Annotated in this window: 102 protein-coding genes (2 of these 102 cut by a window edge); 71 read left to right on the top strand and 31 right to left on the bottom strand. The window is 53.8% G+C overall.

Annotation, left to right across the window (positions count from 1 at the left end; translation table 11 throughout):
- The 7 genes from csiE to GFC06_RS10695 form a co-directional block, all read right to left on the bottom strand.
- Positions 1-719, bottom strand: partial view of a stationary phase inducible protein CsiE gene (gene csiE, locus GFC06_RS10665; RefSeq protein WP_047358249.1) — the 5' portion only. Its footprint begins 559 nt before the window's first position; the window shows 719 of its 1,278 coding nt (coding positions 1-719); it begins with the start codon at positions 717-719; its stop codon lies beyond the left edge, outside the window.
- A 247-nt stretch (positions 720-966) separates the two neighbouring features.
- Positions 967-1,566: a KpsF/GutQ family sugar-phosphate isomerase gene (locus GFC06_RS10670; RefSeq protein ID WP_047358248.1), complete on the bottom strand. Its 600-nt coding sequence runs from the start codon at positions 1,564-1,566 to the stop codon at positions 967-969.
- Positions 1,563-3,200, bottom strand: a complete 1,638-nt coding sequence (locus tag GFC06_RS10675) for an FGGY-family carbohydrate kinase (RefSeq protein ID WP_003847100.1) — start codon at positions 3,198-3,200, stop codon at positions 1,563-1,565. Before GFC06_RS10675 ends, GFC06_RS10670 begins: the two co-directional genes overlap by 4 nt.
- 17 nt (positions 3,201-3,217) lie before the next feature.
- A complete protein-coding gene (locus GFC06_RS10680; RefSeq protein WP_003037658.1) occupies positions 3,218-4,171 on the bottom strand; it encodes an ABC transporter permease in 954 nt (317 codons plus the stop codon).
- Position 4,172: 1 nt separating this feature from the next.
- Entirely contained in the window at positions 4,173-5,162 is a 990-nt protein-coding gene (locus GFC06_RS10685) for an ABC transporter permease (protein ID WP_008785467.1), read from the bottom strand.
- A complete protein-coding gene (locus GFC06_RS10690) occupies positions 5,155-6,663 on the bottom strand; it encodes a sugar ABC transporter ATP-binding protein (protein WP_016154014.1) in 1,509 nt (502 codons plus the stop codon). The genes GFC06_RS10685 and GFC06_RS10690 overlap by 8 nt, the downstream gene beginning before the upstream one ends.
- Before the next feature lie 103 nt (positions 6,664-6,766).
- The gene (locus tag GFC06_RS10695) at positions 6,767-7,750 is read right to left on the bottom strand and encodes an autoinducer 2 ABC transporter substrate-binding protein (protein ID WP_003037665.1); all 984 of its coding nucleotides are present in this window, start codon (positions 7,748-7,750) and stop codon (positions 6,767-6,769) included.
- A gap of 420 nt (positions 7,751-8,170) precedes the next feature.
- Between GFC06_RS10695 and GFC06_RS10700 the strand changes: the two genes are divergently transcribed.
- Both GFC06_RS10700 and GFC06_RS10705 read left to right on the top strand, forming a co-directional pair.
- Complete coding sequence (locus GFC06_RS10700) at positions 8,171-8,809, top strand: DUF1007 family protein (protein ID WP_019077386.1); 639 nt, start codon at positions 8,171-8,173, stop codon at positions 8,807-8,809.
- Positions 8,800-9,780: a nickel/cobalt transporter gene (locus tag GFC06_RS10705; protein ID WP_153690139.1), complete on the top strand. Its 981-nt coding sequence runs from the start codon at positions 8,800-8,802 to the stop codon at positions 9,778-9,780. The genes GFC06_RS10700 and GFC06_RS10705 overlap by 10 nt, the downstream gene beginning before the upstream one ends.
- Positions 9,781-9,864: 84 nt before the next feature.
- Here the strand turns inward: GFC06_RS10705 and suhB are convergent, their stop codons facing one another.
- On the bottom strand, positions 9,865-10,668 hold the full coding sequence (suhB, locus tag GFC06_RS10710; RefSeq protein ID WP_046275219.1) for an inositol-1-monophosphatase: 804 nt from the start codon (positions 10,666-10,668) through the stop codon (positions 9,865-9,867).
- 118 nt (positions 10,669-10,786) lie between these two features.
- On the opposite strand from suhB, the gene trmJ reads away from it, so the two are divergent.
- The 11 genes from trmJ to sseB all read left to right on the top strand — a co-directional run bounded on the left by trmJ (position 10,787) and on the right by sseB (position 19,595).
- Positions 10,787-11,518 carry a tRNA (cytosine(32)/uridine(32)-2'-O)-methyltransferase TrmJ gene (gene trmJ, locus GFC06_RS10715; RefSeq protein WP_016157139.1) on the top strand — a complete coding sequence of 244 codons (732 nt, stop codon included), beginning with the start codon at positions 10,787-10,789 and terminating at the stop codon, positions 11,516-11,518.
- Between the two features lie 217 nt (positions 11,519-11,735).
- Complete coding sequence (gene iscR / locus GFC06_RS10720; RefSeq protein WP_005120405.1) at positions 11,736-12,227, top strand: Fe-S cluster assembly transcriptional regulator IscR; 492 nt, start codon at positions 11,736-11,738, stop codon at positions 12,225-12,227.
- Between the two features lie 167 nt (positions 12,228-12,394).
- Complete coding sequence (iscS, locus tag GFC06_RS10725) at positions 12,395-13,609, top strand: cysteine desulfurase (protein WP_003835233.1); 1,215 nt, start codon at positions 12,395-12,397, stop codon at positions 13,607-13,609.
- Between the two features lie 25 nt (positions 13,610-13,634).
- Positions 13,635-14,021 (top strand): Fe-S cluster assembly scaffold IscU, encoded by a 387-nt coding sequence (gene iscU / locus GFC06_RS10730; RefSeq protein WP_002913991.1) that lies wholly within the window; start codon positions 13,635-13,637, stop codon positions 14,019-14,021.
- A gap of 20 nt (positions 14,022-14,041) precedes the next feature.
- The gene (gene iscA, locus GFC06_RS10735) at positions 14,042-14,365 is read left to right on the top strand and encodes an iron-sulfur cluster assembly protein IscA (protein WP_003835203.1); all 324 of its coding nucleotides are present in this window, start codon (positions 14,042-14,044) and stop codon (positions 14,363-14,365) included.
- Between the two features lie 108 nt (positions 14,366-14,473).
- Positions 14,474-14,989: a co-chaperone HscB gene (gene hscB, locus GFC06_RS10740; protein WP_016154008.1), complete on the top strand. Its 516-nt coding sequence runs from the start codon at positions 14,474-14,476 to the stop codon at positions 14,987-14,989.
- A gap of 15 nt (positions 14,990-15,004) precedes the next feature.
- Entirely contained in the window at positions 15,005-16,855 is a 1,851-nt protein-coding gene (gene hscA, locus GFC06_RS10745) for a Fe-S protein assembly chaperone HscA (protein ID WP_016157138.1), read from the top strand.
- A 1-nt stretch (position 16,856) separates the two neighbouring features.
- Positions 16,857-17,192, top strand: coding sequence for an ISC system 2Fe-2S type ferredoxin (fdx, locus tag GFC06_RS10750; protein ID WP_003037690.1), 336 nt, complete (start codon positions 16,857-16,859; stop codon positions 17,190-17,192).
- Between the two features lie 11 nt (positions 17,193-17,203).
- On the top strand, positions 17,204-17,404 hold the full coding sequence (iscX, locus tag GFC06_RS10755; RefSeq protein ID WP_003037694.1) for a Fe-S cluster assembly protein IscX: 201 nt from the start codon (positions 17,204-17,206) through the stop codon (positions 17,402-17,404).
- 60 nt (positions 17,405-17,464) lie between these two features.
- A complete protein-coding gene (pepB, locus tag GFC06_RS10760; protein ID WP_016157137.1) occupies positions 17,465-18,748 on the top strand; it encodes an aminopeptidase PepB in 1,284 nt (427 codons plus the stop codon).
- Between the two features lie 70 nt (positions 18,749-18,818).
- Positions 18,819-19,595: an enhanced serine sensitivity protein SseB gene (gene sseB, locus GFC06_RS10765; protein WP_016157136.1), complete on the top strand. Its 777-nt coding sequence runs from the start codon at positions 18,819-18,821 to the stop codon at positions 19,593-19,595.
- Between the two features lie 18 nt (positions 19,596-19,613).
- Here sseB and GFC06_RS10770 read toward each other — a convergent pair whose 3' ends face one another.
- The 4 genes from GFC06_RS10770 to sseA form a co-directional block, all read right to left on the bottom strand.
- The gene (locus tag GFC06_RS10770) at positions 19,614-20,384 is read right to left on the bottom strand and encodes a MurR/RpiR family transcriptional regulator (RefSeq protein WP_153690140.1); all 771 of its coding nucleotides are present in this window, start codon (positions 20,382-20,384) and stop codon (positions 19,614-19,616) included.
- A gap of 127 nt (positions 20,385-20,511) precedes the next feature.
- Entirely contained in the window at positions 20,512-21,873 is a 1,362-nt protein-coding gene (locus GFC06_RS10775; protein WP_016157134.1) for a 6-phospho-alpha-glucosidase, read from the bottom strand.
- 11 nt (positions 21,874-21,884) lie between these two features.
- The gene (locus tag GFC06_RS10780; protein WP_141875539.1) at positions 21,885-23,426 is read right to left on the bottom strand and encodes a PTS transporter subunit EIIC; all 1,542 of its coding nucleotides are present in this window, start codon (positions 23,424-23,426) and stop codon (positions 21,885-21,887) included.
- A 163-nt stretch (positions 23,427-23,589) separates the two neighbouring features.
- Positions 23,590-24,450, bottom strand: coding sequence for a 3-mercaptopyruvate sulfurtransferase (gene sseA, locus GFC06_RS10785; protein WP_047501573.1), 861 nt, complete (start codon positions 24,448-24,450; stop codon positions 23,590-23,592).
- A gap of 207 nt (positions 24,451-24,657) precedes the next feature.
- On the opposite strand from sseA, the gene GFC06_RS10790 reads away from it, so the two are divergent.
- From GFC06_RS10790 to GFC06_RS10850, 13 genes are all read left to right on the top strand, one after another.
- Complete coding sequence (locus tag GFC06_RS10790; RefSeq protein ID WP_153690141.1) at positions 24,658-29,592, top strand: alpha-2-macroglobulin family protein; 4,935 nt, start codon at positions 24,658-24,660, stop codon at positions 29,590-29,592.
- Positions 29,593-31,905, top strand: coding sequence for a peptidoglycan glycosyltransferase PbpC (gene pbpC / locus GFC06_RS10795; protein WP_153690142.1), 2,313 nt, complete (start codon positions 29,593-29,595; stop codon positions 31,903-31,905). It begins immediately after the preceding gene.
- Positions 31,906-32,041: 136 nt separating this feature from the next.
- A complete protein-coding gene (gene ndk, locus GFC06_RS10800; RefSeq protein ID WP_003037710.1) occupies positions 32,042-32,473 on the top strand; it encodes a nucleoside-diphosphate kinase in 432 nt (143 codons plus the stop codon).
- Between the two features lie 256 nt (positions 32,474-32,729).
- Positions 32,730-33,896 (top strand): bifunctional tRNA (adenosine(37)-C2)-methyltransferase TrmG/ribosomal RNA large subunit methyltransferase RlmN, encoded by a 1,167-nt coding sequence (locus tag GFC06_RS10805; RefSeq protein WP_016154002.1) that lies wholly within the window; start codon positions 32,730-32,732, stop codon positions 33,894-33,896.
- 284 nt (positions 33,897-34,180) lie between these two features.
- Complete coding sequence (gene rodZ, locus GFC06_RS10810) at positions 34,181-35,170, top strand: cytoskeleton protein RodZ (RefSeq protein ID WP_016154001.1); 990 nt, start codon at positions 34,181-34,183, stop codon at positions 35,168-35,170.
- Between the two features lie 26 nt (positions 35,171-35,196).
- A complete protein-coding gene (gene ispG, locus GFC06_RS10815) occupies positions 35,197-36,315 on the top strand; it encodes a flavodoxin-dependent (E)-4-hydroxy-3-methylbut-2-enyl-diphosphate synthase (RefSeq protein ID WP_153690143.1) in 1,119 nt (372 codons plus the stop codon).
- 110 nt (positions 36,316-36,425) lie between these two features.
- Positions 36,426-37,700, top strand: a complete 1,275-nt coding sequence (gene hisS, locus GFC06_RS10820; RefSeq protein WP_016153999.1) for a histidine--tRNA ligase — start codon at positions 36,426-36,428, stop codon at positions 37,698-37,700.
- 13 nt (positions 37,701-37,713) lie between these two features.
- Positions 37,714-38,334 (top strand): YfgM family protein, encoded by a 621-nt coding sequence (locus GFC06_RS10825; RefSeq protein WP_016157128.1) that lies wholly within the window; start codon positions 37,714-37,716, stop codon positions 38,332-38,334.
- Positions 38,335-38,344: 10 nt separating this feature from the next.
- Positions 38,345-39,523, top strand: coding sequence for an outer membrane protein assembly factor BamB (bamB, locus tag GFC06_RS10830; RefSeq protein WP_153690144.1), 1,179 nt, complete (start codon positions 38,345-38,347; stop codon positions 39,521-39,523).
- 118 nt (positions 39,524-39,641) lie between these two features.
- Complete coding sequence (der, locus tag GFC06_RS10835; RefSeq protein ID WP_016153996.1) at positions 39,642-41,114, top strand: ribosome biogenesis GTPase Der; 1,473 nt, start codon at positions 39,642-39,644, stop codon at positions 41,112-41,114.
- A 300-nt stretch (positions 41,115-41,414) separates the two neighbouring features.
- Entirely contained in the window at positions 41,415-42,956 is a 1,542-nt protein-coding gene (locus GFC06_RS10840) for a peptide MFS transporter (RefSeq protein WP_016157127.1), read from the top strand.
- A gap of 63 nt (positions 42,957-43,019) precedes the next feature.
- Positions 43,020-44,102: a Gfo/Idh/MocA family oxidoreductase gene (locus tag GFC06_RS10845; protein ID WP_153690145.1), complete on the top strand. Its 1,083-nt coding sequence runs from the start codon at positions 43,020-43,022 to the stop codon at positions 44,100-44,102.
- A 51-nt stretch (positions 44,103-44,153) separates the two neighbouring features.
- On the top strand, positions 44,154-44,369 hold the full coding sequence (locus GFC06_RS10850) for a zinc ribbon domain-containing protein (RefSeq protein WP_016157125.1): 216 nt from the start codon (positions 44,154-44,156) through the stop codon (positions 44,367-44,369).
- On the opposite strand, the gene xseA is transcribed toward GFC06_RS10850, so the two are convergent.
- Positions 44,366-45,739 (bottom strand): exodeoxyribonuclease VII large subunit, encoded by a 1,374-nt coding sequence (gene xseA / locus GFC06_RS10855; RefSeq protein ID WP_049282288.1) that lies wholly within the window; start codon positions 45,737-45,739, stop codon positions 44,366-44,368. The two genes, GFC06_RS10850 and xseA, sit on opposite strands and share 4 nt — an antisense overlap.
- 160 nt (positions 45,740-45,899) lie before the next feature.
- On the opposite strand from xseA, the gene guaB reads away from it, so the two are divergent.
- Positions 45,900-47,366, top strand: coding sequence for an IMP dehydrogenase (guaB, locus tag GFC06_RS10860; RefSeq protein WP_019077375.1), 1,467 nt, complete (start codon positions 45,900-45,902; stop codon positions 47,364-47,366).
- Positions 47,367-47,429: 63 nt separating this feature from the next.
- Complete coding sequence (guaA, locus tag GFC06_RS10865; RefSeq protein ID WP_016153990.1) at positions 47,430-49,007, top strand: glutamine-hydrolyzing GMP synthase; 1,578 nt, start codon at positions 47,430-47,432, stop codon at positions 49,005-49,007.
- 497 nt (positions 49,008-49,504) lie between these two features.
- On the opposite strand, the gene GFC06_RS10870 is transcribed toward guaA, so the two are convergent.
- Positions 49,505-49,708: a YfgG family protein gene (locus GFC06_RS10870; protein WP_047416419.1), complete on the bottom strand. Its 204-nt coding sequence runs from the start codon at positions 49,706-49,708 to the stop codon at positions 49,505-49,507.
- A 350-nt stretch (positions 49,709-50,058) separates the two neighbouring features.
- On the opposite strand from GFC06_RS10870, the gene GFC06_RS10875 reads away from it, so the two are divergent.
- Positions 50,059-52,329 (top strand): sensor domain-containing phosphodiesterase, encoded by a 2,271-nt coding sequence (locus GFC06_RS10875; protein WP_047501586.1) that lies wholly within the window; start codon positions 50,059-50,061, stop codon positions 52,327-52,329.
- Here GFC06_RS10875 and ppx read toward each other — a convergent pair.
- From ppx to purM, 4 genes are all read right to left on the bottom strand, one after another.
- Positions 52,309-53,850 (bottom strand): exopolyphosphatase, encoded by a 1,542-nt coding sequence (gene ppx / locus GFC06_RS10880; protein ID WP_153690146.1) that lies wholly within the window; start codon positions 53,848-53,850, stop codon positions 52,309-52,311. The two genes, GFC06_RS10875 and ppx, sit on opposite strands and share 21 nt — an antisense overlap.
- A gap of 4 nt (positions 53,851-53,854) precedes the next feature.
- Positions 53,855-55,921, bottom strand: coding sequence for a polyphosphate kinase 1 (gene ppk1 / locus GFC06_RS10885; RefSeq protein ID WP_003835119.1), 2,067 nt, complete (start codon positions 55,919-55,921; stop codon positions 53,855-53,857).
- A 210-nt stretch (positions 55,922-56,131) separates the two neighbouring features.
- The gene (purN, locus tag GFC06_RS10890) at positions 56,132-56,776 is read right to left on the bottom strand and encodes a phosphoribosylglycinamide formyltransferase (protein ID WP_153690147.1); all 645 of its coding nucleotides are present in this window, start codon (positions 56,774-56,776) and stop codon (positions 56,132-56,134) included.
- Positions 56,773-57,810: a phosphoribosylformylglycinamidine cyclo-ligase gene (gene purM / locus GFC06_RS10895; RefSeq protein WP_019077369.1), complete on the bottom strand. Its 1,038-nt coding sequence runs from the start codon at positions 57,808-57,810 to the stop codon at positions 56,773-56,775. Before purM ends, purN begins: the two co-directional genes overlap by 4 nt.
- Positions 57,811-58,105: 295 nt before the next feature.
- Between purM and GFC06_RS10900 the strand changes: the two genes are divergently transcribed.
- From GFC06_RS10900 to GFC06_RS10915, 4 genes are all read left to right on the top strand, one after another.
- Positions 58,106-59,536: a 6-phospho-beta-glucosidase gene (locus tag GFC06_RS10900; protein WP_153690148.1), complete on the top strand. Its 1,431-nt coding sequence runs from the start codon at positions 58,106-58,108 to the stop codon at positions 59,534-59,536.
- Positions 59,537-59,718: 182 nt separating this feature from the next.
- Positions 59,719-60,345: a uracil phosphoribosyltransferase gene (gene upp, locus GFC06_RS10905; RefSeq protein ID WP_003835110.1), complete on the top strand. Its 627-nt coding sequence runs from the start codon at positions 59,719-59,721 to the stop codon at positions 60,343-60,345.
- 95 nt (positions 60,346-60,440) lie between these two features.
- The gene (gene uraA, locus GFC06_RS10910; protein ID WP_016157119.1) at positions 60,441-61,730 is read left to right on the top strand and encodes a uracil permease; all 1,290 of its coding nucleotides are present in this window, start codon (positions 60,441-60,443) and stop codon (positions 61,728-61,730) included.
- Positions 61,731-61,825: 95 nt separating this feature from the next.
- Entirely contained in the window at positions 61,826-62,527 is a 702-nt protein-coding gene (locus tag GFC06_RS10915) for a DnaA inactivator Hda (RefSeq protein WP_200049399.1), read from the top strand.
- Between the two features lie 34 nt (positions 62,528-62,561).
- On the opposite strand, the gene arsC is transcribed toward GFC06_RS10915, so the two are convergent.
- Together arsC and bepA are read right to left on the bottom strand one after the other, a co-directional pair.
- Positions 62,562-62,921, bottom strand: a complete 360-nt coding sequence (gene arsC, locus GFC06_RS10920) for an arsenate reductase (glutaredoxin) (RefSeq protein ID WP_046275209.1) — start codon at positions 62,919-62,921, stop codon at positions 62,562-62,564.
- An 87-nt stretch (positions 62,922-63,008) separates the two neighbouring features.
- A complete protein-coding gene (bepA, locus tag GFC06_RS10925; RefSeq protein ID WP_047501595.1) occupies positions 63,009-64,472 on the bottom strand; it encodes a beta-barrel assembly-enhancing protease in 1,464 nt (487 codons plus the stop codon).
- A gap of 226 nt (positions 64,473-64,698) precedes the next feature.
- Here bepA and GFC06_RS10930 point away from each other — a divergent pair, with 226 nt between their 5' ends.
- The 4 genes from GFC06_RS10930 (at position 64,699) to iadA (ending at position 68,227) form a co-directional block, all read left to right on the top strand.
- Positions 64,699-65,763, top strand: a complete 1,065-nt coding sequence (locus GFC06_RS10930) for an AI-2E family transporter (protein ID WP_016153975.1) — start codon at positions 64,699-64,701, stop codon at positions 65,761-65,763.
- Positions 65,764-65,929: 166 nt separating this feature from the next.
- Positions 65,930-66,589 carry a nucleoside recognition domain-containing protein gene (locus GFC06_RS10935; RefSeq protein ID WP_153690149.1) on the top strand — a complete coding sequence of 220 codons (660 nt, stop codon included), beginning with the start codon at positions 65,930-65,932 and terminating at the stop codon, positions 66,587-66,589.
- Position 66,590: 1 nt separating this feature from the next.
- The gene (locus GFC06_RS10940) at positions 66,591-67,052 is read left to right on the top strand and encodes a YjiG family protein (RefSeq protein ID WP_003037948.1); all 462 of its coding nucleotides are present in this window, start codon (positions 66,591-66,593) and stop codon (positions 67,050-67,052) included.
- A gap of 11 nt (positions 67,053-67,063) precedes the next feature.
- The gene (gene iadA / locus GFC06_RS10945) at positions 67,064-68,227 is read left to right on the top strand and encodes a beta-aspartyl-peptidase (protein ID WP_153690150.1); all 1,164 of its coding nucleotides are present in this window, start codon (positions 67,064-67,066) and stop codon (positions 68,225-68,227) included.
- A gap of 115 nt (positions 68,228-68,342) precedes the next feature.
- Here the strand turns inward: iadA and bcp are convergent, their stop codons facing one another.
- Together bcp and GFC06_RS10955 are read right to left on the bottom strand one after the other, a co-directional pair.
- A complete protein-coding gene (gene bcp / locus GFC06_RS10950; RefSeq protein ID WP_003835095.1) occupies positions 68,343-68,813 on the bottom strand; it encodes a thioredoxin-dependent thiol peroxidase in 471 nt (156 codons plus the stop codon).
- On the bottom strand, positions 68,813-69,385 hold the full coding sequence (locus GFC06_RS10955) for a glycine cleavage system transcriptional repressor (protein ID WP_019077363.1): 573 nt from the start codon (positions 69,383-69,385) through the stop codon (positions 68,813-68,815). The genes bcp and GFC06_RS10955 overlap by 1 nt, the downstream gene beginning before the upstream one ends.
- Before the next feature lie 145 nt (positions 69,386-69,530).
- Here GFC06_RS10955 and dapA point away from each other — a divergent pair, with 145 nt between their 5' ends.
- The 6 genes from dapA to ypfH all read left to right on the top strand — a co-directional run bounded on the left by dapA (position 69,531) and on the right by ypfH (position 76,083).
- A complete protein-coding gene (dapA, locus tag GFC06_RS10960; RefSeq protein WP_016153972.1) occupies positions 69,531-70,409 on the top strand; it encodes a 4-hydroxy-tetrahydrodipicolinate synthase in 879 nt (292 codons plus the stop codon).
- A 16-nt stretch (positions 70,410-70,425) separates the two neighbouring features.
- Complete coding sequence (gene bamC, locus GFC06_RS10965; RefSeq protein ID WP_016153971.1) at positions 70,426-71,460, top strand: outer membrane protein assembly factor BamC; 1,035 nt, start codon at positions 70,426-70,428, stop codon at positions 71,458-71,460.
- A 111-nt stretch (positions 71,461-71,571) separates the two neighbouring features.
- Positions 71,572-72,285: a phosphoribosylaminoimidazolesuccinocarboxamide synthase gene (gene purC, locus GFC06_RS10970; RefSeq protein ID WP_003835086.1), complete on the top strand. Its 714-nt coding sequence runs from the start codon at positions 71,572-71,574 to the stop codon at positions 72,283-72,285.
- Between the two features lie 128 nt (positions 72,286-72,413).
- On the top strand, positions 72,414-73,280 hold the full coding sequence (gene ypfJ / locus GFC06_RS10975; RefSeq protein ID WP_016153970.1) for a KPN_02809 family neutral zinc metallopeptidase: 867 nt from the start codon (positions 72,414-72,416) through the stop codon (positions 73,278-73,280).
- Between the two features lie 15 nt (positions 73,281-73,295).
- Positions 73,296-75,311: a tRNA(Met) cytidine acetyltransferase TmcA gene (locus GFC06_RS10980; protein ID WP_153690151.1), complete on the top strand. Its 2,016-nt coding sequence runs from the start codon at positions 73,296-73,298 to the stop codon at positions 75,309-75,311.
- Between the two features lie 73 nt (positions 75,312-75,384).
- A complete protein-coding gene (gene ypfH / locus GFC06_RS10985) occupies positions 75,385-76,083 on the top strand; it encodes an esterase (protein ID WP_153690152.1) in 699 nt (232 codons plus the stop codon).
- 48 nt (positions 76,084-76,131) lie between these two features.
- Here the strand turns inward: ypfH and GFC06_RS10990 are convergent, their stop codons facing one another.
- From GFC06_RS10990 to GFC06_RS11000, 3 genes are read right to left on the bottom strand one after another with little or no spacing between them, the layout of a single operon-like run.
- Positions 76,132-76,332 carry a YpfN family protein gene (locus GFC06_RS10990; RefSeq protein WP_003835080.1) on the bottom strand — a complete coding sequence of 67 codons (201 nt, stop codon included), beginning with the start codon at positions 76,330-76,332 and terminating at the stop codon, positions 76,132-76,134.
- Positions 76,333-76,359: 27 nt separating this feature from the next.
- A complete protein-coding gene (gene dapE / locus GFC06_RS10995) occupies positions 76,360-77,487 on the bottom strand; it encodes a succinyl-diaminopimelate desuccinylase (RefSeq protein WP_016153967.1) in 1,128 nt (375 codons plus the stop codon).
- 3 nt (positions 77,488-77,490) lie between these two features.
- On the bottom strand, positions 77,491-77,847 hold the full coding sequence (locus tag GFC06_RS11000) for an ArsC family reductase (RefSeq protein WP_016153966.1): 357 nt from the start codon (positions 77,845-77,847) through the stop codon (positions 77,491-77,493).
- 390 nt (positions 77,848-78,237) lie between these two features.
- Here GFC06_RS11000 and ypfM point away from each other — a divergent pair, with 390 nt between their 5' ends.
- Entirely contained in the window at positions 78,238-78,297 is a 60-nt protein-coding gene (ypfM, locus tag GFC06_RS11005; protein WP_001386977.1) for a protein YpfM, read from the top strand.
- Positions 78,298-78,372: 75 nt separating this feature from the next.
- On the opposite strand, the gene acrD is transcribed toward ypfM, so the two are convergent.
- Both acrD and narQ read right to left on the bottom strand, forming a co-directional pair.
- Positions 78,373-81,486, bottom strand: a complete 3,114-nt coding sequence (acrD, locus tag GFC06_RS11010; protein WP_153690153.1) for a multidrug efflux RND transporter permease AcrD — start codon at positions 81,484-81,486, stop codon at positions 78,373-78,375.
- A gap of 184 nt (positions 81,487-81,670) precedes the next feature.
- Complete coding sequence (narQ, locus tag GFC06_RS11015) at positions 81,671-83,368, bottom strand: nitrate/nitrite two-component system sensor histidine kinase NarQ (RefSeq protein ID WP_153690154.1); 1,698 nt, start codon at positions 83,366-83,368, stop codon at positions 81,671-81,673.
- A 263-nt stretch (positions 83,369-83,631) separates the two neighbouring features.
- On the opposite strand from narQ, the gene aegA reads away from it, so the two are divergent.
- From aegA to GFC06_RS11030, 3 genes are all read left to right on the top strand, one after another.
- Complete coding sequence (aegA, locus tag GFC06_RS11020) at positions 83,632-85,611, top strand: formate-dependent uric acid utilization protein AegA (RefSeq protein ID WP_049270080.1); 1,980 nt, start codon at positions 83,632-83,634, stop codon at positions 85,609-85,611.
- A 157-nt stretch (positions 85,612-85,768) separates the two neighbouring features.
- The gene (gene nudK, locus GFC06_RS11025) at positions 85,769-86,344 is read left to right on the top strand and encodes a GDP-mannose pyrophosphatase NudK (protein WP_016157107.1); all 576 of its coding nucleotides are present in this window, start codon (positions 85,769-85,771) and stop codon (positions 86,342-86,344) included.
- 123 nt (positions 86,345-86,467) lie between these two features.
- Complete coding sequence (locus GFC06_RS11030) at positions 86,468-87,511, top strand: DUF1176 domain-containing protein (RefSeq protein ID WP_153690155.1); 1,044 nt, start codon at positions 86,468-86,470, stop codon at positions 87,509-87,511.
- Here GFC06_RS11030 and tkt read toward each other — a convergent pair.
- The gene (gene tkt, locus GFC06_RS11035; RefSeq protein ID WP_016157105.1) at positions 87,501-89,495 is read right to left on the bottom strand and encodes a transketolase; all 1,995 of its coding nucleotides are present in this window, start codon (positions 89,493-89,495) and stop codon (positions 87,501-87,503) included. The two genes, GFC06_RS11030 and tkt, sit on opposite strands and share 11 nt — an antisense overlap.
- 280 nt (positions 89,496-89,775) lie before the next feature.
- Between tkt and maeB the strand changes: the two genes are divergently transcribed.
- The 18 genes from maeB to eutR all read left to right on the top strand — a co-directional run bounded on the left by maeB (position 89,776) and on the right by eutR (position 106,989).
- Positions 89,776-92,055: an NADP-dependent oxaloacetate-decarboxylating malate dehydrogenase gene (gene maeB, locus GFC06_RS11040; protein ID WP_016153959.1), complete on the top strand. Its 2,280-nt coding sequence runs from the start codon at positions 89,776-89,778 to the stop codon at positions 92,053-92,055.
- 160 nt (positions 92,056-92,215) lie between these two features.
- The gene (gene eutS / locus GFC06_RS11045) at positions 92,216-92,551 is read left to right on the top strand and encodes an ethanolamine utilization microcompartment protein EutS (RefSeq protein WP_003037995.1); all 336 of its coding nucleotides are present in this window, start codon (positions 92,216-92,218) and stop codon (positions 92,549-92,551) included.
- A 12-nt stretch (positions 92,552-92,563) separates the two neighbouring features.
- Positions 92,564-93,043: an ethanolamine utilization acetate kinase EutP gene (gene eutP / locus GFC06_RS11050; RefSeq protein WP_016153958.1), complete on the top strand. Its 480-nt coding sequence runs from the start codon at positions 92,564-92,566 to the stop codon at positions 93,041-93,043.
- Positions 93,021-93,725, top strand: coding sequence for an ethanolamine utilization acetate kinase EutQ (gene eutQ, locus GFC06_RS11055; protein ID WP_153690156.1), 705 nt, complete (start codon positions 93,021-93,023; stop codon positions 93,723-93,725). The genes eutP and eutQ overlap by 23 nt, the downstream gene beginning before the upstream one ends.
- A gap of 9 nt (positions 93,726-93,734) precedes the next feature.
- Complete coding sequence (gene eutT / locus GFC06_RS11060; protein ID WP_049282277.1) at positions 93,735-94,538, top strand: ethanolamine utilization cob(I)yrinic acid a,c-diamide adenosyltransferase EutT; 804 nt, start codon at positions 93,735-93,737, stop codon at positions 94,536-94,538.
- Positions 94,535-95,551 carry a phosphate acetyltransferase gene (pta, locus tag GFC06_RS11065; protein ID WP_016153955.1) on the top strand — a complete coding sequence of 339 codons (1,017 nt, stop codon included), beginning with the start codon at positions 94,535-94,537 and terminating at the stop codon, positions 95,549-95,551. Before eutT ends, pta begins: the two co-directional genes overlap by 4 nt.
- A gap of 36 nt (positions 95,552-95,587) precedes the next feature.
- Positions 95,588-95,881 (top strand): ethanolamine utilization microcompartment protein EutM, encoded by a 294-nt coding sequence (eutM, locus tag GFC06_RS11070; protein ID WP_003835054.1) that lies wholly within the window; start codon positions 95,588-95,590, stop codon positions 95,879-95,881.
- 114 nt (positions 95,882-95,995) lie between these two features.
- Positions 95,996-96,283, top strand: coding sequence for an ethanolamine utilization microcompartment protein EutN (gene eutN, locus GFC06_RS11075; RefSeq protein ID WP_016153954.1), 288 nt, complete (start codon positions 95,996-95,998; stop codon positions 96,281-96,283).
- 11 nt (positions 96,284-96,294) lie between these two features.
- A complete protein-coding gene (locus tag GFC06_RS11080; protein WP_016153953.1) occupies positions 96,295-97,698 on the top strand; it encodes an aldehyde dehydrogenase family protein in 1,404 nt (467 codons plus the stop codon).
- 12 nt (positions 97,699-97,710) lie between these two features.
- Positions 97,711-98,550: an ethanolamine utilization protein EutJ gene (gene eutJ / locus GFC06_RS11085; RefSeq protein ID WP_016153952.1), complete on the top strand. Its 840-nt coding sequence runs from the start codon at positions 97,711-97,713 to the stop codon at positions 98,548-98,550.
- Entirely contained in the window at positions 98,540-99,727 is a 1,188-nt protein-coding gene (gene eutG, locus GFC06_RS11090; protein WP_016153951.1) for an ethanolamine utilization ethanol dehydrogenase EutG, read from the top strand. The genes eutJ and eutG overlap by 11 nt, the downstream gene beginning before the upstream one ends.
- Positions 99,728-99,754: 27 nt before the next feature.
- Positions 99,755-100,987: an ethanolamine utilization protein EutH gene (gene eutH, locus GFC06_RS11095; RefSeq protein WP_047501618.1), complete on the top strand. Its 1,233-nt coding sequence runs from the start codon at positions 99,755-99,757 to the stop codon at positions 100,985-100,987.
- Positions 100,984-102,387 carry an ethanolamine ammonia-lyase reactivating factor EutA gene (gene eutA, locus GFC06_RS11100; RefSeq protein ID WP_153690157.1) on the top strand — a complete coding sequence of 468 codons (1,404 nt, stop codon included), beginning with the start codon at positions 100,984-100,986 and terminating at the stop codon, positions 102,385-102,387. Before eutH ends, eutA begins: the two co-directional genes overlap by 4 nt.
- An 11-nt stretch (positions 102,388-102,398) precedes the next feature.
- Positions 102,399-103,760, top strand: coding sequence for an ethanolamine ammonia-lyase subunit alpha (gene eutB / locus GFC06_RS11105; RefSeq protein ID WP_003038029.1), 1,362 nt, complete (start codon positions 102,399-102,401; stop codon positions 103,758-103,760).
- A gap of 20 nt (positions 103,761-103,780) precedes the next feature.
- Positions 103,781-104,677, top strand: a complete 897-nt coding sequence (gene eutC / locus GFC06_RS11110; RefSeq protein ID WP_153690158.1) for an ethanolamine ammonia-lyase subunit EutC — start codon at positions 103,781-103,783, stop codon at positions 104,675-104,677.
- A gap of 9 nt (positions 104,678-104,686) precedes the next feature.
- Complete coding sequence (gene eutL, locus GFC06_RS11115; RefSeq protein ID WP_153690159.1) at positions 104,687-105,346, top strand: ethanolamine utilization microcompartment protein EutL; 660 nt, start codon at positions 104,687-104,689, stop codon at positions 105,344-105,346.
- Positions 105,347-105,357: 11 nt separating this feature from the next.
- On the top strand, positions 105,358-105,888 hold the full coding sequence (eutK, locus tag GFC06_RS11120) for an ethanolamine utilization microcompartment protein EutK (RefSeq protein WP_016157100.1): 531 nt from the start codon (positions 105,358-105,360) through the stop codon (positions 105,886-105,888).
- A 48-nt stretch (positions 105,889-105,936) separates the two neighbouring features.
- Entirely contained in the window at positions 105,937-106,989 is a 1,053-nt protein-coding gene (gene eutR, locus GFC06_RS11125) for an HTH-type transcriptional regulator EutR (protein WP_019077354.1), read from the top strand.
- Between the two features lie 67 nt (positions 106,990-107,056).
- Here eutR and hemF read toward each other — a convergent pair whose 3' ends face one another.
- Both hemF and amiA read right to left on the bottom strand, forming a co-directional pair.
- Positions 107,057-107,956 (bottom strand): oxygen-dependent coproporphyrinogen oxidase, encoded by a 900-nt coding sequence (gene hemF / locus GFC06_RS11130; RefSeq protein WP_019077353.1) that lies wholly within the window; start codon positions 107,954-107,956, stop codon positions 107,057-107,059.
- Between the two features lie 2 nt (positions 107,957-107,958).
- Complete coding sequence (gene amiA, locus GFC06_RS11135) at positions 107,959-108,828, bottom strand: N-acetylmuramoyl-L-alanine amidase AmiA (RefSeq protein ID WP_016153942.1); 870 nt, start codon at positions 108,826-108,828, stop codon at positions 107,959-107,961.
- Positions 108,829-109,039: 211 nt separating this feature from the next.
- On the opposite strand from amiA, the gene GFC06_RS11140 reads away from it, so the two are divergent.
- The 6 genes from GFC06_RS11140 (at position 109,040) to GFC06_RS11165 (ending at position 114,742) form a co-directional block, all read left to right on the top strand.
- Entirely contained in the window at positions 109,040-109,465 is a 426-nt protein-coding gene (locus GFC06_RS11140) for a GNAT family acetyltransferase (protein ID WP_047501622.1), read from the top strand.
- Entirely contained in the window at positions 109,452-109,901 is a 450-nt protein-coding gene (locus GFC06_RS11145; protein WP_047501624.1) for a DUF2919 domain-containing protein, read from the top strand. The genes GFC06_RS11140 and GFC06_RS11145 overlap by 14 nt, the downstream gene beginning before the upstream one ends.
- Positions 109,902-109,960: 59 nt before the next feature.
- On the top strand, positions 109,961-110,536 hold the full coding sequence (locus GFC06_RS11150) for an RpoE-regulated lipoprotein (RefSeq protein WP_016153940.1): 576 nt from the start codon (positions 109,961-109,963) through the stop codon (positions 110,534-110,536).
- Positions 110,537-110,630: 94 nt separating this feature from the next.
- Positions 110,631-111,530, top strand: coding sequence for a porphyrinogen peroxidase (gene yfeX, locus GFC06_RS11155; protein ID WP_141875477.1), 900 nt, complete (start codon positions 110,631-110,633; stop codon positions 111,528-111,530).
- A 456-nt stretch (positions 111,531-111,986) separates the two neighbouring features.
- Positions 111,987-113,363 carry an argininosuccinate lyase gene (gene argH / locus GFC06_RS11160; RefSeq protein ID WP_047416385.1) on the top strand — a complete coding sequence of 459 codons (1,377 nt, stop codon included), beginning with the start codon at positions 111,987-111,989 and terminating at the stop codon, positions 113,361-113,363.
- Between the two features lie 62 nt (positions 113,364-113,425).
- Entirely contained in the window at positions 113,426-114,742 is a 1,317-nt protein-coding gene (locus GFC06_RS11165; protein WP_016153937.1) for an anaerobic C4-dicarboxylate transporter family protein, read from the top strand.
- Between the two features lie 121 nt (positions 114,743-114,863).
- On the opposite strand, the gene GFC06_RS11170 is transcribed toward GFC06_RS11165, so the two are convergent.
- A protein-coding gene (locus tag GFC06_RS11170; protein WP_016153936.1) for an anaerobic C4-dicarboxylate transporter family protein crosses the window boundary here: on the bottom strand, positions 114,864-115,343 show its end. It continues 837 nt past the right edge of the window; only the last 480 of its 1,317 coding nucleotides appear in the window; its start codon lies beyond the right edge, outside the window — the gene reads right to left on this strand; its stop codon occupies positions 114,864-114,866.

Here is a 115,343-nt window from a genome sequence, read left to right on the forward strand (position 1 = left end):
CGTGCAATAGCAAGGCGCAGGCGACGATCCTGCTGGTGGTTATCGCGCACTGGGTCGGGGATACGGAGCATTGAGAACAGCAACGCCATAAACAGCGATTCGCCCGGCGGCGCACTCTGCATGACGTGGCGCTGCCAGTGGCGGCCAATTTCCTCAGCGAGCGGATACTCTGCGCAGGATTGCGCCCAGCGTTGCTGGAGCGGATTAAATTCCGGGGTGACACCCGCGTGATGCTGTAGCAGACAATACTGTAAATACAGGCGCAGGAACTGGATGTCACGGTACTCAAACGGCTTCTGCAAGCGCCGGGAGCACAGATTAATGAGCGCATGCAGATTGGTGTCGTCATACAGCGTACGCGCGATACCTTGTTGTTTCAGCGCCATTTTTAATGCGGGTGTGAAATGCTGGGCGATAAAAGTCGGGCAGATCCGCAGACCGCGGCGCAGCCACTGCAACAGACACAGGCGCTGATTTAGCGGGGTCCCTTCGATCGTATAGCCGCCATTCAGCGCGGTGGTAATCGCGAGTCGGTGATAGCGCTGGATTTCGAGTCCTGCGCCAATAATATCTTCCTCAACAGTGGCATCATCAACGCCATTGAGGCTACTGAAGGTTTGAGCTGTAGCGATTTGCCCTGGCAGGAAAAGCGTCAGCAGCACCTGGCAACGGCGCTGGGGAGCGGAAAGTACAGATGGTGGAGCAAGCGTTGACATCATCTGTAGGATCTCCCGTAAGTATGTTTGATAAGAATAGCTAAAGTTTGCTCATAGATTTGGAGAATGGAATGCTTTCCACCAGGAATGCTGGAGAGCGTCACAGAATTTTTAACGTGCGGAACAGATAGCAGGAGTGGAACGCAGCGCGTTAACTGGCTTTTTCACTGTTTTATCTTCTATTGAGACATAAAAAAACCCGCCTGAGGGTGACGGGTTGAGAAGACGAGTGGAAATGCGCGGTCTGGTGTTACTGCTCGCGGCTCAGCGTTAATCCCACATCACCGCCAGGATGTACAGACAATAGCGTCTCTTTTGAGTAACCGCTTTCGCTCATCAGACAGGCGCAGGCGGCGTCAAAGATAGCCAGGACCAGTAAAATTGAGGTGGTGGCCAACATGTTCAACGGGTCGGCCTCACGCTGGACGCCGGTGGAAATCACCAGCCTCGACGCTTTAGCAATGGCTGAGTCGGCGTTTTCAGTCACGCTCAGGATGGGCACATTTCTCGCAGCCAGTCCGGGCAGCAGTCGGGTGAGTTCATCCGAATTTCCCCCGCGTGATAGCATAATGACCAGGTCGTCGGCGCGTAAAAAACCGAGATCGCCATGCGCCGCATCCGTCGCGTTGAGGTAAATCGCCGGACGTTCCACGCAGGCGAGCATGTGCGCAACTTTACGCGCCGCAATACCGGATGTACCGACGCCAGTGACGACGATTTTCCCCTGGCAACCGCGCAGCTCCGCCATTAGCGACTGCCAGACCGGTTCAGTCAGATGCTGTCCCAGACCTGCGAGGGCATCGCTATAGAGCTGAAATACGCCGGTGGCCTGAGACCAGGAGTCACTCATGCGTCCTCCTGCATCAGTTGGCGGTATTTCATATGATCCTGATACATCTCGTGGAATACCCGATATTTGCGATCGTAGTACTGCTTAATGCGATTGGTCTGCGGGGTCACCGTTTTACCAATCCGGCTCATTGCCGACATCGCTTCCGGGAACGTGTCGAACACGCCTGCAGCGATAGTCCCCATCATGGCGCCGCCCAGCAGCATGGCTTCGCTCTCTTCAGGCAGCAGCATGGCGCAACCGGTGGCGTTGGCATGCTCCTGAACGAAGATCGGGTTTTTCGTCCCGCCGCCGCTGGCCATAATCGTATCGATGGTGTAGCCGCTTTGGTTCATCGTTTCAATGATATGGCGCGTTCCCAGCGCAATGGCCTGGATGGTTGCGAGGTACTGGAGCGCCATATCTTCCGGCGTGCGGGACAGCTTCAGTCCGGTTATTGCTCCCGTGAGCGTGGGGTTAGCGCGCGGCGAGCGGTTGCCGTGGAAATAGGGCAGGATGTGCATGTCACGGGTCAAAAAGGCGATATCTTCCGGCTCACCAGCCATTTTGCGCAGCAGCGCATTCAGCACTTCATAAATGGTTTGCCCCTGAGACTTAGCCTGCGTTAGCAGGGTTTCGTAACACGGGTGCGACTGAATAACGTGGTCGATTAACGCCCCGGTTGCTGACTGCCCGCCTTCATTGAGCCAGTATTCCGGCAGTACGGCTGAGTAGTAAGGGCCCCAGACGCCGCCGATAAAACGCGGCTCTTTGGAAATTGCCATGTGTCCGGTGGAGGTGCCACCAATTAGCGCGACACGACGGTCAAAATCCGCCACCTCGCCGGAAACACCGCTTGCGCCGAGCGTACCGAGTGTGCCGGCGTGGGCATCGATTATCGAGACGCTGACCGCGGTCCCCGGAATCAGTCCCATTTCGCTGGCGGCGCGCGCGGACAGCCCGTGACCGAGCGGTTCGCCCATGGTTTTCACGTAGCGACCAATTTTGGCAGCATCATGTTCCAGCAGGTCTTCCAGACCAATCTGGCGGAAGTAGCTGGCATCCCATTTGTCTTCATGGCCCATATAGGTCCATTTACACACAGTCGAACACAATGAGCGTGTGTCATCGCCTGTTGCGCGCCAGGTCAGAAAATCAGGCAGATCAAAGTAGTAACCTGCATTGGCCCAGGTATTGGGCATATGCTGCTTCAGCCACAGCAGCTTTGGCGTTTGCATTTCCGGGGAGATAATGCCGCCAACGTAGTCCAGCACCCGATGATGCAGGGCGTTAATGCGTTCAGCCTGGGTAATGGCGCGGTGATCCATCCACACAATGATGTTCTGTTCGCTGCGCCCGGACGGGCTGATGGTCAGCGGTTTACCTTCTTTATCCAGCACCACCAGTGAGCAGGTAGCGTCAAAGCCCAGACCTTTCACCTGGATTGGGTTGATATCTGACTGGTTAATCGCATCGCGAACCGCGTTACACACCGCCTGCCAGATGTTATCGGAAGACTGCTCAACAAAATCGGCCTGCGGGCGGTAAATCTCGATAGCCCGACTGGCCTGGCCGACCATTCTGCCGTTGAGATCAAACACGCCGGCACGGGCGCTTCCGGTTCCGACATCCACACCAATAAAGTAACTTGCCATAATTTTTTCTCCTGAAATCAGGCTTTACGATTCTGTAATGCGATAAAGAGGATCAGCACCGCGCCCCACAGCGCCATCGTCAGATAGCTGCTGACCCCCAGCAAGTTAAGGCCGCTTTCCAGCATTTGTAGCACAATCAGCGCCAGTACCAGGCCGATAATGCGCCCGAAACCGCCATCCGGGTTGATGCCGCCGAGGACGGAGGCAAGGATGGTGACCAGCAGGTAGGACTCACCGTATCCGGCTTTTGCCGAGTTGAATTTCGCCATCATCAGAATGGCGGCGACCCAGCCGAGCAGGGCAGAAATCACGTACACGGAAATTTGTACCCGGACGGTATTTACGCCGCTGTAGCGGGTAGCCTGCTCATTGGAACCCACGAGATACAGACTGCGCCCAAGCGTGGTGTGCTCCAGCAGTACCCACAGCAGGATTGCCACCAGGAAAAAGAGCAGCAGCGCTACCGGAATACCGGCAATCGTGGCGTTACCAAGATATTGAATGGCGGTCGGGAAACCGGAAATCACTGTCCCATTGGAAAGCAGAATATTCAGCCCGGAGATAAGCGTCATCGTGCCGAGCGTGGCGAGAATCGGCGAAACCCCGACCCAGGCAATCAGCGCGCCGTTGAGCGTACCGATTGCGACCGCCACGGCAGCGCCTGCCAGCAGCGCCAGCACCAGAAACAGCGGGTTATCCGGATGGGTGACGATAATCGCCGCCATTACCAGCGAGCAGGCATTCGCTCCTGCAATTATCGACAGGTTTATGCCGCCGGTCAGCATGGTCATACCCATCCCGAGGGCCAGCATGCCAAGGATCGGCAGTTGCGAGCCAATCGACTGGAAGTTAGCGACGCTGAAAAAACGGCTGCCGAGCAGGGCCGAGAAGACCAGGGCGACGACCACAATAATGACGCATTGCAGACGAATGATGGCATCACCGGGTAAAAATCTGGCGATTGTTTTCATCTCAAAGCTCCCTTGCCAGTTTGCGTTTTTCGTTCCAGGCCGTGGCGCTAATGCTGACCAGGATAATGGCGCCGCTGAACACGGTGTGCCAGTAAGAGGAGACGCTGAGCAGCGTCAGGCCATTTTGTAAGAAGGCCAGCAGGACCACGCCGAGCAGGGTTCCGGTTAATGTTCCGCGTCCGCCGCTCATGCTGGTTCCGCCGAGCACGACCGCCGCCAGCACCGTCAACTCAAAGCCGAGCAGCGAATTGGGCGCAACTGACTGGGTGATTTGCGCCTGAACCACGGCGGCAACGCCTGCCAGAATACCCATGTAGCCATACACGTAGAAATGCAGCTTCAGCAGATTCAGCCCCAGGCGCGAAGCCGCATCACGATTACCGCCCATGGCGTAAACCTGACGGCCAAGACGGGTATAGTTCATCAGCACGGCGGTAAAGATGATCACAGCCGCCAGGCACAACAGGGGCAGTGTCAAGCCGTAGTCGTAGCCATCCGCCGCGGTGAACGAGAACCAATTGATGCCGTTCATAAACCAGTCCGGAAAGCCGTACAGCCAGGTGCCTTTGGTGGCGTACACCAGCAGACCGTAGTAAACGTTCAACGTGGCGATGGTAATGATGATGGCCGGAACGCGCAGCCAGTAGACCAGGAAGCCATTAATAAGTCCAAGCAACAGGCCCACCGCAATCGCGATGATTAACGCCAGCGCGAAGTTGCCGCCGTGGCCGATAACCCAACTGGCCATCGCATACTGGGCTATCGCGGTCATCGCCGGAAATGAGATGTCGATCCCGCCGGAAATCAGTACCACAAACAGCCCGCAGGCAAGGATGCCGAGAATCGCATAGCTGGTAGCCACATCCGTCAGGTTCCCCAAAGACAAGAACTCATCGGTGCTGATGCTCAGCCCAACGGCAAGGGCCACAACCAGCAGGCCCAGCCAAAATTCATGTTGCCCGATTAAACGGGAGAGATGCATCTTATTCATTGATTACCTCGACCACTTCAGCAATCTCCTCTTCACGGCACTGATGAGGATTAAATTCCGCCACCAGCCTGCCGCGACGCATCACCAGCACGCGGTGGCTGTTGTAATACGCTTCCGGGATTTCATCGCAAATCATCAGCACCGCCATACCCTGTTCCGCCAGATCGCGGGCTATCTGGTAAATACCCTCTTTGTTGGCGATATCTACGCCTACGGTAGGGGAGTCGAGGATCAGGATGCGGGGATTAGTCGCCACCCATTTGGCAATGGCGATACGCTGGGCATTACCACCGGAAAGGGTTTTAACCGGCAGGTGTGGATCGGACACTTTGATATTCAGCTCGCGGATCAAGTCGGCGACCAGTTTTTGCGCTTTACGATGATCGAGCAGGCCGCTGCCGGTATGCAGTTGATCAAACACCGTGACGATGGTGTTGTCGTAGATCGACTGCTCCATGATCAGCCCCTGCGTCAGGCGATCTTCTGAGACGTAGCCGATCCCATGTTTGATGGCATCATGGTTATTGCGAAGAGTGACCGGCTGGCCGTTAATGCGAATCTCACCGCTTTCTGGGTGCGTCATGCCAAACAGGCTCAGACAAAGTTCGGTGCGTCCGGCGCCCAGCAGGCCCACAATGGAGACAATCTCGCCGCCGTGCAGCGACAGATTAATGTTTTGGTATTTGCCTCTGCGGCTGAGGTTGCGCAGCTCCAGCAGGGGCTCTTGCTCAATAGCGGGTCTTTCCGGCAGCGGGCTATAGTGGAAGCGTTGTCCGGTCATCAGGAAAGCCAGCTCGTGGCTGTCGAGTTCGCTGGCAGGATAAGTGCCCACCAGTTTGCCGTCGCGCATCACGCTGATGCGGTCAGCCACTTCCATCACTTCATCCAGACGGTGGCTGACAAACACTACACAAATTCCGGCAGCTTTTAGTTCGTTAACGACCCGTAGCAGGCCATTAACCTCCTGACGGGTTAGTGAGGCGGTGGGCTCGTCCATAATCACCAGACGCGCGTCGGCGGCAATCGCCCGGCAAATGGCGACCAGTTGTCGGTCGGCAATCGAGAGTTTTTCAACCTTTTTATCGGGATCGATGTTCACACCGATGCGCTTCATGGCTGCCAGCGCCTGCTGCTTCATGGCGCCACGACGTACCCAGATATCGCCACCGGGCAGATAGCGGTTGACCGCGATATTCTCCGCGACGCTAAAGTTAGGGAACAACGACAGGTCCTGATAAATAACCTGAATGCCATAATGGGAAGAGAGCTGCGGCGTCAGGTGATGGAACAATTTGCCATCGAGTAAAATCTGCGCGCCTTTTTCCGGATGATAAACTCCGGAGATCACTTTAATAATGGTACTTTTACCACAGCCGTTTTGACCCGCCAGACAGTGAACTTCGCCTTTTCTCAGCGTCAGATTCACGTTATCCAGCGCCAGCACGCCCGGGAATTGTTTGCTGATATTCTCAAGAGTGATAAATGCGGTGGTGTCTGCCATGGACAATACCCCTGCGAGCGCCCGGATGGACGCTGAGTGTTTGTTTGGTTGATAGCGCCGGCCAGACGGCCGGCGTTAAGGTTCCCTGGTGTTGGCTAAAGCCTTAGAAACCAAGTGATTGTGCGTTGTCTTTGGTGACTTCGAGGATCTTGTTAAAGCGGATCACTTTCTTCTCCGTGTCGATATCGGCTTTCCCTAAACCATCGATACTCAGGTCGGCGTTAACTTCTTTGCCCTGCAACAGCTGATCGGCAACCGTTACCAGCGCGTAACCCGCGTCTTTTGGATCCCACAGCAGCGCTTTTTTGATATCACCGCGCATCAGGTAAGGTGCAGCCTGTGCTGGCATTGCAATCCCGACAACGGCGATTTTATCTTTGGCGCGTTTTTTCTGCACAGCCTGACCCGCCCCGATTGGACCCAGCGAGCCGAAACCGATAATGCCCTTCATCTGTGGATAGGTTTTCATCAGGTCCAGCGTCGTGGCGTAGGATTTATCGATGCTTTCCGCGACCGGCAGACGTGAAGTGACCTCAAACATTTCCGGATATTTTTCTTTCTGGTACTTAATTGCATAATCCGCCCACGCGTTATGCAGCGGCACAGTTAGTGAACCGACATAGATGGCGTAACCCCCTTTGCCGCCCATGTTTTTTGCTAACTCATCGACGTTAGCCTGCGCGTATTTTTCACTATCGATGGTTTCGATATCCCATTGGCCAATTTGCTCATCCGGGGATTCGTGCGTCAGAACGACAATGCCTTTATCGCGCGCTTTTTTCAGTACTGGCTCAAGGACCTTGGCGTCATTCGGTACCACGATGATGGCGTTGACGTTTTTGGCGATCAGATCCTCAATCACTTTGACCTGCTGTGCCGGATCCGGCGTGGAAGGCCCGGTCTGGTAAGCATTCACATCCAGTTTTTTTGCTGCTTCATTAACACCGGTTTCCATCCGGTTAAACCACGGAATCCCGGTGACTTTGGCAACCACAGCAATTTCATATTTTTCCGCCGCAAAGGACGTGCCGGACAACATGCATGCAGAAACCAGGGTTGCACTGAGTAATGCGAGTTTGAATTTCATAGTTGTACCTTTCGTAGGGGGCAGGACATGTCACGGCGTGAAGTTAACAACGAATGGAAGAGGGAATGAATCACAAGTTTGGTGAATGTGATCTATGCCCATTATTGTAATTTTATGGAAAATAAACGGTTAAATATTGGTTAAATTTGCACGGAAATACACTCAGGGATTTAAATTCAGTGTTAACAAAACATTAAAATGAAACCATAAATTAACAAATTTTTATCATTTTACTTAAGTTGTGGCGACGAAAAGGTATTTGAGAGGATGTTGCTGAAGAAGAAATTGTTGAAATTGAGAACTGAATCGATACCGGAAAAGGGGGCTCAACATTTTTTCGTTCAATGGTATCCTCAGCACACTTTCGCCAAACACAGCATCATTATTTGTGGCGGTGTAGATTTTTCTCGTGGAGAACTCATGCAAGGCGTTAAACGTATCATTATGACGTTGTTTCTCGCGATCCTGTCCTTTGGCGCAGGTGCGCATCCCCACAGCTTTATCCATTTGAAAACCGAGATAGTGAGCGAGAATGACCAGTTCGTCGCGCTAAAAATGCGCTGGACGATGGATGAAATCACCTCGGCAGATCTGCTTTACGATGCGGGAAATGCCAAGCCTGGTGATGAGATCTGGAAAAAACTGGCGGCAGAAGTGATGGCCAACGTCCTCGGGCAGCACTATTTCACCGAAGTGTGGCACGACGGGAAAAAGGTAAAGTTTAAAAACAGGCCGACGGAATATGGCATGGAGCGTGAAGAACATCAGGCAGTGCTGACGTTCGTGTTGCCGCTGGCAGAAGCTCAGCCGCTGAGCGGTCAAAAATATACCATTTCAACCTTCGATCCCACCTACTACGTTGATATGAGCTATGACAAAGACAGCGATGCCTGGCTGGCGCAGGCCATAAGTCAGCAATGCCGTATTTCAGTACATACGCCGACGCCGAATGAACAAATGCTGAGCTTTGCGCAGTCGCTGGATAAAGAAGACGCACCGCCGGAGGATATGGAATTGGGTAAACAGTTTGCACAGACGGTGACGCTGCAATGTCCGTAGTTTATCAACAACGCGCCGCCAGACGCCGCTGGCTCACGCTATGGCCGCTGGCGGTGTTTTTACTGTTGGCTGCAGTCGGCATACTGTGGCTATGGCAGGCCTGGCCGCAGGTGATGATGAAGAGTGTCGTCTGGCAGCGCGACGTTAACCAGCAGATGAGCGGTTTGCTGAAAGCCGTTGCCGCCAATCCGGCCCAGGCCGGGGGATCGCTGCTGTTGTTTAGTTTTCTTTATGGTGTGCTGCATGCGTTGGGACCAGGACATGGAAAAGTCGTCATTACCACCTGGCTGGCAACGCATCCCTCGAAGCTGAGGTCGAGTATTGGCCTGACGCTGGCCTCATCTTTATTACAGGGACTGGTCGCCATCGGGCTGGTGGTTGTGGTGCTCACCATTTTGCAGTTGCCTGCACGACAGCTACATATGAGTAGTTTCTGGCTGGAGAAAGGGAGTTATGCGCTGGTTGGCGTGTTGGGCGTTTTATTGTGCGTCCGTGCGCTGAAGAAATTGCGCCAGTTGCTGCGTCGCCCGAAATTTATCGCCTTCACGCCGCACCATGTGCATCACGAGGGATGTGGCTGTGGGCATCAGCATTTGCCTGATCCTGAACAGCTGCAAAGCGGTGATGACTGGCGCGCCCGGCTGATGATCGTTTTGTCTATGGGAATGCGGCCATGCTCCGGGGCAATTATGGTTTTACTGTTTAGCAAAGTGGTTGGCGTTTTTAGCTGGGGCATGGCGTCGGCGCTGGCGATGGCGGCAGGAACCTCTTTGACCATTACGTCACTGGCTTTGCTGGTACACAGTTTCCGCTCGCTGGCGGTGAGACTTAGCGGACATAAAGCACCGGTGCTGTGGCGACAGATTGGCTGGACGACGCTGGCATTAGCCGGTGGTGCGGTGCTGATTGCTGCTGCGATAGTGATGTGGGGGAGCGCGGTGCCGATGGGGCGAGGGATTAGACCGTTTTAATCAAAGCCGGATGGCGGCTTCGCCTTATCCGGCCTGTATCAACACGTAAGCCCGGTAAGCATGACACCACCGGGCTGTACTGAATTAACGCTTCAGCGCGTCGCTCAGTTCGTCACGCATGTTAGCCAGCATGGCTTTCACTACGCGCGGATTACCTGCAACGATGTTGCCAGTCGCCATGTAGTTATGACCGCCGGTGAAGTCGCAAACCAGTGCGCCTGCTTCACGAGCAATCAGCTCACCTGCGGCGAAATCCCATGGTTTCAGACCGATTTCGAAGTAACCGTCAACACGTGCAGCGGCAACGTAAGCCAGATCCAGCGCAGCAGAACCTGTGCGGCGGAAGTCAGCGCACTCGGTAAACATCTTGCCAAGAATTTTCATGTAAGACGCGGCGTGCTGTTTCGCTTTGAACGGGAAACCGGTGGCGATGATGGTGCCGTCCAGATCGCGTGCAGTGCTGCCACGCAGACGGTAGCCGTTCAGCTGTGCGCCCTGGCCGCGGGTTGCGGTGAACAGTTCGTTACGCATTGGATCGTAAACAACGGCGACTTCAGTACGGCCTTTAATGCGTACTGCGATGGAAACCGCGAAGTGCGGCAGACGTTTTACGAAGTTGGTGGTGCCATCCAGTGGATCGATAACCCATTGAACATCCTGATCTTCACCAACATGCTCACCGCTTTCTTCGGTGATGATGGTGTGCTGTGGGTAAGATTTGCGAATTGTTTCGATAATAATCGCTTCGGCGGCTTTATCGACGTTAGTCACGAAATCATTGCTGCCTTTCTGGCTGGTTTCTACAGAGTCTGGCGTTTCGTAGTGTTTGGCAATTACATTACCCGCCTTGCGCGCTGCGCGCACGGCGATGGTCAGCATCGGATGCATCGGTCTCTCTCACTGGATGTTAAAGAACGGGAAAACGGCGCAGAGTATAGCAGCGAGTTCGGAATATGTCTTCGTTTTATGATAATATGCCCGAATAATCTTTAGCCGAAGAAATACAATGCTGCAAAATATTCGAATCGTGCTGGTGGAAACCTCTCACACTGGCAACATGGGCTCTGTGGCCCGCGCAATGAAAACCATGGGTTTAACTAATCTGTGGCTGGTAAATCCACTGGTTAAACCGGACTCCCAGGCCATCGCCCTGGCGGCAGGTGCCAGCGATGTGATCGGCAGCGCGCAGATCGTCGACACTCTCGATGAAGCGCTGGCGGGTTGCAGCCTGGTGGTGGGTACCAGCGCGCGCTCCCGTACGCTGCCGTGGCCGATGCTGGATCCGCGTGAATGCGGTTTAAAAAGCGTCTCTGAAGCAACGAACTCGCCGGTGGCGCTGGTGTTTGGACGTGAACGCGTTGGCCTGACCAACGAAGAGCTGCAGAAGTGCCATTATCACGTCGCCATTGCCGCAAACCCGGAATACAGCTCGCTCAACCTGGCGATGGCGGTGCAGGTCATCTCTTATGAAGTTCGCATGGCCTGGCTGGCAACGCAGGAAAGCGACAAGACCGCAGAATACGAAGAAGCTGAGTATCCGCTGGTCGATGATTTAGAGCGTTTTTACGGTCATCTGGAACAAACGCTGCTGTCGACCGGGTTTATCCGCGAAGGACATCCGGGGCAGGTGATGAACAAGCTGCGCCGTCTGTTCACTCGTGCGCGTCCTGAGAGCCAGGAGCTGAACATTTTGCGCGGAATTTTAGCTTCTATAGAGCAGCAGAATAAAGGCAAGTAAGCGTCTTGATGTCGGATGGCTGCACGATTTCCAGGCCGGATTAGCGAAGCGCCATCCGGTAAATGAAAATGGCACTGAAGGTTAAATACCTGACTAAATTAGTCAAGTAAATAGTTGACTGATTTAGTCGGGAATGTCAGACTTGCCCCTGCTATGCAATACCCCCATTTTACAATAAAAAACCCCGGGCAGGGGCGAGTTTGAGGCTAAGTAAGACATGAGACTGACATCAAAAGGGCGTTATGCCGTGACCGCAATGTTGGACGTTGCGCTCAACTCCGAAACGGGCCCGGTACCGTTGGCTGATATTTCTGAACGTCAGGGAATTTCCCTGTCATATCTGGAGCAGCTGTTTTCCCGTTTGCGTAAAAACGGTCTGGTTTCCAGCGTACGTGGACCAGGCGGCGGGTATCTGCTGGGTAAAGATGCCGGCAGCATCGCAGTAGGTGAAGTGATTAGCGCTGTTGACGAGTCTGTAGACGCGACCCGTTGCCAGGGCAAAGGCGGTTGTCAGGGCGGCGATAAATGCCTGACCCACGCGCTGTGGCGCGATCTGAGCGATCGTCTGACCGGTTTCCTCAACAACATTACGTTGGGCGAACTGGTGAATAATCAGGAAGTCCTGGATGTGTCTGGTCGCCAGCACACACATGACGCTCCACGCAGCACCCGCACGCAAGACGCTATCGACGTCAAACTGCGTGCCTAATAAAAATTACGCAATATCTTCTGGTTGCATCAAGGCAGCCAGAAAGATGAAGCGTAAAAAGTATTTCAGAATCAGGCCGGGGTGCCAGACGCCCCGTTAACTCGGTCGTACATCCAGCCGGTTGCCTGGTTCCTTGCATTGAAGCGATGTACGGAGTTTATAGAGCAATGAAATTACCGATCTATCTCGACTACTCCGCAACCACGCCGGTGGACCCGCGTGTTGCCGAGAAAATGATGCAGTGTCTGACCCTGGACGGAAACTTTGGTAACCCAGCTTCCCGTTCACACCGTTTCGGCTGGCAAGCTGAAGAGGCGGTAGATATCGCCCGCAATCAGATCGCTGATCTGGTCGGTGCCGATCCGCGTGAAATCGTCTTTACTTCCGGTGCGACGGAATCCGATAACCTGGCGATTAAAGGTGCAGCCAACTTTTACCAGAAAAAAGGCAAGCACATCATCACCAGCAAAACCGAACACAAAGCCGTGCTGGACACCTGCCGTCAGCTGGAGCGCGAAGGGTTTGAAGTGACCTACCTCGCCCCGCAGCGTAATGGCATTATCGACCTGAAAGAACTTGAAGCGGCAATGCGTGACGACACCATTCTGGTCTCCATCATGCACGTTAACAACGAAATCGGCGTGGTACAGGATATCGCAACCATCGGCGAAATGTGCCGTGCTCGCGGCATCATCTATCACGTTGATGCGACCCAGAGCGTGGGCAAACTGCCTATCGATCTGAGCCAACTGAAAGTTGATCTGATGTCCTTCTCCGGCCACAAAATTTATGGCCCGAAAGGTATCGGCGCGCTGTACGTTCGTCGTAAACCGCGTATTCGTATTGAAGCGCAGATGCACGGCGGCGGTCACGAGCGCGGTATGCGTTCCGGTACGCTGCCTGTGCACCAAATCGTTGGGATGGGTGAAGCTTACCGTATCGCCAAAGAAGAGATGGAAACCGAGATGGCGCGCCTGCGCAGTCTGCGTAACCGTCTGTGGAACGGCGTGAAAGATATGGAAGAGGTGTACCTCAATGGTGACCTCGAGCAGGGCGCACCGAACATTCTCAACGTCAGCTTCAACTTTGTTGAAGGCGAGTCGCTGATTATGGCGCTGAAAGACCTGGCTGTGTCCTCCGGTTCTGCATGTACCTCTGCAAGCCTGGAGCCATCCTACGTGCTGCGCGCGCTGGGGATGACCGACGAGCTGGCACATAGCTCAATTCGTTTCTCTTTAGGTCGTTTCACTACCGAAGAAGAGATTGACTACGCCATCAATCTGGTTCGCAACTCCATTGGCCGCCTGCGCGACCTTTCCCCGCTGTGGGAAATGTTCAAACAGGGCGTGGATTTGAACAGTATTGAATGGTCACATCACTAATCGGTACCGATAAGGAGAATTCATCATGGCTTACAGCGAAAAAGTAATCGATCATTACGAGAATCCACGTAACGTGGGCTCTTTTGACAACAGCGACGAGAACGTGGGCAGCGGCATGGTGGGTGCACCGGCCTGTGGCGACGTGATGAAGTTGCAGATCAAAGTCAACAATGAGGGTATCATTGAAGACGCGCGTTTCAAGACTTACGGCTGCGGTTCCGCTATTGCCTCCAGCTCTCTGGTTACCGAATGGGTAAAAGGGAAATCTCTGGACGAAGCACAGGCGATCAAAAATACCGATATCGCCGACGAGCTTGAACTGCCACCAGTGAAAATTCACTGCTCTATTCTGGCTGAAGACGCGATTAAAGCCGCGATTGCGGATTACAAAAGCAAACGTGAAGCAAAATAATTAAGAGTTGAGGTTTTATTATGTCGATTACCTTAAGCGACAGTGCAGCAGCGCGTGTAAATACCTTCCTGGCAAACCGCGGTAAAGGGTTTGGTCTGCGTCTGGGCGTGAGAACCTCCGGCTGCTCAGGTATGGCTTATGTACTGGAATTTGTTGACGAGCCGGCGGCTGAAGATACCGTGTTTGAAGACAAAGGCGTAAAAGTCGTGATCGACGGTAAGAGCCTGCAATTCCTCGACGGTACGCAGTTAGACTTCGTCAAAGAAGGTCTGAACGAAGGGTTTAAGTTCACTAACCCGAACGTGAAAGACGAATGTGGATGCGGCGAAAGCTTCCACGTGTAACGCGCTTACTGATAACCCCACCGTGGTCGCCTGCGCGTGGGGTTTGTTTTACCTGACTCTCTGGTTTTGCCTCATCGAACAACAGAGAATCGATGCCCTGAGAATGTTATGGACTACTTCACCCTCTTTGGCTTACCGGCCCGTTATCAGCTCGATACTCAGGCGCTGAGCCTACGTTTTCAGGATCTGCAACGTCAGTATCATCCTGATAAATTCGCCAGCGGTTCTCAGGCGGAACAACTTGCTGCGGTTTCGCAGTCCGCCACTATCAACCAGGCCTGGCAAACGCTGCGTCATCCTTTGATGCGCGCCGAATACTTGTTGTCTTTACACGGCTTTGATATCCGCAGCGAGCAGCACACGGTGCGCGATACCGCGTTCCTGATGGAACAGCTGGAGCTGCGCGAAGAGCTGGACGAGATTGAACAGGCAAAAGACAATCAACGGCTGGATGCGTTTATGCAACGCGTCAGCGAAATGTACAACGTTCGCCATCAACTGATGGTGGAACAGCTGGATAGCGAGACGTGGGACGCAGCGGCAGATACCGTGCGTAAGCTGCGTTTTCTCGATAAACTGCGAAGCAGTGCAGAACAACTCGAAGAAAAACTGCTCGATTTTTAATTTCCGGAAGCGAAAATGGCCTTATTACAAATTAGTGAGCCTGGTCTGAGCGCCGCGCCGCACCAGCGTCGTCTGGCGGTCGGTATCGATTTAGGCACCACCAACTCCCTGGTTGCGACCGTACGCAGCGGCCAGGCCGAAACGCTGGCAGATCATGAAGGTCGCCACCTGTTGCCGTCAGTGGTTCACTATCAGCAGCAGGGCTACTCGGTCGGTTACGATGCCCGCGCCAATGCTGCGCTGGATACGGCAAACACCGTCAGCTCGGTAAAACGCATGATGGGCCGCTCCCTGGCGGATATCCAGGCGCGTTACCCGCATCTGCCTTATTCATTCCAGGCGAGCGAAAACGGCCTGCCGATGATTGAAACCGCTGCCGGTTTGCTTAATCCGGTGCGCGTATCCGCTGACATTCTGAAAGCGCTGGCCGCGCGGGCAACCGAATCGTTGTCCGGCGAACTGGATGGCGTAGTGATCACCGTTCCGGCTTACTTTGACGATGCACAGCGTCAGGGGACGAAAGACGCCGCGCGTCTGGCGGGCCTGCACGTATTGCGTCTGCTGAACGAACCGACCGCTGCGGCGATCGCTTATGGCCTGGATTCCGGTCAGGAAGGCGTGATCGCGGTCTATGACCTTGGCGGCGGTACTTTTGATATTTCTATTCTGCGCCTGAGTCGCGGCGTGTTTGAAGTGCTGGCGACCGGCGGTGATTCCGCGCTCGGCGGCGACGATTTTGACCATCTGCTGGCCGATTACATTCGCGAGCAGGCGGGCGTTGCCGATCGCAGCGATAACCGCGTACAGCGCGAACTGCTGGATGCCGCGATTGCAGCGAAAATCGCACTCAGCGACGCCGATTCTGTGACGGTTAACGTGGCGGGATGGCAGGGTGAAATCACCCGTGAAACCTTTAATGAACTCATTTCCGCACTGGTTAAACGTACGCTGCTGGCCTGCCGCCGTGCGCTGAAAGATGCGGGCGTTGAGCCGCAGGATGTGCTGGAAGTGGTAATGGTCGGTGGTTCAACGCGCGTGCCGCTGGTACGTGAACGCGTCGGTGAATTCTTTGGCCGTACGCCGCTGACCTCTATCGACCCGGACAAAGTGGTCGCTATCGGTGCGGCAATCCAGGCGGATATTCTGGTCGGGAATAAACCGGACAGCGAAATGCTGCTGCTGGACGTTATCCCGCTGTCTCTGGGACTGGAAACCATGGGCGGTCTGGTGGAGAAAGTGATCCCGCGTAACACCACTATCCCGGTGGCGCGCGCGCAGGACTTCACCACGTTTAAAGATGGCCAAACCGCGATGTCCATTCACGTGATGCAAGGCGAGCGTGAGCTGGTGCAGGACTGTCGTTCACTGGCGCGTTTTGCGCTGCGCGGTATCCCGGCGTTGCCGGCAGGCGGCGCGCATATCCGCGTGACCTTCCAGGTCGATGCTGATGGGCTGCTGAGCGTCACCGCTATGGAGAAATCCACCGGCGTTGAGTCCTCGATTCAGGTCAAACCGTCCTACGGTCTGACCGACAGTGAAATCGCCTCCATGATTCAGGATTCGATGAGTTTTGCCGAGCAGGACGTTAAAGCTCGTATGCTGGCAGAACAGAAAGTCGAAGCGGCACGCGTACTGGAGAGTTTATCCGGTGCGCTGAACGCTGATGCCGCGCTGTTAAGCGCCGCAGAACGTCAGGCTATCGACACCGCCGCCGCGCACTTGAGCGAGGTAGCACAGGGTGACGATGTTGACGCGATAGAACAAGCCATTAAAAACGTAGACAAACAAACCCAGGAATTCGCCGCTCGCCGTATGGACAAATCCGTCCGTAGCGCGCTGAAAGGCCATTCCGTGGACGAGGTTTAATATGCCAAAGATTGTTATTTTGCCTCATCAGGATCTCTGTCCCGATGGCGCAGTTCTGGAAGCTGAGACCGGCGAAACCATTCTCGACGTTGCCCTGCGTAACGGTATCGAGATTGAACACGCCTGTGAAAAATCCTGTGCCTGCACGACCTGCCACTGCATCGTACGTGAAGGTTTTGATTCTTTGCCGGAAAGCACAGAAGAAGAAGACGACATGCTGGATAAAGCCTGGGGACTGGAGCCGGAGAGCCGTTTAAGCTGTCAGGCACGGGTAACCGAGGACGATTTAGTGGTCGAAATCCCACGTTACACAATCAATCATGCACGTGAGCATTAACAGAGGGTAGTATGGGACTGAAGTGGACCGATAGCCGCGAAATCGGCGAGGCGCTGTACGACGCGTTCCCCGATCTCGATCCCAAGACCGTTCGTTTCACCGATCTGCACCAATGGATCTGTGACCTGGAAGAGTTCGATGATGATCCACAGGCATCGAACGAAAAAATCCTTGAGGCCATTTTACTGGTCTGGCTGGACGAAGCCGAATAAGTCAACGGGCTGCCCACGGGTGGCCCGTTTTCCTGTATGCGCGAAATAAGGATAAATAAAATGACAGAAGCCATGAAAATTACGCTTTCCACGCAACCCGCTGACGCTCGCTGGGGTGAAAAGGCGACATACAGCATTAATAATGACGGTATTACCCTGCACCTGAACGGAAAAGATGATCTCAGCCTTATCCAGCGCGCCGCGCGTAAAATTGACGGCCTGGGTATTAAACATGTCCAACTGGATGGTGAAGGCTGGGATACCGAACGTAGCTGGGCGTTCTGGCAGGGTTACAAAGGACCAAAAGGCACCCGCAAAGTTGAGTGGGCCGCTCTGGACGAGGCGCAGCGCAAAGAGCTGGATAACCGTCTGAAGATTATTGACTGGGTGCGCGATACCATTAACGCACCTGCAGAAGAGCTGGGCCCGGAACAGCTGGCGCAACGCGCGGTAGATCTGCTGTGTGGCGTGGCCTGCGACAACGTCTCGTACCGTATCACCAAAGGTGAAGATCTGCGCGAGCAGAACTACATGGGGCTGCATACCGTAGGTCGAGGCTCTGAACGCCCGCCGGTGCTGCTGGCGCTGGATTACAACCCGACTGGCGACAAAGAAGCTCCAGTTTATGCCTGCCTGGTTGGCAAGGGAATTACCTTTGACTCCGGCGGATACAGCATCAAGCAAAGCGCATTTATGGACTCAATGAAGTCCGATATGGGCGGTGCGGCAACGGTCACCGGCGCGCTGGCGTTTGCCATCACCCGTGGCCTGAACAAGCGTGTGAAGTTGTATCTGTGCTGCGCGGATAACCTGATCAGCGGCAACGCCTTTAAGCTTGGCGATATCATTCACTATCGCAACGGTAAAAAAGTTGAAGTGATGAATACCGATGCTGAAGGGCGTCTGGTGTTGGCCGATGGCTTAATCGACGCCAGCGCGCAAAAACCGGAACTGATCATTGATGCCGCCACGCTGACCGGCGCGGCGAAAACCGCACTGGGCAACGATTACCACGCGCTGTTTAGCTTTGATGACCAACTGGCCGCGCGTTTGTTGGCAAGTGCGGCGCAAGAAAACGAGCCGTTCTGGCGTTTGCCGTTGGCAGAGTTCCACCGTAGCCAACTGCCGTCAAATTTTGCTGAGCTGAATAATACCGGCAGTGCGGCCTACCCAGCGGGTGCAAGCACCGCGGCGGGCTTCCTGTCCCATTTCGTGGAAAATTACCAGCAAGGCTGGCTGCACATCGATTGCTCTGCAACCTATCGCAAAGCGCCGGTTGAGCAGTGGTCTGCGGGCGCAACCGGTCTGGGTGTGCGCACCATCGCGAATCTGCTGACCGCATAATTCACGACTGTATTGCCGGATGGCGCTACGCTTATCCGGCTTACATGTATTCATCCAATTTGTGATACTTATGTCCGAAACAAAAAATGAATTAGAAACGTTGCTGGAGCAAGCAGCGACAGAGCCTGCGCATCGTCCGGCATTTTTCCGTACTTTACTGGAATCCACCGTCTGGGTGCCGGGAACTGCCGCAGAAGGCGAGGCGGTGGTAGAAGACAGCGCCCTCGACCTTCAACACTGGGAAAAAGAAGACGGCACGACCGTGATCCCGTTCTTCACCTCCCTGGAAGCCCTGCAACAGGCGGTTGAAGATGAGCAAGCATTTGTCGTTATGCCGGTGCGTACGCTATTTGAAATGACGCTTGGCGAAACGCTCTTTCTCAACGCTAAACTGCCGACCGGCAAAGAGTTTATGCCGCGTGAAATCAGCCTGCTGATGGGGGAAGAGGGTAATCCGCTAAGCACCCAGGAAGTACTGGAAGGTGGTGAATCGCTGATCCTTTCTGAAGTCGCCGAACCTCCGGCGCAGATGATTGACTCACTGACCACGCTGTTTAAAACCATTAAGCCGGTAAAACGCGCATTTCTCTGTTCAATCAAAGAAAGTGCGGAAGCCCAGCCGAATCTGCTGATTGGTATTGAAGCTGAAGGTGATATTGAAGAGATCATCCATGCTGCGGGAAGCGTCGCGACCGATACGTTGCCGGGTGATGAACCCATTGATATCTGCCAGGTGAAGAAAGGTGAGAAGGGCGTGAGTCACTTTATCACTGAGCACATCGCACCGTTCTACGAACGCCGCTGGGGCGGTTTCCTGCGCGACTTCAAACAGAACCGGATTATCTGAGGCATTCGGGGTGAGCGCTCACCCCGTTGCTTCCAGCAGCAACAAATCCATGAGTAGCACCAGATTCGATTCAAAAGAGGTCACTCCGGCGGCCTCAGCGGCAAAGTGTACCGCTTCGTCATATAGCGCAAAGTGCAAATCCGCCATGCCCGCCAGCGAATTGGCCGACGCACGGGTAAAGGCCACAATCGTCATGCCAACGTTTTGCGCAATCCTGACTTTATCAATAACCTGTTCCGTTTCGCCGCTGCGTGACACCGCGACGAATACCTGATAGCGGGCGGCATTACTGAGAAAGATGTTCCGGCTGTCACCTGGCCCGGAAATAAAAGCGGTCTTACCGAGAACCTGCAATTTTTTGGTCAGATACTCCGCAAACAGATAGGAAAATCCGGCGCCATACAGAAAGAAACTCTCCTTTTGCCGTAATAAATCAACAAAATGGCGACGTTTTTCCTGGGTATTCCATTGAAAAGTAAGCTGATAGTTGGCGATGAAACGGCTAAGCATCGCCGGTAACTCGCCGCTGTCCGCGGTCTGCGCTGCGATGTGCGGCGTATCGGAGAGCAGCTGTTTGCAGTGCCATATAAACTCGCTGAAACCGCTGAAGCCCAGTTTCTGACACAAGCGCATAATGGTGGCGGTGGAAACAAAAGTCGCCTGGGCCAGCTCACGTACCGTGATGTTACCTACCAGCAGCGGATGCTGTGTCAGGTGCGCCAGCACACGGTACTCTGCGCGGGTAAGCGGTTCTCCGCGCGTCAGCAGAGAGGCAAGCCGGTTGTCCATGATCAGGCCGGTTTCACTTGCCGGGCAGGAAGGGAGAAATATGGGATAGTCATTGGGCCTCCGTTTTCATCAATTCGCGGAATTGTCGGTGTTTTCATCCACACCGACAAGTCTTCCGCACCAGACTTTAGCGCAATTCCCCCTCCTGCCAGGCTTTTTTCAGCGCTGGCCAGTAGTCCCGGTTAGCCTCGATCATCTCATCAAGGAGGGTTTTGGCATGTACCATGGTTGGCACCGTCCGGTTCAGCGTGAAAGCCTGTAGTGCCTTCTCGTAGCTGCCTTCAATGGCGGCCTCAACCAGCAGTTGCTCTGAGGCCAGCTGTTGCATCAGCAGCGTCTGGTGAAACAACGGTACTGCCCCCATGCGAACCGGTTCAGCTCCCTGTGAAGTGATGTACGCAGGTACTTCGACCATCGCGTCATAGGGCAGATTGGCAATCGCGCCTCTGTTTTCAACAATCACCAGGTGACGCTGGCGTAAATCAAAAGCCAGGCTACAGGCGACATCAACGATAAACGCGCCGTGAACTCCGACGTGAAACGCATCGGGCAAAATCCCCGTGCTCTGGTATTCCTGAGCCGCGGCGAATAATTTCTTCTCACGCCCCTCCATCACTTCGTTGGCCCGGGTGTGGTCTGGATCCTGATGGGCCACGATCTGTTCCGACATCAGGTAATACTGTAAATACGGATTCGGCAGATATTCCGGGAAGTTGTCCATGATCGGCTTGATGTTACGCCATGTTTTGACCCATGAAGGATCGGCATGCTGCGGATCCGTTTGTGCGGCATCTTCTGTCAGCAGGCCGAATTTAGCGATATGCCGCCGTAACGCCGGGAGCTGGTCTTCGCCATCAACCCGCACGCGGGTAAACCAGCCAAAGTGGTTAAGGCCGAAGTAGTCCACCTCCAGCTTATGACGGTCAACGCCCAGAATCGCACCCATGTTACGCATTGCAGCGACCGGCATATCACAAATATTGAGAACCCGCGCGTTCGGGCGTAAGCGACGTACCCCCTCTGCCACAATCGCCGCCGGATTGGCGTAATTGACAATCCACGCCGCTTTATCGGCAAAACGTTCGACCAGATCGATTAGCTCCACCATCGGCAGAATGGTGCGTAGCCCGTAGGCTAAACCACCGGGGCCGCAGGTCTCCTGGCCGACGACGCCGTGTTTTAACGGGATTTTTTCGTCCAGCTCGCGCATTTTGTACTGGCCTACGCGCATCTGCGAGAAAATAAAATGCGCCCCGCGAAAGGCCGTTTGCGCATCGCGGGTTACGGTAAATTTAATTGACTGGCTGTGATCGCGGATCACTTTTTCAACCACCGGTGCAATGGTGCTTTGACGTGCTTCGTCAATGTCATACAGACGAATTTCAGCCAGCGGAAAATCGGCAAGACGCACCATCAGACTTTTGACAATCCCGGGCGTATAAGTGCTTCCACCGCCAGCAATGGATAAAATAAAAGGGGGGGTAAACATGATTGGCTCCTTCAGAGAAACGCCTCTACGGCTTCTCGCATTTTCTTAACGTGCAGTCCGTAGACCACCTGAACGTTATTACCTTGTTTAATGACGCCTTTCGCGCCGGTCGCTTTGAGCTGCGGCTCGTTGATGATGGCGATATCTTTCACGGTGACGCGCAGACGGGTGTAACAGTTATCAACCACTTCAATATTGGCGCGACCGCCCAGCCCGGCAATAATGGCTTCGCCAGAATCATCGCGGCCTTTTGCCTGATAATCTTTTTTGCTGTACAAACGTGTCTCCCGCGCGTCCTCCTCACGACCTGGCGTTTTCATATCGAAATAGCGGATAAGAAAGCGAAAGATGACGAAGTAGAGAACGAACATCATCATCCCGACCGCGATGTACATTGGCCAGTTAGCCTTTTCGATGCCCAGCGGCAGGTTGTAGAGAATGAAGTCAATGACGCCGTTGGCGCCGATGGCGTGAACATCCAGCAGAGAAAACAGCATCATGCCGATGCCGGTCAGCACCGCGTGTACCACAAACAGCAGCGGAGCGACAAACAGGAAGGAAAACTCAATGGGCTCGGTGACGCCGACCAGTAATGAGGTCAGCGCGGCGGGGAGCAGAATGGCCTTCGCGGCAGCCCTGCGCTGTGGCGTGGCCGTCATATACATAGCCAGCGCGGCGGCAGGCAGGCCAAACATTTTACTGATGCCGCGAGCGTCCCACACCACCGTATTGCTGAGCTGTGCCACTGTCGGACAGGCCATCTCGGCGAAATAGATGTTGCGCGCCCCCTGATACACATTACCGCAAACCTCGGCAGTGCCGCCCAGTTCGGTATACAGAAACGGCGTGTAAACCAGGTGGTGTAGTCCGGTCGGCACCAGAATGCGTTCAAGAAAACCGTAAATAGCGACGCCGTAAGGTCCAGCGTCTTTAATGGTCAACGCCATGGTACTGATGCCATGCTGACCGAAAGGCCACAGTTCGCTCATCGCTACGCCGAGAAGCATTGAGGTGGGCAGAATAATGATGGCGACGAAACAGTGGCCTGAGTAAATCGCCATCGCGCCGCTGAACTGCACGCCGGAATAGCGGTTATAGAGATAACCTGCCACGACGCCCAGCAAAATCCCGGCAAAAACGCCCATCTCCAGCACCTGCACGCCAAGCACCATACTCTGACCCGCACCGCGCATCTGATCCGTCGCAACCAGATCGCCGCGTAGCTGAAGCGTGACGTTCATCGCGTTGATAAAAACAATAAAAGCGACAAGACCTGTCAAGGCCGCATAACCTTTATCACGGGTGGCAAGGCCAATGGGAATACCGACGGCGAAAACCAGCGCCAGGTTTGCCAGTACAGATACGGCGGATTTCGCAATTAACTGACCACTGTTTTGTAAAATGGGATGAGCGAGAAAAGGCAAATATTGCGCAAGATTGCCATTGCTAAGGACGTTACCGAAGGCAATGAATAAGCCCACGATCGGGAGAATGAGCACCGGACCATAGAGCGATTTGCCAAAATTTTGTAGGGCATTGACAGCTCTTTTCATCATGTTCTCTCTTATATGAACCGCACATCAGAGTGCGAAAACAGGACAAAGTTAGCAGCGTCAAAGGGGAGAATTCTAGCTATCTGTTTGTTTTAAAAACAAATGACGCATAACGTTACATGTAACGTTATGCGTTGTGAGCGGGGTAACAGCAGGGGGAGGGTTAAGCAGAGGGATTATGGGCGGCCGGTTCTACCGGTAAATCGTTACGCGCGCCCCATTCGCTCCATGCACCGTCATACAATGCGACGTTAGAAACGCCCAGTGTGGCAAGCGCCAGCACAACCACCGCCGCCGTGACGCCTGAGCCGCAGCTGGCGATAATGGGGCGGTCAAAGCTTACGCCGTGGCTGAAGAAAATAGCATCCAGTTCGTCGGTAGTTTTCAGTTCACCGTCACGAACCAGCTCTGTCCACGGTACGTTAAGCGCACCAGGCACATGGCCACGCTTGAGGCCCGGACGCGGCTCGTCAACTTCGGCATTAAAACGCGCAGCCGGTCGGGCATCGACGATCTGCGCTGTTTTTTCATGACTGGCCAGCAGTACGTCGGTAACGCGCACAACCGCTTCAGGCGTAAATGCCACGTTAAATTCACCTTCCGGTAAATCCTCATTTCCTTCTTTGAGCATTAGCTCATCGCGCTGCCAGCCAGCCAGACCGCCCGCCAGAATGGAGACATTCTCGACACCAAATGTCCGCAGCATCCACCATGCGCGCGGCGCGGAAAACAGGTTGCCATCATCGTAGACAACCAGGTGTTTATCCTGATGAACGCCCAATTCGCGCATCGCTACGGCAAAGGCTTCCGGTCGCGGCATCATATGCGGTAGCGGTGACGTATGGTCGGAAAGCGCTTCAATATCAAAAAAGACTGCGCCAGGAATATGGCCCGCGCGATACTCCTCGCCAACATCGCGATCTTCCTGTCCTGGAGGTGCCATCCGGGCATCAAGAATTTGTATTTCCGGGTCGTCAATGTGTTCGGCAAGCCAGTCGGCAGCGACAAAAAAGGCGGTGGTCATAGGCATCTCCATTTTTACCAGGTTTTGGCAAATTGTCGGATGTTTAGGGCAATGCGACAAGTAAAAGAGGCTGATTTGTCAGGCGAATCCACATTAATCACGAAAAAATAGGACAACCTGGAACAGTTACTGGCTTCCACAGCCGAAAATCTGACGCATAATAGTTGTTCTACGTAGCTAACGGGCCACTACGGCCAGGGATGAAAAATGAAACATTTACGCGTAGCGGCCTGTATGCTGATGCTGGCACTGGTTGGGTGCGATAATAATAACGAAAAATCACCGACGGCTGCGAAGCCTGATGCGCCTGCACCGCAGACTGCGCCAGCAAAAGATAAGGCCCAATTACAAAAGCTGATTCAGCAAAGCCAGGGCAAGTCGCTGACGTTGCTTGATGCCTCCGAGGTCCAGCTCGATGGCGCGGCAACGCTCGTTTTAACCTTTTCCATTCCCCTCGATCCGGAACAAGATTTTTCTCGCGTAGTGCACGTTGTTGATAAAAAAAGCGGCAAAGTGGATGGTGCCTGGGAGCTGGCGCCAAATCTAAAAGAGCTACGCTTACGCCATCTCGAACCTAATCGGGAACTGGTGGTTACCATTGAGCGTGATTTACTGGCGCTGAATAAAGCGACGTTCGCTATCGATTATGAAAAAAACATTACCACCCGCGACGTCCAGCCAAGCGTAGGGTTCGCTAGTCGCGGCTCGCTGCTGCCGGGAAAAGTGATTGAAGGGTTACCGGTGATGGCCCTTAACGTTAATAGCGTGGATGTGAACTTCTTTCGCGTGAAGCCTGAGTCGCTCGGTGCGTTTGTCAGCCAGTGGGAATACCGTAATTCGTTGTCAAACTGGGAGTCAGACAATCTGCTGAAAATGGCGGAGCTGGTTTATACCGGACGCTTTGACCTCAATCCTGAGCGTAACACCCGAGAGAAGCTGCTACTGCCACTGAGCGATATCAAGCCGTTGCAGCAAGCAGGCGTTTACATTGCGGTGATGAATCAGGCCGGACACTATAACTACAGCAATGCTGCTACGCTGTTTACGCTCAGTGACATTGGTGTCTCTGCGCACCGTTACCACAATCAACTGGATGTCTTTACGCAGAGTCTGGAAAACGGCGCTGCGCAGCAGGGTATTGAGGTCACGTTACTCAACGAAAAAGGGCAGACGCTGGCGCAGGCTACCAGTGACGCGCAGGGTCACGTCAAGCTGGAAACCGATAAAGACGCGGCCTTATTGCTGGCCCGCAAAGACGGGCAAACCACGCTGCTGGACCTGAAGCTCCCGGCGTTGGATCTGGCTGAATTTGATATTGCCGGCGCGCCGGGATACAGCAAGCAGTTCTTTATGTTTGGCCCCCGAGACCTCTATCGCCCTGGCGAAACGGTGATCCTCAACGGATTACTGCGAGATAGCGACGGCAAAACGCTGCCTGACCAGCCGGTGAAGCTGGAGGTCGTTAAGCCCGACGGACAGGTGTTACGCTCGGTAGTGAGCCAGCCGGAAAACGGTCTGTATCGCTTTAGCTGGCCGCTGGACAGCAGCGCGCCCACCGGCATGTGGCATATTCGTGCCAATACTGGCGACAACCAGTCGCGGATGTGGGATTTCCACGTCGAAGATTTCATGCCTGAGCGGATGGCGCTCAATCTCACCGCCAATAAAATGCCGGTGGCTCCAACTGATGAAGTGAAGTTCTCGGTGGTGGGCTACTACCTGTACGGCGCGCCCGCCAACGGCAATGCTCTGCAAGGGCAGCTTTTCCTGCGCCCGTTGCGGGAAGCGGTGCAGGCATTACCGGGGTTCCAGTTTGGTAATATTGCCGAAGAAAATCTTTCTCGCAGCCTCGATGAGGTTCAGTTGACGCTGGATGATCACGGTCGCGGCGAAGTGACTACCAACAGCCAATGGCAGGAGACGCATTCTCCGTTACAGGTGATTCTGCAAGCCAGCCTGCTGGAGTCGGGTGGCCGTCCGGTGACGCGTCGGGTTGAACAAGCCATCTGGCCTACGGATACGCTGCCAGGTATTCGTCCGCAGTTTGCGGCGAGAGCCGTTTATGACTACCGCACCGATACTACCGTCAATCAGCCTGGCGTTGATGAAAACAGCAATGCCGCTTTTGATATTGTGTATGCCGATGCGCAAGGTGAGAAAAAAGCGGTGTCCGGTTTACAGGTGCGTTTGATCCGTGAACGCCGTGATTATTACTGGAACTGGTCTGAAGGCGAGGGCTGGCAATCGCAGTTCGATCAAAAAGATCTGGTTGAGGGTGAGCAGACCCTGGATCTTAAGGCCGATGAGACCGGTAAAGTCAGCTTCCCTGTCGAGTGGGGTGCCTATCGCCTGGAAGTGAAAGCTCCGAATGATGCGGTGAGCAGCGTGCGCTTCTGGGCTGGTTATAGCTGGCAGGATAACAGCGACGGCAGCGGGGCAGTGCGTCCCGATCGCGTGACCCTGAAACTGGATAAACCCGGCTATCGTCCCGGCGATACCATGAGGCTACACATTGCCGCACCCGCTGCTGGCAAAGGTTACGCGATGGTGGAGTCCAGCGAAGGCCCGTTGTGGTGGCAAGAGATAGACGTACCGACGGATGGTCTTGATATCTCCATCCCGGTCGATAAAACCTGGAATCGCCATGACTTGTATCTCAGCGCGCTGGTGGTTCGTCCTGGCGACAAGTCTCGTTCGGCAACGCCAAAGCGGGCAGTCGGCTTACTGCATTTGCCGTTAGGCGATGAAAACCGTCGTCTGGCGCTGGCGCTGGAAAGTCCGGCGAAAATGCGTCCAAATCAGCCGTTGACCGTCAAGATTAAAGCCAGCGTTAAAAATGGCGACGTGCCAAAACAGGTTAACGTGCTGGTCTCAGCCGTTGACAGCGGGGTGTTGAACATTACCGATTACGCCACGCCGGATCCGTGGCAGGCGTTTTTCGGGCAAAAACGCTATGGCGCGGATATTTATGATATTTACGGCCAGGTGATCGAAGGGCAAGGACGTCTGGCGGCGCTGCGCTTTGGTGGTGATGGCGATGAGTTAAAACGCGGCGGCAAGCCACCGGTTAATCACGTCAATATCGTGGCGCAACAGGCGCTGCCAGTGACGCTTAACGAGCAGGGCGAAGGTACGGTGACGTTACCAATTGGTGATTTCAACGGCGAGCTGCGGGTAATGGCGCAAGCCTGGACGGCGGATGATTTTGGCAGTAGCGAAAGCAAAGTGATTGTCGCCGCGCCGGTAATTTCTGAACTGAACATGCCGCGCTTTCTGGCGGGGGGCGATACCTCGCGCCTGACGCTGGACGTGACCAATCTGACTGACAAACCGCAAACGCTGATTATTAATCTCGCGGCCAGCGGTTTACTGGAGCTGATGGGGCAAGATCCCGCCCCGGTGAATCTGGCGCCAGGCGTACGGACTACGCTGTTTATTCCGGTGCGTGCGCGGGAGGGCTTTGGCGATGGCGAAATTCAGGCGCAAATTAGCGGTCTGAATCTACCGGGTGAAACGCTGCCTGTTCAGCATAAACAGTGGAAAATTGGCGTGCGACCGGCGTTCCCGGCGCAAACTGTTAATTACGGCGTCGCACTTCAGCCGGGCGCAACCTGGCAGATTCCGGGCGAAGAACTGACGAATTTCTCTCCTGTGACGATGCAGGGACAACTGCTGTTCAGCGGTAAGCCACCGCTGAATCTGGCGCGCTATATCCGTGAACTGAAAGCTTACCCTTACGGTTGCCTCGAGCAAACGGCGAGCGGGTTGTTCCCATCCTTATACACCAATGCCGCGCAGTTGAAGGCGTTAGGTATCGCGGGCGACAGCGATGAAAAACGCCGTGCGGCAGTAGAGATTGGCATCTCTCGTTTACTGCAAATGCAGCGTGATAACGGCGGTTTTGCGCTGTGGGATAAGAACGGGTCGGAAGAGTACTGGCTGACCGCGTATGTGATGGATTTCCTCGTTCGCGCGAATGAACAGGGCTATAGCGTTCCGGCAGAGGTGATTAACCGGGGTAACGAGCGGCTGCTGCGCTATTTGCAGGATCCGGGCATGATGTCGATTCGCTATACCGACGACGCATCAGCAAGCCGGTTTGCCGTACAGGCCTACGCCGCGCTGGTGCTGGCTCGTCAGCAGAAAGCCCCGCTCGGCGCGCTGCGTGAGATCTGGGAGCGTCGTGCACAGGCGGCTTCCGGTTTACCGCTGTTGCAACTGGGGATAGCGCTGAAAAACATGGGCGACGCCAACCGCAGTGAACAAGCGTTGACGCTGGCGCTGAATACGCCACGCCGTGATGCGCAGCAGTGGATGGCGGATTACGGCAGTCAGCTACGTGACAACGCGCTGATGCTGGCATTGTTGGAAGAGAACAAGCTTAAACCTGAAGTGCAGAATACGCTGCTGAACACTTTGTCAGAACAGGCCTTTGGGCAGCGCTGGCTCTCTACTCAGGAAAACAATGCGCTGTTCCTTGCCGCGCGTACGTTACAGGACTTGCCTGGCTCGTGGCAGGCGCAAACGTCACTCTCTGAACAGGCGTTAGCCGGGGAGAAATCACAAACGCGTAATCTGGATGCTGACGCGCTGTCTACGCTGAACGTCACCAATACCGGTAATCTGCCGCTGTGGCTGCGTCTGGATGTGAGTGGTTACCCGCAAACCTCGCCGACGCCTGCCAGCAACGTCCTGCACATTGAGCGTCAGATCCTGGGGCTCGACGGGAACAGCAAAGCGCTGGATTCTCTGCGCAGCGGCGAGCTGGTACTGGTCTGGCTGGAGGTGAAAGCCAGCCAGAACGTACCGGATGCATTGGTGGTTGACTTACTGCCAGCCGGCTTGGAGCTGGAAAACCAGAATCTGGCCAACGGCAGCGCCAGCCTGCAGGACAGCGGCAGCGAGGTAGCGAATTTGCTCAATCAGATGCAGCAGGCGGATATCCAGCACGTTGAATTCCGTGACGATCGCTTTGTCGCCGCGGTAGCGGTCAACGAAGGACAGCCGGTGACGCTGGTCTATCTGGCGCGGGCGGTAACGCCGGGGACCTATCAGGTTCCTGTGCCGCAGGTGGAGTCAATGTATGTTCCGCAGTGGCGCGCGACCGGTGCGACAGAGGGGCTTTTGATTGTCAGACCGTAAATGATGCGCGGGTTGGGGAAACGCGGCTGCTGGCTCTGGCTGGCAGCCGTTGCGCTATTGCTGGTAGCGGGGGTTTGGGCGGCAGATAAAATCTGGCCGCTGCCGCTTCACGAAGTCGATCCGGCACGTGTCGTGGTGGCTTACGATGGTACGCCGCTATGGCGCTTCGCCGACGCGGACGGTATCTGGCGTTATCCGGTGACTATTGATGAGGTGTCCCCCCGTTACCTTGAGGCGTTAATCAACTACGAAGACCGCTGGTTCTGGAAACATCCCGGCGTCAATCCGTTTTCAGTGCTGCGCGCGGCATGGCAGGACCTCTCCTCAGGTCGCGTCGTTTCAGGCGGCAGTACGCTCACCATGCAGGTCGCACGATTGCTCGATCCCCACCCGCGAACTTTCGGCGGCAAGTTCCGCCAGCTCTGGCGCGCATTGCAGCTGGAATGGCATCTTTCTAAGCGCGACATCCTGACGCTATATCTTAACCGTGCGCCGTTTGGCGGCACGCTGCAGGGCGTGGGTGCTGCGAGCTGGGCCTACCTTGGTAAATCTCCCGCACAGTTGAGTTATTCCGATGCCGCGCTGCTGGCCGTGTTGCCGCAGGCACCGAGCCGTCTGCGCCCGGACCGCTGGCCGGATCGCGCTGAAGCGGCGCGCAATAAAGTGCTTGAGCGCATGGCGACGCAGGGCGTTTGGCCTGCCAGACAGGTGCAGGAGTCACGCGAAGAACCGGTCTGGCTGGCGCCCAGACAAATGCCGCAGTTAGCGCCGTTATTCTCGCGCATGATGCTGGGAAAAAGCCGGAGCGATAAAATCGTGACCACCCTTGACGCCGGATTGCAGCGCCAACTGGAAGAGCTGGCGCAAAACTGGAAGGGCCGCTTACCTGCGCGCAGTTCGCTGGCGATGATTGTGGTCGATCACACTGATATGAGCGTGCGTGGCTGGGTGGGGTCGGTAGATATGAATGACGACTCCCGCTTTGGCCATGTGGATATGGTGAATGCGATCCGCTCGCCGGGCTCGGTGCTGAAGCCGTTTATCTATGGTCTGGCGCTGGATGAAGGATTAATTCATCCTGCTTCATTGTTGCAGGATGTGCCGCGTCGAACCGGAGATTATCGACCAGGGAATTTTGACAGTGGTTTTCATGGCCCGGTCAGTATGAGCGAAGCGCTGGTGCGCTCGCTGAATTTACCCGCCGTGCAGGTACTTGAAGCCTATGGCCCGAAGCGTTTTGCCGCATCGTTACGTAACGTTGGCTTACCGCTGTATCTGCCCGCAGGTGCCGCACCGAATCTGTCGCTGATTTTGGGCGGGGCAGGGGCCAGACTGGAAGACATGGCGGCGGCGTACAGTGCCTTTGCCCGTCAGGGAAAAGCGGGAAAACTGCGCCTGCAGCCAGACGATCCACTGCTGGAGCGTCCGTTGATGTCGGTGGGCGCGGCGTGGATTATTCGCCGCATTATGGCTGACGAAGCGCAACCGCTGCCGGATAACGCGCTGAGCAGAGTGGTTCCGCTGGCGTGGAAAACGGGTACCAGTTATGGCTATCGCGATGCGTGGGCGATTGGCGTTAACGCCCGTTATGTGATGGGTATCTGGACCGGTAGACCCGACGGTACGCCGGTGGTGGGCCAGTTTGGTTTTGCCAGCGCCGTGCCGCTGCTCAATCAGGTCAATAATCTTTTGCTCTCTCGCGGGACAAATCAGCCGGAGGATCCGCGCCCTGAATCCGTTAGCCGCGGCGTAGTGTGCTGGCCGGGCGGGCAGTCACTTGCGCCCGGAGACAGTAACTGTCGACGCCGTCTGGCAACCTGGCTGCTGGACGGCAGCCAGCCGCCCACGTTGTTATTGCCCGAACAGGAGGGCGTGAGTGGCATTCGTTTCCCCGTCTGGCTGGACGATGAAGGTAAACGTGTGGCGGCGGATTGCCCGCAGGCGCGCGAACAAACGTTAATCGTCTGGCCTTTACCGCTGGAGCCATGGCTGCCGGAGTCAGAGCGCCGTGGGGCGAGATTACCGCCGGTTTCTGCCACGTGTCCGCCGCTGGGGCAGGATGCTTCGCTGCCGTTGCAGTTGACAGGGGTTCGTGATGGCGCGATCGTGAAGCGTTTACCCGGTTCTGCGCTGGCCTCATTGCCGGTACAAACCAGCGGTGGGACTGGCGATCGCTGGTGGTTTCTTAACGGTGAACGGCTGGATGAACGCGGACGCCATCTTACGCTACTGCTGGCGACCAAAGGGGATTATCAACTGCTGGTGATGGATGACGCCGGACAGGTGGCGACGGTGAGATTTTCGTTGCAGTAGACCACCAGGTGACTTTTGTTGCTAAAATTCATCTTATTTTAAAGAAATGTTATCTTCGTCAATAGTCAATTGCCGGGATGCTCTTTATAATCCGCGCCAGGTAAACAACAACAAAACATCTTTTTCAGAGGTAATCATGGCTATTGAACGTACTTTTTCCATCATCAAACCAAACGCGGTGGCAAAAAACGTTATTGGGAGCATCTTTGCGCGCTTTGAAGCAGCAGGGTTCAAAATTGTCGGTACTAAAATGCTGCACCTGACCGTTGAGCAGGCGCGTGGCTTCTATGCAGAGCATGATGGTAAGCCGTTCTTTGACGGTCTGGTTGAATTCATGACCTCCGGTCCGATCGTTGTTTCTGTTCTGGAAAGCGAAAATGCCGTACAGCGTCACCGTGATCTGCTGGGTGCAACCAACCCGGCGAATGCGCTGGCGGGTACTCTGCGTGCAGACTACGCTGATAGCTTCACCGAGAACGGTACTCACGGTTCCGACTCCGTTGAATCTGCTGCGCGTGAAATCGCCTATTTCTTCGGTGAAGGCGAGGTTTGCCCGCGCACGCGCTAATCTCCTGCGTCTTTCACATCGCATTGTTTTCTATGCTTTCGGGGAGGCTCGAACGTGCCGCTTTCCTGCGATGCGAAATCCTTTGGAGAGGAATTAGCGATTTACATATTATTTTCGCTAATGCTTCGTGCAAACGTGGCATACCTGCGCCAGACTTTGTACAATGCAACGCCCCGGAAGAGCAGAACGCTTGCCGGGGCGTTTCTTTTTAACCCTCCACGGGCCACAACGTGTAACAACGAGGCCGGAAAAAATTATGTCTGAATTAGTTAACACCTCTGAAGTCGTCATTCCTGCGGTTCCAAATAAAAATGGAAAAATCAACCTGCTGGATCTGAACCGTCAGCAAATGCGCGAATTCTTCAAAGATATGGGTGAAAAACCGTTTCGTGCCGATCAGGTCATGAAGTGGATGTACCACTATTGCAGCGACAACTTTGATGACATGACTGACATCAATAAGGTGCTGCGTAACAAGCTGAAAGAAGTGGCTGAAATTCGCGCCCCGGAAGTGGTGGAAGAGCAGCGTTCTTCTGACGGTACGATCAAATGGGCCATCGCGGTTGGCGATCAGCGCGTAGAAACCGTGTATATCCCGGAAGACGATCGCGCGACCCTGTGTGTTTCTTCACAGGTCGGTTGTGCATTAGAGTGTAAATTCTGCTCTACGGCGCAACAGGGCTTTAACCGTAACCTGCGGGTGTCGGAAATCATTGGTCAGGTCTGGCGTGCGGCGAAAATCGTCGGTGCGGTGAAAGCAACGGGCGTGCGTCCTATCACTAACGTGGTGATGATGGGGATGGGCGAGCCGCTGCTCAACCTGACCAACGTGGTGCCAGCGATGGAAATCATGCTGGATGACTTCGGTTTTGGGCTGTCAAAGCGTCGCGTCACGCTCTCCACCTCAGGCGTTGTCCCTGCGCTGGATAAGCTGGGCGATATGATTGATGTCGCGCTGGCGATTTCTCTGCATGCGCCGAACGATGAAATTCGTGACGAAATTGTACCTATCAACAAAAAGTACAATATCGAAACATTCCTTGGCGCGGTTCGTCGTTATCTGGAGAAGTCCAACGCTAACCAGGGTCGTGTGACCATTGAGTATGTGATGTTAGATCACATCAATGATGGTACTGAACACGCGCATCAGTTGGCAGAGCTGCTGAAAGATACGCCGTGTAAGATTAACCTGATCCCGTGGAACCCGTTCCCTGGCGCGCCGTATGGCCGTAGCTCTAACAGCCGTATCGATCGTTTCTCCAAAGTGTTGATGAGCTATGGTTTCACTACCATCGTGCGTAAAACACGTGGCGATGACATCGATGCAGCCTGCGGTCAGCTGGCGGGTGACGTTATCGACCGTACCAAGCGTACTCTGCGTAAGCGTATGCAGGGCGACGCTATCGATATCAAGACCGTTTGATGTTGAGTGCACTACGGTATAATTCATGTACCGTAGTGCAACGTAAGCCAAATGAGGTTCTTTGTTGTTTTCGTGAGGTCAATAATAACGGTGCGTTTTTGTCGACTTTAAGGCAGTATGTAGCGGCGCAACAAGCCTTTAGCCCTCAGGTTTACGTTGTTTTGTCTTTGATAGTCTGACCGTTTTATACTGTCTGACGAAGGTTAACTGACCAGATGTTTCGCGGTGTGGGTGAGCATTGTGGCTCGCCGGCATCAGAACCCAAATTTACGCAGCTGTAGCGAATGAATACTGAAGCCACGCACGACAAAAATGAAGCACTATCCACCGGCGTTCGTCTGCGCAATGCCCGTGAACAACTCGGATTCAGCCAGCAGGCAGTCGCGGAGCGACTTTGCCTGAAGGTCTCCACGGTACGTGATATTGAAGAAGATAAGGCACCAGCCGATCTCGCTTCAACATTCCTGCGCGGGTATATCCGTTCTTATGCGCGTCTGGTGCATATTCCTGAAGAAGAACTGTTGCCAGGGCTGGAAAAACAGGCTCCGATTCGCCCAGCCAAAGTCGCACCGATGCAGAGCTTCTCGCTCGGTAAGCGTCGTAAGAAACGTGACGGCTGGTTAATGACCTTTACCTGGCTGGTGCTGTTTGTCGTTGTCGGACTGACGGGAGCCTGGTGGTGGCAGAACCATAAGGCGCAGCAGGAAGAGATCACCACCATGGCCGATCAATCCTCCGCTGAGCTGAATGCCGGTAAAGATGGTGCGCAGAACGTACCGTTAGATACCAGCGCCGCAGCGGGCCAGGATACTACCCCGGCTCCAGACGATGGCGCGGTGGCGGACGCAGCGCCTACGCCAGATGTTGCTGCAACCCCGGCACCTGCCGCTGATGCGCAGCAGAATGCCGTTGTGGCACCTTCTCAGGCTAACGTCGATACCGCAACTGCTGCGCCAGCTACCGCGGCGCCGCTGCCGACTGACCAGGCGGGTGTCACTACCCCTGCCGCCGATCCTAACGCACTGGTAATGAACTTTACTGCCGATTGCTGGCTGGAAGTGACCGATGCGACCGGAAAAAAACTGTTCAGTGGTATGCAGCGTAAGGACGGCAATCTGAATCTGACGGGTCAGGCACCGTACAAACTGAAAATTGGCGCTCCGGCGGCAGTGCAGATTCAGTTCCAGGGTAAACCTGTCGATCTGAGTCGTTTTATCAGAACTAACCAGGTTGCGCGTCTGACCGTTAATGCCGAACAATCACCGGCTCAGTAACAGACGGCAATGCGGGAGATTTTTTAATGCATAACCAGGCTCCAATTCAACGTAGAAAATCGACACGCATTTACGTTGGGAATGTGCCGATCGGCGATGGCGCGCCCATCGCCGTACAGTCTATGACCAATACGCGTACCACAGATGTGGAAGCGACGGTTAATCAGATCAAAGCGCTGGAACGCGTCGGCGCAGATATTGTTCGTGTCTCTGTACCGACAATGGATGCCGCAGAAGCGTTCAAGCTTATCAAACAGCAGGTTAATGTCCCGCTGGTTGCCGATATTCACTTCGACTATCGTATCGCGCTGAAGGTGGCGGAATACGGCGTCGATTGCCTGCGTATCAACCCAGGCAATATCGGTAATGAAGAGCGTATTCGCATGGTAGTGGACTGCGCTCGTGATAAAAATATTCCTATCCGTATCGGCGTCAACGCCGGATCGCTGGAAAAAGATCTGCAGGAAAAATACGGTGAACCGACGCCGCAGGCGCTGCTGGAATCCGCTATGCGCCATGTGGATCACCTCGATCGTCTGAACTTCGATCAATTCAAAGTCAGCGTTAAAGCGTCTGACGTTTTCCTCGCCGTAGAATCCTATCGCCTGCTGGCGAAACAGATCGTTCAACCGCTGCATTTGGGGATCACCGAAGCCGGTGGCGCACGCAGCGGGGCGGTAAAATCAGCGATCGGTTTAGGATTGCTGTTGTCCGAAGGGATCGGCGATACGCTGCGTGTCTCTCTGGCGGCGGATCCGGTGGAAGAGATCAAAGTTGGCTTCGATATCCTGAAATCGCTGCGCATTCGTGCGCGCGGGATCAACTTTATCGCCTGCCCAACCTGCTCGCGTCAGGAGTTCGACGTTATCGGTACGGTGAACGCGCTGGAACAACGTCTGGAAGATATCATTACGCCAATGGATGTTTCGATCATCGGCTGCGTGGTGAACGGTCCTGGCGAAGCGCTGGTTTCTACGCTGGGCGTCACGGGCGGTAACAAGAAAAGCGGTCTGTATGAAGACGGCGTGCGTAAGGATCGACTCGATAACGACGATATGATTACGCAGCTTGAAGCCCGCATTCGCGCCAAAGCGAGTATCCTGGACGAAGCGCGTCGTATTGACGTGCAGCAGCTTGAAAAATAACAACGTGATGGGAAGCGGCGTGCTTCCCGTGTATGATTGAACCCGCATGGCGCCCGCATTGTTCGGGTTAGCGCTGAGGGTTCATTTTTATATTCATAAAGAGAATAAACGTGGCAAAAAACATTCAAGCCATTCGCGGCATGAACGATTATCTGCCTGGCGAAACCGCCATCTGGCAGCGCATTGAAGGCACTCTCAAAAACGTGCTCGGCAGCTATGGTTACAGTGAAATCCGCTTGCCGATTGTAGAGCAGACCCCGTTATTCAAACGCGCGATCGGTGAAGTCACCGACGTGGTTGAAAAAGAGATGTATACCTTTGAGGACCGTAATGGCGACAGCCTGACGTTGCGTCCTGAAGGGACTGCGGGCTGCGTACGCGCCGGCATCGAACATGGTCTCCTGTACAATCAGGAACAGCGTCTGTGGTATATCGGGCCGATGTTCCGCCACGAACGTCCGCAAAAAGGGCGCTATCGTCAATTCCATCAGCTGGGTGTCGAAGTGTTTGGCCTGCAAGGCCCGGACATCGATGCTGAACTGATTATGCTGACCGCTCGCTGGTGGCGCGCGCTGGGTATTTCTCAACATGTCAGCCTTGAGCTGAACTCAATTGGTTCGCTTGAAGCCCGCGCTAACTACCGTGATGCGCTGGTCGCCTACCTGGAACAGCACAAAGAGAAACTGGACGAAGACTGCAAGCGCCGTATGTACACTAACCCGCTGCGCGTTCTCGACTCCAAAAACCCGGAAGTACAGGCGCTGCTCAACGACGCACCTGCACTGGGCGACTATCTTGATGACGACTCTCGCGAGCACTTTGCGGGCCTGTGCAAACTGCTGGAATCCGCAGGTATTGCCTACACCGTCAATCAGCGTCTGGTTCGTGGTCTTGATTATTACAACCGCACCGTATTTGAGTGGGTTACCAGCAGCCTGGGCTCTCAGGGTACCGTGTGTGCCGGCGGGCGTTACGACGGTCTGGTAGAGCAACTTGGCGGTCGCGCAACGCCGGCCGTGGGCTTTGCCATGGGTCTGGAACGACTTGTTTTGTTAGTTCAGGCAGTTAATCCGGAATTTAACGCAGATCCTGTTGTCGATATATACCTGGTCGCTTCGGGGGCGGACACGCAGTCGGTGGCAATGCGGCTTGCAGAACGTCTGCGCGATGAAGTTCCTGGTGTGAAACTGATGACAAACCACGGTGGCGGCAACTTTAAGAAACAGTTCGCCCGCGCCGACAAGTGGGGCGCCCGCGTTGCACTGGTACTGGGCGAGTCCGAAGTGGCTGACGGTACTGTTGTAGTGAAGGATTTGCGCTCTGGTGAGCAAACGGCAGTAGCGCAGGATAGCGTTGCCGCGCATTTGCGCACTCTACTGGGCTAAGGAGAAGGACAGCGTGGAAATTTACGAGAACGAAAACGACCAGATTGATGCAGTAAAACGCTTCTTTGCTGAAAACGGCAAAGCGCTGGCTGTTGGGGTCATTTTAGGGGTTGGCGCGCTGGTTGGCTGGCGTTACTGGACCAGCCATCAGACGGAGTCCGCACGCTCTGCTTCTCTGGCATATCAAAATACGGTGACTGCGGTTAGCGCGGGTAAACCGGATAGCCTTCCTGCTGCAGAGAAATTTGCCGCAGAAAACAAAAATACCTACGGCGCGTTAGCTTCACTGGAACTGGCGCAGCAGTTTGTTGACCAAAATGAACTTGAGAAAGCCGCAAGCCAGCTGCAACAAGGCTTAGCAGCGACCAGCGATGAGAATCTCAAAGCGGTGATTAACCTGCGTCTGGCTCGTGTTCAGGTTCAGCTTAAACAGGCTGATACCGCGCTGAAAACACTCGACACCATTAAAGGTGAAGGGTGGACGGCCATTGTTGCCGACCTGCGCGGTGAAGCATTGCTGAGCAAAGGCGACAAACAAGGTGCGCGTAGCGCATGGGAAGCGGGCGTGAAAAGCGATGCCTCTCCTGCTCTGAGCGAAATGATGCAGATGAAAATCAATAATTTGTCCATCTGAGAGGGACCCGATGCAATTGCGTAAATTACTTCTGCCAGGGCTGCTTTCCGTTACCCTATTGAGCGGCTGTTCACTGTTTAGTGGCGAAGAAGATGTCGTTAAGATGTCCCCATTACCGGTGGTTGAAAACCAGTTTACTCCGTCTACGGACTGGAGCACCTCTGTAGGTAACGGTATTGGTGATTTCTATTCCAATCTTCATCCTGCGCTGGCGGATAACGTTGTCTATGCAGCCGATCGCGCCGGCATCGTTAAGGCGTTGAATGCGGACGACGGCAAAGAAGTCTGGTCTGTTAATCTGGGTGAGAAAGACGGCTGGTTCTCCCGCGCATCTGCACAGCTTTCTGGCGGTGTAACCGTGTCCGGTGGCCATGTTTACATTGGCAGCGAAAAAGCGCAGGTTTATGCGCTGAACACCAGCGATGGTACCACCGCATGGCAGACGAAAGTTGCCGGTGAAGCGCTGTCTCGTCCTGTTGTGAGCGATGGCGTGGTATTAATCCACACCAGTAACGGTCAGTTGCAGGCCTTGAACGAAGCTGATGGCGCTATCAAATGGACCGTTAACCTCGATATGCCTTCTCTGTCTCTGCGCGGCGAATCTGCCCCAGCGACCGCTTTTGGCGCAGCTATCGTTGGCGGTGATAACGGCCGCGTAAGCGCCGTGCTGATGCAGCAGGGCCAGATGATTTGGCAGCAGCGTATTTCTCAGGCGACAGGTCCAACGGAAATCGATCGTCTGAGCGACGTTGATACCACGCCGGTTATCGTCAATGGCGTTGTCTACGCGCTGGCTTATAATGGTAACCTGACGGCGCTGGATCTGCGCAGCGGCCAGATCATGTGGAAACGTGAACTGGGCTCAGTGAATGATTTCATCGTCGACGGTAACCGTATCTACCTGGTTGACCAGAACGACCGTGTACTGGCGCTGACCACCGACGGCGGTGTGACGCTGTGGACGCAAAGCGATCTGCTGCACCGTCTGCTGACGTCCCCGGTATTGTATAACGGCAATCTGGTCGTGGGTGATAGCGAAGGCTACCTGCACTGGATTAACGTTGACGATGGCCGCTTTGTCGCCCAGCAGAAAGTTGACAGCTCTGGTTTCCTGACCGAGCCGGTCTCTGCTGATGGTAAACTGCTGATCCAGGCGAAAGACGGTACGCTGTACTCTATTACGCGTTAATCGTCCCGGCCGCTCGCTTTGAAAAACGGCTCCTGGTGCAGGGGCCGTTTTACTGTTTTTAACAACGGCGCAAAAAATGTGCCCGTTGTCTGATGATTTATTAAATGAGGCTTTAAACATGGTACCTGTGGTCGCGCTTGTCGGGCGCCCTAACGTTGGCAAATCCACGTTATTTAACCGTCTAACTCGCACCCGAGATGCGCTGGTTGCGGATTTCCCGGGTCTGACTCGTGACCGTAAGTACGGTCGTGCGGAAATTGAAGGCCGCGAGTTTATCTGTATTGATACCGGCGGTATTGATGGCACCGAAGACGGTGTAGAAACCCGCATGGCGGAACAGTCGCTGTTGGCGATCGAAGAAGCGGACGTTGTGCTGTTCATGGTAGATGCGCGTGCTGGCCTGATGCCTGCGGATGAAGCCATTGCGAAACATCTGCGTTCGCGCCAGAAACCGACGTTCCTGGTAGCCAACAAAACTGACGGACTCGATCCTGATCAGGCGGTCGTCGATTTCTACTCGCTGGGTCTGGGTGAAATTTATCCGATCGCGGCATCCCATGGTCGTGGCGTTCTCAGCCTGCTGGAGCATGTTCTGCTGCCGTGGATGGATGACGTTGCTCCTCAGGAAGAAGTGGATGAAGATGCAGAATATTGGGCGCAACTGGAAGCCGAAGAGAACGGCGAAGAAGAGCCTGAAGATGACTTCAACCCGCAGGACCTGCCGATCAAACTGGCGATTGTTGGTCGCCCGAACGTAGGTAAGTCCACGCTTACTAACCGTATTCTCGGCGAAGACCGAGTAGTGGTTTACGACATGCCGGGGACCACGCGTGACAGTATTTATATCCCGATGCAACGCGATGAGCGCGAATATGTGCTCATCGATACCGCGGGCGTGCGTAAGCGCGGCAAAATTACCGAAGCAGTAGAAAAATTCTCAGTTATCAAAACGCTGCAGGCGATTGAAGATGCCAACGTGGTGATGCTGGTGATTGATGCGCGCGAAGGTATTTCCGATCAGGACCTGTCGCTGCTGGGCTTTATCCTCAATAGTGGGCGTTCACTTGTTATTGTGGTCAACAAGTGGGATGGCCTGACGCAGGAAGTGAAAGAGCAGGTCAAAGAGACCTTGGACTTCCGTCTGGGCTTTATTGATTTTGCGCGTGTACACTTTATCTCTGCGCTGCACGGCAGCGGCGTGGGTAATCTGTTTGAATCGGTCCGCGAAGCGTATGACAGCTCTACCCGTCGCGTCAGCACCGCGATGCTGACGCGCATTATGACTATGGCGGCAGAAGATCATCAGCCGCCGCTGGTGCGTGGTCGTCGTGTGAAGCTGAAATATGCCCACGCCGGTGGTTATAACCCACCAATCGTGGTGATTCACGGCAACCAGGTCAAAGACCTGCCGGATTCCTACAAGCGCTATCTGATGAACTATTTCCGTAAGTCTTTGGATGTGATGGGGACGCCGATCCGCATTCAGTTCAAAGAAGGGGAAAACCCGTTTGCGAACAAGCGTAATACGCTGACGCCGACGCAGATGCGCAAACGTAAACGTTTGATAAAACACATCAAAAAAAGCAAGTAACCGTTGCTGATGCTGATAAAAACCCGTGCTTGTCGCGGGTTTTTTTTCGAAGTTTCATCGCCAGCCTCAGCCCGTGCGATGTCAATCACTATTCATTTTTTACCAAGTTTAAATCTAAGAAAGTAGACATTTGTCGAGTTTTCATCTTAAAGTCCGGGGGCTGGTACTAGACAAAACTAGCCTTAGGTTATCAAATGGTTAAATAAATTTTCGCCGCATGTAAAAAATCGGTCAGATACGTAACTGGCTGGCGTACATCGCGGTGTTTACACACACGACGACATAACTTTCGGGAGAATTATGCAATCCTCTGTTAATCAAAAAGAAAGCCGAACTTTCTTCGGCCATCCTTATCCGCTCGGCTCGCTGTTCTTCACAGAGATGTGGGAGCGCTTCTCGTTTTATGGCATTCGCCCGTTACTGATCCTGTTTATGGCTGCTACCGTTTATGACGGCGGCATGGGGCTGGCACGTGAAAATGCCTCGGCGATTGTGGGTATCTTTGCCGGTACGATGTACCTCGCTGCGCTGCCGGGTGGCTGGCTGGCGGATAACTGGCTCGGCCAACAGAAAGCGGTGTGGTACGGTTCCATCCTGATTGCCCTCGGCCATCTGTCAATTGCGCTCTCCGCCATTATGGGGAACAACCTGTTCTTTATTGGTCTGATGTTTATTGTGCTCGGCTCCGGTCTGTTTAAGACCTGTATTTCGGTCATGGTTGGCACGCTGTACAAAAAAGGCGATGCGCGTCGCGACGGCGGCTTCTCGCTGTTCTACATGGGCATCAACATGGGGTCGTTTATCGCGCCGCTGATTTCCGGCTGGCTGATTAAAACTCACGGCTGGCACTGGGGATTTGGCATCGGTGGTATCGGGATGTTGGTAGCGTTGATCATTTTCCGTGTATTTGCCGTGCCATCAATGAAACGCTACGACAGCGAAGTGGGGCTCGACTCCACCTGGAATAGCCCGGTAGTGAAACGTAACGGCGTGGGCGCGTGGCTGTTGGCGCTGGCCGTCGGTGCGGCGGTTATCGTTACGCTGATAGCGCAAGGCGTGATTGTAATTAATCCGGTCGCGGTTGCCAGCATGCTGGTGTACGTGATTGCAGCCTCCGTTGCGCTCTACTTTATCTACCTGTTCATCTTTGCCGGTCTGAACCGTAAAGAGCGCGCCAGACTGCTGGTCTGCTTTATCCTGCTGGTTTCCGCCGCGTTCTTCTGGTCCGCGTTTGAGCAGAAGCCAACCTCGTTCAACCTGTTCGCCAACGACTACACTAACCGTATGATCGGTGATTTTGAAATCCCGGCGGTCTGGTTCCAGTCGATAAACGCGCTGTTTATTATCCTGCTGGCACCGGTATTCAGTTGGGCATGGCCGAAGCTGGCAAGCATGAATATTCGCCCGAGTAGCATCACCAAGTTTGTTATCGGTATCCTCTTTGCGGCGGCAGGCTTCGGTCTGATGATGCTGGCGGCGCAAAACGTTCTCAGTAACGGCGGGGCAGGCGTTTCTCCATTCTGGCTGGTGGGCAGTATCCTGATGCTGACGCTTGGCGAGCTGTGCCTGAGTCCGATCGGTCTGGCGACAATGACGCTGCTGGCGCCGGAAAGAATGCGCGGGCAGATGATGGGCCTGTGGTTCTGCGCCAGTGCGCTGGGCAACCTGGCCGCAGGTTTGATTGGCGGTCATGTGAAGGCTGACCAACTGGATATGCTGCCGGATCTCTTCGCACGCTGCTCGATTGCGCTGCTGATCTGCGCTGCGGTACTGATCATCCTCATTGTTCCGATTCGTCGCATGCTGGAGAATACGCAAACTAAACCGGCAACTAGCGCCTGATAACACCTCGATTGTGCCGGGGCAGACGTTATGTCCCGGCTATTCAATTAACGAGGTAAGAGCATGCTGTTAGGATTTGTTGGGCTTGGTGCAGTCGTTGAAACGGCATACTTGCCCGCATTACGTAATATGTTCGGTGATGCACTACGCTGTGTGGGATTTGATGTTCAACCCGCAAAGCAGCCCGCAGACGTGACACGCTGTACGTCGCTCGCTGAACTTCTTGCAATGCCGCTTGATACCCTGTTTATTACCACCGCATCCCTGCATCACCTTGATGTGCTTGAACAGGCGCTGGCGGCTCCCATCGCTCGTATCGTGGTCGAAAAGCCTATTGTCGCCACGCTTTCCCAAATTGAAAAACTGAAAACGCTGCTGGCTCAACCGGATGCTGCCAACCGCGTGCTGGCACTCGACCATTGGATGGCACGCAATGGCGCAATGCAGCTGGCGTTGGGCAAACTCGGAGCGCAGTGGCAGGGCGATAATCCGCAACAGGCACTTGTCTCTCACTTTTCACACATTGCTAAAATCGACGGTTTTTTGCAGGAACCGAGCGGGTTTAACGCTGTTGGAGAACCTATTGCGCTAAACTTTGCCACCGGTGAGCCGGATACCCGTGAGCTTCGTCATCCGGACGGTGTGATTCTGGACATTGGCACACATGTACTGGCAATGCTGCGTGAAACAGTGCGTTACCTGGGCGGTAATGACAGTATGACCTTGCAGGTGAAAAGCGCTAAAGACCGTCTGGGACGTAATATTGTAGAGGGCGACCTGACCACAGCAGAAGGAGAGGCGCATCTGCAGGGACAGATTAGCGGCATTCCGCTGGATATCTGGCTGAATAAATACGCGGGGCCGGCTGGCGGACAAAAAGGCCTGCGCCTTTGTCTGCGCGATGGTCGTGTCATTAGCCATGATCGCCGTGGTGTCGAGGATGTGCTCGAATTGATTGACGGTGATGTTGTACAACGCTGGAGTCTGCCTGGTAGTGTATATGCCCATTGTCTGGCGGAGCATATTCTGGGCGCGCAAAGTCTGTTTGAACGCAGTCCACAGGAAGTGAGCCGCACGACGCAGCGCAGGCTGGAGGAAGTGGAGTGCTTGTTAACGTTACAGCAGCAGTTACGCGGGCGGCATTAAACGCATCGTGTTAAACTCAGCGCAGTAATGGATCCCTGTACTGGAGTCGCTATGTCTATTATTTGCCCGGATTGTCATGCAGAGCTGGAGCCGCAAAACGGTATGGCGCACTGTGATAACTGTAATAAAGATATTCAGTTAGAAGCGCACTGCCCGGAGTGCAATCAGCCGCTGCAGGTGCTTAAAGCCTGTGGCGCGGTGGATTATTTCTGCCAGAACGGTCATGGCCTTATCTCGAAGAAACGCGTGGCGTTTGTGCCGCTTTAATCCTGCTTTTTCCTGCGTGTTTTCTTTGTCTTCGTGACAGCTCTCACTTCGCTTTCTACCCATCCGTCAGACAGGCGGGTGGTGAGCACATCACCTGCTGTAACCTGTTTAGTCTGTTTCAGCACTTCACCCTCTTTTGCGGTCGTCACGCTATAACCGCGCGCCAGCGTGGCCAGTGGGCTGACTGCCTCAAGATGGGTAACCGCGTTGCCAAAACGCTCGCGCTGTTCGCTTAAACGCGCACGGATATTTTCCGCCAGGCGGTATTCCAGTTGCTGAATGCGTGTTTGCGCACGGTAAATACGTGGCTGCGGGTTTTGCTGATTCAGACGCTGCAGCATGCGCTGCTGACGCTGATTTGCCTGTTTAATCTTATTCTCAAGTGCGAAGTTCATTCTCTGACGCAGTCGTTCCAGCACGGTCTGCTGACGGGCCAGACGCAGTTGCGGATGCTGCTGTTGCAAGCGGTGATGAAGCTGGGTAAATCGACGAGTACGATTGACGAGGTAGTAGTCCATCGCCATCTCCAGACGCTGCTGACCATGCTGTATTTGACGCAGCAGTTCAAGCTGATTACGGCTGACAATTTCTGCTGCCGCCGACGGCGTAGGTGCCCGTAAATCTGCAATAAAATCGGCAATAGTGACATCGGTTTCATGGCCGACGGCGCTGACAACTGGAATGCGGCTGGCAAAGATCGCCCGTGCTACACGTTCGTCGTTAAAGCTCCACAAATCTTCCAGCGAGCCGCCGCCGCGCCCGACGATCAGCACATCGCACTCGCCCCGCGCGTTCGCCAGTTCAATGGCCCGAACGATCTGCCCTGGCGCATCATCGCCCTGGACTGCGGTCGGGTAGATAATAACGGGCAGGGAAGGGTCGCGACGCTTCAGGACGTGGAGGATATCGTGCAGCGCGGCGCCGGTTTTAGAGGTGATTACCCCGACGCAGTGGGCCGGTGAGGGCAGCGTTTTTTTGAACTGCTGATCGAATAGCCCTTCAGCCTGCAGTTTGGCCTTGAGTTGCTCATATTTTTGCTGCAGCAAACCTTCGCCCGCTGGCTGCATGCTCTCAACAATTATCTGATAGTCGCCGCGCGGCTCGTACAATGTAATGTTGGCGCGTACCAGTACCTGCTGACCGTGCTGTGGTCGGAACGTTACCCGGCGATTGCTGTTGCGAAACATCGCGCAGCGTACCTGAGCGGTGTCATCTTTGAGCGTGAAATACCAGTGACCGGAGGACGGCTGAGTGAAATTCGAAATTTCACCGCTGATCCACACTTGTCCCATTTCCTGCTCAAGCAGCAAACGAACCGTCTGATTCAGGCGGCTTACGGTAAAAATTGAGGTGGTCTGAGAGGATAACATGTGAGCGGGATCAAATTCTAAATCAGCAAGTTATTCAGTCGAAAGTAACATGCTCACAGAGGAGCGCAAGGTTTTTTTGCAAAAAAGTGTGGATGCAATCGGTTACGCTCTGTATAATGCCGCGGCAATATTTAATAACCTCCCAGGTGAGATATTGCCCATGCTACGTATCGCAAAAGAAGCCCTGACGTTTGACGACGTCCTCCTCGTTCCCGCTCATTCTACCGTTCTGCCGAATACTGCTGATCTCAGCACCCAGTTGACGAAAACCATTCGCCTGAACATTCCTATGCTCTCCGCAGCAATGGACACCGTGACGGAAGCGCGCCTGGCAATTGCCCTGGCCCAGGAAGGCGGCATTGGTTTTATCCACAAAAACATGTCTATTGAGCGCCAGGCGGAAGAAGTTCGTCGCGTGAAGAAACACGAATCTGGCGTCGTGACCGACCCACAAACCGTACTGCCAACCACCACTCTGCGCGAAGTAAAAGAACTGACCGAGCGTAACGGTTTCGCAGGCTACCCGGTAGTGACTGAAGATAACGAACTGGTCGGCATCATCACCGGTCGTGACGTACGGTTTGTGACTGATCTGAATCAGCCGGTTAGCGTCTACATGACGCCGAAAGAGCGTCTGGTGACCGTTCGTGAAGGCGAAGCACGCGATGTTGTCTTTGCCAAAATGCACGAAAAACGCGTCGAGAAAGCGCTGGTTGTTGACGACAGCTTCCATCTGCTCGGCATGATCACCGTTAAAGATTTCCAGAAAGCGGAACGTAAACCTAACGCCTGTAAAGACGAGCATGGTCGTCTGCGCGTTGGGGCTGCTGTAGGCGCAGGTGCGGGTAATGAAGAGCGTGTTGACGCGCTGGTTGCCGCTGGCGTTGATGTACTGCTGATTGACTCCTCTCACGGTCACTCAGAAGGCGTACTGCAGCGTATCCGTGAAACTCGTGCTAAATACCCGGATCTGCAGATCATCGGGGGGAACGTTGCGACTGGTGCAGGCGCTCGCGCGCTGGCGGAAGCCGGCTGCAGCGCTGTTAAAGTCGGTATCGGCCCAGGCTCCATCTGTACTACCCGTATCGTTACCGGCGTAGGTGTACCGCAGATCACCGCCGTTTCTGACGCTGTTGAAGCGCTGGAAGGCACTGGTATCCCGGTTATTGCCGATGGCGGTATTCGTTTTTCCGGCGACATCGCAAAAGCGATCGCTGCGGGTGCTTCTGCAGTGATGGTTGGCTCTATGCTGGCGGGGACTGAAGAATCTCCGGGCGAAATCGAACTGTATCAGGGCCGTTCTTACAAATCATACCGTGGTATGGGCTCTTTGGGCGCGATGTCCAAAGGTTCTTCCGACCGTTATTTCCAAAGCGATAACGCCGCTGACAAACTGGTCCCGGAAGGTATCGAAGGTCGCGTTGCGTATAAAGGTCGCCTGAAAGAGATCATTCACCAGCAGATGGGTGGCCTGCGCTCCTGTATGGGTCTGACCGGCTGTGGTACTATCGACGCGCTGCGAACAAAAGCAGAGTTTGTACGTATCAGCGGTGCGGGTATTCAGGAAAGTCACGTTCACGATGTGACCATCACCAAAGAGTCCCCTAACTACCGCATGGGCTCCTGATAAGTTTCCGCGCCCGGCTATATGCCGGGCGAATTTGTTTCACTTGCCTCGGAATTAGCGTCAATGACAGACAATATTCATAAACATCGCATTCTCATCCTTGATTTCGGATCTCAGTACACTCAGTTGGTTGCTCGTCGCGTACGTGAACTGGGCGTCTATTGTGAACTGTGGGCGTGGGATGTTACGGAAGCACAAATTCGCGAATTCAACCCAAGCGGTATCATTCTTTCCGGTGGTCCGGAAAGCACCACTGAAGAAAACAGCCCGCGTGCGCCGGAATACGTTTTCACTGCGGGCGTGCCTGTGTTCGGCGTGTGCTACGGCATGCAGACTATGGCAATGCAGCTCGGTGGTCATGTTGAAGGTTCTAACGAACGTGAATTCGGCTATGCGCAGGTTGAAGTTCAGACCGACAGCGCGCTGATCCGCGGTATTGAAGACTCTCTGACCGCAGACGGCAAACCACTGCTGGACGTGTGGATGAGCCACGGCGACAAAGTGACCGCTATTCCGGAAGGTTTCGTGACCGTTGCCAGCACCGACAACTGCCCGTTCGCCATCATGGCGCACGAGGAAAAACGTTTCTACGGCGTGCAGTTCCACCCGGAAGTTACCCACACCCGTCAGGGGATGCGCATGCTGGAGCGTTTTGTGCGCGACATCTGCCAGTGTGAAGCGCTGTGGACCCCGGCAAAAATTATCGATGACGCCGTTGCCCGCATTCGTGAGCAGGTTGGCACTGATAAAGTGATCCTCGGCCTCTCCGGCGGCGTTGACTCCTCCGTCACCGCGATGCTGCTGCACCGTGCGATTGGCAAAAACCTGACCTGTGTGTTCGTCGACAACGGTCTGCTGCGTCTCAACGAAGCTCAGCAGGTGATGGATATGTTCGGCGACCATTTCGGCCTGAACATCATTCATGTTGAAGGTGAAAAGCGTTTCCTGGACGCGCTGAAAGGCGAGAACGATCCGGAAGCTAAACGTAAAATCATCGGCCGCGTGTTCGTGGAAGTCTTCGACGAAGAAGCGCTGAAGCTGGAAGACGTTAAGTGGCTGGCGCAGGGAACCATCTATCCGGACGTGATCGAATCCGCGGCTTCTGCCACTGGTAAAGCGCACGTCATCAAATCTCACCACAACGTGGGCGGTTTGCCGAAAGAGATGAAGATGGGTCTGGTTGAACCGCTGCGTGAGCTGTTCAAAGACGAAGTGCGTAAGATTGGTCTGGAACTGGGTCTGCCGTACGACATGCTGTACCGTCACCCATTCCCGGGGCCGGGTCTGGGCGTACGCGTGCTGGGCGAAGTGAAGAAAGAGTACTGCGACCTGCTGCGCCGTGCGGATGCTATCTTCATTGAGGAACTGCACAACGCTGACCTGTACAACAAAGTGAGCCAGGCGTTCACCGTGTTCCTGCCGGTACGTTCCGTTGGCGTCATGGGCGATGGCCGTAAGTACGACTGGGTTGTTTCCCTGCGTGCTGTTGAAACCATCGACTTTATGACCGCGCACTGGGCGCACCTGCCGTATGACTTCTTAGGCCGCGTCTCTAACCGCATTATCAACGAAGTTAACGGTATTTCCCGCGTGGTGTATGACATCAGCGGTAAGCCGCCAGCTACGATTGAGTGGGAATAATATTCCTCCCGTTTAGCGGTTTCTGAACCGGTAGTATGTAAAAGCCCTCTTTTTACAGAGGGCTTTTTATTGCGCGAATTTTATCGATGCGACAGACCTGCTCGATAGTAGGGTTAATCACACACTTAATGTCTGCGATCCATTCAACACCGCTTCTTATTTACGGAAATAATGAAAAATACTCATGGTATTACCCTGTAGAATTTAATAATGGTAACAATTCAAATAAGCATTTAATTTCATGTGAAATATGAATGTTTTAGTCAGTGATATTTTCTGGAGATATTAATTAGCGTCAATTTGAGCGCAGTGTAGTGGGATTAAAAGATTGTGTATTTGTGCGAAAAACACGGTTGATTATCCGATATATCAGCACGTGTGGGTGGGTAAGACTGCGTGAAGTTTCATCACTCAAATCCCTTACCGGATGGTTAAATGTCAGGCGATTAGCCATCCGGTAAGGAATCTTAATGCTGTAGTATCATCGGCGCGAGCGATCAGCGTACGTCAGTTTGTGCAGGAGATGCCTGTTGCGGCAGGGTGATCTGCTGAGATTCTTTTTTGTTCTGGTGGTGGTGCCACGCACCTATGGCGGAGTAGACGAAGCGTCCGAAGAAGAAAAGAAAGCTGATAAGCAGTACGATCCGGATCATGCGACTGTTAAATCGGTGTCGTTTGCGTAGGCTGGTAACCTGGCTCACAAAAGGTTCCTTGTAGTGTACCCAACTGAGGGCGATAGTCACATTAAGGCATACTGTGAGGGAATGGTCAATTTTTCCTTATGTAAAATTGATTCAGTTGTTTTATCTATTTATGTTATGGAAATTAATATTATTATTTGCATTAATAATGAGATAACGATAAAAAACCATGAAAAGAGTAATAATTGATTAATGAGGGACTTATTTATTGATATGTATCAAGCATCACCCTTTGCTGACAACTAGAATTGATGAGTCATTTTAATGTATTTAACTTTATCGTTTTAACGTCAGGTGGGATGCCTGTCCGAATACCCCCTGCAGGATGTGCGGGATTCTACTGAGCATCTATGAAACTCAATAAAAATTATATTGGTATTAGAGATAGATGGTGGGCGTTACCTCTCATCTTGCCTTCCTTGCTGTTGCCTATATTGAGCACTGCTAACACCTATGCCCATATTAGTACCGGGAACGTAATTCTTTTCTACCTGCCTTTAGCGCTAATGGTTAGCCTGATGTTGTTTTTCGGCTGGGCGGCATTACCAGGAATTATCATTTCCATCATCTGGTACAAATATCCGCAGGTTGGGTTATTTGAAATGCTCTCAATAATTTCGCACTTTATAGTTACGATAGTGCTTAGTTGGGGAGGGTATAAAGTTTTTGCTCCCCGGCGTAATAACGTTTCTTACGGTGACTCCCACCTGATGTTTCAGCACATGTTTTGGCAGGTTTTCTGCCCGGCAACGCTGTTTCTGCTATTCTTCCATTTCGCCGCGTTTGTGGGCGTCTATGAGAGCAAATCCGGCATGGTGGGCGTTATGCCCCTTAATACCGGCACGTTGATCAACTATCAGGCCATGCTGGCCGGGAATCTGGTTGGGGTTCCACTGTGCTACTTTATCATTCGCACGATTCGTAATCCTTTGTATATCAGAGGCTATTTATCTCAGTTAAAGCAGCAGTTTGACACCAAAGTTACCAAAACAGAGTTTGCGGTCTGGCTGATTATATTGACCATACTAATGACATTGTTGTGTATGCCGTTAGATGAGCAAAGCTCGATATTTAGCACGAATTATACCTTGTCACTGCTGCTGCCCGTCATGCTATGGGGAGCAATGCGTTACGGTTATAAATTTATTTCGTTAATATGGATGCTCGTACTCATTACAGCAATTCATTATTATCAACGCTATATGCCCTGGTATTCGGGTTACGATGTGCAGCTTGCCATTACCTCATCGAGTTACCTGGTTTTCTCCTTCATCGTGAATTTTATTGCCGTACTGGCAACGCGCCAGAGAATTGTTGCCAGACATTCTCATCGTCTGGCCTTCTTTGACCCCATGGTGCATATTCCGAATTTGCGCGCTTTGAACCGGGATTTGAGAAAGGCGCCATGGTCAGTGCTTTGCTTTTTGAGTGTTCCGGGTATGGAACTGCTGGTGAAAAATTACGGCATTATGCTGCGTATCCAGTACAAGCAAAAACTTGCCCAGTGGGTAAAGCCATTGCTGAAACAAGATGAGCATGTCTATCAGTTATCGGGTAATGATTTAGTTCTGCGTTTTAACACCGAGTCGCATCAGGAGCGTATTGAAGCGCTGGACAGGCATATCAAGCAGTTTCGTTTTATCTGGGATGGCATGCCTTTACAGCCGCAGGTGGGGATTAGTTTTTGCTATGTCCGTTCTCCTGTTAACCACATCTACTTGTTACTGGGGGAGTTAAGCACCATCGCCGAGCTTTCTCTGGCGACTAATGCGCCAGAGAATTTGCAGCGCCGAGGCGTGATGCACCTGCAACGTGACCTGAAAGATAAGGTTGCGATGATGAATCGTCTGCAACTGGCGCTGGAGCACAATCGCTTTTTCCTGATGGCGCAGCCGATTTCAGGCGTGCGCGGCGATGTTTATCACGAAATTCTGCTGCGGCTAGAGGGGGATGATGGTAAAACCATCGGTCCTGACAGCTTCTTACCGGTAGCGCATGAGTTTGGATTGTCATCCAGCATCGATCTGTGGGTGATTGAAAATACGCTGAAGTTTATGGCGCAGAATCGGGAAAAAATGCCCGCCCGTCGGTTTGCTATTAACTTATCTCCCACGTCGGTATGCCGTGCCCGGCTTCCGCATGACATCAACCAGTTGCTGATTAAGTACAAAGTTGAACCGTGGCAGCTGATTTTTGAAGTAACGGAAAGCAATGCCTTAACCAATGCGGAACAGGCGCAGGCAACGCTACTGCAACTGCAATCATTGGGCTGTCAGATTGCGATTGATGATTTTGGTACCGGATATGCCAGCTATGCGCGGCTGAAGAATGTGAATGCCGATATCCTGAAAATTGATGGCAGCTTTATTCGCAACATCGTTTCGAATAGCCTCGACTATCAAATCGTGGCCTCTATTTGCCATCTGGCGCGGATGAAAAGAATGCTGGTGGTAGCGGAGTACGTCGAAAGCGAAGAAATACGCAGTGCGGTAATTTCGCTGGGGATTGATTACATGCAGGGGTATCTGATTGGTAAACCGCAGCCGTTGCATGAAATGCTGGAAGAACAGGTGCCAGAAGAACTGGCACCTGCTGAGAGCTTATGCGGCGATATCGGGTGAACTCTCTTCTTCAATTTTGAGTCGCCAGCCGGTAACGGCATCCCAGTATTGCTGCTCTTTTTCCAGATCGAGCAGCACCAGCGCATTCTGGCTAAACCAGTCATGCGGAAAGCGTAAGGTCCAGTGGTTGTCGTCGGTAATTAGGGTCAGCGTCGGTGGCGTGGTGGTCGCCTGTCGCTGATTATTCAGCAGCACGCCCAGGCGCAACAGCTGAATTAACGGCAGAAACTGTTTTTTCTTGAACAGCGTAAAGCGGGGCAAATCATCCAGTTTCACCGCTTTGCGATGATATCGAACCAGGGTTGCCATCATCAGCTGTTGTTCCTGATTGAAACCCGGTAAATCGCTGTTTTGGAGGATATACGCCGAGTGGCGATGTAAACCGCTGTGGTTGATGTTCAGCCCAACCTCATGCAGCATCGCCGCCCAGCGCAGCAACGCTTCCAGTTGTGGATTGGCCAGCTTTGGCTGCTGCGTATGCCACTGATCGTACATTTGCATCGTCGTTTCCAGTACGCGCCGGGCCTGTTCGCTGTCGATGTTGTACTGGTTCGCCAGGCTGCTCGCGGTACGGCTGCGAACGTCCTGGTGGCGAAAACGACCTTCCATCTCATACAGCACGCCTTCGCGTAGTGCGCCATCAGAAAGGCGTAGTTCGCGGATAGCCAGTGCGTCAAAAACGCCGCACAGAATCGCGAGTCCCGGCACAAACACCGCTTTTCGCTCTTCAGACAGCCCCGGCAGGCTGAGCGCATCGAATGACGCATGCTTCAGCACTTCGGATCGCAGTTTGTCCAGGCGTTCGGGGGTGATAAAACCATCTTTCTCGCCCATCTCCAGCAGCACTTCGTGTGCCGCTTTAATCGTGCCCGATGCGCCCAGCGCAACGTTCCAGCCCTGAATGCGAAACTGCCAGGTTAAGGTTTCAAGCTTTTGCGCTGCCGCCATGCGCGCACGCTGGAAGTTTTCCCGACTAATAGCGCCGCCCGGGAAATACATCTGAGCAAAACTGACGCAGCCCATACGACGGCTTTCCACCAGTTTGGGCTCGAAATCTTCGCCGATCACCAGTTCTGTTGAACCACCGCCGATATCAATAACCAGCTTACGACCCTTTTCCGGCTGGGTGTGCTCCACGCCCATAAAAATCAGTCGGGCTTCTTCATTACCGGAAATAATCTCAATCGGGTAGGGGATAACTTTTTCTGCTCGCTTGAGAAACTCGGTCGCATTTAGCGCCTGACGCAAAGTATGGGTTCCCACGATGCATACGCTTGATGGGGGAAAGCCCTGCAGACGTTCGGCGAACAGCGACAGGCAGCTTAATCCGCGCTCCATTGCCTCTTCGCTCAGCTTGTTATCTTCGCCGAGGCCATCCGCCAGATGAACGCGCTGTTTCAGTCGCCCGATAATCTGCATTGCGCCATCAACCACGCGGGCAATGACCATATGGAAACTGTTTGAACCAAGGTCGACCGCAGCAAATTCCTGCGGTCGTGGAGTCTTGTCGTGTATTGGCATAGCGTTAGTCAGGTTGCTCGAGTGATTTGATGTAGTCGTATATCGCCAATTGTGACTGAACCTTACGGCGGTTTCCGCGCGGTACGTAGCGATTACTGAGTTCTTTATCGATGAAGCGAGCCTTCACCGTGTCGCTGAACAGGATATCGATAATATCCAGCACCCGTTGCTTAAGACGCGGGTCCAGCAGCGGTGTGGCGACTTCGATGCGATAGTCGATATTCCTGGTCATCCAGTCTGCGGAGGAGAGGTATACCTGCTTGTCGCCACCGTTTTCGAAGATATAAACCCGGTCGTGTTCAAGGTAGCGGTCAACTATGCTTATCACGCGAATATTGTCGCTAATGCCTTCCAGATTCGGAATCAAAGAGCACATACCGCGAATCAATAAATTGACTGGCACGCCTGAGCTTGAGGCCGCATAGAGACGATCAACCAGGCCTTTATCGACCAGGTTATTCAGTTTTAGGGTGATACCGGAAGGCTGTCCTTGCTGCGCGTTGGCGATTTCTTTGTCAATCATCGCGTACAGCAAACGGCGCGAGTTCTGCGGAGAAACCAGCAGATAATCGAACGTCACCGGACGATACGGGTTCTCGATGAAGTTAAACACCCGACGAACCTCGTTGGTAATGCGTGAGTCGGCGGTAAGTAACGAGTAGTCGGTATAGAGACGCGCCGTTTTTTCGTTGAAGTTCCCCGTCCCGATATGCGCATAGCGCACAACTTCATCACCTTCTTTACGCGAGATAAGGAACAATTTGGCGTGAATTTTCAGGCCCGGCGCGGAGAAGATGACGTGAACGCCAGCCTCGGTAAGACGCTTGGCCCAATGAATGTTGGCTTCTTCATCAAAGCGAGCCTGCAACTCCACCACCACGGTGACTTTCTTACCGTTGTGCGCAGCATGGATCATCGAATCAATGATGCGTGAGTCTTTGGCCACACGGTAGATGTTGATTTTAATCGCCAGCACGCTCGGGTCGAAAGAGGCCTGGCGCAACAGTTCAAGAACGTGCTCAAAAGTGTGATACGGATAATATAGCAGCACGTCGCGTTCGCGAACGGCGTCAAAGCCGTTACGAAACTTCTCGTTATCGAACCAGATATGGCGCAAACGCGGCAGCGGTTTGTTCACCAGGTTAGCTTTGCCAACGTTGGGGAAATTAATAAAGTCTTTGAAGTTATGGTAACGCCCGCCGGGAACAATCGAGTCGTAGCGAGAAATCGTCAGCTTTTCACGCAGTACCTCGACCAGCGCATTGGGCATGTCGCGCTGATAGACAAAACGTACAGGCTCTGCGGTCAGACGCTGTTTCAGGCTGGACGACATCAGCTCCATCAGGCTCGATTCCATCTCGTGCACCAAATCGTATTCGGCGTCGCGAGTCATTTTCATCGAATAGGCGTTCAGCGCATCGTAATCAAAGAACCCTTTGAAAATGTCGTCAAGGCAGTAGCGTAAAATGTTGTCCAGCAGGATCATCGGTTTGCGACGGCGCGGGGTTTCCGGCGGTAGATTCACAAAACGGGGAACCTTGTCGGAAGGGATTTCCAGCAGCGCATAGCGGATCGTATCGCCGCGGATAATTTCCACCGCCAGATAGGTGTAGTCATCTTTCAGAAACTGAACTAAATCCGTCTCGCGATTAATCAGGATCGGTGTAATGTGCTGGCGGAGATATTGTTTGAAGTAATGGCGTAACCAGCTCTGTTGATTGACCGACAACTGACGTTCATTGATAAGGAAAATCTGGTTGCGCGCCATCTCCAGCAGCAACTCATTGTACAGGCCGTCAAATTCCTGATCGGCTTTTAATACGCGGGCCTGGATTTTACCTAACAGATGGCGGGAGTGAGAGTTTGAACCCTGTTCTTCGCTAATAATGATTCGGCGCTTCAGTTCGGCAAAACGAACCTTATAAAACTCGTCGAGATTATTGGAATAGATGCCTAAGAAACGCATCCGTTCGATCAACGGGTTTGACTTATCAGCAGCTTCCTGGAGTACACGTTCGTTGAACGCTAACCAGCTGAGTTCTTTCTCGATGTATAGCTTTTCCTGACCCATTACCACTTTTACTCCGTTTCATTCACGGGACACTACCGATTTATTATGGCGAGCATTGCTCTCAGATGTCCAACAGTGCCAGAAAAATATGACAATAAACCGTCTGATAGCAAAGAGAAAGGGGGAGCGTAGATGAATACCGGAGATGTTAACCGGAAAAGGTATTTATGCCTGTAAACCGGATGGTGAGATCCGGTTTACAGGTTGATTTTATTCTTCGTCGGCGGCGTAGCCTTGTGGCGGCAGACGAACGCCGTCCAGCCATGCTGCGTTATCACGCATCTTCAGTCGGCCATCAGTAAACCAGCTTACCACCAGCGGGTAAATGGTATGTTCCTGGGCCTGGACTCGTGCCGTGACATCATCTTCGCTGTCGCCTTCAAATACCGGAACCTTGGTCTGGAGAATAACCGGTCCGCCGTCCAGTTCATCGGTGACGAAATGGACGGAGGTGCCATGCTCTTCATCGCCGTTTTCCAGAACCTGACGGTGCGTGTGCAGGCCAGGATACTTCGGCAATAAAGACGGGTGGATATTCAGCAATCGTTCCGAATAGTGAGCAACAAACGTCGGACTTAGAATGCGCATATAACCGGCCAGCACCACGACATCGGGGGCATAAGCGTCGATCTCTTGTATCAGTTGCTGGTCGAATGCTTCGCGACTGGCAAACTGGGCGGCTTCCAGCGAGTGTGCAGGAATATTCGCTTCGCGTGCGCGCTCAAGGCCGAACGCATCGGCCTTGTTACTGAATACTGCACGTATGGTGCCATTGATTTTATTCTGTTCGCAGGCATCCATTATCGCCTGCAAATTGCTTCCGTTGCCGGAAATGAGCACCACAATGTTTTTCATTCAATGACCACACGCTGTTCGGAATCAGAAGCTTTGATGATACCGATTTTCCATGCGTTTTCACCTTTCTCATTGAGCAAAGCAAGGGCTTTGTCCACTTCAGAAGCTGGCAGGGCGATAACCATGCCTACGCCGCAGTTAAAGGTGCGATACATCTCATGCTGGCTGACGTTACCCGCCGTTTGCAGCCAGTTGAAGACGGCTGGCCACTGCCATGAAGATTCGTCGATCACAGCCTGCGTGTTGTCTGGCAGAACGCGTGGAATATTTTCCCAGAAACCACCGCCGGTCAGGTGGGCAATGGCATGCACATCAACCTTCTCAATCAGTTCCAGAATGGATTTGACATAAATGCGGGTCGGGGCCAGTAAGTGATCGGCCAGCGGCTTGCCTTCAAGCTCGGTGGTTTCCGGGTCACAACCGCTGACTTCAACAATTTTGCGCACCAGAGAGTAGCCGTTGGAGTGCGGACCGCTGGAGCCGAGTGCAATCAGTACGTCGCCGTCAGCCACTTTTGAACCGTCGATGATCTCAGATTTTTCGACGACGCCAACGCAGAAGCCTGCCACGTCGTAATCTTCGCCGTGGTACATCCCCGGCATTTCAGCCGTTTCACCGCCGACAAGCGCACAGCCAGACTGCAGACAGCCTTCGGCAATACCGTTAATGACGCTGGCTGCGGTATCCACATCCAGTTTGCCGGTAGCATAGTAGTCGAGGAAAAACAGCGGCTCAGCGCCCTGAACCACGAGGTCGTTGACGCACATTGCGACGAGGTCAATGCCGATAGTGTCGTGGCGTTTCAGATCCATCGCCAGACGCAGTTTTGTGCCGACGCCATCAGTGCCGGAAACCAGTACCGGTTCACGATATTTTTGCGGCAATGCGCACAGCGCACCGAAGCCACCCAGACCACCCATAACTTCCGGACGACGAGTTTTCTTTACTACGCCTTTGATTCGATCAACCAGAGCATTACCTGCATCAATATCAACACCGGCATCTTTGTAGCTAAGAGAGGTTTTATCGGTCACTGCCTGCTTCCCCACATGTTTACTTGCAGTAAAAGTTAAATTCGGCGCAATTCTAACAGGGAAAGCAAACGTTTGCGAGCCTGCTCTGCATCAAGTTTTATGTGCTGATTTTTTCAGCATTTTACAATCATTTATCTATTTGTTTGAACTGCGCCACGAAAATGAAACCGGGTACAGTCTTGTGCTTGAAACCTGTCTGCTGAATACACAGTATCGTACTGAAACCGGTTTCTGTTTTCTGTTGCGGACCTCATCAACAGCGTTTTACACAGAGTAATCACGATAGGGGAAGGGTATGTCAGGATTTAAAGCAGATTTCATGTGGGGTGGTGCCGTAGCCGCTCATCAACTGGAAGGTGGCTGGCAGGAAGGTGGAAAAGGAATTAGCGTTGCCGATGTCATGACGGCGGGGGCGCATGGCGTGGCGCGTGAAATCACTGACGGTGTGATTGCCGGTAAAAACTACCCTAACCACGACGCCATCGATTTTTATCACCGCTATAAAGACGACATTAAGCTGTTTGCCGAAATGGGGTTTAAATGTTTTCGCACTTCGATTGCCTGGACGCGTATTTTCCCTTTAGGCGACGAAGCGCAACCCAATGAGGCTGGCCTGCAGTTCTATGATGACCTGTTTGACGAATGCCTGAAATATGGCATTGAACCGGTGATTACGTTGTCGCATTTCGAGATGCCATACCATCTGGTGACGGAATATGGCGGCTGGCGTAACCGCAAACTTATCGATTTCTTTGTCCGTTTTGCCGCAGTGGTTTTTACCCGTTACCAGCACAAAGTGAAGTACTGGATGACGTTTAATGAAATTAACAACCAGGCAAATTATCACGAAGACTTCGCGCCTTTTACTAACTCTGGCCTGAAATATCAGCCCGGTGAAGACCGCGAGCCGGTTATGTACCAGGCGGCGCACTATGAACTGGTGGCAAGCGCGCTGGCGGTAAAGGCTGCGCGTGAGATTAACCCGGCATTGCATATAGGGTGCATGATTGCCATGTGTCCTATCTATCCACTGACCTGCGCGCCGGACGATATGATGATGGCGATGAACGCCATGCACCGGCGTTACTGGTTTACCGATGTCCATGTGCGCGGCAAATACCCACGGCATCTTCTCAACTACTTTGCCCGGCGTGGCTTTGATCTTGATATCACTGAGGAAGACCGTCAGGCGCTGACTGAGGGTTGTGTCGATTACATCGGCTTTAGCTACTATATGTCTTTCGCAACGCAGGCCACGGCAGACAACCCACAGCTGGACTACGACGAGTCGAAAAGTCTGGTTTCCAACCCGTACGTGCATAAATCGGACTGGGGCTGGCAGATTGATCCCGTCGGTCTGCGCTATTCGCTGAACTGGTTCTGGGATCATTACCAACTGCCGCTGTTTATCGTCGAAAACGGCTTTGGTGCGATTGACGTGCAGCAGGCCGACGGCTCGGTAGATGATTCCTATCGTATTGACTATATGGCCGCACATATCAGCGAAATGAAAAAAGCGGTAGTGGAAGATGGCGTGGACCTGATGGGCTATACCCCGTGGGGCTGTATTGATTTAGTCTCGGCCGGGACGGGGGAGATGAAAAAACGCTACGGCTTTATCTATGTTGATAAAAATAATGACGGAAGCGGAACGTTAGCACGCTCGCCGAAGAAATCTTTTTCATGGTATCAAAACGTTATCCAGACCAATGCTGAATATCTATAAAATTCATAGTATTGACAGCCAGCCCCGCCAATAATGCGGGGCTTGTTTTATACTCATCATCCAGACGCAAACGACTTTGGTTGATCCATATCAAGCGTATCCAGTGTTGCGCCAGAGACGAAAAGCGGTATAATCCGGCGATTTTTTTGTGGTTGCCACTCGTCTGAGGAAAGGAGAAGAGTATGAAGATCGTGGAAGTCAAACACCCACTCGTCAAACACAAGCTGGGACTGATGCGTGAAAACGACATCAGCACTAAACGCTTTCGTGAACTCGCCTCGGAAGTTGGCAGCCTGCTGACTTATGAAGCAACCGCTGGTCTGGAAACCGAAAAGGTGACCATTGAAGGCTGGAACGGTCCAGTTGAAGTTGACCAAATCAAAGGTAAAAAAATCACCGTTGTGCCAATCCTGCGTGCGGGCCTGGGCATGATGGAAGGCGTACTGGAAAACGTTCCGAGCGCGCGTATCAGCGTGGTTGGTATGTACCGTAACGAAGAAACGCTGGAGCCGGTTCCGTACTTCCAGAAGCTGGTATCTAACATCGATGAGCGTATGGCGCTGATCGTTGACCCGATGCTGGCAACCGGCGGTTCCGTTATCGCCACCATCGACCTGCTGAAAAATGCAGGCTGCACCAGCATTAAAGTGCTGGTCCTGGTTGCGGCACCGGAAGGTATCGCGGCACTGGAAAAAGCGCACCCGGATGTTGAGCTGTACACGGCCTCCATCGATCAGGGGTTGAACGAGCACGGATACATTATTCCGGGGCTCGGCGATGCCGGCGATAAGATTTTTGGTACCAAGTAAACGAATAAGTGAAAAGAAGCCGACTTTAAGAGTCGGCTTTTTTTTGAATATAACAACCCAAGGCTAATAACAAACAACACTCAGAGGAAAACACTATGACGCGCCGTGCTATCGGGGTGAGTGAAAGACCGCCGCTTTTACAGACAATCCCGCTTAGTTTGCAGCACCTGTTCGCCATGTTTGGCGCAACGGTACTGGTGCCAGTCCTGTTCCACATCAACCCGGCTACCGTTCTGCTGTTTAACGGCATTGGTACATTGCTGTATCTCTTTATCTGTAAAGGTAAAATTCCCGCGTATCTGGGTTCCAGCTTCGCATTTATTTCCCCGGTACTGCTGTTGCTGCCGTTAGGGTATGAAGTGGCGCTGGGTGGTTTCATTATGTGCGGCGTTCTGTTCTGTCTGGTTTCTTTCATCGTTAAGAAAGCAGGAACCGGCTGGCTGGATGTCATGTTCCCTCCTGCGGCGATGGGCGCAATCGTTGCCGTCATCGGTCTGGAGCTGGCTGGCGTCGCTGCGGGCATGGCGGGGTTACTGCCAGCAGAGGGGCAATTACCGGATTCAAAAACCATCATCATCTCAATGGTGACGCTGGCGGTTACGGTATTTGGCTCTGTACTGTTCCGCGGTTTTATGGCGATTATCCCGATTCTGATTGGGGTGCTGGCCGGCTACGCGCTCTCCTTCGTGATGGGGGTCGTGGACACCACGCCGATTGCGCAGGCCCACTGGTTTGCTCTGCCAACGTTCTACACGCCGCGCTTTGAATGGGTTGCCATTCTGACCATCCTGCCGGCGGCGCTGGTGGTCATCGCTGAACACGTTGGACACCTGGTGGTAACGGCGAATATCGTGAAAAAAGATTTGATTCGCGATCCTGGCCTGCATCGTTCTATGTTTGCCAACGGCCTGTCTACGGTTATCTCTGGTTTCTTCGGCTCTACGCCGAACACCACGTACGGCGAAAACATTGGCGTAATGGCGATTACCCGTGTTTACAGTACCTGGGTTATCGGCGGCGCGGCAATTTTTGCCATTCTGCTCTCCTGTGTGGGCAAACTGGCTGCGGCGATCCAAATCATTCCACTGCCGGTCATGGGTGGCGTATCGCTGCTGCTGTACGGCGTGATTGGTGCTTCTGGTATTCGCGTACTGATCGAGTCAAAAGTTGACTACAACAAAGCGCAAAACCTGATCCTGACCTCGGTTATTTTGATCATCGGCGTGAGTGGTGCGAAAGTTCACATTGGCGCCGCTGAGCTGAAAGGCATGGCGCTGGCGACCATTGTTGGCGTTTGTCTGAGCCTGATTTTCAAAGTTATCAGCCTGCTGCGTCCGGAAGAAGTCGTGCTTGACGCGGAAGATGCCGACAGTCCGCAACAGTAAATCTCTTACCGGGTGGCGATGCTGCCCGGTTCTATCACGACGTATTTCTGTGTTAAACTCAACGCGATTTTATGAAATCCTGGGTTGAGGTATCTCTGAACACACCGGCACAGCTCTCTTTGCCACTTTATCTTCCTGACGACGAAACTTTCGCAAGTTTCTGGCCGGGGGATAACTCCTCTTTACTGGCTGCACTGCAAAACGTGCTGCGTCAGGACCATAGCGGGTATATTTATCTCTGGTCGCGTGAAGGCGCTGGCCGTAGTCATTTGCTGCATGCAGCTTGTGCGGAACTGTCCGCGCGCGGCGATGCGGTAGGCTATGTGCCGCTCGACAAGCGTACCTGGTTCGTCCCCGAGGTGCTCGACGGTATGGAGCATTTATCGCTGGTATGCATCGATAACATCGAATGTGTGGCCGGGGATTCGCTGTGGGAAATGGCGATCTTTGATCTCTACAACCGCATCCTGGAGTCGGGGAAAACGCGTCTGCTGATCACAGGCGATCGCCCGCCAAGACAGTTGAATCTGGGGTTGCCGGATCTCGCCTCGCGCCTGGACTGGGGACAAATCTACAAGCTGCAGCCGCTTTCCGATGAAGATAAGCTGCAGGCGTTGCAATTACGCGCCAGACTTCGTGGGTTTGAACTGCCGGAAGATGTGGGACGCTTCCTGCTCAAGCGTCTGGATCGAGAAATGCGTACGCTGTTTATGACGTTGGATCAGCTTGATCATGCTTCGATCACCGCCCAGCGTAAGCTGACCATTCCATTCGTAAAAGAGATACTGAAGCTGTAAGCGCCGCAGCCGAAAAAACTGCGGCAGGTTCAGGTTAACCGATGATTTCCAGTACCTGCTCCGGCGGGCGTCCAATTCGCGCCTGGCCTTTGGCAACCACAATCGGGCGCTCCATCAATTTCGGGTTTTCCACCATTGCCTGAATCAGCGCATCTTCACTCAGATTTACGTCCGCCAGATTAAGTGACTTATAGAGATCTTCTTTCTGGCGCATCAGCTCGCGCGCGCTGGACATGCCCAGCATCTGCAGCAATTCACGCAGGGTTGTGGCGTCAGCCGGGGTTTCCAGATACAACACCACTTCCGGGTCCACACCGTTAGACTTCAGTAACTCCAGCGTTTCACGGCTCTTGGAGCAGCGTGGGTTATGGTAGATTTTAATCGCGTCTGACATGACTTCTCCTTGCATAACAATCCTGCCGGATGGCGACCAAAAGACCTTATCTGGCCTACATATCGCCATCCGGCAAGGGTTCGATAATTACATTTTCGTATACGGTTTAAAGCGCTCTTGCAGTTGGCGTAGCTGGTCGATACGGGCATCGTATCTGGCCTGCTGCTGGCTACCCAGCTTGACCTGTGAGCTTGCGCTGCTGAGCATCGAAATCGCCTGATCCAGACGTCCTGCGAGGGCATACCCTTCCGCGCGAGCCGCCAGTTCCTGATCGCGGTTGTTCAGGTTGGCTTCCGTTTGCGCTAACAGATCCCAGCCGTTAGGGTCGTTCTTATGGTTAAACGTATAGCGATTCAGGATGGTCGCCGCCTCTTTGGCTTGCCCGGCCTGTAAATACGCATTTGCCAGGTTGAGCTGCAGTACCGGGTTGGTGCGCAGGTCGCGGGCGTTTTTCAACCGATTAATGGCATCGCTGGTTTTCTTCTGGCCGAGATCGATATCCGTTGCCAGGTCGAGATACCAGGCATTGTTAGCATCTGCCGCCAGCAGCGGTTGCAGTGCTTTACGTGCCTCGTCATATTTACTGGCCTCCATTGCCTGCAATGCCCGGCCATACTGCGCCGCACGTTGCTCACGTATGTTGCCTTTCGACCAGTTACTCAGCAGGTCATCGGTCAGCTGGTTGCGACCAGAGTTGTACATGCCTAAGGTGCGTGCCTTGGCCAGATAAAAATCTTCTGAAGACTGGACGACAGCCGGACGCATTTGGTTGGCGCGGTTACGGGCATCCGACAGACGGCTTTCTGGCAGGGGGTGAGTCAGCAAAATTTCTGGTGGACGCGAAGAGTAACGGGCCTGATCGAGCAATTTTTCCAGAAACGTCGGCATGGCCTGGGGATCGAATCCCGAGCGTTGCAGTACCTGAATACCGATGCGGTCTGCTTCCTGTTCGTTTTGCTGCGTAAAGCTAATCATCCCCTGGCGTGTACCCGCCAGCGTACCGGTCAGCGCCGCCATACCCGCCTGCGGGCTGGCCATCGCCAATAAAATTGACCCTAACGCACCCACCCACGTTAGCGGCGCGCTGCGTTTCTGATCTTCCATTGCGCGCGCCAGGTGACGCTGCGTAACGTGGGAAATTTCGTGCGCCATAACCGATGCCAGTTGGCTTTCGTTATCGGAATAGCGGAACAGTGCGGAGTGCAAAACAACGTTGCCGCCAAAGAAAGCAAAGGCGTTGATTTCATCGTTGTTAATCAAAAAGAAGGTGAAGGGCGTTTTTACCGAGTCGGCGTGCGAGACCAGACGCATCCCCAGCGCATTAATGTATTGCGTCAGCAACGGATCGTTAATTAATGGCGCACTGCCGCGCAGCTGGCGTACATAATAATCGCCCATCTGCATTTCCTGTCCTATGGAAAGCGTACTCCCTGCCGAGGTTCCCATATCAGGCAGGGTGTCCGCGGTTTCTGCAAATGCGGGCGCAACCTGACCGATGGTCAGTGCAGCAATGAGGGTAGCAACCAGGTTTTTTTTCAACTGCCTGAACATAACCTCTGTCCTGTATTCTTTTTTGAGATAGCCATTTGACCAATGCCGTGAAGTATCGTTCACACTCCGCAAGCTTAGGGAGTGTAACTGCGAAACCTGACGATGAACACCCAGGAAAAATGTCTTTTCACTTTGCGTAATCCGCTATAAAAAGCGAAGTCTTTTTTGTGACATTTCGATACAATTCGGGATCGCAATCCCGCTATTGGATTCATGGAAGGGTTTTATGCTCGAAATGTTGATGCAATGGTATCGCCGCCGCTTTAGCGACCCCGAAGCCATCGCCTTGCTGATTATTCTGGTTGCCGGTTTTGGCATCCTGTTCTTTTTTAGCGGTCTTCTGGCGCCGCTGCTGGTCGCCATTGTGCTGGCGTACCTGCTCGAATGGCCGACAGTACGGCTGGAACATATTGGTTGTTCACGGCGTTGGGCGACATCGATTGTGTTGGTGGTGTTTGTCGGTATTTTGCTGCTGATGGCGTTTGTGGTAATGCCCGTTGCATGGCAACAGGGGATCTACCTGATCCGCGATATGCCCGGCATGCTCAATAAATTGTCTGATTTTGCCGCCACCTTACCGCGGCGTTATCCGGCGCTGATGGATGCGGGCATTATTGATGCGATGGCGGAGAATATGCGCTCGCGAATGCTCACCATGGGCGATTCGGTGGTGAAATATTCGCTGGCTTCACTGGTCGGATTGCTGACGCTGGCGGTGTATCTGATTCTCGTCCCGTTGATGGTGTTCTTCCTGATCAAAGATAAAGGACAAATGCTGAACGCAGTGCGTCGGGTGCTGCCGCGTAATCGCGGACTGGCGGGGCAGGTGTGGAAAGAGATGAACCAGCAAATCACCAACTATATCCGCGGCAAGGTGCTGGAAATGGTGGTGGTCGGCGTGGCGACCTGGCTCGGCTTCCTGCTGTTTGGCCTCAACTATTCGCTGCTGCTGGCGGTGCTGGTAGGCTTCTCCGTACTGATCCCGTATATCGGCGCTTTCGTGGTCACTATTCCGGTGGTCGGTGTGGCATTGTTCCAGTTCGGGCTTGGCACCGAGTTCTGGAGCTGTTTTGCCGTATACCTGATAATCCAGGCGCTGGACGGTAATTTGCTGGTGCCGGTGCTGTTCTCCGAGGCGGTAAATCTGCATCCGCTGGTGATTATTCTCTCAGTAGTGATATTCGGCGGCCTGTGGGGATTCTGGGGCGTATTCTTTGCGATTCCTCTGGCGACGTTAATCAAAGCGGTAATGCATGCCTGGCCGGATGGTCAGGTCGTTGATGAACCCTAATCTGTTTGCTCCGGCGATGCAATGTCGCCGGAGCCGAACTTGTCTGACCTCTATCCACACATTCTGAATAATCTCCTCTGGTGTCGTTTTTCTCTGCGTTTGTCTTTAACTTGACCCGCGTGATGTCTTTAAGTCACGCAAGGAATAAGGCCAACAGGAGAACAAAATGGGTCACAACACACACACGCAGCAGAAGGTGGGATGGGGCGGTTATCTCGCTTTTTTTATTACGATTATTCTTTTTTCCGGCATGTTTGCGAAAAGTATCGAATGGTGGCGAGTCTTTGATTTCACCGTTCTCAACGGTGCGTTTGGGCAGATTAATGCGGCGGGGGACACGGCGGTCTCTTTTCGCGGCACGGGCGGTATGGGCGCAAAAGACGGCTTCTTATTCGCGCTTGAGCTGGCGCCTTCCGTCATTCTTTCACTCGGGATAATTTCCGTCACCGAAGGGCTGGGAGGGTTGCGTGCGGCACAGCAACTGATGACGCCAGTACTGCGCCCGTTACTCGGTATTCCAGGTATTTGTTCGCTGGCGCTGATTGCGAATTTGCAAAATACCGATGCTGCGGCAGGGATGACTAAAGAAATGGCGGAAGAGGGCATTATCACTGAACAGGAACGTGCCATTTTTGCCTGCTGGCAAACCAGCGGCAGTGCGTGTATTACCAACTATTTTTCCTCGGGTGCCGCGTTGTTTACGATGGTTACCGTTCCGGTGATTACGCCGCTGGCGGTGATCCTTGTCTTCAAATTTGTGGGTGCGAACCTGCTGCGTTTGTGGATTGCGCAGCTGGAAAATCGCCGTACGCAGCAGGAGGCGTGAGATGACAACGCAAGTACGTAAAAACGTCATGGATATGTTTATCGATGGCGCACGGCGCGGATTCACTATTGCAACAACCAGCCTGTTGCCTAACGTGGTAATGGCGTTTGTGATTATTCAGGCGCTGAAGGTGACGGGACTGCTCGAGATTGTCGGGCGGGTATGTGAGCCGGTAATGGCGCTGTGGGGACTGCCGGGGGAATCTGCTACCGTACTGCTGGCGGCGGTGATGAGTATGGGAGGCGGCGTCGGTGTTTGCGCCAGCCTGGTTGTCGCCGGTACGCTTTCGGGACATGATGCTACGGTGCTGTTACCGGCTATCTACCTGATGGGCAATCCGGTGCAAAATGTGGGACGCTGTCTGGGTACCGCGGGGGTCCATCCCCGTTATTACCCGCTTATTATTGCGGTATGCGTAATTAATGCGCTGCTCTCTATTTGGGTTATGCAGGTTATTGCCTGACAAGGAAGGTTATGAACTGTTCCATTCTTAATTTGACGTTGTTCCAGCAGGGACACGTGTACGCGCCGGAAGACTTAGGGCGCCAGGATATACTGGTGTCTGACAGCAAAATTGTTGCCATCGCGCCGTCGATTTCCCCTGACGATTTTCCTGGCTGCGAGTGTATCAATCTTGACGGTGCGATTGTGTGCCCAGGATTTATCGATCAACACGTCCATCTGATTGGCGGCGGCGGAGAAGCAGGGCCGCACACCCGCACGCCGGAAGTGCGCTTGTCGCGGCTGGTTGAAGCTGGTGTCACCTCGGTGGTGGGATTACTGGGGACAGATGGTATTACCCGTCACCCTGAATCGCTGCTGGCGAAAACCCGCGCGCTGGAATTTGAAGGCATCAGCGCATGGATGCTGACCGGGGCGTATTCTCTGCCTTCTCCGACCATCACCGGCAGTATCGATCGCGATGTGGCGCTGATCGATAAAATCATTGGCGTGAAATGTGCTGTTTCGGACCATCGTTCTTCAGCCCCGGACACCTCGGTGCTGGCAAACATGGCGGCGCAGTCGCGCGTTGGCGGATTGTTAGGGCGCAAGCCGGGGATTAGCGTCTTCCATATGGGCGACAGCCCGCGCATGCTGGAGCCGTTGTACCAGATCCTCGACAGTTGCGATGTACCGATTACCAAGCTGCTGCCCACACACGTCAATCGTGCGGAACTGCTGTTTCAGTCGGCGCTGGAGTATGCCCGCAAAGGCGGTTATATCGACATTACCAGCAGCATTGATGAACCCGTCGACCCGGCCACGGCTATCGCCACGGCGCTACGCCAGAACGTGCCGCTGTCGCGTATTACCTTGAGTTCAGACGGCAACGGTAGCCAGCCGGAATTTGATGACTACGGTAATCTTACCGGCATCGGTGTCGCAGGCTTTGAATCACTGGCTGAAACAGTGCGCCAGTTGGTGAAGGTTCATGCCATACCGCTGGAACTGGCGCTGTGTCCGCTGACGCGAACGGTCGCAGAATTTTTGGGACTGGAACATAAAGGGCGTCTGGCGGTAGGATGCGATGCCGACATTTTGGTGCTCAATGATGCGCTTGAAGTTCATCATCTGTGGGCGAAGGGCAAAGCCGTCGTCAGAGAGAAAAAAGCCTGTGTAAAAGGGACGTTTGAATAAACGACGTTGATGCCGGATGGCGGCGTAAACGCCTTATCCGGCTACGGAGTTATGCGGATGGTGGCCTGATAAGACGCGTGGCGTCACCATCAGGCGCTATCCGGCAAAATGTAAATCAGGCGTTCTCTTTCAGCCAGTTCATTACTACGTCGTGGTGGTTGCTGGTTTTGAAGTCATCAAACACATGCTCAATTTTCCCTTCAGCATCAATCAGGAAGCTGATGCGGTGGATGCCATCATAGGTTTTGCCCATAAATGACTTCTCACCCCAGACGCCGAACTGCTCGCAAACCTGGTGATCTTCGTCGGACAGGAGGGTGAAGTTAAGGACTTCTTTCTCCGCGAATCGGGAAAGCTTCTCTGGTTTATCGGTGCTGATTCCCAGCACTTCAACACCTGCTTTTTTTAACTCATCCATGTTATCGCGCAGGCCGCAGGCCTGAACGGTACAGCCGGGTGTCATGGCTTTCGGGTAAAAATAAACCAGAACACGCTGTCCCTGGAAGTCGGTTAAATTTACTTGTTCTCCGTCTTGATCCGGCAAGCTAAATTTCGGTGCGATATCACCGGCTTTCAGTGGGTTCATTACTTAACTCCATCCTGTTCATCATGCTGTGAGTAATTGACGACGTTAATACTGCCTTGCGCATTGAGTTCTGTACAGAGTGCTTTAAACGCATCTTCAATATTTGCCGAATCATGTGACGCAGGACTATGTGCGGTAATTTGAATAAACAGCTGTGCCGCCTTTTCGTTCTCAGCCGGTTGCGTGCGTGAAACCAGTTCCGCAATATTCATTTGGTGGCTGTCAAACAGGGCGGTAAAGCGTTCAATCAAATGCGGAGAATCAGGAACATCGACCTGCACCCATACCGTAGCGGGCATCGCCGGACGGGGGCGTGCGGTCGTGCGCTTCATCACAATCAGTAAATCCAGCTCTGCACCTTTCAACGGCAAGGTTGATTCAATTAGGGTAATGGCATTCCAGGTGCCCGACAGCAACATGATAAACGTGAACTCGTCACCCAGCATGGCCAGTCGGCTGTCTTCGATATTACAGCCGCAACTGCTGACATGACGTGTGATGGTGTTCACAATTCCCGGGCGGTCAGCACCCAGCGCAGTAATGACCAGATAGTGTTGCGATGACGATGTCAAACCTGTTCTTCCTTTGAGCGGTGAGGTAATCATAAGGAAAGCATAAAAAAAACATGCATACAACAATCAGAACGGCTCTGGTCGCTTGCTTTTATTGTCGTACCAAACGTACCATTGAGACACTTGTTTGCACAGAGGATGGCCCATGTTCACGGGAAGTATTGTCGCGCTTGTTACGCCGATGGATGAGAAAGGTAAAGTCTGCCGGTCGAGCCTGAAAAAACTGATTGATTATCATGTCGCCAGCGGCACCTCGGCGATCGTTTCGGTTGGCACCACCGGTGAGTCTGCCACCCTGAGTCATGATGAGCATGGCGATGTGGTGATGATGACCCTGGAGCTGGCCGACGGGCGTATTCCGGTGATTGCCGGAACTGGCGCTAATGCGACCGCTGAAGCCATTAGTCTGACGCAGCGTTTCAACGACAGTGGTGTTGTCGGCTGCCTGACGGTGACGCCTTACTACAACCGCCCAACCCAGGAAGGTTTGTTCCAGCATTTCAAAGCCATCGCTGAACATACTGACCTGCCGCAAATTCTGTATAATGTACCGTCCCGTACCGGCTGCGATATGTTGCCGGAAACCGTTGGTCGCCTGGCGAAAGTAAAAAATATTATCGCTATTAAAGAGGCCACGGGGAACTTAAGTCGCGTTCACCAGATCAAAGAGCTGGTTTCAGACGACTTTATTCTGCTCAGCGGTGATGACGCGACCGGACTGGATTTTATGCAGCTCGGTGGTCATGGTGTGATTTCCGTGACGTCTAACGTTGCGGCACGCGATATGGCCGAAATGTGCAAACTGGCGGCAGCCGGGAACTTTGCCGAGGCGCGGGTGATTAACCAGCGTCTGATGCCGTTACACAACAAACTATTTGTCGAACCCAATCCTATCCCAGTGAAATGGGCGTGTAAGGAGTTGGGACTTGTGGCGACCGATACGCTACGTCTGCCGATGACGCCAATCACGGATAATGCTCGTGAAATCGTCAAAGCGGCGCTTAAGCATGCCGGTTTGCTGTAAAGTTTAGGGAGATTTGATGGCTTACTCAGTACAAAAGTCGCGCCTGGCCAAGGTTGCGGGTGTTTCGCTTGTTATGTTGCTCGCGGCCTGTAGTTCTGACTCGCGTTATAAGCGCCAGGTGAGCGGTGATGAATCCTATCTGGAGGCCGCACCGCTTGCTGAGCTTCACGCTCCAGCTGGGATGATTCTGCCGGTTATGTCGGGTGACTATAATATCCCGGTCACCAACGGCAGCGGTGCCGTTGGTAAAGCGCTGGACATTCGCCCGCCGGCTCAGCCGTTAGCATTAGTCACCGGTGCTCGCACTCAGATCGCGGGTGATACGTCGACATTGCTGGTGGAAAATGGTCGTGGCAACACGCTGTGGCCACAGGTCGTTAGCGTCATTCAGTCTAAAAACTACACGATCACCAAACGTGATGATGCCAGCCAGACGTTGACCACCGACTGGGTTAACTGGAACCGTCTGGATGAAGACGAGCAGTACCGTGGACGTTATCAAATCTCGGTTAAACCGCAGGGCTATCAGCAGGCGGTAACGGTGAAACTGATTAACCTCGAGCAGGCGGGTAAACCCGTAGCTGATCCAGCATCAATGCAGCGTTACAGCGCTGAGATGATGAACGTTATCTCCGCAGGTCTGGATAAGAACGCCACTGACGCCGCGAATGCCGCGCAGAACCGCTCTGCCGCCACCATGGATGTTCAGAGTGCTGCCGATGACACCGGTTTACCGATGCTGGTGGTACGTGGACCGTTCAACGTGGTATGGCAGCGTCTGCCGGCAGCGCTTGAGAAAGTGGGGATGAAAGTGACCGACAGCACCCGTTCTCAGGGCAGCATCGCCGTGACCTACAAACCACTGTCTGATAGCAACTGGCAGGAGCTGGGCGCAAGCGATCCGGGTCTGGTATCCGGCGACTATAAACTGCAGGTCGGTGATTTAGACAACCGCAGTAGTTTGCAGTTTATCGATCCGAAGGGGCATACCCTGACGCAAAGCCAGAACGACGCGCTGGTCGCCGTCTTCCAGGCAGCGTTCAGTAAGTAAAAATAAAGGGCTGGATAACTCCAGCCCTTTTTTTCTGATATGATACGCAAACGTGTGCGTCGGCAGAAAAACGCAATATTTATCGTTAATTCACACCCAGGAGTAATAAAGATGCAAAAGCAAGCTGAGTTGTATCGTGGTAAAGCGAAGACCGTATACAGCACGGAAAACCCGGACCTGTTGGTGCTCGAATTCCGCAATGATACGTCAGCAGGGGATGGCGCGCGCATTGAACAGTTTGATCGTAAAGGCATGGTGAACAACAAGTTCAACCATTTCATTATGACTAAACTGCAAGAAGCGGGCATTCCTACCCAGATGGAGCGACTGCTTTCCGATACTGAATGTCTGGTGAAAAAACTGGAGATGGTACCGGTTGAATGTGTGGTTCGTAACCGCGCAGCAGGCTCCCTGGTTAAGCGTTTAGGCGTTGAGGAAGGTATTGAACTGAATCCGCCGCTGTTTGATCTGTTCCTGAAAAACGATGCTATGCACGATCCAATGATTAACGATTCCTATTGCGAAACTTTTGGTTGGGTGAGCAAAGAGAATCTGGCGCGTATGAAAGAGCTGACCTACAAAGCCAACGACGTGCTGAAAAAGATGTTTGATGATGCCGGTCTGATTCTGGTCGACTTCAAACTTGAATTTGGTTTGTATAAAGGTGAAGTGGTCTTGGGCGATGAGTTCTCACCGGACGGCAGCCGTCTGTGGGACAAAGAAACGCTGGATAAAATGGACAAAGATCGCTTCCGCCAGAGCCTGGGCGGCCTGATCGAAGCCTATGAAGCCGTCGCGCATCGTCTGGGTGTGAAGTTAGACTAATCCTCCCCTGAGCCGGCGATCGCTCTCCGGCTCATCAATCCCGCCGATTTTGATTACTGTTTCTTATGGTAATCCTGTTCCGAACCGCCTACGATCATCATCATAATGAATAAAAAGTTGAGGTGATTATGCGCTGGCAAGGGCGTCGTGAAAGTGACAATGTGGAAGACAGACGAAATAGCTCCGGTGGCGGCCCTTCTATAGGCGGCCCTGGTTTTCGTTTGCCCAGTGGTAAAGGCGGCATCATCCTGCTGATTGTGGTGCTGGTGGCGGGATATTATGGCGTGGATCTCACCGGATTAATGACCGGCCAGCCAGTTTCCCAACAGCAATCATCACACTCCATCAGCCCAAATGATGATGAAGCAGCAAAATTTACCTCGGTGATTCTGGCCACCACGGAAGATACCTGGGGGCAGCAGTTTGAAAAAATGGGCCGGACCTACCAACAGCCGAAGCTGGTAATGTATCGCGGAGCGACGCGTACCGGCTGTGGCGCAGGTCAGTCGGTGATGGGGCCGTTTTACTGCCCGGCGGATGGTACGGTGTATATCGACCTCTCATTTTATGATGACATGAAAAACAAGCTGGGCGCCGATGGCGATTTTGCTCAGGGCTATGTTATCGCCCATGAAGTGGGTCACCACGTGCAGAAACTGCTGGGTATTGAACCGAAAGTTCGCCAGATGCAGCAGAATGCCTCACAGGCTGAGGTAAACCGTCTTTCCGTACGTATGGAACTGCAGGCGGACTGCTTTGCCGGCGTCTGGGGCAACAGTATGCAGCAGCAGGGCGTGCTGGAGTCCGGCGACCTGGCTGAAGCGCTGAACGCCGCTCAGGCTATTGGCGACGATCGCCTGCAGCAGCAGGGACAAGGACGCGTTGTGCCGGACAGCTTTACCCACGGCACTTCTGAGCAGCGGCTTAGCTGGTTCAAACGCGGTTTTGACAGCGGCGATCCGGGACAATGTAATACTTTTGGTAAAGGCATTTAAGCTACTGAGGCAGGGATGTCTGATAATACGGCGCTGAGCGCGTTAACCGAACAGATGGCCCACGAAGGGATCCGTCGTCTGCTGATTATCAGTGGTGAGGGGAACTGGTGTCAGGAGCGGGCTTTAGCGCTACGCGACACGTTACCCGGCGATTGGTTATGGGTGGGCGCACAAGCCCCTGCTGAGCCGAACTGTACGCCACAGGCGCTGCAAACGTTATTAGGCCGCGAGTTTCGTCATGCGGTTTTTGACGCCGGGCAGGGATTTGACGCTGCGGCATTTGCCGCCTTAAGCGGAACGCTGATCGCCGGGAGCTGGCTGGTTTTGCTGACCCCCCCCTGGCATACCTGGCACACGCATCCGGACGTGGATTCACTGCGCTGGAGCGACTGTGCTGAACCTATCCCAACGCCGCACTTTGTTGAACATGTCAAACGGGTGATTTCCCGTGACGGACAGGCGCTACACTGGCAGCAGCATCACGCAGTTTCCAGCCCGCGTTTTCCTGTTCGTGCAGTCTGGCACGCGGCAACCGGTGATCCTCAGCCTGAACAGGCGATGATTTTAACCCAGTTGCTGGATATGCCTCCCGGCGTGGCTGCGGTCACAGCTGCACGTGGCCGGGGCAAATCGGCTCTGGCAGGGCAACTGATAGCACGTATCAACGGGACCGCGATTGTCACCGCGCCTGCTAAAGCGGCAACGGATGTGCTGGCGCAATTTGCCGCAGAGGGTTACCGCTTTATGGCCCCGGATGCGCTGTTAAGCAGTTCTGCAACCGCAGACTGGCTGGTTGTGGATGAAGCCGCCGCGATCCCCGCGCCGCTGCTGCACCAACTGGTTGCGCGTTTCCCTCGTACGCTGTTAACCACCACCGTACAGGGCTATGAGGGAACTGGCAGAGGCTTTTTGTTGAAATTCTGCGCCCGCTTTCCCCATCTTCGACGCTATGAGTTGCAACAACCCGTGCGCTGGGCGCAGGGATGTCCGCTGGAGAAAATCGTCAGCGATGTGCTGGTGTTTGACGACGAAACCTTTACGCATGCCCCCTTAGGGGAGCTTAACTTCTCGGCATTTGATCAACTCTCATGGCAGACAAACCCGGCGCTGCCGTTAGCGGTATATCAGCTACTTTCCGGTGCGCATTATCGCACCTCGCCACTGGATCTGCGGCGAATGATGGACGCGCCGGGTCAGCATTTTCTTCAGGCTTCGGCTGCTAACTCGGTGGCGGGAGCCGTCTGGCTGGTCGACGAGGGGGGATTATCCGCAGAATTAAGCCAGGCCGTCTGGGCCGGATATCGCCGACCAAGAGGAAATCTGGTTGCGCAGTCACTGGCGGCGCACGGCGGAGACCCATTGGCAGCGACGCTCGTCGGGCGGCGGGTCAGTCGAATTGCGGTTCATCCCGCACGTCAAAGAGAAGGTATTGGGCAACAGCTGATTCTGCAGGCCCGGCACTATTGCACGCAGTGCGACTATCTGTCCGTCAGCTTTGGTTATACGGCTGAATTATGGCGTTTCTGGCAGCGTTGCGGTTTTGTCCTGGTACGGATGGGCAATCATCGGGAAGCCAGCAGCGGCTGTTATACCGCTATGGCGGTGCTGCCCATCAGCGAAGCGGGAAAATGCCTTGCCTGGCGGGCGCACCAGCGCCTGCGACGGGATGCGGAGATTCTTGCGCAGTGGAACGCAGAGCGCATTCCGCTGGTACCACTGAAAGAGACTACGCTTAATGAGGATGACTGGGGTGAGCTGGCTGGGTTTGCCTTCGCGCATCGACCATTACTGACATCATTAGGTTGTCTGAGTCGTTTGCTTGAGCGCAGCGAGTTGCCTCTTCCGGCATTGCGCGGGCGTATACAGGCTCAACGCAGCGATGCTGAATTGTGCCAACAGTTGAAAATATCGGGTCGCAAAGCGCTGTTGGCAGTTCAGCGCGCCGAGGCGGCGCAGGCCTTAAAACAGCTGGATGCTGAGCGTGAACAACGGCTACATAATCGCATTATGCAATGGCAATTTTTTCACTAACTTCTTCAATTTCCTGGCATGGTCATTGCGGTTAAGCGGCGTAGAATGATTCTCATCAGTTAAGGAGATCGCCATGAAACATGACCATTTTGTTGTTCAAAGTCCCGATAAACCCGCTCAACAGCTCTTGTTGCTGTTTCATGGCGTCGGCGATAACCCGGTTGCCATGGGCGAAATTGGCTCCTGGTTTGCGCCGCTGTTTCCGGATGCGCTAATCGTCAGCATTGGCGGGGCAGAGCCTTATGGTACGACTTCCGGGCGTCAGTGGTTTTCTGTACAGGGGATAACGGAAGAGAACCGCCAGGCGCGTATTGACGCGATTATGCCGGTCTTTATCGAAACCGTTCGCTACTGGCAGAAGCAAAGCGGCGTTTCGCCTCAGGCGACCGCGCTGATTGGTTTTTCTCAGGGCTCGATTATGTCGCTTGAGAGTATTAAAGCTGAGCCAGGGCTGGCGTCGCGGGTCATCGCCTTTAATGGTCGCTATGCCACGTTGCCGGAGGTTGCAACCACCGCGACGACGGTGCATTTGATTCACGGCGGTGAAGACCGGGTGATTGAGTTATCTCATGCCGTTGCCGCGCAGGAGGCGTTAATACGCGCCGGTGGGGATGTGACGCTGGATATCGTCGAAAATCTGGGGCACGCCATTGATGAACGCAGTATGCAGTTTGCGCTCGACCACCTGCGTGTTACCGTACCGAAGCACTACTTTGATGAAGCGCTGAGCGGCGGTAAGCCTCACGATGATGATGTGATTGAGATGATTTAACCCGCAGGCCGGATGGCGATGTGAAACCGCCATTCGGCCTACGTTGGCTTATTTCTTCGGTTGATCCTTGTTTGGCCAATCGTCGTCGTCATCCCATTTATCGTTAAAATCACGATGCGGGGGAAGCTCCGGCTTATTGGCAAGAAATTTCTTGTGGTCGACGCGCTTGAGATCTTTAATCACGTTCAGCAATACGCCTACCAGAAACACCAACACTAGAATCCACCAGTATTTTGCCAGCCAGTCCATGCTCATTTCCTCTTACAGGAACACTCATCAGGCGACGAGTTGCTCCATGATACGTTGATACATACGGGCAAGCAGCTGCAGGTCGGCGGCATTTACACATTCATTAATTTTATGAATGGTCGCGTTGACCGGCCCCAGTTCTACTACCTGTGCCCCCATGCGGGCAATAAAACGCCCGTCGGACGTCCCGCCTGTAGTCAGTAACTGCGGTTTAATCTCATTATAGTGCTCAATGGCGTTCACCACCGCATCCACCAGTTTACCGCGTGCGGTCAGGAACGGCTGACCGGAAAGCCACCAGTCGACGGTATAACGCAACTGATGTTTCTCCAGCAGCTCCAGCACCCGGGACTTAATCATTTCATCGTTTAATTCGGTGCTGAAACGGAAGTTGAACTGGATAAACAGTTCGCCGGGAATAACATTGTTGCTGCCGGTTCCTGCCTGAATATTGGCAATCTGCATGCTGGTCGCCGGGAAGAATTCGTTGCCCTGATCCCACTCAATCGCCACCAGTTCATTGAGCATTGGCGCCGCGCGGTGTACCGGGTTATCGGCCAGATGCGGGTAGGCTACGTGGCCCTGCACGCCGTGAATGGTCAGATTGCAGGTCAGTGAACCACGACGCCCATTTTTCACCACGTCGCCAACGATTTCCGTGCTGGATGGCTCGCCAACCAGACAATAATCCAGTCGTTCATTGCGCGCCATAAGTGCTTCAACCACTTTTACGGTGCCGTTTTGGGCGCTGGCCTCTTCGTCAGAGGTTATCAAAAACGCCAGACGACCCTGATGGTTCGGATGCTGGGCGACAAAACGTTCTGCGGCCACGACCATTGCCGCCAGTGAGCCTTTCATATCGGCTGCGCCACGCCCGAACAACATGCCATCGCGAATAGTCGGTTCGAACGGTGGATTAATCCAACGATCGACATCGCCGACAGGCACTACGTCAGTGTGACCGGCAAATGCCAGAGTCTCACCTTTGCCGCGCCATGCCCAAAAATTCTGTGTGTCACCAAAATCCATACGCTCAACGGTAAAACCTACCGCGCGCAGGCGTTCAATCATTAACGCCTGGCACCCGGCATCATCCGGGCTCAGGGAAGGACGGCGAATAAGCTGCTGTGTCAGCTCAATAACCGGGCACGACATAGACTATACCTCATTAAAAAACTGCGTATAACTGGATTCACTAAAGCCAAGCAGCATAGGCTTACCCGGCGCGCAGAGCAATGGGCGTTTGATAATTGCAGGCATTTCAATCATCAATGCAGCAGCAGAGGACGCATCGGTGATTTGGTTACGTGTGGCTTCATCCAGTTTGCGCCAGGTGGTTCCACGTGTATTGAGCAGCGCCTCCCAACCTAATTCGCTGATAAAGGCGTGTAATAACGCGTTGTCCAGGCCGTCGACGCGATAATCATGGAAGCGGTAGTCGACCCCATTGTCTTCCAGCCAGCGTCTGGCTTTTTTAATCGTATCGCAATTCTTAATGCCGTAGAGGGTGATCATTTGAATCCTTATTGACGTAATTTGAATATTTATTCTCGTGTTCTATAAACATGAATAATACATATTGTCATCGAACCGTTATAGAAAAATATAACATTGTTGTTGAATGGTGAATAATGATTCCTGAAAGTTCCAAAATTCACGGGGAACTGAAAATCAGATTTTGCCTGTTTGCATCAGCCTGTTTTTCCATCAGAATTGCCAAAGTCGTAGATGATGTATGAATATTTCAAAATATTGCAGTAAGTCACATAAAATTTATGGGGTTAGCGCATAGTGATTACATATACCCCCGAACACATGGAGGATGTAATCGCAACCATTGGTTAAATGATCTTCTTTTTATGATGATGATTTCGTAGAATGCCCATAATAATAAGAGAGGTTGTTATGATTGAACGTGAACTGGGGAACTGGAAAGACTTTATCGAAGTGATGCTTCGTAAATAATTTTCTGGAAGAAATTCATATCCTGCAAAGGATAATAAAAGGCGACTCAACGTAAGTCGCCTTTTTTGTGTCCGATTATTCTGGGCGTGGCTTCAACGGGAAACGTCTGCGTACCAGCACAAAGAACAGAGGAACGAAGTAAATCGCAAGGACTGTGGCTGAAATCATCCCGCCCATTACGCCAGTCCCTACCGCATGCTGACCGCCGGAACCTGCGCCACTGCTGATGGTCATCGGCAACACCCCAAAGATAAACGCCAGTGACGTCATCAGAATTGGGCGTAAGCGTTGGCGACAGGCATGCAGCGTGGCGTCGAGCAAGTCGTGACCTTTCTCGTTCATCTCATTGGCGAATTCAACAATCAATATTGCGTTCTTCGCCGAAAGCCCGATAACGGTGAGTAACCCGACCTGAAAGTACACGTCGTTTTCCAGACCGCGCATCCAGGTAGCGAGCAGCGCGCCAATGACCCCCAGCGGTACAACCAACATGACGGAGAAGGGAACCGACCAGCTTTCGTACAGAGCCGCCAGACACAGGAACACCACCAGCAAAGAAATGGCGTACAGAGCTGGCGCCTGAGAGCCCGACAGTCGTTCCTGGTAAGACATCGCGGTCCATTCGAGGCCGAATCCGGTCGGCAACTGGTGGACCAGCGATTCCATAATGTCCATCGCCGTACCGGTACTGACGCCTGGGGCGGCTTCGCCAACAATCTCGACGGCGGAGTAGCCGTTATAGCGTTCCAGACGCGGTGAACCCGTTTCCCAGCGCGACGTGGCAAAGGCCGAGAAAGGCACCATGCCGCCGCTATTATTGCGGACGTACCACAGATTGATGTCGTCCGGGAGCATGCGATATTTTGCCGCCGCCTGCACGTAAACCTTCTTCACGCGACCCCGGTCCATAAAGTCATTGACGTAGCTGGAGCCCCAGGCCGTTTGCAAGGTGTCGTTGATGTCATCAATGGAAACGCCCAGTGCCTGGGCTTTGCGCTGATCGATATCAATTTGCAACTGCGGGCTGTCGTCCAGACCATTATGACGAACACGGGTCAGAGACGCGTCTTTCCCGGCCAGCTCAATCAGCTTGTCGCGCGCGGCCATTAACGCATCATGGCCCGCACCGGCGTGATCTTGCAGCTCCATATCGAAACCGGCAGAGCTCCCGAGACCGCTAATCGCCGGAGGGCTGCTGGCGAAGACGCGGGCTTCTTTAATCTTATTAAAGGCTTTAGTCGCGCGCTCGATGATGGCGAAAGAGGTTCCGGTGGTGGTGTCACGATCATCCCAGTCTTTTAAGCGGACAAACATCCGCGCCACGTTTTGACCGTTCCCGCCAGGGCCAGAACCGACCGTGGAAAAGACCGACGTAATGTTGTCTTTCTCATGGGTGAAGTAATACTTCTCCACTTCCTCAACTACTTTCAATGTTTGCTGCTGGGTCGAGCCGCTGGGCAACTGTATCGAGGTGGTAAACATGCCGCGGTCTTCGAGCGGCAGGAAGGAGGTTGGCAGGCGCAGGAACAGGAAAACCATACCGCCGAGCAGCAGGCCGTAAATCAGTATCCAGCGCAGGCTGCGGTGCAGGATCCTGGCGACGCCTTTTTCGTAGCGTTCGGCGTTGCGGTTAAACATCCGGTTAAACCAGCCAAAGAAACCGGTTTGCCCGTGATGCTCGCCTTTATGTAGTGGTTTGAGCAGAGTGGCGCACAGGGCAGGGGTGAGGATCATCGCCACCAGAACTGAAAGAACCATTGCGGAGACGATGGTAATCGAGAACTGGCGGTAAATAGCCCCGGTAGTGCCGCCGAAGAAGGCCATCGGGATAAACACCGCCGACAGCACCATGGCGATACCGACCAGCGCGCCCTGGATTTGCCCCATCGATTTCCGCGTCGCTTCCCGCGGCGAGAGGCCTTCCTCACTCATAATACGCTCGACGTTTTCCACCACCACAATGGCATCATCGACCAGCAAGCCGATCGCCAGCACCATCGCAAACATCGTCAGGGTGTTAACGCTGTAGCCAAAGGCGTAGAGCACGGAAAAAGTACCCATCAGGACGACGGGAACGGCGATTGTAGGAATCAGCGTGGCGCGGAAGTTTTGCAGGAACAGGTACATGACAAGGAATACCAGCGCGATCGCTTCCAGCAGTGTTTTCACCACGTCGATGATTGAGGCTTTGACAAAGGAGGTAGTTTCATACGCCACCTTGTATTCCAGCCCGTGCGGAAAATACTGTGAGAGCTCGTTCAGGCGGTCGATAACCAGCTCCGCCGTTGCCATTTCATTGGCGCCGGAGGCCAGTTTTACCCCCAGACCGGAAGCCGGGTGGCCGTTGAAGCGGCTGAGATAGTCGTACTTTTCCGCACCCATTTCGACCGTCGCCACATCGCCCAGTTTAACTTCTGAGCCGTCCTGGTTGACGCGTAGCGTAATCGCGCGAAATTCATCCGGAGTCTGCAGCAGCGACTGGGCGTTGATCGTCGCATTCAGCGCTTGTTTGTCCACCGAAGGCGTGCCGCCAAGTTGCCCGACGGCAATCTGCGCATTCTGTGACTCGATAGCATCGGTCACATCTTTGGCGGTCATCTGGAAGCTGTTAAGTTTGACCGGGTCGAGCCAGATACGCATGGAATATTGTGAACCGTAGGCGTCAATATCGCCCACGCCGTTTATACGACTGAGCGGATCCTGGATATTACTGGCGACGTAGTCGGCGATGTCCTGCTTATCCATTGAGCCATCGGTGGAGACGAAGGCGATGGTCAGAATATTGGTGTCCCCGGTCTTTCGCACCGTGACCCCTTGATTCTGTACCGCCTGCGGCAGCTTACGCATTGCCGATTGCAGCTGGTTTTGCACCTGCTGGACGGCTTCATCAGGATCGGTTCCCGCGAGGAAGCTCAGCGTAACCGACGCCTGGCCTGTCCCGCTGCTCTGCGACGACATGTACATCAGATTATCGAGACCGGTCATGTTCTGCTCGATAACCTGGGTGACGGTATTTTCCAGGGTTTGTGCGGACGCGCCAGGGTAGTTCGCGGTTACCCGCACGTTTGGCGGTGCCAGATCGGGGTATTGCTCAACGGGCAGCGAAAAAATAGCCAGGGTTCCTGTCAGGCACAACAGGATTGCTAACACCCAGGCAAAAATGGGGCGATCGATGAAAAAATTCGCCATTAAAAGGGGACCTCGTGTTTCTGCGTATCGTTATGGGTGTGAATTGCTTCACTTTAGCGGCAAGGTACGGGGCAAACGTGGAGAAAAAAAGAAGATAATGTAAATTATCATGCCCGTTTACAGCATACCTTTCGTGCCAACGCCGTCAGGCCTGGATCGAGAACCGACGGCGCTTTGCGGTTCTTTACGTTAGCTCTCCGTCGGATTCTGCCGAACGAAAACTGATGCTCACCAGCGTTCCCCCTCCGGAGGGTTGAGAGAAAGTCAGCGTGCCGCTCAGCCTTTCCGCCCGCTCGCGCATAATATTTAATCCATAGTGCCCCGAAGGCTCATGCGGCTCGCCAATGCCGATGCCGTTATCGCGAATATAAACCGTGTGATTACCATCCGGCGCGGTCACGCAACTGACGGCAATTTCGGTTGCGCTGGCATGTTTAATCGCGTTCAGCACCGCTTCACGGACGATCTGCAGCAGATGCACCTGCATTTGCGCGTCCAGCGCCAGGGTCGGTAACCGGCAATCAAGCGTCAGTTTAGCCGATGTCTGATTTTGCAGCGTTTCCAGCATTTCATGCAGGGCGGAGGGGAGATCGGCCTGCTGTAAAGTCAGGCGGAAGGTGGTGAGCAGTTCGCGTAGCTGGCGGTAGGCATCGTTCAGCGCCTGAGAGAAATCCGCCATAATGCTTTGCGCTGGGGCGTTATCTTCGGGAATCGAACGCTTCAGCAGCGTGAGCTGAATGCGTAAATAAGAGAGCACTTGCGCCAGCGAGTCGTGCAGCTCGCGCGCAATCGTCGCCCGCTCCTCCATTAACAACAGCTGCTGAAAATGTTTTTGCGCCTGGTTGAAGTACAACCCGCGACCCAGCATCGAGGAGACGCTGTTGAGCAGAGGGGTAGAAGCATTGACGTTCGGGCTTTGCCAGTGCAGTTCACCGTAGACGGTTTCCTGCATGGTGACCGGCAGGATCTGCATCGGCAGCTCGGGGCTTTTTGCGCCTTCGCTAATTCGCCAGTTATCTCCGACGGTGAGTTCCAGGAAATAGGCGGCGTCATGCTCGCGGACGATCTGTAAAATATGGCGGAAGCAGTACACATCAATCTGACTGGTATTTAACGCCTGAGAGCACTGATACAACACTTCCAGACGACGATGAGCTTCGTGGAGATCGTGGGTCTTCTCAGCGACAGACGCTTCCAGCGAGCGGTACAGCTTGTGTAATTCACTCGACATCTGGCTGAAGGTCTTGCCCAACAACCCGAGTTCGTTGGGCAAATCAGTATCCAGCGACGGGATGTCAAACTGACCGTGTTCAATGTGCTGGCTGGCCACCACCAGCTTATTCAGCGGACGCACCACCTGCTGGCGAATACGCCGTAAGGTAAAGAAAACGAGGGTGAAAATGCCGATCCCGCCCGCCAGTGAAATACCAAAAACCAGCATCACTTTGCGTTCGGCATAATGCTGCAGCGCCAGCACGAAGAGATCGATTTGATCGACATAGTTATTGATATTGCTCTGGTACCAATTTAAATCGCCATCGATCAGACGGGCGTTCATTTCCAGCCAGTTTGTATGTAGACGCCCATAGCGACTTTTTACTGCTTGAGGCACATACCACGCGTTCAGGTTCTGTAGTGCTGGCGAGTTTAGCGCCTGCTGGAAAAGCTGGCGGTGAGCGTTAAGCTGCGGACTTTGGCTTTGCAGATCGTAACCCAGACGGTAACTTTGCATGCGCAATGAGCCAGCCACGTTGATGGCTTCGGCATCTCGTAAGCTGCTGGTCAGCGTGAGCAGCGCAATACCCGTTGAGAGAATCGACAACAGCACTATGTAGAAAAAAGCTTTAGCCAGACTGGCCGAGACCGGACGCTTTACCGTCACTTGTGCATCCTCACACAATACACGTCGCGCCTTAAAACAGCCCGAACGATGCGGTGTATTTGATAAATGTTAATAAAACGCCATGAAACTGGATGGTAACTGAAACGCAATTTCATATGCGATGAAATAAATTGATCTGCCACAGGTTCTGGATAAATAGTTGTGCTTCCTGGGCAAATGAACATTGCCGCTTCCTTCCGTGTCGGTTAATAACAACACTCATATAAAGAATAAGGTTTTTGCAACCAAAAAAGAAGGAAGCCATGAATCGTTTTATTATGGTTAATAGCCAGCAGTGCCTGGGATGCCATGCCTGTGAGGTCGCCTGCGTCATGGCTCACAATGGCGAGCAGCATGTCCTGAGTCAACGGCATTTCCAGCCCCGAATTACCGTCATCAAGCATCAGCAGCAGCGCAGTGCGGTAACCTGCCATCACTGTGAAGATGCGCCCTGCGCCAGAAGTTGCCCGAACGGGGCAATCAGCCATGATAACGACAGCGTTCAGGTGAACCCGAAAAAGTGTATTGGCTGTAAATCGTGCGTCGTTGCTTGTCCTTTCGGCACGATGCAGATCGTACTCACTCCTGTCGCTAAAGGGAAGGTGAAAGCCACTGCGCACAAATGCGATTTGTGTCAGGGACGCGAACAAGGACCTGCCTGTGTAGAGAACTGTCCGGCACAAGCGTTACAACTGGTGACGGAAAATTCGCTTACTGGTCTGTCAAAAGCGCGCAGGCTACGCACCGCCAGTCTGGAAAGCCAGCCCTGGCATGCCAACGCCACCGATTTCGTTTCGCATGCAATTACCAAACGTGAGCAAATGCAGGCGACGCCTGCGCGTGGTGAGCCGGATAAGCTGGCAATTGAGGCCCGTAAAACCAGCTTTGAGGAGATCTATCTGCCGTTTCGTACGGCGCAAGCGGAACGGGAAGCGTCCCGCTGCCTGAAATGCGGCGACCACAGTATTTGCGAATGGACCTGCCCATTGCATAACCATATTCCGCAGTGGATTGAACTGGTCAAAGCCGGGAATATCGACGCGGCGGTTGAGCTTTCTCACCAGACCAACTGCCTGCCGGAAGTGACCGGGCGCGTATGTCCGCAGGACCGACTTTGCGAAGGGGCATGCACGGTGCGTAGCGAGCATGGGGCGGTCACTATCGGAAATATTGAGCGTTACATCTCTGATCGGGCCCTGAGCAAAGGATGGCGACCGGACTTAAGCCACGTGCAGAAAGTGGATAAGCGCGTTGCTATCATCGGCGCGGGTCCGGCGGGTCTGGCCTGCGCGGATGTGCTGGCGCGCAGCGGAGTCAGCGCCACCGTATACGATCGCCACCCTGAAATCGGCGGTTTGCTGACGTTCGGCATTCCGGCCTTCAAGCTGGACAAATCGCTGCTGGCCCGCCGCCGTGAAATCTTCAGCGCCATGGGTATTCATTTCGAACTTAACTGTGAAGTGGGTAAGGATGTGGCGCTGTCGGCGCTGCTGGAGGATTACGATGCCGTGTTCGTGGGCGTAGGAACCTATCGTTCCATGAAGGCGGATCTGCCGAATGAAGACGCGCCTGGCGTTTATGACGCGTTACCGTTCCTGATTGCCAACACCAAGCAGGTGATGGGGCTGGATGAACTGCCTGAAGAGCCGTTCATCGATACCGCCGGACTGAACGTGGTTGTACTGGGCGGAGGCGATACGGCAATGGACTGCGTGCGTACCGCGCTGCGTCACGGCGCACGCCAGGTGACCTGCGCTTATCGTCGTGATGAAGCCAACATGCCCGGTTCGAAAAAAGAGGTGAAGAACGCCCGGGAAGAGGGGGCGAACTTCGAGTTTAACGTCCAGCCGGTTGAGCTGGTGTTACATGATGATGGGCGAGTCAGCGGCGTGCGTTTTTTACGTACCCAGCTTGGCGAGCCAGACGCGCAGGGGCGTCGTCGCCCGGTTCCCCTCGCCGGGAGTGAGTTTGTCATGCCCGCAGATGCGGTGATCATGGCGTTTGGTTTTCACCCACATGGCATGCCGTGGCTGGAGACGCATGGGGTTAAGGTCGATAACTGGGGGCGCATAGCCGCCAATGTTGAAAGCGCATACCGTTATCAAACCAGTAACCCGAAAATCTTCGCCGGTGGTGATGCGGTACGCGGTGCGGATCTGGTGGTTACGGCCATGGCGGAAGGACGGCATGCCGCCCAGGGGATCGTCGACTGGTTGGGCGTAAAATCAGTCAAATCTCACTAAGTCGCTAAGAAGGCCGGATAAGGCGCGTTAGCGTTGCTATCCGGATCTGTGCCGCATAATTGCCTGATGGTGCTTCGCTTATCAGGCCGACATTGCACCAAGACAAACCCGGTTTCACGGCGTAGTATTATTTCTCACTTCTTGCTGTGGAGCCGGTATGTCGCAAAAAATTACCCTCATCAAAGATAAAGTCCTTTCCGATAACTACTTCATCCTGCGCAATATCACCTATGACCTGACCCGTAGCAATGGTGAGGTGATTCGTCACAAACGCGAGGTTTACGATCGCGGCAACGGCGCCACTATCCTGCTGTATAACCCGGAGAAGAAAACGGTGGTGCTCATCCGCCAGTTTCGCGTCGCCACCTGGGTCAATGGTAATGAAAGCGGTCAACTGATTGAAACCTGCGCCGGGCTGCTGGATAACGACGAACCGGAAGCGTGCATTCGGAAAGAGGCCATTGAAGAGACCGGCTTTGAAGTGGGGGAAGTGCGTAAGCTGTTTGAGCTCTATATGTCGCCGGGCGGCGTGACGGAGATAATTCATTTCTTTATTGCACAATACAGCGACAGCCAGCGGGCAAATGCGGGCGGAGGTGTGGAAGATGAAGATATTGAGGTTCTGGAGCTGCCGTTCACCCAGGCGCTGGAAATGATTAAAACGGGTGAGATCCGTGACGGTAAGACGGTGCTATTGCTGAACTATTTGCAATCGTCGCATCTCATGGACTAATGCGCGGGATTTATATTTCTTTACAAATTTTCGGCCAATCCGACGATTCTTATTGAGCCACATCAGTCGCGCAAGGAAGATACCGCTTAGGCTGTGTGTTTTGACTTCGGGGTTGTACCGTCCATGCGCTATCGCGTTATTTTACTTTTCCTGCTCGGGTTGTTACCCGTCCGTTTGCTGTGGGCCGCGCCCGCGCAACAGACGTTTTCTGACTGGCAGGTGACGTGCAATAACCAAAACTTTTGCGTGGCGCGCAATACCGGAGAACATCACGGCCTGGTCATGACCTTGAGCCGCAGTGCCGGGGCACATACCGACGCCGTGTTGCGTATTGAACTGGGTGGGCTGGAATCGCCCACAGCCAAAGAGAGCGATATTGCGCCACGTCTGCTACTGGATGGCGCGCCGCTCCCGCTTCGCGGCGAACACTGGCGTATTACCCCCTGGCAACTGATGACCGATGATCCGGCCACCATCAGCGCATTTTTAACAACCGTACAGGACGCGAAGGCGATAACCCTGCAAAAAGGGGCGCAAAACCTGTCCCTGCTCGGGCTAAAAGCCGCGCTGCTTTTTATCGACGCCCAGCAAAAACGGGTCGGCAGCGAAACCGCATGGATCGAAAAAGGCGACGAGCCTCCGCTCAGCGTTCCTCCCGCTCCCGCTTTAAAAGGCGTGGCTGTGATTAACCCAACGCCAACGCCTCTCACGCAACAAGAGCGCAGTGAATTGCTGGATTACGGTAACTGGCGGATCAACGGTATTCGCTGTTCGATCGATCCGCTGCGTCGCGAGATGCGCGTCACGGCCTTAACGGATGATAAAGCGCTGCTGATGATCGGCTGTGAAGCCGGGGCATATAACACCATCGATCTGGCGTGGGTGGTTTCACGTACTACCCCGTTGACGTCACGGGCGGTACGGCTAAGCCTGCCTTTTAAAACGGATGCGGAAAGCCGCGATATGGAGCTGACCAACGCCACGTTTGATGAGAAGTCGCGCGAGCTGGTAACCCTCGCTAAAGGACGAGGGTTGGCAGATTGCGGTATCCAGACTCGCTGGCGCTACGACGGTCAGCGTTTTCGTCTGGTGCGCTATGCCCAAGAGCCAAGCTGCGATAACTGGCATGGGCCAGATGCCTGGCCCACGCTGTGGATCACACGTTAAGCACCTTATGCGCTTTGTCGACAATGTTATCCACCGTAAAGCCGAAGAACGGGAACAGCTTGTCTGCCGGAGCCGACTCCCCATAACCCGTCATACCGACAATCGCCCCTTTCAGCCCAACATATTTGTACCAGTAGTCGGCAATTCCTGCTTCTACCGCCACGCGCGCGCTGACGTTTGAGGGGAGGACCGATTCCCGATACGCTTCATCCTGGGCGTCGAAGATATCGGTTGAGGGTAGAGAAACCACCCGCACGTTACGACCTTCACCGGTCAGTTTTTCCGCCGCCAGCAGTGTGATTTCCATTTCTGAACCGGTAGCAATCAGGATAACATCCGGCTTACCGCCGCCATCCTTCAGCACATAGCCGCCGCGGGCAATCTGCTGCACTTGCTCAGGCGTCCGCTCAACCTGCGCCAGATTTTGCCGCGAGAGGATCAGCGCCGTTGGCCCGTCATGGCGTTCGACCGCCAGCTTCCAGCCTACCGCCGCTTCAACCTGATCGCAGGGTCGCCAGGTGCTGAAATTAGGCGTCAGACGCAGGCTGGCGAGCTGTTCGACGGCCTGGTGCGTGGGACCATCTTCCCCAAGGCCAATCGAGTCGTGGGTATAAACCATGATTTGTCGGGCTTTCATCAGCGCCGCCATGCGTGCGGCATTACGGGCATATTCGACAAACATCAGGAACGTTGCGGTGTACGGTACGAAGCCCCCGTGGTGAGCGATACCGTTGGCAATCGCGGTCATGCCAAATTCCCGCACGCCGTAGTGGATGTAGTTTCCTGCATGATCCTCTTTAAGAGAAGTGGAGCCTTTCCAGATGGTCAGGTTGCTGGGCGCCAGATCCGCCGAACCGCCAAGCAGCTCAGGCAGTATCGGCCCGTAAGCGTTCAGGGTATTTTGCGAGGCCTTACGGGTGGCGATTTTGGCCGGATTGGCCTGCAGCTCGGTGATATATTTCTGGGTCGTTTCTTCCCACTCTTCCGGCAGTCCACCGCTCATCCGGCGGGTAAACTCTGCCGCCAGATCCGGATGCGCATGTCGATAAGCGGCGAATTTCTCATTCCAGCTCTGTTGGGCTTTCTCGCCTTTTTCACGAGCGTCCCACGCCCGGTAAATCTCTTTGGGGATTTCAAAGGCAGGATGATGCCACCCCAACTTCTGTCGGGTCAGCGCCACTTCTTCTTCACCCAGCGCAGCGCCGTGCGCTTCCTCTTTCCCGGCTTTATTCGGTGAACCAAAACCAATCACCGTGCGGCAGATAATCAGCGACGGTTTATCGGTAACGGCCTGTGCTTCCTGAATCGCTTTTTTCACCGCCTCAGGGTCATGACCGTCAATCTCGTGCACCACATGCCAGTGATAGGCCTCAAAGCGTTTCGCGGTATCGTCGGTAAACCAGCCGTCGGTTTCGCCATCAATTGAGATGCCGTTGTGATCGTAAAAGCCGATGAGTTTGCCAAGCCCCAGGGTGCCCGCCAGCGAGCACACTTCGTGAGAAATGCCCTCCATCAGACAGCCGTCGCCCATAAAGACCCAGGTATAGTGATTAACAATCTCGTGGTCTGGCTGGTTAAACTGCGCCGCCAGCGTGCGTTCTGCAATCGCCATTCCGACAGCGTTGGCTAAACCCTGACCCAACGGTCCGGTGGTGGTCTCCACGCCCGGCGTATAGCCAATTTCCGGGTGTCCTGGCGTCTTCGAATGGAGCTGGCGGAAGTTCTTTAACTCTTCGAGCGGCAGGTTGTAGCCGGAAAGATGCAGCAGGCTGTAAAGCAGCATTGAGGCGTGGCCATTGGATAAAATAAACCGGTCACGATCGTACCAGGTGGGATCGGACGGGTTATGGCGCAGGAAATCGTTCCACAGTACTTCGGCGATATCGGCCATCCCCATTGGTGCTCCAGGGTGGCCAGAGTTAGCTTTTTGGACGGCATCCATACTTAGCGCACGAATGGCATTGGCAAGCTCTTTACGGGTCATGGGAAATACTCCTTGAAAAGTAAAGTGTTAGATGCGTGTTGTGATTCACACTTTTGAGATAATTGCGGGCGTTGTCAGCAAAAAGCATAGCAGACAAGCATGGTATTGCTGGCTTAAGCAGGTAACATAGATGTTATAAATTGATAACAAATTCTTTCTTTGAATGGTGAGAGTATGGGGACCTTCAAAGTTTGTGCCGTTGACTGAGGTGATAATGTGCGGCTCAGTAGAATGGTTACCCGCGCCACTTTTTTGATAGATACGTGAAAGGAACAACAAGATGGATGACCAGTTAAAACAAAGCGCCCTCGATTTCCACGAATTTCCGGTACCCGGTAAAATCCAGGTTTCTCCGACCAAGCCTCTGGCAACCCAGCGCGACCTCGCGTTGGCCTACTCGCCGGGCGTGGCTGCACCGTGTCTTGAAATTGAAAAGGACCCGCTGGCAGCCTACAAATACACCGCACGCGGCAACCTGGTTGCGGTTATTTCCAACGGTACTGCGGTTCTGGGCCTGGGTAATATTGGCGCGCTGGCCGGTAAACCGGTGATGGAAGGTAAAGGCGTTCTGTTTAAGAAATTCGCCGGGATTGACGTGTTCGATATCGAAGTTGATGAACTCGATCCGGATAAATTTATCAACGTGGTAGCGGCGCTTGAACCAACGTTTGGCGGCATTAACCTCGAAGATATCAAAGCGCCGGAGTGCTTCTACATTGAGCAAAAACTCCGTGAGCGCATGAATATTCCGGTATTCCACGATGACCAGCACGGTACGGCAATCATCAGTACTGCCGCAATCCTTAACGGTCTGCGGGTGGTTGAGAAAAATATCTCTGATGTGCGCATGGTGGTGTCCGGCGCAGGTGCGGCGGCGATTGCCTGTATGAACCTGCTGGTGGCGCTGGGGATGCAGAAACACAACATTGTGGTCTGCGACTCCAAAGGGGTGATTTACAAAGATCGTGAACCAAACATGGCGGAAACCAAAGCGGCTTACGCAGTGGTGGATGACGGTAAGCGTACGCTGGATGATGTCATTGACGGCGCAGATATTTTCCTCGGTTGCTCTGGCCCGAAAGTGCTGACGCAGGAAATGGTTAAGAAGATGGCGCGTGCGCCAATGATCCTGGCCCTCGCCAACCCGGAACCGGAAATCCTGCCGCCGCTGGCGAAAGAGGTGCGTTCCGACGCCATCATTTGCACCGGCCGTTCCGACTACCCGAACCAGGTTAACAACGTCCTGTGCTTCCCGTTCATCTTCCGCGGCGCGCTGGACGTCGGCGCTACTGCCATCAACGAAGAGATGAAACTGGCCGCGGTACACGCCATTGCTGAGCTGGCGCACGCCGAGCAGAGCGAAGTGGTGGCCTCCGCCTATGGCGACCAGGACCTGAGCTTCGGGCCGGAATACATTATTCCGAAACCGTTCGACCCGCGTCTGATCGTCAAAATTGCCCCTGCGGTGGCGAAGGCGGCGATGGATTCCGGTGTGGCAACGCGTCCGATTGCCGACTTTGATGCTTACATCGATAAGCTGACCGAATTCGTCTACAAAACCAACCTGTTCATGAAACCGATTTTCTCTCTGGCACGCAAAGCGCCGAAGCGCGTGGTGCTGACTGAAGGGGAAGAGGCGCGTGTACTGCATGCCACGCAGGAGCTAATCACTTTAGGTCTGGCGAAACCGATCCTGATCGGTCGTCCGAGCGTTATCGAAATGCGTATCCAGAAACTGGGTCTGCAGATCAAAGCGGGCGTCGATTTTGAGATCGTCAACAATGAGTCAGATCCGCGCTTTAAAGAGTACTGGAGCGAGTACTACCAGATTATGAAACGTCGTGGTATTACCCAGGAGCAGGCGCAGCGTGCGGTAATTGCCAACACCACGGTGATCGGTGCGATCATGGTGCAGCGCGGCGAAGCGGATGCGATGATCTGCGGTACGATTGGCGACTACCATGAGCACTTCAGCGTGGTGAAAGAGGTGTTTGGTCACCGCGATGGCGTGCATACTGCCGGGGCGATGAACGCCTTGCTGCTGCCAAGCGGTAACACCTTTATCGCCGATACCTACGTTAACGACGATCCTACGCCGGAGCAACTGGCGGAAATTGCCGTGATGGCGGCAGAAACCGTGCGTCGCTTTGGTATCGAACCGAAGGTAGCGCTGCTGTCGCACTCCAACTTTGGTTCATCTAACTGTCCGTCGGCCAGCAAAATGCGCGAAGCGCTGGAGCTGATTAAGGCGCGTGCGCCAGAGTTGATGATTGATGGCGAAATGCACGGCGATGCCGCGCTGGTGGAAAGCATCCGTCATGACCGCATGCCGGACAGTCCGCTGAAAGGCTCAGCGAATATTCTGGTGATGCCGAATATGGAAGCTGCCCGTATTAGTTACAACTTACTACGCGTTTCCAGCTCTGAAGGCGTAACGGTCGGCCCGGTGCTGATGGGGGTTGCGAAACCGGTTCACGTATTAACGCCGATCGCTTCTGTTCGTCGTATCGTTAATATGGTGGCGCTGGCGGTCGTAGAAGCCCAAACTCAACCGCTGTAATTTCACTTTAATTTATTTCCGGCGCGGGTTTCTCCCGCGCCTTTTTATTTCTCCTTTCTTAGTGATCCACTTCACCTTTTAAACATGGTTGCCGAATTTTGTTATTTACTCTGACAAAAAATTGCCACGATGAGGGCAGTTTTAGAGGAGGCGGTGAGCAATGGAAAAAGAACGCATTATTCAGGAATTTGTGCCGGGGAAACAGGTTACGCTGGCGCATCTCATTGCGCACCCCGGCGAGGAACTGGCGAAAAAGATCGGTGTTCCCGAAGCGGGCGCCATCGGCATCATGACGCTGACGCCAGGCGAAACCGCGATGATTGCCGGTGACTTAGCTATGAAGGCGGCAGATGTACATATCGGCTTTCTCGATCGATTTAGCGGTGCGCTGGTCATCTACGGCTCGGTAGGCGCGGTAGAAGAAGCGTTATTACAGACGGTAAGCGGTCTGGGTCGGTTATTAAATTTCACTTTGTGCAACCTGACAAAAAGTTAATCAGAGGCGGCGATGAAACGTATTGCGTTTGTCGGTACGGTGGGGGCGGGGAAAACAACGCTCTTTAATGCGCTACAGGGAAATTATTCCCTCGCCAGAAAAACACAGGCCGTGGAGTTTAATGAAAATGGCGATATCGACACGCCAGGAGAATATTTTAGCCATCCGCGCTGGTATCACGCCTTAATTACCACGCTGCAGGATGTTGATACGTTGATTTATATACACGCGGCAAATGATAAAGAAAGTCGCTTACCTGCCGGGCTGTTGGATATCGGCGCCAGTAAACGACAAATCGCCGTTATCAGCAAAACGGACATGCCGGATGCCGACGTCGCCGCAACGCGACAACTACTTCGCGGGATAGGGTTCCAGGAGCCGATTTTCGAACTCAACAGCCATGACCCGCGCAGCGTGCAGCACCTGGTGGATTATCTGACTGAGCTCAGCCAAAAGGAGGAAAGGGCAGGTGAAAAAACTCATCACAGCTAACGATATTCGTGCGGCCCACGCACGCGGCGAACAGGAAATGTCGGTTGTTCTGCGCGCCAGCATCATCACCCCGGAGGCGCGCGAAGTTGCGGAGCTGCTGGGCGTCACCATCAGTGAATGCGATGAATCCGCGCCAACCGCTGCTGCTGCTGCACCGGCTGCGGTGAATGATGGCAAAACGGAAAGCCAGCGCATTCGCGAAACCATCATTGCGCAGTTACCGGAAGGGCAGTTTACCGAAAGCCTGGTCGCCCAACTGATGGACAAAGTCATGAAGGAGAAACAGTCGCTGGAGCAGGGCGGAATGCAGCCGAGCTTTAACTCGGTGACCGGCAAAGGCGGCGTCAAAGTCATCGACGGCAGCAGCGTGAAGTTTGGTCGTTTTGACGGCGCACAGCCGCACTGCGTGGGTTTAACCGATCTGGTGACCGACCAGGACGGTAGCAGCATGGCCGCCGGGTTCATGCAGTGGGATAACGCTTTTTTCCCATGGACGCTGAACTACGACGAAATCGACATGATTCTGGAAGGCGAGCTGCACGTTCGCCACGAAGGCGAAACCATGATTGCTAAAGCCGGGGACGTGATGTTTATCCCGAAAGGCTCCAGCATCGAATTTGGTACGCCATCGACGGTGAAATTTCTGTATGTGGCCTGGCCTGCGAACTGGCAGTCCTGCTAAGGCGGATGTATGAAGGATTTCATTACCGAAGCATGGCTCAGAGCGAATCATACGCTCAGCGAAGGGGCTGAAATTCATCTCCCCGCTGATGCTCGCCTGACGCCATCTGCCCGGGAATTACTGGAAAGCCGACATCTGCGCATTAAGTTTATCGACGAGCAGGGCAGCCTGTTTATTGATGACGAAGAACAGCAGCCGCAGCCGGTGCATGGTTTAACCAGCAGCGATACGCATCCACAGGCCAGTTGCGAACTGTGTCATCAACCGGTGGTGAAGAAAGCAGACACGCTGACGCATCTGACAGCGGACAAGATGGTCGCTAAAAGTGACCCGCGCCTGGGATTTCGCGCCGCGCTGGACAGCACCATCGCCCTGGCCGTGTGGTTGCAGATAGAGCTGGCGGAACCGTGGCAGCCGTGGCTGGCGGATATCCGTTCGCGTCTGGGCAACATTATGCGCGCCGACGCTATCGACGAGCCGCTGGCAGCACAAGCTATTGTCGGTTTAAGCGACGAAGATTTACACCGGCTTTCGCATCAGCCGCTGCGCTATCTGGACCACGACCATCTGGTGCCTGAAGCCAGTCATGGCCGTGATTGCGCGTTGCTTAATCTGCTGCGTACCAAAGTCCGTGAAACGGAGACGGTGGCGGCCCAGGTATTCATCACCCGTAGTTTTGACGTGATGCGACCGGACATCATGCAGGCGCTCAATCGCCTTTCCAGTACGGTCTACGTGATGATGATTCTGAGCGTAGCGAAGCATCCACTGACGGTTAGCCAAATTCAACAGCGACTGGGGGAGAAGCAATGATCATTGAACGTGCTCGTCAACTCGCCCAGCGCTCACCTGCACGGGTGGTGTTCCCGGATGCGCTGGATGTTCGGGTGTTGAAAGCGGCAAATTACCTGCATCAGCACGGTCTGGCACATCCTGTTCTCGTCGCCAGTCCGTTTGCGCTGCGCCAGTTTGCCCTCAGCCATCGGGTGGCGATGGATGGCATTCAGGTTATCGACCCGCAAAGCAACCAGTCCATGCGTGAAGAGTTTGCGCTGCGCTGGCTGGCCCGCGCGGGAGATAAAACGCCTGCAGATGCGCTGGAAAAACTCAACGATCCGCTGATGTTCGCCGCCGCCATGGTTAGCGCGGGTAAAGCTGACGTCTGTATTGCGGGCAATTTGTCGTCGACAGCAAACGTGCTGCGCGCTGGGTTACGCATTATTGGGTTACAGCCAGGCTGTAAAACGCTGTCGTCAATTTTCCTGATGCTGCCGCAGTACCTCGGGCCGGCATTAGGGTTTGCCGATTGCAGCGTCGTGCCGCAGCCCACAGCCGCACAACTGGCGGATATTGCGATTGCCAGCGCGCAGACATGGCAGGCGATCACCGGTGAAGAACCGCGCGTGGCCATGCTGTCGTTTTCAAGTCAAGGCAGCGCTCGTCATCCCAACGTCGCTAACGTGCAGCAGGCTACGGAGATCGTTCGTGAGCGTGCCCCGCAGCTTACCGTGGATGGGGAACTGCAATTTGATGCCGCCTTTGTTCCGGATGTCGCCGCGCAAAAAGCGCCCGCCAGTCCGTTAAAGGGCAATGCCAATGTGATGGTCTTCCCATCGCTGGAGGCAGGCAATATTGGCTACAAAATCGCCCAGCGTCTGGGAGGTTATCGTGCCGTAGGTCCGTTGATCCAAGGGCTTGCCGCACCGCTTCATGACCTCTCTCGCGGCTGTAGCGTACAGGAAATTATCGAACTGGCGTTGGTGGCAGCAGTGCCGCGTCAGACTGACATGAGTCGTGAAAACGCCTCACACACACTGGTTGTTTAGGTCCCGTTCTGGACCCCTTAATGAGAGGAAAACACAATGGAAGCATTAGGAATGATTGAAACCCGGGGCCTGGTTGCACTGATTGAGGCTTCTGACGCAATGGTTAAAGCGGCACGCGTGAAACTGGTCGGCGTGAAGCAGATCGGCGGCGGTCTGGTTACTGCAATGGTCCGTGGCGACGTGGCGGCATGTAAAGCCGCAACGGATGCTGGTGCTGCTGCTGCACAGCGTATTGGTGAGCTGGTTTCCGTACACGTGATCCCGCGTCCGCATGGCGATCTGGAAGAAGTGTTCCCGATCAGCTTTAAAGGCGACAGCAACGACATGTAAGTCGTCCATGTGACGCCACAGACTTCATTGCTGGCGTCACCCTCTCTCCTTTTCACATTACCTTCTGCGGAGGGTAGGGGGAGGTTTTACCTGAAATATGCCACGGAGGCGCGTATGAAACTGGCAATCGTCACAGGACAAATTGTTTGTACCGTACGCCATCAGGGGCTCGCGCACGACAAGTTGCTGATGGTGGAAATGATTGATGCCTGCGGAAATCCCGACGGGCAATGTGCTGTTGCTATCGACAGCATTGGGGCGGGAACCGGAGAGTGGGTGCTGCTGGTCAGCGGAAGCTCAGCCCGTCAGGCGCACCGTAACGAATCATCACCTGTCGATCTGTGCGTGATTGGCATTGTTGATGAAGTGGTGGCAGGTGGTCAGGTGATCTTCCATAAATAAGGCAGAAAATCATGAATCAACAGGATATTGAACAGGTCGTGAAAGCGGTGCTGCTGAAAATGAAAGACAGCAGCCAACCCGTCAGTGCCGTTCAAGAAATGGGCGTTTTTGCCTCCCTGGATGACGCAGTGGCGGCAGCAAAACTGGCCCAGCAAGGGCTGAAAAGCGTTGCCATGCGCCAACTGGCTATCACGGCTCTACGTGAGGCGGGCGAAAAACATGCCCGAGAATTAGCGGAACTTGCCGTCACAGAAACCGGCATGGGACGCGTTGAAGATAAATTTGCCAAAAACGTGGCGCAGGCACGCGCCACGCCGGGCGTGGAATGCCTGTCTCCACAGGTTCTGACCGGTGATAACGGCCTGACGCTGATTGAAAACGCGCCGTGGGGCGTGGTGGCCTCGGTGACACCGTCCACCAACCCGGCTGCGACCGTTATTAACAACGCCATCAGCCTGATTGCGGCTGGCAACAGCGTGGTCTTCGCACCGCATCCGGCTGCCAAGGGCGTGTCTCAGCGCGCTATCACTCTGCTTAACCAGGCGGTAGTTGCAGCAGGCGGACCGGCAAACCTGCTGGTTACCGTGGCCAATCCAGATATCGAAACCGCCCAGCGTCTGTTTAAGTACCCAGGCATCGGCCTGCTGGTGGTGACCGGCGGTGAAGCCGTAGTGGACGCCGCGCGTAAGCACACCAACAAACGTCTGATTGCCGCCGGTGCGGGAAATCCGCCGGTGGTGGTTGATGAAACGGCTGATCTGGCACGCGCAGCCCAGTCGATCGTCAAAGGCGCTTCGTTTGACAACAACATTATCTGCGCCGACGAAAAAGTGCTGATCGTGGTCGATAGCGTCGCTGATGAGCTGATGCGTCTGATGGAAAGCCAGCATGCAGTCAAGCTGACCACGGCTCAGGCCGAACAGCTGCAACCGGTGCTGCTGAAAAATGTCGATGAACGCGGTAAAGGCACGGTCAGTCGTGACTGGGTTGGCCGCGACGCAGGAAAAATCGCTGCGGCGATTGGTCTGAACGTACCGGAGCAAACCCGGCTGTTGTTCGTCGAAACCTCTGCGACTCATCCGTTTGCCGTAACCGAACTGATGATGCCGGTTCTGCCGGTCGTGCGGGTCGCCAACGTCGATGAGGCCATTGAACTGGCGGTCAAGCTTGAAGGCGGCTGTCACCATACGGCGGCGATGCACTCGCGCAATATCGACAACATGAACCGCATGGCCAACGCCATTGATACCAGCATTTTCGTTAAGAACGGACCGTGCATTGCCGGTCTTGGACTCGGCGGCGAAGGCTGGACCACGATGACCATTACCACGCCAACCGGGGAAGGGGTGACCAGCGCACGCACGTTTGTGCGTCTGCGTCGCTGTGTGTTGGTGGATGCCTTCAGAATTGTATAAGGAGTGAACGACATGGCGCACGACGAACAACGTTGGCTGACACCCAGATTGCTAAAAGCGGCAACGCTATGTAACCAGACGCCCGTAAAGAGCGATTCACCGCTGTGGCTGGGCGTGGATTTGGGGACGTGTGATGTGGTGTCGATGGTTGTCGACAGTGACGGACAGCCGGTTGCGGTTTGCCTGGACTGGGCCGACGTCGTGCGCGATGGCATCGTCTGGGATTTCTTCGGTGCGGTGACCATCGTTCGTCGCCATCTCGATACGCTCGAACAACAGTTGGGTTGCCGCTTTACCCACGCGGCAACCTCGTTTCCACCGGGAACTGACCCACGGATCTCGATCAACGTGCTGGAATCTGCCGGGCTTGAAGTCAGTCATGTGCTCGACGAACCGACCGCGGTGGCGGACCTGTTGCAGCTTGATAACGCTGGCGTGGTGGATATCGGTGGCGGTACCACCGGGATTGCGATTGTGAAGCGAGGCAAGGTGACTTACTCCGCCGATGAAGCGACCGGCGGGCACCACATTTCTCTGACGCTTGCCGGGAACCGTCGCATCCAGTTGGAAGAGGCGGAGCAGTACAAACGCAGCAACGGTAAAGAAATCTGGCCGGTGGTTAAGCCGGTCTACGAAAAAATGGCGGAAATTGTGGCTCACCATATTGCCGGACAGGGCGTGGCTGATTTATGGCTGGCCGGTGGTTCCTGTATGCAGCCGGGCGTTGATGAACTGTTTCGTAAGCGTTTCCCGGAACTGCAGGTGCATTTACCCCAGCACAGCCTGTTTATGACCCCGCTGGCGATTGCAAATAGCGGAAAAGAAAAAGCGGAAGGAATCTATGCAAGCTGAATTGCAGACCGCGCTCTTTCAGGCATTCGATACCCTGAATCTGCAACGCGTAAAAACGTTTAGCGTTCCACCGGTTACGTTGTGTGGACTGGGAGCGCTCAGTACCTGCGGACAGGAAGCACAAACGCGCGGCCTGACGCATATGTTCGTCATGGTCGACAGTTTCCTGCACCAGGCGGGGATGACCGCCGCACTGGAACGCAGCCTGGCGATGAAAGGCGTGGCGATGACGCTGTGGCCATGTCCGGTGGGCGAACCGTGCATTACGGACGTCTGCGCGGCGGTCGCGCAACTGCGTGAATCGAAGTGCGATGGCGTAGTGGCCTTTGGTGGCGGTTCCGTATTGGATGCCGCAAAAGCCGTGGCGTTGCTGGTGACCAATCCCACCCAGACGCTGGCAGACATGGATGAGAGCAGCGCGTTACGCCCGCGTCTGCCGCTGATTGCCGTACCGACTACCGCCGGAACGGGTTCAGAAACCACTAATGTCACGGTGATTATCGACGCTGCGACCGGGCTTAAAAAAGTGCTGGCCCATGCAACCCTGATGCCGGATGTGGCGATTCTTGACGCTGCGCTGACGGAAGGTGTGCCCGCACACGTAACGGCGATGACCGGGATCGATGCGCTGACGCACGCCGTTGAAGCGTATAGCGCTCTGAACGCGACGCCGTTTACCGACAGTCTGGCGATTGGCGCGATTGCGATGATAGGTAAATCGCTGCCGAAGGCCGTTGGCTATGGTCAGGATCTGGCGGCGCGAGAAAGCATGCTACTGGCTTCCTGTATGGCCGGGATGGCGTTTTCCAGCGCGGGGCTGGGCCTGTGTCACGCGATGGCGCACCAGCCGGGTGCGACGCTGCACATCCCACATGGACAGGCTAACGCCATGTTGCTGCCCACAGTAATGGGTTTCAACCGCATGGTGTGTCGTGAGCGTTTCAGCCATATCGGACGGGCGCTAACCAACAAGAAGTCGGACGATCGCGATGCCATCAACGCCGTCAGCGAGTTGATTAGCGAAGTGGGCCAGACCAAACGACTCTCTGACGTTGGGGCGAAGCCCGAGCATTACAGCGCATGGGCTCACGCCGCGCTGGAAGATATTTGTATTCGCAGTAACCCACGCACCGCCACGCAGGCCGACATTATCGCGTTGTATGCGGCGGCACAATAAATACACATATGACAGGGAGTGAAGGTTATGGGAATTAACGAAATCATCATGTACATCATGATGTTCTTTATGCTGATTGCCGCCGTGGACAGGATCCTGTCGCAGTTCGGCGGTTCGGCACGCTTCCTCGGTAAGTTCGGGAAGAGTATTGAGGGATCGGGCGGCCAGTTTGAAGAAGGTTTTATGGCGATGGGTGCGCTGGGTCTGGCGATGGTCGGTATGACCGCGCTGGCACCGGTACTGGCGCATGTGCTCGGGCCGGTGATTATTCCACTGTACGAAATGTTAGGTGCTAACCCGTCGATGTTTGCCGGAACGCTGCTGGCGTGCGATATGGGCGGCTTCTTCCTGGCGAAAGAACTGGCGGGCGGCGACGTTGCGGCGTGGCTGTACTCTGGCCTGATCCTCGGGGCGATGATGGGGCCGACGCTGGTCTTCTCTATTCCGGTTGCGCTGGGGATTATTGAGCCGTCCGACCGTCGTTATCTGGCGCTGGGCGTGCTGGCTGGGATCGTCACCATTCCGATTGGCTGTATTGCGGGTGGTTTGATCGCGATGTACTCCGGTGTCGAAATCAACGGGCAGCCGGTGGAGTTCACCTTCGCGCTGATCCTGATGAACATGATCCCGGTGCTGATCGTTGCCGTGCTGGTGGCGCTGGGACTGAAATTCATCCCGGAAAAAATGATCAACGGCTTCCAGATTTTCGCGAAATTCCTGGTGGCGCTGATCACCATCGGTCTGGCGGCAGCGGTGATCAAATTCCTGCTCGGCTGGGAACTGATTCCGGGTCTTGATCCTATCTTCATGGCACCAGGTGACAAGCCGGGTGAAGTGATGCGCGCCATCGAAGTTATCGGTTCTATCTCCTGCGTGCTGCTGGGTGCGTACCCAATGGTACTGCTGCTGACCCGCTGGTTTGAAAAGCCGCTGATGAGCGTCGGTAACCTGTTAAAAATCAATAATATTGCGGCTGCGGGCATGGTGGCGACGTTGGCGAACAACATCCCAATGTTCGGCATGATGAAGAATATGGATACCCGCGGCAAAGTGATCAACTGCGCTTTTGCGGTCTCCGCAGCCTTCGCTCTGGGTGACCACTTAGGTTTCGCCGCGGCCAACATGAACGCGATGATCTTCCCAATGATTGTCGGCAAGCTGATTGGCGGCGTGACGGCGATTGGTGTGGCTATGCTGTTGGTACCGAAAGACGAAGATATTCCGGCACCAGCAGAAACCAACCCGGAGGCGCAATCGTGAATACTCGCCAGCTACTCAGCGTCGGTATCGATATCGGCACCACCACCACTCAGGTGATCTTCTCACGCCTTGAGCTGGTCAACCGTGCGGCAGTGTCGCAGGTGCCGCGTTACGAATTCATCAAACGCGAAATTAGCTGGCAAAGCCCGGTGTTCTTTACCCCCGTTGATAAGCAGGGCGGGCTGAAAGAGGCCGAACTTAAGGCGCTGATCCTCGCCCAGTATCAGGCGGCGGGGATTGCGCCTGAGACCGTCGATTCCGGCGCGATCATCATTACCGGAGAAAGTGCCAAAACCCGCAACGCGCGACCTGCGGTGATGACGCTCTCTCAGTCGCTGGGGGACTTCGTGGTTGCCAGCGCCGGTCCGCATCTGGAATCAGTGATTGCCGGTCACGGCGCAGGGGCTCAAACCCTGTCAGAGCAGAAGTTGTGCCGCGTACTGAATATCGACATCGGTGGCGGGACGTCGAACTACGTCCTGTTCGATGCCGGAAAAGTCAGCGGTTCGGCCTGCCTGAACGTCGGCGGACGGCTGCTGGAAACGGACGGTCAGGGGCGGGTGGTGCATGCGCATCAGCCAGGACAGATGATTGTTGATGACGTATTTGGTCCAGGCACCGACGCCCGGACCCTCAATGCGGCGCAGCTTGTTCAGGTGGCCCGACGGATGGCGGCGCTGATCGTTGAGGTGATTGACGGCACGCTGTCACCGCTGGCGCAGGCGCTGATGCAAACCGGTCTGTTGCCGACGGGTGTGAAGCCGGAAGTGATTACGTTGTCCGGCGGGGTGGGCGAGTGCTACCGCAACCAGCCTGCCGATCCATTCTGTTTTTCCGATATTGGGCCGCTGTTAGCGACGGCGCTGCATGAACATCCGCGTCTGCGTGAGATGAACGTGCAGTTCCCGGCGCAAACCGTGCGCGCCACGGTGATTGGCGCCGGTGCGCATACGCTGTCGCTTTCGGGCAGCACCATCTGGCTGGAAGGTGTGGCGCTTCCGCTGCGCAATCTGCCGGTGGCGATTCCGGTTGATGAGGCTGATTTGGTGGCCGCCTGGCAACAAGCGCTGATGCAGCTCGATCTGGACCCGCAAACAGACGCTTACGTGCTGGCGCTACCCGGTTCGCTGCCTGTGCGCTACGCCGCGCTGTTAATGGTTATTGATGCGCTACTGGCCTTTGTCGCGCGCCATCCGAATCCGCATCCCCTGCTGGTGGTAGCCGAGCAGGATTTTGGTAAAGCCCTGGGCATGCTGTTACGCCCACAGTTACAGCAACACCCGCTGGCAGTCATCGATGAGGTGGTTGTCCGGGCGGGGGACTATATCGACATTGGTACGCCTCTTTTTGGCGGATCGGTTGTGCCGGTGACGGTGAAATCACTCGCATTTCCTTCCTGAGGGAACGACTTATGAAACTAAAGACCACATTGTTCGGCAATGTTTATCAGTTTAAGGATGTTAAAGAGGTGCTGGCAAAAGCCAACGAACTGCGTTCGGGGGATGTGCTGGCAGGGGTAGCTGCAACCAGTTCGCAAGAGCGAGTGGCGGCCAAACAGGTGCTGTCGGAAATGACGGTAGCGGATATCCGCAACAACCCGGTGATTTCCTATGAAGAGGACTGCGTGACGCGTCTGATTCAGGACGACGTCAACGAAACGGCCTATAACCGCATCAAAAACTGGAGTATCAGCGAGCTGCGCGAGTACGTGCTGAGCGATGAAACCTCCGTTGATGACATTGCGTTTACGCGCAAAGGATTAACGTCGGAAGTGGTCGCAGCGGTTGCAAAAATCTGCTCTAACGCGGACCTGATCTACGGCGGTAAGAAAATGCCGGTGATCAAAAAGGCCAACACCACCATTGGTCTGCCGGGCACCTTCAGCTGTCGTTTACAGCCGAACGACACCCGTGATGACGTGCAGAGTATTGCGGCACAAATCTACGAAGGGCTGTCCTTCGGGGCGGGCGATGCGGTGATTGGCGTTAACCCGGTAACAGATGACGTGGAAAACTTAAGCCGCGTACTTGATACCGTGTACGGCGTCATCGACAAATTCAATATCCCGACCCAGGGCTGCGTCCTGGCGCACGTTACTACCCAGATCGAAGCCATTCGTCGCGGCGCGCCGGGCGGGCTGATTTTCCAGAGTATCTGCGGCAGCGAGAAAGGCTTAAAAGAGTTTGGCGTTGAGCTGGCCATGCTGGATGAAGCGCGTGCAGTGGGCGCTGAGTTTAACCGTATCGCCGGGGAAAACTGCCTGTACTTCGAAACCGGACAAGGGTCTGCGCTCTCCGCTGGCGCTAACTTCGGCGCCGATCAGGTGACGATGGAAGCACGTAACTACGGTCTGGCGCGTCACTACGATCCGTTCCTGGTGAACACCGTTGTCGGCTTTATCGGGCCGGAGTATCTCTACAACGACCGTCAGATTATTCGCGCGGGTCTGGAAGATCACTTTATGGGCAAGCTGAGCGGCATCTCAATGGGCTGCGACTGCTGCTATACCAACCATGCTGATGCTGACCAGAACCTCAACGAAAACCTGATGATTCTGCTCGCCACCGCTGGCTGCAACTACATCATGGGCATGCCGCTCGGTGACGACATCATGCTCAACTATCAGACCACCGCCTTCCACGACACCGCGACCGTGCGCCAGTTGCTGAACCTGCGTCCGTCGCCGGAGTTTGAACGCTGGCTGGAAACCATGGGCATTATGGCAAACGGTCGCCTGACCAAACGGGCGGGCGATCCGTCACTGTTCTTCTGATGACGCGGGGATGACACACGATGGATCAAAAACAGATTGAAGAAATTGTACGCAGCGTGATGGCGTCAATGGGTGAGTCGCAGCCGCAGGCTCAAGCGCCGGCAGTACAAGCGCAATGCACCACCACCCAGTGCGCCGCGCCGACCGGTGAAAGCTGTGCGATGGATTTAGGCTCAGCCGAGGCTAAAGCGTGGATTGGCGTTGAGAATCCACACCGCGCAGAGGTGTTGACTGAACTGCGTCGCAGCACTGCGGCGCGTGTATGTACCGGTCGAGCCGGTCCACGTCCGCGTACCCAGGCGCTGCTGCGCTTCCTGGCCGACCACTCGCGTTCGAAAGATACGGTATTGAAAGAAGTGCCTGAAGAGTGGGTAAAAGCCCAGGGGCTGCTGGAAGTGCGCTCGGAAATCAGTGACAAAAACCTGTATCTGACGCGTCCGGATCTGGGGCGCCGTCTGAGTGCGGAAGCCATTGAAGCGCTGAAATCACAGTGTGTAATGAACCCGGATGTGCAGGTGATTATCTCTGATGGCCTGTCTACGGACGCTATCACCGCTAACTACGAAGAGATTCTGCCGCCGCTGTTGTCTGGCTTAAAACAGGCCGGATTGAAGGTCGGGACGCCGTTCTTTGTTCGCTATGGTCGCGTGAAAATCGAAGATCAGATCGGCGAACTGCTGGGCGCGAAAGCGGTGATCCTGCTGGTTGGGGAACGTCCGGGCCTGGGCCAGTCGGAAAGCCTTTCTTGCTACGCCGTCTATTCGCCGCGTGTGGCGACGACCGTTGAAGCTGACCGTACCTGTATCTCGAACATTCACCAGGGCGGTACGCCACCGGTTGAAGCGGCGGCGGTCATTGTGGATTTGGCCAAGCGCATGCTGGAGCAAAAAGCATCCGGCATCAATATGACCCGTTAAGGAGGCATCATGCCAGCATTAGATTTGATTAGACCTTCAGTCACCGCAATGCGCGTGATTGCCTCGGTAAATGACGGTTTTGCCCGTGAACTTAAATTACCGCCACATATACGTAGCCTCGGACTCATCACAGCAGATTCTGATGACGTGGCGTATATTGCCGCAGACGAAGCGACAAAACAGGCAATGGTGGAAGTGGTTTATGGCCGCTCGCTGTATGCCGGCGCGGCGCACAGTCCCTCTCCAACTTCGGGTGAAGTGCTGATTATGCTCGGTGGACCCAACCCGGCAGAAGTTCGCGCAGGTCTGGACGCGATGGTAGCCAATATTGAAAGCGGCGCGGCGTTTCAGTGGGCGAATGACGCAGAAGATACCGCCTTCCTGGCGCATGTGGTTTCGCGTACCGGTTCGTATCTCTCGGCGACCGCAGGATGCCGGCTTGGCGATCCGATGGCGTATCTGGTGGCGCCGCCGCTGGAAGCGACATTTGGTATTGATGCTGCGCTGAAATCGGCCGATGTTCAACTGGTGACTTACGTTCCGCCGCCGTCAGAAACCAACTATTCGGCTGCGTTTATGACCGGTAGCCAGGCCGCTTGTAAAGCTGCATGTAACGCCTTTGCCGATGCCATTCTGGATATTGCCCGTAACCCAATCCAGCGCGCGTAAGAGAGGTTGTGATGATCAATGCACTGGGATTACTGGAAGTGGATGGCATGGTCGCTGCCGTGGATGCGGCGGATGCCATGCTGAAAGCCGCGAACGTGCGCCTGCTTAGCCACGAAGTGCTCGATCCTGGCCGGTTGACGCTGGTGGTGGAAGGCGATCTGGCGGCGTGCCGCGCAGCGCTGGATGCCGGTAGCGCCGCTGCTGCGCGTACAGGCCGTGTTATCAGCCGTAAGGAAATCGGCCGACCGGACGATGATACCCAGTGGCTGATCGGCGGTTTTAAGCGCCAGCCGAAGAAACCAGAACAGAAGCCAGAAGTGAAAACAGATGTAAAAACGCAGAAGACGCAGGACGCCCCGTTGACGCCTGAATCCTCTGATCAACTTCTGACGCTGTTGGCATCGGTCCGTCAAGGAATGACGGCAGGGGAAGTGGCTGCCCACTTTGGCTGGTCACTTGATGAAGCCAGAAAGGCGCTGGAACAGCTCTTTTCTGACGGAGCGTTGCGTAAACGCAGTAGTCGCTATCGCTTAAAAAATTAACCTGTCGGAGGGCCGGGGGCTTCGTTGAAGCTTCCGGCTTAAAAGATCATGAAAAAGAACCGTACTGCAAACCTGCACCATCTTTATCATGAAGCATTACCCGAAGACGTTAAACTTACGCCGAAAGTGGAGGTGGACAACGTTCACCAGCGGCGAACAACGGATGTGTATGAGCATGCGCTGACGATTACCGCATGGCAGCAGATCTACGACCAGTTGCATCCGGGAAAATTTCATGGCGAGTTCACGGAAATCCTGCTCGATGATATTCAGGTGTTCCGTGAATACACCGGACTGGCGTTGCGTCAGTCGTGTCTTGTCTGGCCGAACTCTTTCTGGTTTGGTATTCCGGCCACGCGCGGCGAACAGGGATTTATTGGCACCCAGTGTCTGGGGAACGCTGAAATTGCCACCCGCCCTGGCGGGACAGAGTTTGAACTGAGTACGCCGGATGATTACACCATTCTGGGTGTCGTCATTTCGGAAGAGGCGATTGCCCGTCAGGCCAACTTCCTGCATAACCCGGAAAGAGTGCTGCATATGCTGCGCAACCAGTCGGCGCTGGAAGTTAAAGAACAACACAAAGCCGCGTTATGGGGCTTTGTGCAGCAGGCACTGGCGACGTTTAGCGAAAATCCGGAAAACCTCCATCAACCTGCGGTACGCAAAGTGCTGGGCGATAACCTGCTGCTGGCGATGGGCACTATGCTGGAAGAAGCGCAGCCGATTATCACGGCTGAGAGCATCAGCCATCAGAGCTATCGTCGCCTGCTGTCGCGTGCGCGGGAATATGTGCTGGAAAATATGTCAGAACCGCTGACCGTGCTCGATCTGTGTAATCAACTGCACGTCAGCCGTCGGACGTTGCAAAACGCCTTTCATGCGATCCTTGGTATCGGTCCGAATGCCTGGTTAAAACGCATTCGCCTGAACGCCGTACGTCGCGAGCTGATAAGCCCGTGGTCGCAGAGTACGACGGTGAAAGACGCCGCCATGCAGTGGGGATTCTGGCATTTAGGGCAATTTGCCACCGACTACCAGCAGCTGTTTGCGGAAAAACCTTCATTGACGCTGCATCAGCGCATGCGCCAGTGGGCATGATGCGATGAATGTGCCGGATGCGACGCAAATGCGTTTTATCCGGCCTGGGGGCTGGTATTGTCTGGGGTTACACCCAGTCGCGAACCTGAATAAACTCGCTAAGGGCGGCTTCCGGGCTGTTCGCTTCCGGCTGCCAGTCATACTCCCAGCGCACCAGCGGCGGCATCGACATCAGAATCGATTCCGTACGGCCGCCGGTCTGCAGACCGAATAACGTGCCGCGATCCCACACCAGGTTAAATTCCACATAGCGTCCGCGACGGTAAAGCTGAAAATTGCGTTCACGTTCGCCCCAGCTCATTGCTTTGCGGCGCTCAACGATGGGCAGATACGCTTCGGTATAGCCTTGACCTACCGCCTGCATAAAGGCGAAGCCGTGGTCGAAATCCGGCGTATTCAAATCATCGAAAAACAGCCCGCCAATGCCGCGCTGTTCGTTGCGATGCTTGAGGAAGAAGTAGTCATCGCACCACTTCTTGTAACGGGGATAAACGTCTTCGCCGAACGGCTGGCACAGATCTCGCGCCGTGCGGTGCCAGTGAACCGCATCCTCATCAAAGCCGTAGTAGGGCGTTAAGTCAAAGCCGCCGCCAAACCACCAGACCGGGTCAGTGCCCGGTTTTTCCGCGATAAAAAATCGCACGTTGGCATGACTGGTCGGAATGTAGGGATTCTGCGGATGTACCACCAGCGAGACGCCCATGGCCTCAAAGCTGCGTCCCGCAAGCTCGGGGCGATGGGCGGTAGCCGAGGCCGGCATTGCCTCGCCGTGAACGTGGGAGAAGTTGACGCCCGCTTGCTCGAAAATACCGCCGTTACGCAGCACCCGGCTGCGCCCGCCACCGCCTGCTTCACGTTGCCAGTTATCCTCAACAAACTCGGCGCCGTCTACGGCGGATAACTGCTGGCAAATATCATCTTGCAGGCTGAGCAGGAACTGTTTTACGCGCTGTGCATCGGGCTTCATGGTTAACGTTTCTTCGAGTGTGCTTTCTGGTTATCAAACCAGTGGAAATAGCTGATGATGCCATTGGCGATAGCGGTGGCGATTTTCTGGCGAAATGCCGCCGTGCCCAGCAGACGTTCTTCTTCCGGGTTGGTAATGAACGAGGTTTCGACCAGTACCGACGGAATTGATGGTGATTTTAGCACCACGAAGGCGGCTTGTTCCGTGCTGCGACTGTGAAGACGATGTACCGGCTTGATCTTCTTGAGAATATGCGAGCCTAACGTCAGGCTGTTTTTAATGGTATCCGTTTGCACCAGATCGAACAGCACCTGCTGCAGCAAATGGTCTTTATCGGTGGTCTTCTTCCCGGCCACTTCATCGGCCCGGTTTTCACGATCGGACAGATACTTCGCCATGGCGCTACTGGCACCGCGATTGGACAACGCAAAGACCGACGCACCTGCAGCGCTCGGATTGGTAAAACCGTCGGCGTGAATCGACATGAACAGGTCAGCGCCATGCTTATGAGCGATCTCGACGCGATCGTAAAGCGGAATAAATGTATCGCCGGAGCGCGTCAGGCGCGCATCAATCCCCTGGTTGCGTAGAATCGAGCGCACGTTTTTGGCAATCGCCAGTACCACGTGCTTTTCCTTCGACCCATTGCGACCAATTGCGCCGGTATCAATCCCTCCGTGACCCGGATCAAGGACAACAACGCGCTTAGCGCCGGCTTTTTTCGCTTTCGGTTTGCTGTGTCCATTGCTGGTCTTAAGCGCTTCTTCTTTAGCGATGGCTTGCGACATGCCTGACAGCGTTAGGGCGGCCAGCCCGGCTTTCAACACCTGGCGGCGCGATGTGAGTGTTTTTAGTGGTTTAAAAGTGCTCATACGGCCTGAGTTGTAAAAAAAGGTTCTAAACGTTATATCGTATCGCGTTGTCCGTTGCGACGGATCGGGATAAGAATTGTTTTACTTTTCATTTCAATACGTGACAATTGCGTATTATGCCATTTTTTCCGCCGCTTCGCGTCAGATATTGGCTAAATCAGCCGTTCGCGCCATAATCGCTTTTTAACGTCCTGAAAAGGTAACCAATACCATGGAAATACGCGTTTTTCGCCAGGAAGATTTCGAAGAGGTGATCACCCTCTGGGAGCGCTGTGATCTGCTGCGTCCATGGAACGACCCTGAAATGGACATTGAGCGTAAACTCAATCATGACGTCAGCTTGTTCCTGGTCGCTGAAGTGAATGGCGAGGTGGTCGGTACGGTGATGGGCGGATATGACGGGCATCGCGGCTCGGCCTATTACCTGGGCGTACATCCTGAGTTTCGCGGTCGCGGCATTGCCAATGCGCTGCTCAACCGGCTGGAGAAAAAGCTCATTGCCCGCGGTTGTCCGAAGATTCAAATCATGGTGCGTGACGATAATGACGTCGTACAGGGTATGTATGAACGTCTGGGTTATGAACATGCGGATGTACTCAATCTGGGCAAGCGTTTGATCGAAGATGAAGAGTACTGAGTTTCATCCGGCCGACTATGACGCTCATGGGCGTCTGCGCCTGCCTTTTCTCTTCTGGTGCGTGCTGCTGCTGCAGGCGCGCACCTGGGTTCTGTTTGTGATTGCCGGTTCTTCCCGTGAGCAGGGCAACGCGCTGCTGAATCTGTTTTATCCCGATCACGACGCTTTCTGGCTGGGTTTGCTTCCCGGCGTTCCTGCGGTATTGGCATTTTTACTCAGCGGGCGACGCTTTGCGTTTCCGGTGGTATGGCGCTGGCTGCGCGGGTTACTGATCCTCGCTCAACTGGTGCTACTGTGCTGGCAGCCGGTGATGTGGCTGGCAGGCGATCCGGTCAACGGCGTCGGGCTGGCGCTGCTGGTGGCGGATGTCGTTGCGCTGATCTGGCTGTTAACTAATCAACGTCTGCGCGCCTGTTTTTCCCTCGAGAAAGAATAACGGCACTTTTTGGCGAAACCGGACTCCAAGCAACGTTGATAAATAAGGAAGGAAGTGAAATGAAATCACTGCGTTTGACTTTATGCGCGATGCCGCTGCTATTGACCGGGTGTTCAACGTTGTCATCGGTGAACTGGTCTGCCGCCAATCCGTGGAACTGGTTTGGTTCTTCAACGCAGGTCACTGAGCAGGGCGTCGGAGCGTTGACTGGCGCAACCCCGCTGGATGAAAAAACCATTGCTGATGCGCTGGACGGTGATTACCGCCTGCGTAGCGGGATGAAGACCGATAACGGTAATGTGGTGCGCTTTTATGAAGCGATGAAAGATGACAAGCTGGCGATGGTCATCAATGGCAATCAGGGAACGATTAGCCGTATTGATGTAGTCGACAGCGATATTCCCTCTTCTGCGGGTGTCGAAATCGGTACACCGTTTAGCGACCTTTACACTAAAGCCTTTGGTAATTGTCAGAAGGCGACTGGCGATGACAGCGCGGGCGTTGAATGCAAAGCTGAAGGAAGTCAACATATTAGCTACGTCTTTTCCGGTGAGTGGAGCGGGCCTGAGGGCTTAATGCCGTCTGACGATACGTTGAAAGCATGGAAAGTAAGCAAAATTATCTGGCGGCGTTAATTTGCGTCTGAACAAATCGGCTTGTTAAAAAAACAGGTAGAATAGCGCCCATCAATGCCACGATGTCGTGGCATCTTTTTTTTCAGGAGGAACAATGTCTCAGGTTCAGAGTGGCATTTTGCCAGAACATTGCCGTGCGGCGATTTGGATTGAAGCCAATGTTACAGGCGACGTTGAGGCCCTGCGTGGGGCCAGCAAAACCTTCGCCGATAAGCTGGCGACCTTTGAAGCGAAGTTCCCGGATGCGCATCTGGGCGCGGTTGTTGCTTTTGGCAACAACACCTGGCGTACACTGAGCGGCGGCGTTGGCGCAGAAGAGTTAAAAGACTTTATCCCTTACGGTAAAGGTCTTGCCCCAGCCACCCAGTATGATGTGCTGATTCATATTCTCTCTTTGCGTCATGACGTGAATTTCTCCGTTGCACAGGCGGCAATGGAAGCGTTTGGCGACTGTATTGAAGTCAAAGAAGAGATCCACGGTTTCCGTTGGGTTGAAGAGCGCGATCTCAGCGGCTTTGTTGACGGAACGGAAAACCCGGCAGGCGTTGAAACGCGCCGTGAAGTCGCGGTTATTAAAGATGGAGTGGATGCTGGTGGCAGCTATGTGTTTGTGCAGCGTTGGGAACATAACCTGAAGCAGCTTAACCGCATGAGCATTCATGACCAGGAAATGATGATTGGGCGTACCAAGGAAGCCAACGAAGAGATCGACGGTGATGACCGTCCGGTTACTTCTCACCTGAGCCGCGTCGATCTCAAAGAAGACGGTAAAGGACTGAAAATTGTGCGCCAGAGCCTGCCATACGGCACCGCCAGCGGTACGCACGGCCTCTATTTCTGTGCCTATTGCGCCCGTTTGCACAACATCGAGCAGCAACTGCTGAGCATGTTTGGCGACACTGACGGCAAGCGCGATGCGATGCTGCGTTTCACTAAACCGGTGACCGGCGGCTATTATTTCGCGCCATCGCTGGATCGTTTGCTGGCCCTGTAATTTTTTGATGCCAGATGGCGCTGATGCCGCCATCTGGCACAATATAGCTCTCCCCCGAATCACCCAACGTCCGCCATGCTGATGATGCACTCGCGTTGACGCTCATCCTGAAAAATCACCTCCCACGTTCATTATTATTTACCTGCCAGTTTCTCGGTTATGACAACGGTATTAAATGGAATTATTTGGAATTAATAAACTATTAATACCAATTTATTACTTTAAAAATTCTGAATATATCTGAATTAAATCACAATTTAAATGTGAGGAAGATCAGGTTTTTTAATGCAATTTATGAAAACAAAATAAATAATAAGTGTAATTAATTTCGCTATAAATTGATTTAATGCCTTCATTTGTTGACAATTAAAATGACTGTCTTGTAATCTGAAAATGACCGAAAAATAACGGAATTTATATTTAACCATTTTGCAACAAAGGGTCATTGGAGGTTTTATGTCTACAAAATTATGGGGTGGGCGTTTTGATATGCCTACAAATAAACTGGTCGAATCTTATAATGCGACAATTATGCTGGAACAACGTCTCTGCCCTTTTGATATTCAGGGGAGTATTGCTCACGCCACTATGCTGGGCCGTCAGGGGATTATCACGCAGGATGAAGCGAATGCGATTATTGGCGGGTTAAGGCAAGTTAATAAAGAGATTGAGGACGGGCAATTCGTTTTTGATACCGTTGATGAAGATATTCATATGGCGATAGAAAGACGTATGACAGAAATAATTGGTCCTGTAGGCGGGAAGCTACATACCGGCCGCAGTCGTAATGACCAGACGACTGTCGATTCGAAAATGCACATGAGATCGACTATTCGTGAAATTCAGCAGGATATCGTTCATCTACAAAAAGTTATTATCAGCAAGGCTGAAAATAACATTAATGCGATCATGCCTGGCTATACTCATTTACAGACCGGTCAGCCTATACTTCTGTCGCACTGGATAATGGCATATTATTGGATGTTACGCCGTGACTGGACTCGTTTTGCAGACCTTTATCAACGCATGGGGGAATGCCCTTTAGGTTCAGCAGCCCTTGCCGGTACTACTTTCCCCATTGATCGTGATTTCACGGCTAAAGAGCTTGGCTTTGACAAACCGACTGAAAACAGTATTGATTCTGTCAGCGATCGTGACCATATGGTTGAATTCACTGCCGCCGCTGCTATGTGCTTTATGCATCTTACCCGTTTGTCAGAAGAACTGGTTTTATTCTCAAGTCAGGATTTTAAATTTATTGAGCTTTCAGATGATTTCTGTACCGGTTCCAGCATCATGCCACAGAAGAAAAACCCCGACGTGGCTGAAAAAATGCGCGGCAAAGGGGGGCGTATGTACGGAAATCTAATGGCGATGTTGACCATTATGAAAGGTATCCCTCTGGCCTATAATACTGATATGAGTGAGGATAAAGAGCAGGTCTATGACTCTATGGATACCTTACAGACCAGTCTGAAAATTATGGCGCCGATGCTCGAAAAAATGGTTATTCTTTCAGATAATACTCGCAGCGCAGCGGCAAGAGGATTTTCAAACGCAACCGATATGGCTGACTACCTGGTTCGTAAAGGCATTCCTTTTAGAGAAGCTCACCATATTGTTGGCAGTGCTGTTAATTACTGTATAAAACATAGAAAAATGTTGGAAGAGCTTACTCTGGATGAATTCCACACATTTGATGATAAAATCGAAAATGATATTTATGAGAGTATATCTCTCGAAGCATGTATTAAATCAAGAATGTCTTATGGTGGCACAGGGACTGATGCTGTTAAAAAACAGATCGAAATTGCTAAATCATATTTAAACTAATCCCGAGCATAGTAATTAATATCTCCCGGGTGCAATATCCGGGAGACGCTTTGAGGTGAAAAATGGATGCTTTATTTTTTATACAATTATTTATTGTACTCGCCTGTATTGGTATAGGCGGGCGTTATGGCGGAATGGGGCTGGGTGCTGGTGGAGGACTCGGTGTTGCAATATTAGTTCTGGGTTTTGGACTAAAACCCTCCGCACCATCTATTACTGCAATGCTAATTATTATTTGTGTGATTGGCGCTGTCAGCGTATTACAGGCCGCTGGTGGGCTTGATTATCTTGTGCGCGTGGCTGAAAAATTACTCCGTAAAAAACCACAGGCAATTACTTTTGTTGCCCCCATATTAACTTCCATATTTACGCTATTCTGTGGAACTACTTACGTTGCTTTCTCTTTGTATCCGGTTGTCGCTGAAGTAGCTGCTGAAGCAAAGGTCCGTCCGGAGCGAGCGTTGTCCGCAACGGTTATTGCGGCCAGTGTCGCGGTTGCTGCCAGTCCGATGAGTGCGGCAACCGCGGGGATGCTGGCTATTCTGCATGAATATGCCGGGATTAGCCTTGGGCAAATACTGACGATTGCTCTCCCATCATTCTTTATGGCAGCTATTGTTACCAGCTTTTCAGTTTATAAACGCGGAAAAGAGCTGGAGGATGATCCGGAATTCCAGAGGAGAGTTGCTGCTGGCGAATATGAGTTCATGCATACTGAGCAAAAAAAAGAGTTTGTTGCTTCAGCTGGCGCTAAAAAAGGTGTCGTTATCTTTGCGATTGGTGTGGTACTGGTACTTATTTTAGGTTCTTTTACTGAGTTACTCCCTTCCTGGGATGGAAAAAGACTGTCAACCCCAATGGTTATTCAGATGGTCATGTTGACAGCCGCTTTGTTTATTATGATTGTCAGTAAAGTACCAAGTAGTACCTTGAATAGCGGCTCAGTCTTCCGTGCAGGTTTGATGGGAGTGGTAGCAATACTCGGTGTTTCATGGATGACGGCAACGTTTTTTGATGCTTATCAGCCAGAACTGATTAAAGTTTTTGGTGGCATTGTCAATGATGCACCAATGCTATTTGGTGTGGTTGTATTCTTGTTCTCGCTGGTCATTATGAGCCCGGCGGCGACGGTAGCTGCCATCATGCCACTCGGTGTTACCTTAGGTATTCCAGCCCCGTTTCTTATCGCTATTTTTGCTTGTACCTGTGGTGACTTCATTATACCGGGAGCAAATCAAATCGGCTGTGTTGCATTTGATCGAACAGGTACCACAAAGATTGGACGCTTTGTTGTCAACCATAGCTATATTCGTCCGGGCTTTGTGATGGTTATCTCTCAGGTAATTTTTGCTTATCTCATTGCTCAGGTTGTTCTGTAAAGTACATTCTATGGAAAATTGCAGTGGTGCTATTCAGAAGTGAGTACCAGGCATCCTCTCTGAATTCATTCAGGGGGGATGCCATGAAGAAAAGGTTTACCACAATTAAATTGCTCTCTCACTACATCAGCATTTTGGAAAAAAGGAAGCAAAAAAGAGTTGATGCTACAACGGTAACAAGACCAGGTAGCATGTAGCTGTGATTAACCACATACTTGCCAATTCGAGTTGTCCCGGTACGATCAAACGCCACACAGCCAATCTGTGCCCCCCCTGGAATAATGAATGATCCACAAGTCAGCGGGAGCAGGGCGACCAGGGTTTCTGCCGGATATCCCATTAACACGCCAGCGGGGAGTAGCGCTACAGCAGTCGCTGCGGGGCTATAAATTACGGCTGAAAGACCAAAAACAATAATGCCGAACAAGACTGGATTCTGGAAACCGTGGAAAGCCGTGTTAAATAATTCGTGCCATGCCTCAAAAAAGGAGTTCATCATCCATGACAGACCAAATATGGCGACAACACCTACAAGACCTGCTTTAAAGACAGAACCTGAATCGAGTTTTGACGGAGAAATTCGACATACCATCATAATAAT

Source organism: Citrobacter braakii, assembly GCF_009648935.1.
GTDB classification, from domain to species: domain Bacteria; phylum Pseudomonadota; class Gammaproteobacteria; order Enterobacterales; family Enterobacteriaceae; genus Citrobacter; species Citrobacter braakii.

Excerpts from the sequence above, each read along its gene's own strand:
- iscS (WP_003835233.1), top strand. The coding sequence starts at position 12,395 with ATGAAATTACCGATCTATCTCGACTACTCCGCAACCACGCCGGTGGAC.
- hscA (WP_016157138.1), top strand. The coding sequence starts at position 15,005 with ATGGCCTTATTACAAATTAGTGAGCCTGGTCTGAGCGCCGCGCCGCAC.
- GFC06_RS10705 (WP_153690139.1), top strand. The coding sequence starts at position 8,800 with ATGTCCGTAGTTTATCAACAACGCGCCGCCAGACGCCGCTGGCTCACG.
- eutM (WP_003835054.1), top strand. The coding sequence starts at position 95,588 with ATGGAAGCATTAGGAATGATTGAAACCCGGGGCCTGGTTGCACTGATT.
- ppk1 (WP_003835119.1), bottom strand. The coding sequence starts at position 55,921 with ATGGGTCAGGAAAAGCTATACATCGAGAAAGAACTCAGCTGGTTAGCG.
- GFC06_RS11000 (WP_016153966.1), bottom strand. The coding sequence starts at position 77,847 with ATGATCACCCTCTACGGCATTAAGAATTGCGATACGATTAAAAAAGCC.
- GFC06_RS10805 (WP_016154002.1), top strand. The coding sequence starts at position 32,730 with ATGTCTGAATTAGTTAACACCTCTGAAGTCGTCATTCCTGCGGTTCCA.
- GFC06_RS11030 (WP_153690155.1), top strand. The coding sequence starts at position 86,468 with ATGCGCTATCGCGTTATTTTACTTTTCCTGCTCGGGTTGTTACCCGTC.
- yfeX (WP_141875477.1), top strand. The coding sequence starts at position 110,631 with ATGTCTCAGGTTCAGAGTGGCATTTTGCCAGAACATTGCCGTGCGGCG.
- sseA (WP_047501573.1), bottom strand. The coding sequence starts at position 24,450 with ATGACCACCGCCTTTTTTGTCGCTGCCGACTGGCTTGCCGAACACATT.
- eutL (WP_153690159.1), top strand. The coding sequence starts at position 104,687 with ATGCCAGCATTAGATTTGATTAGACCTTCAGTCACCGCAATGCGCGTG.
- hscB (WP_016154008.1), top strand. The coding sequence starts at position 14,474 with ATGGACTACTTCACCCTCTTTGGCTTACCGGCCCGTTATCAGCTCGAT.
- GFC06_RS10770 (WP_153690140.1), bottom strand. The coding sequence starts at position 20,384 with ATGGACAACCGGCTTGCCTCTCTGCTGACGCGCGGAGAACCGCTTACC.
- dapA (WP_016153972.1), top strand. The coding sequence starts at position 69,531 with ATGTTCACGGGAAGTATTGTCGCGCTTGTTACGCCGATGGATGAGAAA.
- GFC06_RS10700 (WP_019077386.1), top strand. The coding sequence starts at position 8,171 with ATGCAAGGCGTTAAACGTATCATTATGACGTTGTTTCTCGCGATCCTG.
- eutB (WP_003038029.1), top strand. The coding sequence starts at position 102,399 with ATGAAACTAAAGACCACATTGTTCGGCAATGTTTATCAGTTTAAGGAT.
- eutN (WP_016153954.1), top strand. The coding sequence starts at position 95,996 with ATGAAACTGGCAATCGTCACAGGACAAATTGTTTGTACCGTACGCCAT.
- eutH (WP_047501618.1), top strand. The coding sequence starts at position 99,755 with ATGGGAATTAACGAAATCATCATGTACATCATGATGTTCTTTATGCTG.
- GFC06_RS11080 (WP_016153953.1), top strand. The coding sequence starts at position 96,295 with ATGAATCAACAGGATATTGAACAGGTCGTGAAAGCGGTGCTGCTGAAA.
- GFC06_RS11165 (WP_016153937.1), top strand. The coding sequence starts at position 113,426 with ATGGATGCTTTATTTTTTATACAATTATTTATTGTACTCGCCTGTATT.
- guaB (WP_019077375.1), top strand. The coding sequence starts at position 45,900 with ATGCTACGTATCGCAAAAGAAGCCCTGACGTTTGACGACGTCCTCCTC.
- eutS (WP_003037995.1), top strand. The coding sequence starts at position 92,216 with ATGGAAAAAGAACGCATTATTCAGGAATTTGTGCCGGGGAAACAGGTT.
- GFC06_RS11150 (WP_016153940.1), top strand. The coding sequence starts at position 109,961 with ATGAAATCACTGCGTTTGACTTTATGCGCGATGCCGCTGCTATTGACC.
- ispG (WP_153690143.1), top strand. The coding sequence starts at position 35,197 with ATGCATAACCAGGCTCCAATTCAACGTAGAAAATCGACACGCATTTAC.
- arsC (WP_046275209.1), bottom strand. The coding sequence starts at position 62,921 with ATGTCAGACGCGATTAAAATCTACCATAACCCACGCTGCTCCAAGAGC.
- GFC06_RS10790 (WP_153690141.1), top strand. The coding sequence starts at position 24,658 with ATGAAACATTTACGCGTAGCGGCCTGTATGCTGATGCTGGCACTGGTT.
- pta (WP_016153955.1), top strand. The coding sequence starts at position 94,535 with ATGATCATTGAACGTGCTCGTCAACTCGCCCAGCGCTCACCTGCACGG.
- sseB (WP_016157136.1), top strand. The coding sequence starts at position 18,819 with ATGTCCGAAACAAAAAATGAATTAGAAACGTTGCTGGAGCAAGCAGCG.
- GFC06_RS10930 (WP_016153975.1), top strand. The coding sequence starts at position 64,699 with ATGCTCGAAATGTTGATGCAATGGTATCGCCGCCGCTTTAGCGACCCC.
- GFC06_RS10980 (WP_153690151.1), top strand. The coding sequence starts at position 73,296 with ATGTCTGATAATACGGCGCTGAGCGCGTTAACCGAACAGATGGCCCAC.
- hemF (WP_019077353.1), bottom strand. The coding sequence starts at position 107,956 with ATGAAGCCCGATGCACAGCGCGTAAAACAGTTCCTGCTCAGCCTGCAA.
- iscA (WP_003835203.1), top strand. The coding sequence starts at position 14,042 with ATGTCGATTACCTTAAGCGACAGTGCAGCAGCGCGTGTAAATACCTTC.
- ypfH (WP_153690152.1), top strand. The coding sequence starts at position 75,385 with ATGAAACATGACCATTTTGTTGTTCAAAGTCCCGATAAACCCGCTCAA.
- GFC06_RS10840 (WP_016157127.1), top strand. The coding sequence starts at position 41,415 with ATGCAATCCTCTGTTAATCAAAAAGAAAGCCGAACTTTCTTCGGCCAT.
- GFC06_RS10695 (WP_003037665.1), bottom strand. The coding sequence starts at position 7,750 with ATGAAATTCAAACTCGCATTACTCAGTGCAACCCTGGTTTCTGCATGC.
- rodZ (WP_016154001.1), top strand. The coding sequence starts at position 34,181 with ATGAATACTGAAGCCACGCACGACAAAAATGAAGCACTATCCACCGGC.
- eutC (WP_153690158.1), top strand. The coding sequence starts at position 103,781 with ATGGATCAAAAACAGATTGAAGAAATTGTACGCAGCGTGATGGCGTCA.
- pepB (WP_016157137.1), top strand. The coding sequence starts at position 17,465 with ATGACAGAAGCCATGAAAATTACGCTTTCCACGCAACCCGCTGACGCT.
- fdx (WP_003037690.1), top strand. The coding sequence starts at position 16,857 with ATGCCAAAGATTGTTATTTTGCCTCATCAGGATCTCTGTCCCGATGGC.
- GFC06_RS10670 (WP_047358248.1), bottom strand. The coding sequence starts at position 1,566 with ATGAGTGACTCCTGGTCTCAGGCCACCGGCGTATTTCAGCTCTATAGC.
- ndk (WP_003037710.1), top strand. The coding sequence starts at position 32,042 with ATGGCTATTGAACGTACTTTTTCCATCATCAAACCAAACGCGGTGGCA.
- bamC (WP_016153971.1), top strand. The coding sequence starts at position 70,426 with ATGGCTTACTCAGTACAAAAGTCGCGCCTGGCCAAGGTTGCGGGTGTT.
- iscR (WP_005120405.1), top strand. The coding sequence starts at position 11,736 with ATGAGACTGACATCAAAAGGGCGTTATGCCGTGACCGCAATGTTGGAC.
- purC (WP_003835086.1), top strand. The coding sequence starts at position 71,572 with ATGCAAAAGCAAGCTGAGTTGTATCGTGGTAAAGCGAAGACCGTATAC.
- pbpC (WP_153690142.1), top strand. The coding sequence starts at position 29,593 with ATGATGCGCGGGTTGGGGAAACGCGGCTGCTGGCTCTGGCTGGCAGCC.
- trmJ (WP_016157139.1), top strand. The coding sequence starts at position 10,787 with ATGCTGCAAAATATTCGAATCGTGCTGGTGGAAACCTCTCACACTGGC.
- suhB (WP_046275219.1), bottom strand. The coding sequence starts at position 10,668 with ATGCATCCGATGCTGACCATCGCCGTGCGCGCAGCGCGCAAGGCGGGT.
- iscU (WP_002913991.1), top strand. The coding sequence starts at position 13,635 with ATGGCTTACAGCGAAAAAGTAATCGATCATTACGAGAATCCACGTAAC.
- GFC06_RS10850 (WP_016157125.1), top strand. The coding sequence starts at position 44,154 with ATGTCTATTATTTGCCCGGATTGTCATGCAGAGCTGGAGCCGCAAAAC.
- GFC06_RS10680 (WP_003037658.1), bottom strand. The coding sequence starts at position 4,171 with ATGAAAACAATCGCCAGATTTTTACCCGGTGATGCCATCATTCGTCTG.
- ypfJ (WP_016153970.1), top strand. The coding sequence starts at position 72,414 with ATGCGCTGGCAAGGGCGTCGTGAAAGTGACAATGTGGAAGACAGACGA.
- amiA (WP_016153942.1), bottom strand. The coding sequence starts at position 108,828 with ATGAGCACTTTTAAACCACTAAAAACACTCACATCGCGCCGCCAGGTG.
- bcp (WP_003835095.1), bottom strand. The coding sequence starts at position 68,813 with ATGAACCCACTGAAAGCCGGTGATATCGCACCGAAATTTAGCTTGCCG.
- aegA (WP_049270080.1), top strand. The coding sequence starts at position 83,632 with ATGAATCGTTTTATTATGGTTAATAGCCAGCAGTGCCTGGGATGCCAT.
- acrD (WP_153690153.1), bottom strand. The coding sequence starts at position 81,486 with ATGGCGAATTTTTTCATCGATCGCCCCATTTTTGCCTGGGTGTTAGCA.
- GFC06_RS10990 (WP_003835080.1), bottom strand. The coding sequence starts at position 76,332 with ATGGACTGGCTGGCAAAATACTGGTGGATTCTAGTGTTGGTGTTTCTG.
- bamB (WP_153690144.1), top strand. The coding sequence starts at position 38,345 with ATGCAATTGCGTAAATTACTTCTGCCAGGGCTGCTTTCCGTTACCCTA.
- GFC06_RS10690 (WP_016154014.1), bottom strand. The coding sequence starts at position 6,663 with ATGGCAGACACCACCGCATTTATCACTCTTGAGAATATCAGCAAACAA.
- guaA (WP_016153990.1), top strand. The coding sequence starts at position 47,430 with ATGACAGACAATATTCATAAACATCGCATTCTCATCCTTGATTTCGGA.
- GFC06_RS10875 (WP_047501586.1), top strand. The coding sequence starts at position 50,059 with ATGAAACTCAATAAAAATTATATTGGTATTAGAGATAGATGGTGGGCG.
- eutK (WP_016157100.1), top strand. The coding sequence starts at position 105,358 with ATGATCAATGCACTGGGATTACTGGAAGTGGATGGCATGGTCGCTGCC.
- xseA (WP_049282288.1), bottom strand. The coding sequence starts at position 45,739 with ATGTTATCCTCTCAGACCACCTCAATTTTTACCGTAAGCCGCCTGAAT.
- maeB (WP_016153959.1), top strand. The coding sequence starts at position 89,776 with ATGGATGACCAGTTAAAACAAAGCGCCCTCGATTTCCACGAATTTCCG.
- ppx (WP_153690146.1), bottom strand. The coding sequence starts at position 53,850 with ATGCCAATACACGACAAGACTCCACGACCGCAGGAATTTGCTGCGGTC.
- eutJ (WP_016153952.1), top strand. The coding sequence starts at position 97,711 with ATGGCGCACGACGAACAACGTTGGCTGACACCCAGATTGCTAAAAGCG.
- GFC06_RS10780 (WP_141875539.1), bottom strand. The coding sequence starts at position 23,426 with ATGAAAAGAGCTGTCAATGCCCTACAAAATTTTGGCAAATCGCTCTAT.
- GFC06_RS10940 (WP_003037948.1), top strand. The coding sequence starts at position 66,591 with ATGACAACGCAAGTACGTAAAAACGTCATGGATATGTTTATCGATGGC.
- GFC06_RS11145 (WP_047501624.1), top strand. The coding sequence starts at position 109,452 with ATGAAGAGTACTGAGTTTCATCCGGCCGACTATGACGCTCATGGGCGT.
- purN (WP_153690147.1), bottom strand. The coding sequence starts at position 56,776 with ATGAAAAACATTGTGGTGCTCATTTCCGGCAACGGAAGCAATTTGCAG.
- GFC06_RS10935 (WP_153690149.1), top strand. The coding sequence starts at position 65,930 with ATGGGTCACAACACACACACGCAGCAGAAGGTGGGATGGGGCGGTTAT.
- iadA (WP_153690150.1), top strand. The coding sequence starts at position 67,064 with ATGAACTGTTCCATTCTTAATTTGACGTTGTTCCAGCAGGGACACGTG.
- GFC06_RS10675 (WP_003847100.1), bottom strand. The coding sequence starts at position 3,200 with ATGGCAAGTTACTTTATTGGTGTGGATGTCGGAACCGGAAGCGCCCGT.
- der (WP_016153996.1), top strand. The coding sequence starts at position 39,642 with ATGGTACCTGTGGTCGCGCTTGTCGGGCGCCCTAACGTTGGCAAATCC.
- upp (WP_003835110.1), top strand. The coding sequence starts at position 59,719 with ATGAAGATCGTGGAAGTCAAACACCCACTCGTCAAACACAAGCTGGGA.
- GFC06_RS11140 (WP_047501622.1), top strand. The coding sequence starts at position 109,040 with ATGGAAATACGCGTTTTTCGCCAGGAAGATTTCGAAGAGGTGATCACC.
- GFC06_RS10845 (WP_153690145.1), top strand. The coding sequence starts at position 43,020 with ATGCTGTTAGGATTTGTTGGGCTTGGTGCAGTCGTTGAAACGGCATAC.
- argH (WP_047416385.1), top strand. The coding sequence starts at position 111,987 with ATGTCTACAAAATTATGGGGTGGGCGTTTTGATATGCCTACAAATAAA.
- eutG (WP_016153951.1), top strand. The coding sequence starts at position 98,540 with ATGCAAGCTGAATTGCAGACCGCGCTCTTTCAGGCATTCGATACCCTG.
- eutR (WP_019077354.1), top strand. The coding sequence starts at position 105,937 with ATGAAAAAGAACCGTACTGCAAACCTGCACCATCTTTATCATGAAGCA.
- GFC06_RS10775 (WP_016157134.1), bottom strand. The coding sequence starts at position 21,873 with ATGTTTACCCCCCCTTTTATTTTATCCATTGCTGGCGGTGGAAGCACT.
- iscX (WP_003037694.1), top strand. The coding sequence starts at position 17,204 with ATGGGACTGAAGTGGACCGATAGCCGCGAAATCGGCGAGGCGCTGTAC.
- dapE (WP_016153967.1), bottom strand. The coding sequence starts at position 77,487 with ATGTCGTGCCCGGTTATTGAGCTGACACAGCAGCTTATTCGCCGTCCT.
- GFC06_RS10900 (WP_153690148.1), top strand. The coding sequence starts at position 58,106 with ATGTCAGGATTTAAAGCAGATTTCATGTGGGGTGGTGCCGTAGCCGCT.
- eutT (WP_049282277.1), top strand. The coding sequence starts at position 93,735 with ATGAAGGATTTCATTACCGAAGCATGGCTCAGAGCGAATCATACGCTC.
- eutP (WP_016153958.1), top strand. The coding sequence starts at position 92,564 with ATGAAACGTATTGCGTTTGTCGGTACGGTGGGGGCGGGGAAAACAACG.
- uraA (WP_016157119.1), top strand. The coding sequence starts at position 60,441 with ATGACGCGCCGTGCTATCGGGGTGAGTGAAAGACCGCCGCTTTTACAG.
- tkt (WP_016157105.1), bottom strand. The coding sequence starts at position 89,495 with ATGACCCGTAAAGAGCTTGCCAATGCCATTCGTGCGCTAAGTATGGAT.
- nudK (WP_016157107.1), top strand. The coding sequence starts at position 85,769 with ATGTCGCAAAAAATTACCCTCATCAAAGATAAAGTCCTTTCCGATAAC.
- bepA (WP_047501595.1), bottom strand. The coding sequence starts at position 64,472 with ATGTTCAGGCAGTTGAAAAAAAACCTGGTTGCTACCCTCATTGCTGCA.
- GFC06_RS10685 (WP_008785467.1), bottom strand. The coding sequence starts at position 5,162 with ATGAATAAGATGCATCTCTCCCGTTTAATCGGGCAACATGAATTTTGG.